Here is a 112,356-nt window from a genome sequence, read left to right on the forward strand (position 1 = left end):
TCCGTTATTACAACTATGATCGAATCAAGATGAAGCTGGGCGGGCTAAGCCCTGTAGCGTACAGGGCCCAGTCCGCGATAGCCTAATCAACAGCTGTCCAACTTTTGGGGCGCACTTCACTACGCAGAATTTGTGGGAGCGAATTCATTCGCGAAAGGACAATACAGCCGATGCATTTGCGTCTAATGAATGCCGTCTTCCCGGATAAATCCGGTCCCACAAGTCATCACTGGCAGGCCTCAATCAACTGCAATGCTTCCTGCACCGACAACGGCTGTTTCATTCGCTCGGCCAACAACGCTACAGCGCGTTCGTATTTACAGGCGACGATTGCCTGGACGATTTCGCCTTGGCAAAGCAGTGCGACGAACTCGAATTTTTCCGGTTCGCCGACATAAACAATGTCATCCCACTGCTCGGCGTGACCGAGGTAGTCGATGCGTTTGCCGAAGTGGTAGGTCCAGAAGAACGGCACGTCGGCGTAGCGTTCAGCGCCGCCCAGCATGTTGAGTGCGGCGATGCGGCCTTGTTGTTGTGCCAGCCGCCAGTGCTCGATACGCAGGGGTTTGTCGGCCAGCGGGAAGGTGGCGATATCGCCGGCCGCCCACAGACCGTCCCTGAGTTGCATGCCGCCATCGACACGCAGCGAGCCATCCTCTTCCCGCTCGATATCCTCGACAAAGTCGGTCACCGGGCTGACGCCAACTCCCACCAGAACGAGGTCCGCAGCCAGTTGCTCACCGTTGTTGAGTCGCACACTTTCCAGGTTTTGATCGCCCTCGAAATGAGTGGCCTCGACATGGGTGCGGAACAGCACGCCACGCTGCTCATGCAAGTCGCGTAGCGCTTTGCCGATACGTTCGCCGAACTGTTTCTGAAACGGGATTTCATGGCGGGCCAGTACCGTGACTTCCAGCCCGCGTTTGCGCAGGGCCGAGGCTGCTTCCAGTCCGATAAAACTGTCGCCGATGATCACCGCCTTCGAACCCGGTTGCGCTGCGTACAGCACAGTACGCGCATCGTCGCGGGAGCGCAGCGGCAGCACTTGAGGCAAATCGGCGCCGGGTAAATCAATGGCTTTGGGCTTGCCTCCGGTGGCGATCAGGGCGGCGTCGTAGTTCAGCGTTTGCCCGTCGTCCAGAATCACCTGCCGGGTGCTGCTTTTGAGAGAAACGACCCTGGCATGGACGCGTTGTACGTGCTGTTCGCGATAGAAGCTTTCGTCCCGCAGCGGCGGTGTTTCGTCCGGGGGCATATCCCCGGAAATCACGAATTTGCTCAATGCGGTGCGGTCGTATCCGGGCTGGGCTTCTGCATCGATCAGGATCAAGGCCCCGCCAAACCCCTTTTCCCGCAGGGCACTGGCGGCGGCAATGCCCGCAGCGCCTGCGCCGATGATCACAAACCGGCGCTTATCGGCGCTGCCGTCCAGAGCCGGTGCAGGTATCGGTTGATCATCGACCACGACCATGCCGTCCACAATTTGCGCCGGATAACGCCGCAAACCTTCCAGCGCCGGAGGTTCGTTCAGGCTGCCGTCCTCAAGCTCGAACATCGCCTTGTGCCAGGGGCAAATCAGCCTGCCGTGGCAAATCGCGCCTTTGGCCAGTGGTGCCCCGGCGTGCGGGCATTTGCCTTGATAGGCGCGCACTTGCTCACCCATGCGCGCCAGGACGATGGTCTGTTCGCCGATCTTGATTTCGCTGCCGCGATCTTTGGCAAGATCAGCAAAACGGGCGACGGTATGCAGGGCCATGGCGTTCTCCTCAGCGGACCAGACCCAGGCGCTCGTGCCAGTCGGCAATGGATTCTTCGGGAAAGCCATCGAACAGCTTATCGCCTTCGTGGGCTTGCACTTCCACCCACGACGCCTTGGAATCAATCAGCAGATGGGTATGTTCCGGCGGCGTCGGCAGCGGTGTATCGATAGCCGACGCAAATGGATGGATCAGCTCGGGCCATTCGGGGCTGAACAGCCACAATCCGCTGCCGCACAGTTTGCAGAAATGCCGCTCGGCACCACTGGTATGCACATGATGGTTCTCCCGCATCCTGGCGTGATAAATCGCAATGTGTTCGCGGCCTTTGACCTTGAGGCTTTTGGCGTCGCCGCTGAGGTTGATCGAATAGCCGCCACCGCCTTGTGTCTTGCGACAGATCGAGCAGTAACAACGTTGATAAGGGTACGGATGGGCGCTGTTCAGACTGAACTCGACCTCACCGCAATGGCACGAACCTTCCAGATGCATGACAAAACCTCCTCAAGACGCGCCTGAATGCTGATGAAAACTCCAGGCACTTAGGTTCTAGACAAGCGGATAGCGGATTGGGTGTCTGCGTTCGTCGGACAAATCTTGCTTAGATGAAAGAATTGTTACTCAGGAGCACTCAAGAAGCGCATCGCCAAGTCGATAGCGTCTGAAGTTGTCGGACAATTTAAGCCTGCCAAGTCCTGTTTTGCTGATAACCCTTCTTAATAACAAGAGCTCCCGGCCATGAACCTACGCAATTTGACCATCGCCCGCCGCGCTGGCCTTGGCTTCACCCTGATTTCCCTGTTGGTTGCATTGCTGGGCTGGTTTGCGTTGGCGCAGATGTCGGCGATTCGCCAGAGCGAACTGGCCGTCGAAAGCAACTGGATGCCGAGCATGCGGGTAGTCAACGATATTCGGGAGAACATGCTGCGTATCCGCACTATCTCGCTGCGCATGGCGCTGGACCCTGATCCAAAGAATATCCCGACCTATCGCGGTCAGCTGGATGTGCGCAACCAGGACCTGAATAAAAAACTGGACACGTTGAGCGCGTTTGTCGACACCCCGGAAGAAAAGGTCCTCAACGATCAGTTCCGCATCACGTTGGGTGATTATCAGAAAGGTCTGGAGCGTTCATTCGTTCTGGCGGCTCAAAACGACCGTGACGCGCTGAACAAGCTGCTGCTGGTGGACATGAAACCGATCGTCGACGGTTCCGGCAAACAACTCAGTGACTTTGGCGAATTCTATGTCAAGCAGGTCGATGCCGAAGGCCAGGCTGCCGAGGCGCAATACAGCAAATCGAAAACCATCGTCCTGATCTTTGTGATCATTGCTGGCCTGGGCACCATCGGCCTGGCCTTGTGGCTGACGCGCAGTATCGTGCGTCCGCTGCAAACCGCCGTGATCGCCGCCGAAAGTGTCGCCGCTGGCGACCTCACGCAAACCATTCACGTGGTTGGCAATGACGAGGTCACGCGTCTGCTGGCCGCGCTGGAAAAAATGCAGGGCAATCTGCGTTCGGCGATGCGTCATATCGGCAGCTCGGCGACCCAACTGGCGTCGGCGGCGACTGAGCTCAATTCGGTGACCGAAGACAGCTACCGTGGCCTGCACCAGCAGAACGCCGAAATCGATCAGGCAGCCACCGCCATCAATGAGATGACCTCGGCGGTGGAAGAGGTGGCGCGCAACGCGGTGTCGACTTCCGATGCGTCCAACCAGTCCAACGTTTCGGCCCAGGCCGGGCAGGCTCGGGTAGTGGACACGGTGCAGTCGATCCAGACCCTCACCGATAACGTCCAGGCAACCTCGAAACTGGTGCAGAACCTCGCGGATCAGTCCCAGGATATTGGCAAGGTGCTGGACGTGATTCGCTCGATTGCCGAGCAGACCAACCTTCTGGCGCTCAATGCCGCCATTGAAGCAGCGCGCGCGGGTGAATCGGGACGCGGTTTCGCCGTAGTAGCTGATGAAGTCCGGGCCCTGGCGCACCGCACCCAGCAGTCGACACTGGAAATCGACAAGATGGTCACGGCGATGCGTAGTGGTTCCGCTCAGGCACTCGAATCGATGCAGACCAGCAGTCAGCGGGCGGGCGAAACCCTGTCGCTGGCGCAAGGCGCGGGCGAATCGTTGACCGATATCACCGCGTCGATCAATCAGATCTCCGAGCGCAATCTGGTCATCGCCAGCGCTGCCGAAGAGCAGGCGCAGGTGGCGCGCGAAGTTGATCGCAATATCGTCAATATCCGTGATCTGTCCATGCAGTCGACTAACGGCGCCAATCAGATCAGTGCGTCGAGCCATGAGCTGTCGCGTCTGGCCGTGGAGTTGAACGCGGTAGTGGCGCGCTTCAAGGTCTGACGCACTATTCATCTGTCGAGGTGTGACGGCGGGCTGTCCATTGCTGGACAGCTTGCCGCTGGCCGTCCGGGCCGGGCATGATTCGCCACGGCCGATCATCCCGGCCCCCGGACTATCGACAGAGGCGAAACAGCTTCCATGGACAATAAAAATCACACCTTCAGCAGCTGGCTGCGCGCGCCGGCCCACCATGAATGGCTGGCTCGCGAAGGCAACCGCCTGCTGAGTTTCGCCAAGGCTTCGCGCCTGCCTCAAGGGTTCGGCAATCTGGACGCACGCGGCGCACTGCCAGCCGACGCCCGCGCTGAAACCATGAATACCGCCCGCATGACTCACAGTTTCGCCATGGCCCATGTGCGCGGCATACCCGGTTGCGCGGCATTGGTCGATCACGGCATTGCGGCACTCGCCGGGCCACTGCGCGACGCCGAGCACGGTGGCTGGTTCAGCGGGCCGCTTGATGAGGGTTCCAACACTGACAAACAAGCCTACTTGCATGCCTTTGTCGCCTTGGCGGCAAGCTCCGCTGTGGTGGCGGGGCGGGCGGGCGCGCAAGAGCTGTTGTCGGACGCGATCCAGATTATCCAGAACCGCTTCTGGAGCGAAGAAGAAGGCAGCATGCGCGAATCTTTCGCGCAGGACTGGAGCGCCGAAGAGCAGTATCGCGGCGCCAACAGCAATATGCACAGCACCGAAGCGTTTCTGGCCCTGGCCGATGTGACCGGCGACGCGCAATGGCTGGATCGTGCGCTGCGCATCGTCGAACGGGTGATTCACGGCCACGCCGCCGCCAATGATTTTGGGGTGGTCGAGCACTTCAGCCAGCGCTGGGAACCGCTGCCCGACTATAACCAGGACAATCCCGCCGACGGCTTTCGCCCGTTCGGCACCACGCCGGGCCATGCGTTTGAATGGGCGCGCCTGTTGTTGCATCTGGAAGCGGCACGGCAACGGGCGCATTTGCCCACCCCGGCCTGGCTGCTGAAAGATGCGCAGCAATTGTTCGCCAACGCCTGCCGCAATGCCTGGGAAGTCGATGGCTTGCCGGGCATCGTCTACACCCTGGACTGGCAGAATCGCCCGGTGGTGCGTCATCGTCTGCATTGGGTGCATTGCGAGGCGGCCGCCGCTGCCGCAGCCTTGTTGCAGCGCACCGATGACAAACAGTATGAAGACTGGTATCGCCGTTTCTGGGAGTTCAACGAAACCCTGTTCATCGATTACGAGCAGGGCAGCTGGCACCACGAACTCAACCCGCAAAACCAGCCCAGCGCTGAAATCTGGAGCGGCAAACCGGATCTGTATCATGCCTATCAGGCGACGGTCCTGCCGCTGCTGCCATTGGCGCCGAGTTTGACGACGGGATTGGCGGCGATGGGGTAGGCGGCAGGGTGCAAACCGTAGCTGCCCTTTTCGAGGACCAGTCCTCTCTTACAGGTTCAGCGCCGTCCATGTGGGAGCGGACTTGTCCGCGAATGCGTCAGTTCAGCCGATGAATATGTCGATCGGAACTCCGATTCGCGGGGAAGCTTCGCTCCAACGGATCTCAATCCCCCATATCCAGCTCAACCCACGTCGGCGCATGGTCGCTGGCGTGGGGCAGGTCGCGGGGCCAGCGGTCGACGCCCGCGTTGGTCAGGCGTGCGCTGGTTTCGGCGTTGAGCAGCAGATGATCGATTCGCAGCCCCGAGTTAGTCTTCCAGTGATTGCGGAAATAGTCCCAGAACGTATAAATCCGCTCATCCGGAAACTGCGCGCGCAGGGCATCGGTCCAGCCCTGATCGAGCAGGCGTTGAAAGCACTCACGGCTTTCCGGCTGCAACAGCGCGTCCTTGAGCCATGAGCGGGTGTTGTAGATGTCGTCATCGGTCGGCACTACGTTGTAATCACCGGCCAGCACCACCGGATGGCCGCTGGTGTACAGCGACGCGGCATGGGCAATGAGCTTTTCGAACCACGCCAGTTTGTAGTCGAACTTCGGCCCCGGTTGCGGGTTGCCGTTGGGCAGGTACAGACAACCCACGATCACCCCATGGGCGGCGGCTTCCAGATAGCGACTGTGACTGTCTTTTTCATTGCCCGGCAGACCACGGCGGATCTCCAGCGGTTCCATACCCTTGGCGAGGATCGCTACGCCGTTCCAGGAAGTTTGCCCGTGCCAGATTGCGCCGTACCCGGCGTCGCGGATATCGCCGATGGGGAAGGCCAGGTCGGTCGCCTTGAGTTCTTGCAGGCAGACGATGTCGGGAGCCTCACGGTCCAGCCATTCCAGCAGGATCGGCAGGCGGGCACGGATTCCATTGATGTTGAAGGTAGCGATTTTAAGCGGATCCACAGGGGCGTTCCTCTCAGGTGCAGCAGCCGATAGCTATTTGAGAGGTCCGTGGACAAGAGATTCAATGCGTTTTCAATGGGCTTGCGCAGTTTTTGGTGTGGTCAGGCGAATGATCTGCCGAGCGAAGAAAGCGCCAGTGAGGATGACTCCGATCAAGCGCAGGGTTTGCATGGCCAGGACGAAGCCAACATCGGAGTGGGTATCGATGGCAATGATCGCCATGGCATCCAGTCCGCCCGGACTGGTCGCCAGGTAAACCGAGAGGAAATCCTTGTCGAGCATCACGGCGATCAACCAGGCGGAGAGAGCACACAGCACGATCAGCAGCAACGAGCCCGCAATCATTGCCGGCAAGCGGCGCCAGACATAGCTGATCGTTGGCCGATCGAAACGCAAGCCAACATAACTGCCGATAGCGCCATAAGCCAAAGCGAGCATCCACGACGGCAAGGTGATTTGCAGCACCCCGCTCAATTGCAGCGCACCTCCGATCAACAGCGGCCCCATCAACGCCCCGGCGGGCATGCGTTTGGCGACAAAGATACCGAAAACGATCACGCCCAGACTCAGGGCGAAATTCAGCAGGTTCAGGCCTTCCACTGCGATATCTCGTGCATGGGCCTGGGTACCGCCGCCTTCCACGCCAATCAGACGACTGACCAGCGCGCCAACCGTGACCACGCAGACCACGCGCACATATTGCATGGTCGCAACCACGCGGGAGTCGGCGCCGTAATCCTCGGACATGGCGACCATTGCCGATGCCGCACCCGGCGAAGTGCCCCAGGCGGCCGTGCTGCCGGAGATGCCCGCATAGCGTACCAACGCCAAGCCAACCACAGCGCTGAGCAGCACGATGAGCACGGTGGCGAACAGCATCACATACCAGGACTGCACGACAGTCACCACCACGGCCATGCTCATCGAGTGCGCAACCAATGCACCTACCGTGCCCTGACCCAGCTGAAACGCAATCTTGGGCATGCGAATGCTGGCCCCGGAAACGCCGAAACCAATAGCGACCAGCATCGGGCCGAGAAACAGCGCAGCGGGGATTTGCCAATACATCAGCAGTTGCCCGACTGCTCCGGCGATCAGGATCAAGCCGAACCATTGCAGCGTGGGCGGGAGGGTGTGCAGGGAAAAGCGTGGTGCGCGCAGCAAGGGAGAACTCCCGTAACGGTAGACGCTCATCGAGGCATCCAGTGCCAGCAAGTATCGACACTGCAACCGATCAAGTCTATTTTCTAATAATCATGAATTGATAACTTTGGTTGATGAATTATGGATCTCCGTGATCTCACCTATTTTGAAACGATCGCCGAGCTGGGCCACCTGGGCCGAGCTGCGCAAAAGCTCAACCGCAGCCAGCCGGCGCTGACCAAAAGCATCCAGCGCCTGGAGGAATCATTCGGTACCAAGCTGTTCCAGCGCGACGGCCGACGCATCAAGCTGACGCCGGTAGGTGAGTTGCTACAGGCGCGGGGCAAGGTCCTGCAACAAAGCATCGCCCAGACCCAGCGCGAGGTGCGGGATTTTGCCAGCGGCGCCGTGGGTAACATTCGTCTGGGCTGCGCAGCGACCATGGCCGAATACCTGCTGCCGAAGCTGACCTCGGCATTGCTGCAACGGGCGCCGGATATCACCCTGAAAATGGTCATTGGCCAGGATGACCTGTTGCGCGAGTCGCTGCGTTCCGGGCAGCTGGACATGATCATCTGCTCGCTGATCACCGATGACGATCAGTGCGAGAGTCATGCAATCCTCAAGGACGAGGCGGTGGTCATCGCCAGCAAGGATCATCCGATTTTCAAGACCCGCTATACCATGGAGGACCTGGCGAGGTATCGCTGGGTACTGCCGCCGGTGGGGGTTTCTTCGCGCAAATGGCTGGACGAAGCTTTTCTAAGCCAGCGTCTGCCATTGCCGGTGGTACAGATCGAGGCCAACTCCATTCCGCTGTTGCCGGGCTTGATCGAGCGCACCAGCCTGTTGAGCTTCACCGCCCGGGAGACTCTGGAGTTTGGTAACAATATGCAACGCTTGCGCGAAGTGGCGCTGGAACACACAACGATGAAGCGCACCATCGGCTGCACGGTGCGCAAGGGTGGCTATCTGTCGCCTGCGGCCCAGGCCATGGTGCAGATGTTGCGCGACAGCAGCGGGGAATTTTTGAGCTGGACGTGATGCGGGTGGCTCCATTTCTGCGCGCCTTGGGTTAGCCTGTGGCTCATACGGGGGTGAACGGCACCTTCGATCGAGGAAAATGATCAGGAGCGAGACACGATGCAGAGCCACCAACCTTCGCTGAGCCATCAGGCATTGATGCCGCTTTTCGCCAGCGGCGATCACCATTTTGGCGGTGATCAGTCGCCTCTCAATGACGCCGATGCCGACGAAGATACCGACCCGGAAGGTTATCTGGATCTGGATGTACTGGGGCTGGATGAATTCAGCGACTCGGACAAGCTGGACCCGATCTTCGGCAGCGATGTTGGGTCTTCATCGCTGAATTGACGCCAGATACAGCGACAACGCCTCAACGCCCAGCTCCACGGTCGAGCTGGCTCCGGCCCAGGTGCACGCCATCATCAGGTTGCGCGGCAGACCGAAATCCTCCACCACATAGCCGTCGGCATCGCAGCCGTTGTGATCATGGGGCACCAGTTCGCGCAACGATGCCACCGGCTCGAAATACGCCCACACCGGCTTGTTCAGCGCGACCGCCATGCCCACTTCGAATGCCGTGCCTGAGTCGGGCTCCAATCCGCGAAATACATTGAGATTGGCCAGCACCGCCGAGCAGCGCTGGATCATGGCGATGTTCATCGAGCAGATCATGCTGGCGGTTGCCTCAGGCGATAGCTGCGGGACGACTTCGTTGTCGAATGGGTACAAGCCTTCCAGGCCGTGGGCGCTACAGAGGGCCTTGAGGTAGTTGCCGTGTTCGATGGCGTCCTGACGGAACACGTCAAAACCGGCCAGATAAATCTGCGGGGCAGTACGGATGTGCATGGCGTTCTCCAATGAGCCAGTCGCATCGGGGGATTCTATACCCTGCGCGGGGGCTGACTCACCGTGATCCGGGCGTTGTATCGCCACCATTTATCCGGCCGCAGTCTACCAGGCTGGAATCTGTACGGATAACCAGTATCCTTGGGCGATACTTCCCACGCGTGAACCTGGCCGTGCCTACGTTAGAACTGGAAAACCCTTTTTACTACCTCGATAACTTTCGGCAGGTCCTGGCCTGGATCGCCGTGCGCTATGACGATTTGCTCGATGCACAGGAACGGCATTTCATCAGCACCTTCGAGGCGTTGCCGCAACCTGCACAAGGCCTGCTGGTGCGTATGGTCATGCGCAAGGGCCTGTTGTTCCGGGCGAGCAAGCTTAGTTACGAAGAAATCGGCGATACCCATCTGGCGGTTGCGCCTTTGTTGCAGGCTGGTTGGGTCGATCCCCGGCCGGCGTTGAGCCTCGAACAACTCTTCGCATTGTTGCGCAAGGCGGAGCTGAGCCAGTGTTTCAAGGATCACGGGATTAAAGGCGCCGAACGCAAAACCGAGCTGCTGGCCCGATTGCAGCCCTTGCATGAGTCGGTGCAGGCGCTGGACGAATGGTTCGCAGCGATCGACGACAAGGTTTTCCAGCTGACCGTCATGCCGATCTGCGACCGGCTGCGGCTGTTGTACTTCGGCAATCTGTACCAGGAATGGTCCGAGTTCGTGCTGGCCGACCTGGGCATCTACCGCTATGAGAAAGTCGAATTCTCCACAGAGTCCCGAGGCATCGCCGAGCGTGCGGATATCGACACCTGCCTGGCCCTGCACTTGTGTCGTCAGGGTCTGGAAGAAGCTGTCGATCTGGCGGAACTGGCGCTCGCGGCCATCGCGATCAATACGGCCAACCCCTGGTTGAGCATGCGTCGTGGCAAGTTGCTGTTTCAGATCGGGCAGCAGGCCGAGCGGGCACAGGATTGGCCGCTGGCGTTGCGCGTCTATGAACAAAGCCAATATCCCGGAGCGCGCTCCCGGCGCATTCGCGTACTGGAACGCAGCGCCGAGTATGCACAGGCCATGACCCTGCTGGAGCAGGCGCAGGCGGCCCCGGAAAGCGACGCGGAAAAACAGCATGTGCTGCGCATCTTTCCGCGTCTGCAACGCAAGCTGGGTGTGGCCAGCAAGCAGCGGCGCGTGGTACGCGATGTGCAACGGCTCGATCTATGCGTTGCGCCACGCCCGGATTTGCGCGTCGAGCAACTGATTCAGCTGCATCTGGCCGAGGAGGGCAGCCAGGTGCATTACGTGGAAAATACCCTGATCAATTCGCTGTTCGGCCTGCTGTGCTGGCCGGCGATTTTTGCGCCATTGCCGGGGGCGTTCTTCCATCCGTTCCACAGCGGGCCTGCGGATTTGCACAGCCCGGATTTTTATCAGCGCCGCGCTGCATTGTTCGAGGCGTGTCTGGCGCAGCTGAACTGCGATGCTTGGCAGGTCACCATTCGTGAGCACTACCTCAGCAAGTTCGGCCTGCAATCGCCGTTCGTGTTCTGGGGCGCGCTGACGCCGGAACTGCTGGAGCAGGCCTTGCTGTGCTTGCCGGTCGAGCATCTGCGCCATTGGTTTCGCCGCCTGCTGCTGGACATCAAGGCCAATCGTACCGGCATGCCCGACCTGATCCAGTTTTTCCCGGAGCAGCGTCGCTACCGCATGATCGAAGTCAAAGGCCCCGGCGACCGCTTGCAGGACAACCAACTGCGCTGGCTGGATTTCTGCGCGGAACATGATATGCCGTTGGTGGTGTGTTATGTGCAGTGGGAGGTTGTGCAGGAGTGTGAGGCTCGGTTACCGGTGTGAAATGCAGTTTCATATTTGCCCCAAATCTCTGCCCGTTGGAGCGAGGCTTGCCCGCGAATCGGTCGTGCAGTCGACATTTCTATCGCCTGAAATGACGTCTTCGCGGGCAAGCCTCGCTCCAACGAGTTCCGTAAGAGTGACGGCCAGCTAAAGAATCGAAATCGGATAATCGACAATCACCCGGAATTCATTCTGGTCACCCTCGGCCTGATCGGCATTGCCACGATGCCAGGCCTGACGCAGGCGTACGGAAAGATCCTTGGCCGGACCTTGCTGGACGACGTACTTGGCTTCCAGGTTGGTTTCGTGATGTTTGCCGTCTTCACCGTAACCATAAGCGCGATACGGGCTGTCCAGTGCCATCTTGGTGCCGTCGATGTCCTTGCCGTCGGCGTAACGCGCCATGAAACTCAAACCGGGAACACCGTAGGCGCTCATCGCCAGGTCATAACGCGCCTGCCAGGATTTCTCACCGGGACCGTTGAAGTCCGAATATTGAATCGAATTGGCCAGGAAGATGGAATCCGCGCTCGAACCAGGCCCGTTATCACCAAAGCCTGCATAGTCGAACGGTTCGTCACCGTGGACTTGTTGATAACCGAGTGTAAAGGTGTGGCCCGCCAGGAATGCATACGCGCCCGACAGTGACCAGGTGGTGTTATTGATATCGCCAGCCTTGGCCTGGCCTTCATCGTTAGTGCGATAGATATTGAAGTCGAAGACCATCGATTGATCGTTGGCCAGCGCCAGGGTGTAGTTGGCGTTGGCATAGTATTGCCGCCAGATGTCTTCGAACTCCGATCCATACAGCGAAACGGAGAGGGTATCGGTAAGTGCGTACTTGCCACCCACATAATCAACACTGTTGGCGGTTACCCCGGCGTAGGTCGCAAAAATTTCGCCATCAGAGTCAGTATGTTGCGGTCCGTTGGCGGCTGTGAAGTGGCCAGCCTCAAGATCCAGTCCGCTTATTTCGCTGCTTTGCAGAGCCAGCCCGGTCGCCGTCTGGGGGAATAACCGGGTGCCGCCTGCTGCGAACACCGGCGCGGTTGGCTGCATCTGGCCCCACTTGAGCAGGGTCTTGGAGAAACGCACTTTGAGTGCACCACCGGCACTGCTGAAGCTGCTTTCCGGGCTGCCATCGCTGTCTACCGGAATGTTGCCGGTGCCTGACGTTCCAGCGCCGCCATCCAGTTTTAAACCGAACCAGCCGTAGGCATCTACACCAAAACCGACTGTCCCTTGGGTAAACCCCGAGGAGAAATCACCCAATACGCCTTGCGACCAGTCTCTTCGATCGCCGATGCCATTTTTACCGTCGCGATTGAAGTAGTAGTTGCGCAGTAGAACATTGGCCTTGGCGTCTTCCATGAAGCCTTTTGCTTCGCCTTGATCGCTGACAAACGCTTCCGCCGCGGCTGTTTGAGTAGCCGCCACCGTAATTGCCATTGCAATCAAACTGATAGTAATCACTTTCATGATGGCTTTACCTTTGGGGATTTGAATTGCTATGCCCGTATCAATAAACGTGGCTTCCAGAGTTTGCCCGCAAGAAGCCAAGCATAATAGCAACCTATCAAATCGCCACTTGAGCGGCTAAATCAAGTGCTTATAGGCGGTTGTTTCTGACGATTGGTAAGTTGTTTTGTTAGTTGATGTCTTGTTTTGAAAGTTGGTTGTTTCAGGTTTGAAACGGCGCATTCCATCTTTATGGACACTCAATGATCGAGGTTCCCGCCGTTGATTGCAGCGATGTCGAAACCGGGCATCGTGGATCGATTAATCAAGTACGTGGCGTTGGGCGTCACGCTTTTCCGGAGAATATTCATGGCTATAAAACAACTGATCAGTCCCTGCCTGTGGTTCGATGATCAGGCGCAGCAGGCTGCCGAGTTCTATACCGGTATTTTCGAAGACTCGCGGATTCTCGGCATCACCCACTATGGCGAAGCCGGCTTCGAGGTGCATGGTCGACCGGCCGGGTCGGTAATGTCAGTGTTATTCGAGTTGCGCGGGGAGCAGTTCACTGCTCTTAACGGCGGGCCGCTCTTTACCTTCAACGAAGCGATATCGTTGCAGGTGTACTGTGAAAACCAGGAGCAACTGGATGACTACTGGGATCGGCTCTCGGCAGATGGCGACCCGAATGCCCAGCAATGTGGCTGGCTCAAGGATAAGTACGGCGTGTCCTGGCAGATTTTGCCGAGCCTGTTGCTGGAAAAGATCGGCAGCGGCAATGCCAGTCAGAATGACCGCGTCATGACGGCGATCCTGCAGATGAAGAAGCTCGATATCGCAACGCTTGAACGCGCGTTCAGCGGGGCTGAACACTAGCTGTCATGTCGGGCATGACAAGCCGATGCAACGCTTTGCAAAGGCTTGTTCGTCATGTGCTGCATGCAAGGCAGCGGTCGTTCAACGCTTAACTGCCGCCGCCACTTCCGCCACTTCCGCCGCTGCCACCTGCGCCGCCGCTACTGCCTTCGCCGCCGCCACCACCGCCGCCCATGCCTTGTTTGTTGCTCATACCGCCGCCGGTTCCGGTGCCGCTGTCCATGCCTTTGTTGGCGGGTTCCGGGTCCATGCCTTTCACGCCGGGACTGGTGCCTTTGGCGCCGGGATTAGTGCCGTCGGTGTTTTTTTCCAGAGGCACTTTCGGCGCGTTGTCCACGGGGTCGGTCGGTCCGGTCGAACCGGCAAATGCCGTACCCGCAGCCGTGGCCAGCAACCCGCACAGGGCGAGGGCGCTCAGTCTTTTGTTGAACATGATGTGAGTCTCCATTGTTATTGGGGCCATACATCTGTTTGGTTGCCTGACTCACGATGTAGGTGCCGCTGCGCCCGACCAACGGCAGCGCATCAGAAACGATAGATCTCGGGAATCTCCCTTTTGATGAAGGCATGCATGTGCGCAAGGAAGCTGTCTTGCAGGCGCGAAGCTTCGCCGTGTGCCGGCAACAGCATGCAGAAATCCATCTCGATTGCCGGCTCGAAGGCTTTGAATACAATGCCTTTTCCCCGATATTCCACAGCGCTGATCGCATCGACCAGCGCGACGCCCAGACCCTGCTCGACAAACCCGCACATGGGCAGCGACAGCTGGGTTTCCAGGCGCAGTTGGCGCTCGACGTTATGCGTCGCGAAAATCGTATCAATCTGTTGCCGCGAGCCAATGGCGTGCGGGTATGAGATGAAGGCCTCACCTTCAAGGTCCTGCGGCACGATGAGCGGTTTGTCTTGCAGACGATGCCCTGCGGGAACCGCGCACAGCATTCGAGTTGCCAGCAGCTTCTCGCCTCGGGGGCTTGGATAGGTATTGGGCAGGACAATGATGCCCAGATCGCAGCGTTGGCTGGCTACGAGATCGATCACCTCCCGCGACGAATTCACCACCAGGGAAATCTGCACCTGATCATGCTCGGCGATAAACCCGGCAATGGCTCGCGGCAAGAAAGACAAGCCCATGGCTGGCGCGCAGGCGATCTGCAGCGCGCCGCGCTTGAGGTTATGGATGTCCCGGGCGGTGCGCGCGATGCGCTCGACCCCGATCAGTGACCTTTGCACTTCCTGATACAGCGTCATGGCTTCGGCAGTGGGCTGCAAGCGACCCTTGATGCGGTCGAACAGCGCAAAGCCGATGTCATCTTCAAGGGTGGCGATCAGGCGAGTCGCCGCAGGTTGCGAGATATGCAGCATCTCTGCGGCGCGCGTCACGGTCTGGCCGAGAATCACCGCGCGGAATGCTTCGAGTTGCCGCAGATTCATATTGATCAACCCATAACAAAAAAACATGGTCGAACGAAAATAAAGCATTTTTAAAGCACGCGTCAGCCTTCTAGGATCATTTTCATCGAATAAAGACGGCCTGATCATTGACGGATCGAGCCGCAACAGATGAAAGCGGGTCTTATGCATAAAGCTGATGTAATTGTCGTGGGAGGCGGGCTGGTAGGCATGTCCATTGCGTATGGACTGGCTCTGCTGGGCCGTCAGGTCTGCGTGCTGGACGAAGGCGACGACGCGTTTCGCGCCGCGCGCGGCAACTTCGGGCTGCTCTGGGTCCAGAGCAAGGGCTACCACATGAGTCCCTATGCGCGGTGGACTCGCGAGTCAGTGGCGCTATGGCCGCAATTGGATGCAGCGCTGCGTGCCGATACCGGAATCGAGATTCACCTGCGCCAGCCCGGCGGTTTCCAGCTGTGTTTGAGCGATGAGGAAATGGCCGAGGAAACCCGCCGTCTGCTATGGCTGCGCGAGGCCTTCAACGGCGATTATCCCTTCGAGCTGCTGGACCCGGCACAATTGCGCCGGCGTTTGCCGGGCATTGGTCCTGAGGTCGTCGGCGCGTGTTTTTCGCCAATGGACGGCCACGTCAATCCACTCAAGCTGCTGCGCGCCTTGTATGCCGCGTGTCAATTGCGCGGAGTAAGGGTCATCAGCGGCCAGCATGTCGATGCCATCGGTCAGTATTCCGAAGGTTTCGAAGTTGCGGCAGGCGCGCAACGTTTTCACAGCAGGCAACTGGTGCTGGCTGCGGGACTGGGCAATCGGCCATTGGGCGCCGAGCTGGGTCTGGACGTACCGGTGCGGCCCAATCGCGGGCAGATTCTGGTGACTGAACGCCTCAAGCCGTTTTTGCATTACCCCACCACTTACGTCCGGCAAACCGACGAAGGCACCGTGCAGCTGGGCGATTCCCTGGAATCGGTGGGCTTTGATGACAGCACCAGCAGCGATGTCATGGGCGATATCGCCCGACGCGGTGTGCAGTGTTTTCCGCGCCTGGGTCAGGTGCGGCTGGTCCGGGCCTGGGGCGCGCTGCGGGTATTGAGCGCCGACGGTTTTCCGATCTATGACTCACCGACGACTTGCCCGGGCGCCTTTGTGGTCAGTTGTCACAGCGGCGTCACGCTGGCCGCCGCGCATGTGCTGCGGCTCGCCCCATGGATAGCAGGGCAGGGCGATGAACAGCCGATTCAGCCATTCGGCCTTGCCCGATTCAGCGGCACCCGCGAGGTAAGTCATGCTCACTGAAGCGTTGTTTCGTAGTCTCGACAGCGAGGCCGGCCGTGTCGATATCCAGTTCGACGGGCAACCGTTGTCAGTGCCCGGCGACATGTCCCTGGCGGCCGCGTTACTGGCAAGCGGCGTCCACCAGACCCGGGAAAGTGCCATCAACGGCAGGCCCGGCGCGCCTTATTGCATGATGGGTGTCTGTTTCGAATGTGTGGTGGAGATTGATGGGCTGGCCAATTGTCAGGCCTGTCTGACTGCCGTGCGGCCCGGCATGAGCGTGCGGGTTCAGGCCGGCGCTCGGGACTTGCTGCCCTGGAGCGACGAAGATGAATGATCAGGTCGTGGATTTACTGATCATCGGCGCCGGCCCCGCCGGGATGAGTGCAGCCATCGAAGCGTCACGGCTGGGCCTGAGGGTCGTTGTGCTGGATGAACAGGCCAGCCCTGGTGGACAGATTTACCGCAATATTCGCAGCGCAGACGCGCGCAGTTGTGCCGTACTCGGTGCCGACTACATAGCCGGTAGGGAACTTGCCGAAGCATTCATGGCCAGCGCCGTGGATTACCGCCCTGACGCGTCGGTATGGCAAATCACGCCGGAACGGCACGTGCATTACTTGATCAATGGCCGTGCCGAAGTCGTGCAGGCGCGCCATCTGTTGATTGCCACAGGGGCGTACGAGCGGCCGATGCCGATTCCAGGCTGGACCTTGCCCGGGGTCATGACCGCTGGAGCGGGACAGATCCTGCTCAAGAGTGGCGCGTTGATTCCGGCCGGGCCTGTGGTGCTCGCCGGTTGCGGCCCGTTGTTGTATTTGCTGGCGGTGCAATATGTACGCGCCGGAATCACCATCCAGGCGCTGGTCGATACCAGTGGTCACGGCGATGCAGTGCGCAGCTGGCGGCAACTACCCGGCGCATTGCGCGGTTGGCGGGATTTGCTCAAAGGGCTGCGCCTGCTGGCGCAAGTGAAACGCATGGGCATCCGACATTACCGCAGCGCGCGCCAGCTGCGTGTCGAGGGCGAAGGCCGCGCGACAGGCTTGAGCTTCGACTGCGCCGGCCGTTCTTGGACGCTACCGGCTTCGTTGATCCTGCTGCATCAGGGCGTGGTGCCCAATACCCAGATCAGTTGGTCCTTGCGGGTCGAGCATGACTGGAACGAGCAACAGGCCTGCTGGATTGCACGCCGTGGTGCCGAGGGGCAGACCAGCCTGCCGGGCGTCTTCATCGCCGGTGATGGCGGAGCGATTGGCGGCGCCAGCGTTGCGCGATCGCAAGGTCGTCTTGCAGCCCTGGAGATTGCCTATCAACAGCAGCGCATTGATCAGGCGCAATGGAAGCGTCTGGCCAAACCCTGGCGACAGGCCCTGAATCGTGAGAGCGCGGCCCGTCCTTTGATCGACGCACTGTATCGCCCGCAAGCGGAAAACCGCATTCCTGGCGATGACGTCACGGTCTGCCGCTGCGAAGAAGTCAGCGCCGGTGCGATTCGCCAGTACGTCGATCTGGGCTGTCTGGGCCCGAATCAGACCAAGGCATTCGGGCGCTGCGGCATGGGGCCTTGTCAGGGGCGGATGTGCGGGCTGACGGTTACCGAAATCATTGCCGAGCGGCGCCGCGTCAGTCCTGCGCAAGTGGGTTACTACCGAATTCGCTCGCCGCTCAAACCCATCACCCTCATGCAATTGGCCGGTGAAAAGCCTTCCACTGAGAGCCAGTCACCAATTAATACCACCCCTTAATAAGGAGTTTCCCATGAGTACCCCCATACACCGCATTGAAAGCAACCCGCGATTAAGCAGAAGCGTCGTGCACAACGGCGTGGCCTGGCTGAGCGGCATCGTTGCAGCTGATTGCACCCAGGACATTCGCGGTCAGACCCGCCAGGTGCTGGCGCGCGTCGACGAGTTGCTGGCGGCGTCCGGCAGCGACAAGGGCCGTTTGCTCAGCGTGCAGATCTGGATGAAGGACATGACGGCTGATTTCGCCGGCATGAACGAAACCTGGAGCGCCTGGGTGGACGCCACGCAGACCCCGGCGCGCGCTACTGCACAGGTGATGTTCGACGACCCGGAGATCCTGCTGGAGCTGATCGTCACCGCCGCCGTCTGACGTTTGCTTTTCATGGAGTAGGGCGCCAACAGAGCGCTCACTCCCGCTGTTCACATTGCTGCTGCCAATAACGGACACGATCCTTTCCCGGGCGTGACCGATTTGAACAACATCGTCTGGAGCCATGCATGAACCTGAAAAACACCGCAATCAAACTCGGCCTCGTCTCACTCCTGGCGCTGGCCGTCAACGTCCAGGCCGCCGAGCCGCAGCTGCGTATCGGTATCGAAGCCGCTTACCCGCCGTTCGCGTCCAAGACACCGGATAACCAGATCGTCGGTTTCGACTACGACATCGGCCAGGCGCTCTGCGCAGAGATGAAAGTTGAATGCGTCTGGAAGGAAAACGAATTCGACGGTTTGATTCCCGCCCTCAAGGTCAAGAAGGTCGATGCGATCATTTCTTCAATGTCGATGACGCCGGAGCGCATGAAGTCCGTGGACTTCAGCGACCGCTATTATCGAATTCCGGCGCGCCTGGTGGTGCGTAAGGACAGCGGCATCACTGATGTGCCGGCGCAGCTCAAAGGCAAGCGGATCGGCGTGCAGCGAGCGACCAACTTCGAGCGCTACGCCACTGAAAAATTCGTCCCGCAGGGCGCGATACTGGTGCCGTACAGCTCGCAGAATGAAGTGTTCCTCGACCTGCTGGGCGGCCGACTGGATGGGACCATGGCCAGTTCCGTGGCCATCGATGAAGGTTTGCTGAAGAAACCCGAAGGCAAGGATTACCAGTTCGTTGGTCCGACGTTCACCGAAGAACAGTTCTTCGGAACCGGCATTGGCGTCGCCGTGCGCAAGAACGACCCGTTGGCTGGCCGCTTCAATCAAGCGATTGCCGCAATCCGCGCCAATGGCACCTACGAGAAAATTCGCCTGAAGTACTTTGATTTTGATATTTACGGGGAGTAAGGCTTGTCCATTGTGGGACGCGTAATAACCGTGGGACCGGATTTATCCGGGACGGCATTCGCGGGGTGGCAGTGATATCGTTATGCCGTCTTTGGCCTCTTCGCGAATAAATTCGCTCCCACGGTGTGTGTCGGCGGTAGTGGCATTGAGCCTTTATTTTTTTCCTTGTCTTAAAAACCCGGAAACCCCCGTATTCATTGACTGAATCCGGGGGTTTCCGGTTTTTGGCGCGTAAGACATCGCCTACAAAAAATCGCGAAAATGACACAACTCGACTGATTGTCATTAAACCGCAACATTCCAAGGATTAAATCCGCATCGGGCCTTCCCATGGATGGGCCACCAAAATTCTCTTGTTGAGGTATTGCCGTGATACTGCTGACTAAAAAACGCTTGTCGCTTCTGATCGCTTCGCTGTGCCTGAGCGGTATGGCCCATGCGACTGACGTAACGGGCGCTGGTTCGAGTTTCGTTTTTCCGGTTATCTCCAAGTGGTCCCAGGACTACAGCAAAACCGCGGACAACCGCATCAACTATCAGTCCATCGGTTCGGGCGGCGGTATCGCTCAGATCAAGGCAGCCACTGTTGACTTCGGCGCATCCGATGCCCCGATGTCCGCAGATGACCTGCAAGCTGGCGGCCTGGGTCAGTTCCCAAGCGTGATCGGCGGTATCGTGCCAATCGTCAACGTTGAAGGCGTGGAAAGCGGCGAGCTGAAGCTGGACGGCCCAACCATCGCCAAGATCTTCATGGGCGATATCAAGAAGTGGAACGATCCAGCCATTGCTGAATTGAATTCCGGCGTGAAACTGCCAGATACCCTGATCACCGTCGTTCACCGTTCGGACGGTTCGGGCACCACTTACAACTTCACCAACTACCTGAGCAAAGTCAGCCCGGAGTGGAACGAGAAGCTGAAGTTTGGTTCGACAGTGGTTTGGCCAGCCGGTGTGGGTGGCAAGGGTAACGAAGGTGTTTCTGCCTACGTGAAGCAGATCAAGGGTTCGATCGGCTACGTTGAGTACTCCTACGCCGTTACCAACAAACTGGCTTACACCCAGCTGAAAAACGCTGCCGGCAAGTTCATCAAGCCTGACGCCAAGGCGTTTGCTGCAGCTGCCGACACCGCCGATTGGGCAAGCGCCAAAGACTTCAACCTGATCATGACCAACGCTCCAGGTGAAGCTGCATGGCCAATCACGGCCACCACCTGGATCATCATGTACAAAAAAGCCAAGAACGAAGAGAAAAGCGCAGCTGCTTTCGACTTCTTCAAATGGTCCCTGCAGAACGGCCAGAAACAAGCCGAGTCGCTGGACTATGTTGCGCTGCCCAAGTCGTTGGTTGACCGCGTAGAAGGCTACTGGAAAGCGGAATTCACCAAGTAAGCGTTCCAGGCCCGTACACCCCTGTCATCGTGTCGCGATATCGGCCCGGTGACAGGGGCTTTTCCTTGCGAGTGGACCCAACATGACTGAAAACACCCAATACCTGTCCGCTAACGTCACCGAAGTTGAATCCGAGGGCGAGAAGCGCGCCAAGCGGGATCACCGCCATGACTTGTGGTTCAAGCGGTCGTTACAAGCAGCTGCCATGCTGGTGCTTGCAATGCTGGGTTGTATTGCCCTGTCGACCCTTTGGGGGGGCAGTCTGGCATTTCAAACTTTCGGGTTTGAGTTTCTGACCAGTACCGAATGGGACGTGAACGCCGGTAAATTCGGCGCACTGGTTCCGATCTACGGCACACTGGTGACATCATTTCTGGCTTTGCTGATCGCCGTACCGGTGAGCTTCGGCATTGCCATCTTCCTGACCGAAGTTGCGCCGCCCTGGTTGCGGATGCCCATTGCCTCGGCCATCGAACTGTTGGCGGGGATTCCTTCGATCATTTACGGCATGTGGGGCCTGTTCGTATTCGGCCCGTTCATGGCTGAACACCTGTCGCCCTGGATCACCGAGAACCTCGGTGCATTGCCGCTGATCGGCCCGATGTTTCAGGGCCCGCCCTTGGGTATCGGCATGCTCACGGCAGGTATCGTACTGGCGATCATGATTACGCCATTCATTACCTCCGTCATGCAGGAAGTCTTCCGCACCGTACCGACCGCCCTGAAAGAGTCCGCTTATGCATTGGGCGGCACGACCTGGGAAGTGGTCTGGGACATCGTTCTGCCGTACACGCGTTCAGCAGTAGTTGGCGGTGTGTTCCTCGGTCTGGGTCGCGCGTTGGGTGAAACCATGGCGGTGACCTTCGTACTGGGCAACGCCCATCAGTTCTCTGCTTCGCTGATGATGCCGAGCAGCTCTATCGCTTCGGTGATCGCCAACGAGTTCAACGAGGCTTACACCGACTTGCACCGTTCGGCCCTGATCGCCCTTGGCTTCCTGTTGTTTGTCGTCACCTTCATCGTGCTGGCTCTGGCACGTCTGATGTTGTCTCGTCTGTCACGCAAGGAGGGGTTATGAGTAAGGACATGGCAGGCAGCGAGCGCATTTACCGTGCCCGCAACTTCAAGAACAAAATTGCGATGGTGCTCAGCTGCGGCGCCACGGCATTTGGTCTGTTGTGGCTGGTCTGGATTCTGTTGACCACCATCATCAAGGGCATTGATGCCCTGAACCTGCAGCTGTTCACCGGCATGACACCACCGCCTGGCACCGAAGGCGGCCTGGCGAACGCGTTCTACGGCAGTGTCTTGATGTCTGGCATCGGTCTGCTGATCGGTACGCCGATTGGTTTGATGGCTGGCATCTGGCTGGCCGAATTCGCCCGATATACCAAGCTGGGCAATACCGTGCGTTTCATCAACGACATCTTGCTGTCGGCACCGTCAATTGTGCTCGGTCTGTTCGTCTACACCGTGGTCGTACTGCCGCTTAACGCTATTACCAATCATCAGGTTGGCTTCTCGGCACTTGCCGGTGCCCTGGCTCTGGCGTTGCTGGTGATTCCGGTGGTGGTGCGAACGACCGATGAAATGATGCAACTGCAACCTTCGACCATGCGTGAAGCCGCGCTGGCATTGGGTGTTCCGCAATGGAAGCTGACCTTGCAGATCGTCCTGCGCGCCGCCAAGGCGGGCGTTGTTACCGGGGTTCTTCTGGCATTGGCACGTATCACCGGCGAAACCGCGCCGTTGTTATTCACCGCCTTCGGCAACCAGTTCTGGAGCAGCGATCTGCTCAAGCCGATCGCCAGCGTTCCGGTGGTGGTCTTCCAGTACGCCATGAGCCCGTTCGATGACTGGCACTCTCTGGCCTGGGCAGGTGCTCTGGTCATGACCTTGTTCGTGCTGTTCCTCAGTCTTGCTTCCCGCTTAATTCTTTTGCGCAATAGGGCGTCATGATGAATAACCTTTCCCTTGCCAATGAAAAAACCAAGATTCAAGTCCGTGGCCTGGAGTTTTTCTACGGCGGCCAGAAATCCCTGAAATCCATCGACATGGTGATCCCGGAAAAACGCATCACGGCGATCATCGGTCCTTCGGGTTGCGGTAAATCGACCTTGCTGCGGGTTTTCAACCGTATTTACGCGATGTACCCCAAGCAGGAAGCCAAGGGTGAAGTGCTGCTCAATGGCGAGAATATTCTGGACCCGAGCTACTCTATGAACCGCCTGCGCAGTCATGTCGGCATGGTGTTCCAGAAGCCCGTGCCGTTTCCAATGTCGATCTACGACAACATTTCCTACGCCATCAAGCACCACGAAAAGCTTTCGCGTCGTGAGATGGAAGATCGCGTTGAACAGGCCCTGCGCGGCGCGGCGCTGTGGGACGAAGTCAAAGACAAGCTCAAGCAAAGCGCTACCGGCCTGTCCGGTGGTCAACAGCAGCGCCTGTGCATCGCCCGCACCATCGCGTTGCGTCCACAGGTCCTGCTGCTGGATGAACCGACTTCGGCACTCGACCCGATTTCCACCGGGCGCATCGAGCAGCTGATTACCGAGCTGAAGGAACAGTTCACCGTCATCATCGTTACCCACAACATGCAACAAGCGGCGCGCTGTTCGGACTACACCGCGTTCATGTTCATGGGCGAGCTGATCGAGCACGGCGACACTGACACCATCTTCACCAAGCCTTCCAAGACCCAGACTGAAGACTACATCACCGGGCGTTTCGGCTGATTCAAGTCTGATTGACGGAATGGGCGGGCGCCGACGAGGCCTCGCCCATGAAGTCTTCCAGCCGCCGACGCAGCCAGCGCTCGGCCGGATCGGTGTCCATTACGCTGAGCCAGACCATCGACAGGTCCAGGGTCGGAGTAATGAACGGCAGCGGTTCATCATGCACCAATCCCAACGCACTCATCGCACTGGCGGTGTAACTCGGCATATTCGACAGCAGGTCAGTCCCGGCCATCAAGGCCGGCAACGTACTGTATTGCGGAATCGCCAACACCGCATGCCGTTTGCGGCCCAGCGCGCTCAGCCACTCATCGGCGAAGCTGCTGATGTTGGCCACATGTGACACCACTACATGCGGTCGTGAGCAGTATTCATCCAGCGTCAGTGGCGTGGACGATTTGTCAGCGCGTATTACGCGGGGATAAATGGTGCGCAGCAACTTGCGCTTGGCATTGGCCGGCAGCTCCCTGGTCAGGCAGACGCCGACAGTGATTTCCCCAGAAATCAGCAGTTCGGAAATATTCCAGTAATCCACATGCTTGACCACGATCACCACGCCCGGTGCTTCCTGACGAATGGCGCGCAGCATGGCCGGCAGAAGGCCGAATTCGACGTCGTCGGACAGGCCGATACGAAAAGTCATATTGCTGCTGGCCGGATCGAAGTCATGACTCAGGCTCAGGGCCGTGGACATGGCGTCCAGCGCCGGCGACAGATGCAGAATGATTTCCTGGGCGCGTGCAGTCGGCTCCATGCGGTGCCCGACGCGAATAAACAGCGGATCGTTGAACAAGGCGCGCAGTCGATTGAGCGCGGCGCTGATGGTCGGCTGGCCGAGAAACAGCTTTTCGGCGGCGCGGGTCACGTTGCGCTCTTGCATCAAAGTCTCGAACACCACCATCAGGTTGATGTCGGCCTTGCGCAGTTGGTTTCGATTCATTTTGGTAACAATCCGCGGGGGGGTTATGGCCCTGTGCGGGCAAGCTAACAGTACTCAGCTACAAGCCTCAAGCCTCAAGCTGCAAGTGAGTGCGATTTTTGAAGCTTGCCGCTCGAAGCTTACAGCTGCTTCCAATGAACTTCCCGTTCGGCTCGCCGGTCAGCTCTACATGCTTAACATGAGGCTTTGACTCGATGCGTATTTCATTGGACAAGCAGGTTGCGTTGGTAACCGGCGGCAGTTCCGGCCTGGGCGCCGGAGCAGCCAAGGCCCTGGCAGCGGCGGGCGCCGCCGTGGTGATCAACTACAATTCCCAGCCTGAACCGGCGGAAAAGCTCGTTGCGCAGATCATTGCCGAAGGCGGCCAGGCGGTCGCCCTCGGTGCTGACGTTTCGCAGGAAGATCAGGTCGAGCGTCTGTTCGCGCAAACCCTGGAGCACTTTGGTCGCCTGGATATTCTGGTGGCCAATTCCGGCCTGCAAAAAGATGCGTCGATCTTCGACATGAGCCTGGCCGACTGGAACAAGGTGATCGACGTCAACCTGACCGGGCAGTTTCTCTGCGCGCGCAGTGCCTTGCGCCAGTTCGTCGCTCAAGGCATGCGCCCGGAGGTTTCCAGGGCCATGGGCAAGATCATTCACATGAGCTCCGTGCATCAATTGATTCCCTGGGCCGGGCACGCCAACTACGCGGCGTCCAAAGGCGGCATCGACCTGTTGATGCGCACGATTGCCCAGGAAGTCGGCGAGAAGAAAATCCGCGTCAACAGCATTGCACCGGGCGCGATTCGCACCGCGATCAATCAGGACGCGATGAAGGGCGATGCCGAAGCCAAACTGTTGAAGCTGATTCCCTACGGGCGCGTCGGTGAAGCAGAAGACGTGGCCAATGCGGTGGTCTGGCTCGCGTCGGATTTATCCGATTACGTGCATGGCACCACCTTGTTCATTGACGGCGGCATGAGCCTCTACCCGGAGTTTCGCGACAATGGCTGAGTTTCTGGAAGAAGCGCAAAACCCGATCGAAAACCACGGCATCATTGGCGATATGCGCAGCGCGGCGTTGGTCGCCGACACCGGCAGCATCGACTTCCTCTGCTGGCCGGATTTTGATAGCCCGTCGGTGTTCACCGCACTGCTGGACAGCAATGATGCGGGCATTTTTCAGTTGGCCCCGGATCTGCCCGACGCACGTCGCCAGCAGATTTACCTGCCGGACACCAATGTGTTGCAAACCCGCTGGATCGCCAAGGATGCGGTGGTCGAGGTGACCGACTTGATGCCCATCGGGCAACACGAGGACGACTTGCCCCGCGTGGTGCGGCGCATCGAGGTGCGTTATGGCGCAGCGACCATGCGCATGCGCTGCCGGGTGCGCCTGGATTACAGTCGCGCCGAGATGAGCGTGCGCATGGCTGGCGAAGACGTGTGCTTTGAGGCCGAAGGGCAGCCAGGCATGCGACTTTCATCGACGGCGTCGTTGCACGTCGATGAGCAGACCGCCGTCGCTGAGTTCGCCATGCAGCAAGGCGAGATTTTCGAATTCGTGCTCGGCGGTATCGACGACGAGCAAGTCAGCGCCGGGCAATGCCCGCGTTATCTCGACGACACCCTGGCGTTCTGGCGGCGCTGGAGCAAACAGTCCGAGTACCGTGGCCGCTGGCAGGAAATGGTCAACCGTTCAGCGCTGACCCTCAAATTGCTCACTTCCCGCAAGCATGGCGGGATTGTGGCTGCCGCGACCTTCGGCCTGCCGGAAACCCTCGGCGGCGAGCGCAATTGGGACTATCGCTACACCTGGATTCGCGACGCCTCGTTCACGGTCTATGCGTTCATGCGCCTGGGCTATTCCGATGAAGCCAACGCGTTCATGGGCTGGGTGCGCGGCAGAATGGGCGATTGCTGCGATGACTCCAGCACTCTCGGCATCCTTTATGGCCTTGATGGCCGCGAAGAGTTGCCCGAGGAAACCCTGACGCATCTTTCCGGTTATGGCGGCGCGACCCCGGTGCGTATTGGCAACGAGGCTTACCGGCAGACTCAGCTGGATATTTATGGCGAGCTGATGGACGCGGTGTATCTGGCCAACAAATATGGTGAGGCGATTTCCTACGAAGGCTGGCAGCACGCGACGCGTCTGGTGGATTACGTTTGCGAAAACTGGCGCAGCAAAGACGTCGGCATCTGGGAAATGCGCGGCCAGGATCAGCACTTCCTGCATTCGCGCCTGATGTGTTGGGTTGCGCTGGACCGCGCGCTGCGCTTGGCCTTCAAACGTTCGCTGCCTGCGCCTTTTGATCGCTGGGACAAGGAACGGCAGGCAATTCACGACGACATCTGGAAAAACTTCTGGAACGCCGATCTGGGCCATTTTGTGCAATACCAAGGCAGTCGCAACCTGGACGCTTCAATGCTGCTGATGCCGCTGGTGCGTTTCGTCGGAGCCAGCGATCCGCGCTGGCTGGCGACGCTGGACGCCATCGAAGGCACCCTGGTGCGCGATGGCATGGTTTATCGCTACCGCAACGACGATGACCATGACGACGGCCTCGCCGGAGAGGAGGGCGCCTTCACCGCCTGTTCATTCTGGTACGTCGAATGCCTGGCCCGGGCTGGCCGGGTTGAACAGGCGCATCTGGAGTTCGAACAATTGCTGCGTTATTCCAATCCTCTGGGGCTTTACGCCGAAGAGTTCGACGTTCATGGCCATCACCTGGGCAATACGCCCCAGGCGCTGAGCCATCTGGCATTGATCAGCGCGGCGAGCTTCCTGGATCGTAAACTGAATGGCGAGAAGACCATGTGGCAGCCGTAGAGTGGGTTTGACTGGAGCGGTTCAACCGGGATTGTGTTCACTGAATTCCCAGCTGTCGCACCTCAGTAGGAGATCCCCCGTCGTCCAGACGCCGCGCTGTCGCGCAGCAAACAGTCCAGTGGGACCGGATTCATCCGGGAAGAGGTCGGTACATCCACTGCATTTTCCTCGTCAGGAATGCCGCTTTCCCGGATAAATCCGGTCCCACGGATCCTCGTCAGGCCAGATGGATATGTGTTGTTTGATGAGAGCGAACTTGTTCGCGAAGCAATGTTTCAGGTGCCGAACCAATCCGGACTTACCGGCGCTGAAATGCTCATTTGCTATGCAACGCAAACCCGACCACTGAGTTTTCCAGCGCGTAGTTATCGCCGATCATGCCGCAGTAGCTGGTCCGCGCCAGATACGCGCCGTGGCCTTCGAGGAAGACTTTGATGTCCCTGACCTCATCGCACATTTCCAGCGTGCGACCCTGTAATTCGCCGATCGCCTGGGCGGAGCGCAGGGCGCCCATGGGTGTCCAGTCCGCGATGATCAGCGCGCCTTCGGGCACCGATTGCGCATAGCTGTGGGCGAACTGCTCGGCAGAGTGATCGGGCAGGTAAGGCACCATGAAGTAGTGAATATCGTTGCGAAACGGCAATGCTTCTTTATGGGTCGGCAAGTTCAGCAAACCTGAGGCATACAGCGAATACACCAGCAGAATCGACAGCGGCGACGCCGCCACCGATAGGTTGGCCAGGGTCTTGCCGGTCAGATTGCCGGGCAGCAATGCCAGCATTTTCAAGACACCAATAATGCTTAGCATCGCGACGCCGGGCAGGAAGAACGTGAAGCGATCAGGGACGTTGTAGGACGCCGCGAACACGAAATTCAACGCTGCGGCGCACCATAGCAGGCGTAACCGGTTGTCCCTGGGAAACAGCACAAGCCCCAGCAACTGTGGGCCAATCAGCGACAGTAACAGGATGCACACCGAGTTTTTCTCATGCCACATGTCGTCGAAGCGCAACAGGCTGCTTTCGTAACTCGGTTGGTCACTTTTGATGGCGCTGCCGGTAAGGTAACGATGGAACACCTCGACGATATTCATTCCGCTATACAGGTCATGGGCAACCGCTGGCCACGCCACTGCAAAACCGGCGATGAAACCGGGAACGGTGATCAGGATCCGGGTCTTGTGCTGATACAGAAGTTGAATGTACAGCGGCAGCAGAACCACGAAGGTCAATTGGTGAATGGCCGCGCCGAGTCCGGTCAGGGCGCCAATGATGAATAACTTGCCGACATCGCTCAGGGAAGACTTGCGCTCGAAATGCACCCAATAAGCCAGCAACACCAACAGCGAGTGCAGGATATACACCTCGATCTTGGTCGAGACCCAGAACACCGAATGCGACAGGACCGTTGCGGCCGCCGCCAGCAATGCCTGGCGCGTACTGGCCCCGACGCTCACGGCCAGTTGGTAGATGATCCATGCCAGCGGAATCAGCAGTATCGAGTTGAGCAGGCTCAAGACCAGTGGGCCGAGCAATTCAAAGGTCACAGTGCTGACAAAGTGATACAGCGGGTGATCCAGCGGGCCAAGGGATTCGCTGAAGTAGTGGCCCTGCGCGGCGTCGGCCATGAATATGCCGTTGTCCATCCATTGGATCGGTCCGCTGGAGGCGACGAAACTGGCAAAAATGGCTGCGCAAAGCAGCAACAGCGCAGGGCTGATTGACGAACGACCGGCGTTTCCTGAGGCCATGGAGCAACTCCTGTGAGCGATTATCAAGTGCGGGTTACTTGGCGGCTTGCCCGGTTATTTGCGGATCCAGGGCGTGCGCCGACTTGAGCTTGAGCAGCATCACCGCGCCAATACCGACGGCGAACCACAAGGTCGCGAGGCGAATCAGCACGGTCGCGGCGATTGCATCGGCGCTGGACATGCCTTTCCAGACCAACAAGCCGACCATCACCGCTTCCGCGCCGCCGAGCCCGCCGGGCATGAAGCTGATGGCCCCGGCCAGCATCGCCAGGGCGTAGACAAATACGGCGAACGTCAGCTCGATGTCGGCGCCCATCCAGTTCAGGATCCAGTGGAAAGCCAGCGCCTCGGCGCTCCAGGCCACCACGCTCAGGGCCGTCACGCCGATCAGCAGGCTCAGGCGATGACAGCGCTGAGCAGCGATCAGCACTTGAATCAGCTGCCGAGCCAGGCCGATCAACTTGCCACCCTGTGGCGCAATTGCCGAGGCCAGGCGTTCCAGCAGACGTCTCTGGGAAAGGATCAGCAGGCCGATCAGTACCAGACTGATGCCCACCACGATCATCGGCCGTGCGTCTGGATACAGCGACAGGCCGAACAAGGTCAGCAGCACCACTGCCAACAGGTCCGACAGCCGCTCACTGAAGAACGCCGCGAAACTTTGCGGATAAGGCACGCCCCAGCGCTTGAGCAGCACTCCGCGTAACGCTTCGCCAGCCTTGCCGGGCGTGGTGGTCAGGGCAAAACCGGCCAGGTAAATATTCAGGCTCGGTTGCCATGCCACTGGATGGCCCAGCACGCGCAGATAAGTCTGCCAGCGCAGAAACCGCAGGCCGTAGTTGAACGACGACAGCAGCAGCGCCACGAGAATGCCGACTACGCCGACTTTGCCCACCGCCTGGCTTACCGCAAACCAGCCGCCCCACAGGGAAAAGCCCAGGTAGGCGATGGCCGAACCCACCACCGACAGCACCACCGCGCGGTAGCGCCAGCCGGACAGGTAAGGTGATTCGGTCATAGATTCAGCCTCTTGAAGACCGGCTGCGGAATAGAGCGAATGACCAGCATGATCAGCGCCCAGAATCCCGGCGTGTAGAGCGTCGGCGATTTGTGGGCGATCCCGGCGACAATACGTTGGGCAACCTGCTCGGGTTGCGCGAGCAAGGCCGCAGGCAGCGACAAGCCTTGCGTCATCGGCGTGTCGACGAAGCCCGGCTTGATCGTCAGCACGTGCACGCCGACCTTGAACAGCCGCGCCTGCAAGCCTTCGCAGAAGGTCGAAACGGCAGCCTTGGCCGCGCCATAGACATAGTTGGAAGGGCGGCCACGATCACCGGCCACTGAAGAAATAACTGCCAGGCTGCCACAGCGCTGGGTTTCAAACTGATTGGCCAGCAAACTCAGTAGGGCGATTACCGAGGTACCGTTGGTGGCGAATTCCTGCAAGGCGACGCCGACGTCGCGCTCGCAAGCTTTCTGATCGGGCAGGGTGCCGTGCGCGATCAGCGCCACATCGATCTGCCCCAGCGCCATCAGGCATTGCTCCAGCATGGCCGGGTGCGCGGTTAAATCAGTGGCGTCCATTTCATGCAGCGTAACGACCTTGGCGCCACGGCTTTTCAGGTCGGCAGCGGTCTGTTCCAGCTTGGCGGCGTTGCGAGCAACGAGGAAGAAATCATTGCCTTCGCTGGCCCACAGACGAGCGCAGGCAGTGGCGATGGCTGAAGTAGCGCCGATTATCAGGACTCGTTTCATAGGCTCACTCGTTTCCAGAAGCGGGACATCAAAGAGGGATCGCGCAACGCTTCCAGCCGCTCCCAGGCCGGATACGCCTGGCGAAAGTCACTGCCGCTCATGTGCGCGTCCTTGGCCGGGTAGAGTCGGCCGCCCGCCGCCCGGACAATGGCGTCCAAACGCGGGAACAGCCCGTTGATCAGTTCGTCGCTGTGAGGAAAGTCCAGCGCCAGCGACGTGCCCGGCATGGGGAATGAAAGCAGGCCCGGCGAAGCAATGTCACCGCAGCGCTTGAGCACCGCCAGAAAAGAGCCCTGGCCGGAATCGACAATGGCGTCCAACAGCTCGCGCATGGCGACTTCAGCGTTGCCTTCGGGGACCACGCATTGATACTGCTGAAAGCCGCTGCGACCGTAGATTCGGTTCCAGTGCCGGACGCGATCCAGTGGGTAGAAAAACGGCTCGTACGCGGTGCGCTTCGGCGTGCGCTGGCCGGGATGGGCGCGCCAGTAAACGGAGTTGAAGGCGCGTAACGACAGGTTGTTGATGAGCGAAACGGGCGGCGTGAGCGGGACTTTCAGATTCAATCTATCGCCCACTTCAAGCGAACCATAGCGCGCATGATCGCCAACGATGAATACGCCGCGCCCGGTGTTGGTACCTTTGGCCAGGCAGTCGATCCACGCCACGCTGTATTCGTGAAGATGATCCAGTTCCGTGGAGAGGCTGAAGAATTCCGCCAGATTGGCAAACCGCACCACCGTACTGTCGATCTGACTGGCGCGAATCGGCATCAGCTGCAGATCCGCCCAGCTGATGATGCCGGTCAGGCCCAGGCCGCCAATGGTCGCGGCGTAGTAGCGCGTGTTTTCGCCCGGCGAGCACATTAACGCGCCGTCGCGATGCCGCAACAGGCCGAAGCGCACGACGTGATTGCCAAAGGTGCCGCGCAAATGGTGATTTTTGCCATGCACATCATTGGCGATGGCACCGCCCACGGTGGCGAATTGTGTGCCCGGTGTCACCGGCAGAAACCAGCCGCGGGGAATCGCTGCGGCGAGGATCTCCGCCAGCGTCACGCCGGATTCGACGCGCACAATGCCTTTGTCCCAGTCGGCGCGGATGAAGCGATTCAAGGCGCGCATGTCCAGCACCTGATCGCTGGCCGCCAGGCAGCTGTCACCGTAACTGCGCCCGTTGCCGTAGGGCAGGCTGGTCTGATGTTCGGCAATGACGCCCTTGGCGTGCGCGGTCAGGTCGTCGATCCAATTGCAGGCATGGCCGGTTTGCGGCGTCAGGGGATATCGGCCCCACGAATACAGAGGTGCAGTCATGTGGCAACCCAGAACACTACCGCCAACAAGGCACCAATGCCTTGGCTGATGCGGTCCCGAATGGCGAACACCACGGGGTCATCGTTCATCAGACCGCGATGGGTCAGCATCCAGACCCGGGTAATCCAGAACAGCAGCAGCGGGCAAGCCAGCCAGATCACATGCGGGCGGGCGTATTGAATGATGGTCGTGCCTTCGTGGATGTACAGCGCCAGGACCATGACCGCCAAGTGCCCGGATGAAGCGCCAAGCGCAGCAATCATGTCCAGGTCGCCGGGGTAATAACCTCGACCTCGGGTCATTTCCTTCAAGTCCCTGGCCCGGGCATCGCGCAGTTCGGCATAGCGCTTGACCAGCGCCAGGCTGAGGAAGATGAACATTGAAAACGCCAGAATCCAGAACGTCAGCGGCAAGCCGAGCGCGGCGGCCCCGGCCAGAATTCTCGCGGTGTAGAGCATGGCCAGGACGATGACATCCACCGCCATTTGCCGTTTCAGGTACAGCGAATAGGCAAGTGTCAGCAGGTAATAAGCGCCCAGCACAGCGCTGAATTGCCAGGGCAAAAGCAAGGCGGCACCGCCAAATGCGGCTATCAACAGCAGCGGGACGACGACCAGCCCGGCCTTGATCGACAACTTGCCGCAGGCGAAGGGACGTTTGCGCTTGCTTTGGTGATGGCGATCATCGGCCAGGTCCAGCAGGTCATTGAGCACGTACACGCTGGAAGCGCAAAGGCCGAAAAACAGGAAAGCCAGTACGCCGTTGAATAACTGCAAAGGCTGGTTTATTTGATGTGCCGCGAGCAACGGGATAAAGATCAGCGCGTTTTTCAGCCACTGGTGCATGCGCAGCGCTTTGCGCCAGTCTCGCAGGCTGGAGACATTGGAATGAATGACTTTCTCGACATTACCCTGCGCCTTGGCGCGGCTCTCGACACCGGACTCGGGATTGACCACAAACGCTCGCCTCGCGGCGCGCCAGATCGGCAAATCGTCCAGAGAGTTGCCCAGGTAATCGAAACCACCTTCGCCGTAGTGGCCGACCAGCAGATCGCGTTTTGTGTGTGCGGACAGGTTGCGGTCAGCATTGGACGCGACCACCCGATCAAACAATTGCAAGTGTTCGGCGATGCGCACTGCAAGGCTGTCGTGGCTGGCGGTGGCGAGGACAATCATGCGTCCATTGGCGCGTTCGGCCTGGATAAGTGCAATGACTTCCGGGTCGTAAGGCAACCGGCTGACGTCGATCTGCGTGGCCAGAGCCAGTCCTTCCTTGAGCGCCGCTTTGCCTTTGATCAACCAGCCAAACATCTTGAAAATATTGAAGGGTTGGCTGCGCACCAGGGCCATTGCTGTTTCCATAAGCAAGTCCGAGCGCAGTAACGTGCCATCGAGATCAACAACTAAGGGCGGGTAAGTTTCGAGAGCTCTTCCCTGAATTCTGGCCATGTCCATTTGCTCTTCGCCGGTTTGAAGCACTATGAAACGGAATTTCTTATTCGCCACTTCAATAAAACTAAATGGCAATGCTTATATCGTCAGTGTGCTGGCGTCAGAAATTATCAGGGCACTTAAACTATTGTTTGGCAAAGAAGTGTTTCAAATTGCTAACGGACTGATTGGGTGGTTAAAAAGTTGAATGAGCGGGTGGCAGGTCTGCTATTTATTAATAGTTGAGCGAGAATCTGGCGACCTATCGGCTGTCGCCGAGTGTTTGTGCCGCTGTCTTTTTCAATTTTAATGGAGTCATAATGACCGCATCGTCGGTCATTAATCAGTCAACGGAATCGCAATGACAAACCCTCTGTTAGCGGCATTGGTTCCTCTGGTCGCTGACCTGAGTCGGGAATTACCTGACGATGAGCGCTATCGGCGCTTGCTCCAGGCGCTGCGGCAGATGCTGCCGTGCGACGCCGTGGCGTTGCTCAAGCTTGAAGACGACGTGCTGATCCCCTTGGCGGTGCAGGGGCTGAGTGCTGATGCGCTGGGTCGGCGCTTCAGGGTGGAGGAACACCCGCGTCTCAAGGTGTTGCTGGAAAACCCCGGCCCTACGCGCTTTTCCACCGACTGTGAATTGCCGGACCCTTACGACGGTCTGGTGGAAGGGCATCCAGGTCATCTGGAAGTGCATGATTGCCTGGGTTGCCCGCTGTATTTTCAAGACAAACCCTGGGGCCTGATTACCCTGGACTCGCTGGATCCCTCGCGCTTTGGCAGCGTCGACCTGGATAATCTGCAAGCGTTTGCCAGCCTGGCTGCCGCGACGGTCATGGCCAGCGAGCGAATCAAGCAACTGGCGCGCGGCTTTGAAGATCAACGTCAACTGGCTGAAGTCTATAAACGTGCTGCGGGCGGCCGAGGTCCTCGGGAGTTGATCGGGCAGAGCGCCGTTCATAAGCGGATGCAGCAGGAAATTCAGCTGGTCGGCAACAGCGCCTTGTCGGTGTTGATCACCGGGGAAACCGGGGTTGGCAAGGAACTGGTGGCCGAGGCCATTCATTTGAGTTCACCCCGTGCGCAGAAGCCGCTGATCAGCCTCAACTGCGCCGCGCTGCCGGAAATGCTGGTGGAGAGCGAGTTGTTTGGCCACGTCAAAGGCGCTTTTTCCGGTGCTGTGAACGGCCGCAGCGGCAAATTCGAACTGGCCGATGGCGGCACCATTTTTCTCGATGAAGTGGGCGAGTTGCCGCTTCCCGTTCAATCCAAGCTGTTGCGGGTTTTGCAAAGCGGCCAGTTGCAACGGGTCGGCTCAGATCAGGAACACCATGTGGATGTGCGAATCATCGCCGCCACCAACCGGGATCTGGCTGAGGAAGTGCGCAGCGGTCGCTTCCGGGCCGATCTGTATCATCGCCTGAGTGTTTACCCGCTGCTGGTGCCGCCATTGCGCGAGCGCGGTCGCGACGTCCTGCTGCTCGCGGGCTTCTTCCTCGAAGAAAATCGCGCACGCATGGGGCTGCGCAGCCTGCGCCTGAACGTCGACGCGCAGAAACTGCTGGTCGGTTACACCTGGCCGGGCAACGTGCGCGAACTCGAACACCTGATCAGCCGCGCGGTGCTCAAATCCTTATCGGCACACAAGGAGCGTCCGCGCATTCTGACCATTGAGGCTGCCGCACTGGGCCTGATCGATGAAGTCGCCGTCAGCCATTCTCCCGCGACGGCAATGCCCGCAGCGGTCGTGCCCGGCGGCACGCTCAAGGATGCAGTGGATGCGTTCCAGAGCAGGCTGATCGAGGATTCTCTGGCCCGGCATCAGGGTAAATGGGTGGAAGTCGCCCGGGAGATGGGGCTGGACCGCGCCAACCTCAGTCGACTCGCCAGACGCCTGGGTATTCGCTAGGACCGCAGCGCCATTGACAGGTAGCGTGGCGAACCGCGCGGTGTACTGATTGATCATTTGGTCAAAAAAGACTGAATTTTTCGCGCAGGCCAAAGGTCATCTACTGCTCTAAACAAACAGTATGAGGCACTGCCTGGATGTCCCAGTACAAACATTACCGAATTGATTACCTGTTCAATGGCGCCTTCAAATCTTTCTATATCAGTGCTGAACGCATGGACAATGCCGAAGCCTGGCATCACGCGAGCGTCGATGCAGGGATTGCCCGCATCCCGAAATATCGCCTGGAAAAAGTCGCCCGCGTGTCCAAGCCTTACGCCGAGCATTTCGGGATTAGCGATGTCGAGTGGGCGCAGAGTTGATGCCTGGTGCCGGCCACCCTTCGATGGCGTGGGTCGGCAACCAATAGTCTTTCAGGATTGGGTTCTGCGCGTTCTAATGCTTGTTGGGCACGCCATGAAAATCGCCTTTTTCCGGCACCAGTTCCGTCCCCGGCTCAAACCCGGCTTCCGGGTCTTGCTCTTCGATGATCGGGTCTGGAACGGTTTCGGGAAACGCTACTTCAGTGGCATCGACATCTGGATTTTCCGGGCGGGAACCGGCCATGGTGCACCTCATCTGTGGATTGGTCTGGAGTTGATACGAGTTTGGATAGCCCGGTATTCAAGCGGTTCACTCCAGTTGACTACCGGCAGCTTGCGCCACCGCCGGTAATCACGATGGGACATCAGCGGTGAGCGATGTTTTCCAGTGCCAGGTTGCGTGTACGAGGGCCGAACGTGCTGATGGTGATGATCACGATCAACATGCTGCTGACGATAAAGGCCAGCACGCCCGGTGTGCCGAAATGCTCCAGAAAGAAGCCGATCAGCAAACTGCTGAACACGGTCGACAGTCGGCTGAAGGAGTAACAGAATCCGACGGCACGGGCGCGAATGTTGGTCGGGAACAGTTCACCCTGATAAGAGTGATAACTGAAGCTCAGCCAGGCATTGCAGAAGGTGATCATCACCCCGCAAAACACCAGGCCTACGGCCGAGGTCTGAAACGCAAACAGCGTGCCGAAGATCATCGATCCCAACGCCGAGCCGACGATCTGCCATTTGTTCTCATAGCGATTGGCAAACTTCACGAACAACAGCGGACCCAGCGGATAGGCGAGGGTAATCACGAAGGCATAACCCAGACTGTGGGTGAGACTGACGCCCTGACCGGTGAGCAGTGCTGGCAGCCAGTTGCCAAAGCCGAAGAAACCGATGGCCTGGAAGATATGGAACACAATCAACATCAGTGCCCGACGACGATAGGGCGGCTGCCAGATGTCAGCGAAACGGCCGCGACCTTCGACAGCGACCACTTCCGGCTCGGGTGTATCCAGCGGTTTGCCGTGCTCACGCAGGCACTTGGCTTCTATGTCATCCATGATGCGTTCGGCCTCGTCGAAGCGCCCGTGCTGCGCAAGCCAGCGCGGTGATTCGGGCAGGCGCGAGCGCAGCCACCAGATGAACAGCGCGAATACCGCGCTGGCCAGCACCACCCAGCGCCAGCCGGAAATCCCGAACGGCGCTTGTGGCACCAGCCACCAGGACATCAGGGCAACGGCCGGAACCGAAAGGAATTGAATGAAGAAGGCAAAGGCAAACGCCGAACTGCGGATGCGTTTGGGCACCAGCTCCGACAGGTAAGCGTCAATGGTCACCAACTCGATGCCCAGTCCGATTCCCACCAGAAAGCGCATGCATATGATGCCCAGCGCGGAACTCTGTACGCCCATCAGCACGGTGGCGACGGTGTACCAGATCAAGGCGGAGGTGAAGATCGCCCGGCGTCCGAAACGGTCGGCAATCGGGCTGAGCAGGCTGGCGCCGAGAAAAAGCCCGAGAAAGGTTGCCGAGGCGAAGGCAGCCTGATCGGAAAAACCGAACACGCCTTGTGCGCCCGTGGCGAAGATACCGTCACGCAGCAGGCCCGGACTGATGTAAGCGGTCTGGAATAAATCGTAAAGCTCGAAAAAGCCGCCGATGGACAACAGCGCGATCAGGCGCCAGATCGTCGCCACTGCCGGTAAGCGATCGATGCGCGCGCTGATGGACGCTGCACGAACAGGATCAACCCCATCGGAGGGGAATTGCGGCGTCACGCTGTCCGCCGGTGATAAAGAAGTCATGGGTCAGATTCCGGAAATACTGGATCACCCATGATAGTTCTTTTACATTTTGAAATGATTGTTTAGATCGGTTGGTTATAGCGGATCTTGGATGTTAATTGCCGAATAGTCGGGAATTTCACGTTTTTATGCCGAACGGTCGCTCGTGGTTGATCAGCGCTGCTATACCGACTTTTGGGCTCCGTTGGCTGGATGCGTGGGCAACTAAGCTGAACCTCTGCGTTGAACCAGTAGTCAGCCCATTACCTATCAACCTGTCAGGAAGCAGCCCCATGGCGACCATGAAAGCGATAAGGATTCACCAGTTTGGTGATTCGAGTGTGCTGCGACTCGAATTTATTGAAATCCCTCATCCGCAAGTGGGCGAAGTATTGGTACGAATTGCCGCTGCGAGTGTCAATCCGGTGGACTACAAGATTCGCCAAGGCGAATTTCCGCCGGTCAGTGAAGAGAAGTTGCCGATCACGATGGGCCGGGACTTTTCCGGCGTTGTCGAACAAGTGGGCAGTGGTGTGGGAAGTTTTACCAAAGGAGATCGGGTTTTCGGGATGGTTGGCGGTGATGCCAGTTATGCGGAGTACGCCGTGATCAAGGTCGAGCATTTGGCGAAGATCCCGGAAAACCTGGATTTCATTCATGCTGCGGCCGTGCCTTTGGCGGCGCAGACGGCGTGGCAGGCGTTATTCGATCATGGCCATCTGGAGGCCGGGCAGCGCGTGCTGATCCAGGGCGCCAGCGGCGGCGTCGGGCACTTTGCCGTGCAGCTCGCCGCCGCCAAAGGTGCGATGGTCTACGCCACCGGTTCGGACAAAAGCACGCGATTCATCAGCGCACTGGGCGCGGACCGCGTCATCGATTACACCAGGGAGCGTTTCGAGGATGTCTGTTCGGATATCGATCTGGTAATCAATCTGGTGTCCGGCGAAATGCAGCAGCGTTCATGGGCCGTATTGCGACCTGGCGGCATCCTGGTTTCCACCTTGAACGAGCCTGTCCGCAATCGACCGGATGCGTATGGCAAGAACAGTCGCTTTTTCCTGGTTGAGCCCAGCGGTACGCAGCTTGAGGAAATTGCGCAGTTGATCAAGGGCGAGCTGGTCAACGTGAAGGTCAATGTCACTTTCCCGTTGAAGAGCGCAGCTGCGGCTCAGGATTACCTGGAGAAATCCCATATTGAAGGGAAGGTGGTTTTGACTGTCGATGGGTGAGGGTTGTCTACGTTTTGGTAAACCTGCTCGGTCGCCCAGCAATCATCGAACATGTGGGACCGGATTTATCCGGGAAGGCGGCATTTCTGACGAAGAGAGGCTATGAATCAACCGGCCTCTTCCCGGATAAATCCGGTCCCACAGGATTGCGCCGACTTCGAATTCGCTCCCACACGATGAAGGCGGCAACATTTTGCGTATCAAGATGTGTCGCAAAACTTTAACATCCACACCTCGTCCCGCTGCCCGTTTGGTCCCCGTGAAGTTCAAACTGCCCACCACCGCCACTGCTCCGTTTTGCCCGTCCGCTGTAACCGACAGCGTCGCCATCCCCGCCAATGCCTCTTTGGCGCGCAAGATGATGCTGTTTGTCGGCCCCGGCCTGCTGGTTTCCATCGGCTATATGGACCCCGGCAACTGGGCAACCGCCATTGAGGCTGGCTCGCGTTTCGGTTATTCGCTGTTGTTCGTGGTGGTGTTGGCGAGCCTGTCCGGCATGGTGTTGCAGAACCTGTGCTCGCGCCTGGGCATCGCCACCGGGCGCGACCTTGCGCAGTTGTCCGCTGCGCGTTACAGCCCGCGCGTCGCCAAAGGTCAGTGGTTATTGGCGGAGCTGTCGATTGTCGCCACGGACCTTGCCGAAGTCTTGGGTGCTGCCTTGGCCTTTCATTTGTTACTCGGCGTGTCCATTACCGTCGGCGTGGCGTTGACTGCCTTCGATACGCTGATTGTGCTGGCTTTGCAGGGCGCCAACTTCCGGCGTCTGGAGGCCATCGTCCTGGGCCTGATCGCGACCATTGGCGCCTGTTTTACAGTCGAGCTCATCCTCATCAAGCCATTCTGGCCGGACGTCTTTGCCGGGCTCAAGCCAAGTTGGGATGTGCTTAGCGGCCAGGAGCCGCTGTACATCGCCATCGGTATTCTCGGCGCGACCGTCATGCCGCATAACCTCTATCTGCATTCTTCCGTGGTGCAGACCCGGGTCAACGGCAGCGATAACGCCAGCAAGGCCAGCGCGATCAAGTTCGCCCGCATCGACACGATTGCTTCCCTGAGCCTGGCACTGCTGATCAACGCGGCGATCCTGATTCTGGCGGCGGCTGCATTCCATCAGAGCGGGCATACCGAGGTGGTGGAAATCCAGGATGCTTATCACTTGCTTGACCCACTGGTTGGCGGTGCCGTGGCCAGCGTGTTGTTTGGCATAGCCTTGCTGGCGGCGGGGCAAAGCTCGACGTTTACCGGCACCATCGCCGGCCAGGTGGTCCTCGAAGGTTTCTTGCAGGCGAAGATTCCCTGCTGGCAGCGGCGCTTGATCACCCGCGCCCTGGCGTTGATTCCGGCGCTGATCGGCGTGCTGTGGCTCGGTGATAGTTCGGTGGGCAAGATGCTGGTGCTCAGCCAGGTGGTGCTCAGCCTGCAACTGCCATTCGCCCTCTGGCCGTTGATTCGCTTTACCAGCGACCGGCATTTGATGGGGCCTTTCGTCAACAGCCGGTGGGTGCAGGCCGCCGCCTGGGGCTTGTTCGGACTGATCTCGGCGGCGAATCTGACGCTGCTGTGGTTCTGGATCAGCTGATTTCGACCTGAACTCCCCCGGCGCCTTTGACTCACAACCCTGTCAGCCCATCAGGCGTCTGCGAGCAGGAGCGAGTCCTTTGAAAATCGAGAGTGCAAGTATTCCCGGCGCTGAACTGCAAAAGGGCAAGGTTTTCGAGACCGATTTGCCCGCGCGCCTTGATCGCCTGCCCTGGGGGCGTTTCCACACGTTACTAGTGTTCGCGCTGGGTATCACCTGGCTGCTCGATGGTCTGGAAGTGACGCTGGCCGGTTCGGTGTCGGGCGCGCTCAAGTCCAGCGAACTGTTGCAGATGTCCAACAGTGATATCGGCCTGGCGGGCGGGATTTACATTGCCGGGGCAGTGCTGGGTGCGTTGTTCTTTGGCTGGCTGACCGATCGCCTCGGTCGTCGCAAGTTGTTTTTCATCACCTTGCTGCTTTACGTCGGTGCCACTGCGGCTACCGCATTTTCCTGGAACGTCGCGAGTTTTCTGCTGTTTCGCTTTCTCACCGGGATGGGCATCGGCGGTGAGTACACGGCGATCAACTCGACCATCCAGGAGTTCACCCCGGCGCGCTACCGTGGCTGGGTGGACCTGACCATCAATGGCACATTCTGGTTGGGCGCGGCATTGGGTGCGGCAGGCTCGATTGTCCTGCTTGATCCGCAATGGGTTGGCGGCGATCTGGGCTGGCGGCTGTGCTTCGGCATCGGCGCGGCACTCGGGCTGATCATCCTGTTCATGCGCTTGTGGCTACCGGAAAGTCCGCGCTGGTTGTTGATCCACAATCAGGCGGATGAAGCGCGACGTATTGTCGAGCAGATCGAAGCCGGCATGATCGAGCAGGGCCACCGATTGCCCGCCGTTACCAGCAAACCGCTGCGTTTGCATGCCAGGGATCACACGCCGCTGGGGGAGATTTTCCAGACCTTGTTCATCAGGTTTCGCCAGCGGGCTCTGGTCGGGATGACGCTATTGACCGCCCAGGCTTTTTTCTACAACGCGATTTTCTTCACGTACGCGCTGGTGCTGACGGATTTCTATCAGGTTCCGGCTGAGCAGGTCGGCTGGTACGTGTTGCCGCTGGCGTTGGGCAATTTTTGCGGCCCGCTATTGCTGGGGCGCTTGTTCGATGTCATCGGCCGGCGGGTGATGATCAGTCTGACCTACGCAATTTCCGGCGTGCTGCTGGTCATCAGTGGTTACTTGTTTGCGCAAGGGGTTCTGGATGTGACGCAGCAGGCGTTGGCCTGGATGGTTATTTTCTTCTTTGCTTCAGCCGCCGCAAGTTCGGCGTACCTGACCGTGGCCGAGACCTTTCCCCTGGAAATCCGCGCATTGGCGATTGCCGTGTTCTATGCCTTTGGCACCGGGCTGGGCGGAATCATCGGGCCGAGCCTGTTCGGCTACCTGATCCAGACCCACGATCGCAGCAATGTCCTGATCGGCTATTTGATCGGCGCAGCGCTGATGATCATGGCTGCAGTTGTCCAGGGGATCTGGGGCGCAGCCGCCGAGCGCAAGTCGTTGGAACAGGTGGCAAGGCCACTGTCGCAGGCTCAGGATTGAGCGCATTGCGCTTGACTGATGCTACTTAACGGAGGGCGAACAGCGCGCCGCGTTTGGTCAGCAGAATCTGATCAGCGGAGAGGAACAGCAGACCCAGTGGGTCGCTGAGTGCACCATAGATGAAGTTGCCGGTAATCATCTCCAGCTCGAAGAGGTCTCTCAGACCCAGAAGATTGTCTTCAGCATTTCCGAGCAGGGCCAGTGACGAGCTGAAATCAACAATTGAAAGCTGAGCGATCAGTGACTGAAGTAAGACTGAATTGCTCTCGATAGACATGACGTAACCCTGAATGCACAGCGTACAGATTGGAACGCTATGCAGGTGGGAAGCCTGTTATCGCAGTTGGTTCAGTTGCTGGTCACTCGACTCGACCAAAGGTCGTGAGCAATGTCCGATCAAGGGTTGATCCGCTCGGCAATGGTTCGTAGATCATCGACGCTATCTTGCAGCTTCCCGACCTGACGATTCACATCGGCGGCATCTTTGGCGTGGATGGAATGCTGTAGAAAAACGGCATGACCGGCTAGGCTCAGGGAAATACGTTCCAGGTCATTTGCGGTTTTTTGCAGGTCTTGCAGAATGTCTTTCACGGCTCAATGCTCGGGGTTACGCCTCAAAAAGCCGAATCGCTGGCATTTGAGGTCCGCAGGATTTCAGACTTTATTTGTTGCGCGCCTTGGCTTCTGCTGCCAGACATTCCAGAGCGAACTGCTCGGTGTAGGTCATCTGGATCGGGGTTGTCTCGCCTTTGACGGTACGTTCGCCTTCCAGGATGTAACGCATGCGCTTGTCGGTGACACCAATGCGCTTGGCAATCCAGGAGGGTGTCTGACCGATGCGGCTGATCAGCTTGTCAGCGTATTCGGTGGCGGGGTTGTAATGTTCAGCGTTGGGGGTCATGTCGCGTCCAGATAAAGTGTTGCGGCGATGGCATCGCATTCGGGCGACATAGTGCTTGAATCGGCATCTCGTGTCTCCTGCTGGCGGTCAACAAGTCCGCCGATTACTCGTCTTCCTCTTCGGAGTACGAGTCCAGCAGCGCTGCCAGGGCGAGGGTGCGTTGCAGCCCGGAAGTCGTCGCCATGATTTCAGCGACTGCGGCAATGGCCGCAGCCTTGGCTTGCGCGCGTTCGGCCTCGGTGTTGTTGGGCGTGGCGTCCTGCGCGGCCTCGATGATCGACTGCTCAAAGCTGTTCATAAGTGTGCTCGGCAAGGAAAGGTTTTCCGGATAAGGCCTTTAAACGGCTACAGCTGCACATCATTCACAGGCTCCAGGCGTGGCGGGGCGGGTTCGTCGAGCATGTCCAGCACCGAGATTTCAATGTCCCGGCACAGCGCGTTCAACGGCAGATCATTGGGTTGGGTGTCGAAAGGGTCGGCGATCTGGTCGCCCAGCGCGTCCAGTCCGAAAAAAGTATAAGCCAATACCAGCACCGCAAACGGCGTAAACCAGCCGATGCTGTCCACCAGGCAAAATGGCAGCAGGAAGCAATAGACATGCACGATGCGGTGCAGCATCAGAATGTAAGGGTAGGGGATCGGCGTATTGCTGATGCGTTCGCAGCCTCCCAGCACGTAAGACAACCGGTTCAACTGCTGATCCATGTCGGCTTTCAACGGATCACCGATGCTGCATTGCCGCGCCTGGTCCATCAGCCGTTGGCCGATCAGGCCCAGCAGCACGCTCGGCGGGTTTTCCTTGTCGAAGGTGGCGCGTTGCAGCGCGGGTTCCAGCAGCCGGCAGCTGTCTTCACCGGGTTTTTCGCCGCGCAGCCAGTCCTTGAGCAGGTAGCTGAAAGCAATCAGCGAATCGAGCAGTGCGCGTCGTTCGGTCGACGGCAGGTTGGGCATCATGCTCAGGCTTTGCCGGGTCAGGTTGCGGGTCACGATGGACAGCTCGGACCACAACGTGCGCGCCTCCCAGAACCTTTGGTAAGCCACGGTGTTGCGAAAACCGAGGAAGATCGCCAGCGTCAGGCCCCACAGGGTGAATGGCGTTGCAGTCAGCACCACTTTGTAATCGAACAGCTTGCCGTGGGTAGCAACCACTACCGAACTGATCAGCATTGTGAACAGCACTTTGGGCCAGATCGCCGGCACGATAGTGCCCCGGATGGCGAATAACAGCGCCCAAAGGGACGGCTTCTGTGGGCGGGTAATCATTTAACAACTCGGTTGAAAGAGAACATTGCCGGCAATTCTGCCCTATCGGTGCCAGATGATCAGCATTTGCGTTCTGTCTCGGCGGGTTTTTTGCACTTCGCTGGGTAATTTTCTTCAATACGCACCTGTTGCGCGTCTTTACCGTGATCGACTCATTTACGGGTTCAGTCAGGGTATTCAGATGAGTGTGTTTCTTTCCATGGCCGCCTTCGCGCTGGCGTCGTCGATCACGCCGGGGCCGGTCAACATTGTGGCCTTGAGTTCGGGGGCCCGGTTTGGGCTGGGGCCGGCGTTGCAGCATGTGACCGGCGCAACCCTGGGCTTCACGCTATTGCTGGTGTTGACCGGTTTTGGATTGCATGAGGTGCTGATCCAATGGCCGTTCCTGACCCAGGGAATCAGGTGGGCAGGGGTGGCCTTTCTGTTGTACATGGCGTGGAAGCTGGCGCGTGACGACGGTCGGCTTAACGTCGATCAGGCAAGTGACCGGCCATCGATGCTTTGCGGCGCGGTCATGCAATGGCTCAACCCCAAGGCCTGGCTGGCGTGTATTGCCGGCATGGGCGCCTTTGTCGCCAGTGGCGAGGCGCAGCTGATCTGGCAGTTTGCCGCAATCTATCTGGTGATTTGTTACGTGTCCCTGGCGTGCTGGGCGTTCGCCGGGACTTTCCTGCGCCATTATTTAAGCAGTGCGCTGGGGATTCGCGTGTTCAACCGCTGCATGGCCTTACTGTTGGTGGGCTGCGCTTTGTATCTGCTGGCGTCTTAGAGCTTGTATTGGCCTGGGGTCGCGGCGAGATGTTTCTTGAACGCCCGTTGAAAATGCGCCTGATCGGCAAAGCCGTTTTCCTGAGCCACGTCCGCGATCAGGCGACCGCTCTTGAGCTGGGTGCGAGCATGTTGAATCCGGCGATTGATCAGATAGGCATGGGGCGTCATGTGGTAACGCTGCTCGAAGGCGCGAATCAGATACGACGGTGAGATATTCGCAGCGCTGCAGATATCTTCGAGGCTGATCGCGGCTTTGAAGTTATCGTTGATGTAGTGCTCAGCCCGTTCCACGCGATCCACGGGTTGGTCGCCATGCAGGACGGCACTGCCCAGTGTCTGTTGCACCTGGGTGAAGAAGGCAACCGCAGCGCATTGTTTACCGAGCACATCCGTTTCGCTGTCGACCAATGTGGCGTACAGCTGATTGATCCCCCGAAACAGCTCAACGGAGCGGCTGTGAGTCTGGGCGATGGGCTGGAAATCAAGGTTGGCGTCCATACCCAACTCGTGTTGAAGGTTGCGCAGCCACAGGCTGTCGACGTACAGCATCAGGTACGACCAATGCTGGTCGGCAATCGGGTTGCAGGCATGCACATCGCCGGGATTCATCAGCACCACTGTGCCGCTCTGGACGCGCTGGCTGGTTTTTTCATGCCAATACGTGCTTTGCCCGGCAGTGATTGCGCCGATGGAAAACACCTCGTGAGAATGCTTGGCGTAACAGAATTTGCGCCCGTCGCCCACCGAACGCGCCTCGATGAAAGGCAAGCGAGAGTCGCGCCAGAAAAACGGTGCGGCCAAGCGTTTGGCGCTGTACTGGTCCATGCCGAATCAGTCCCGAGGTGGAGTAGTAGAAACCGAGATTAGCCTATCCCGGGTTCGGGCCGCCAATCCGGGATAGGCATTCAAGCGGCGTTGTGTATCTCGATCAAGCCTTGAAACCAGTCCATGAACACCCGACAGCGTTCCGGCAGATGGCGTCGATGGGCGTACACCAGAGAAACTTTCATCGGCGCGGGACGAAACCCGGGCAGGATTTCAATCAGGTCGCCGCGAAGCAGATGCTTGCGCATGCCCATGCGCGGCGACTGGACGATGCCCAGATTGCCCAGACAAGCGGCTTCATAAGCCTGAACATTATTGACGGTCACGCTGTGTGGCATGGCCAGCGTGCGGGTTTTGTCCTGATCCTGGTATTCGAAGTGCGCAGTGCTCGCGCCGAACGCCATTACATAATTGATCAAACGGTGCTGCTGCAACTCCGCGAGGCTGGTCGGGACGCCATGCTGCCGGGCATAACCGGCACCGACGCAATTGACCATCGGCAAGTCGCCCAGGTTGCGCGCCACCAGATGCGAGTCCGGCAGCTCGCCGACGCGCAATACGCAATCAAAGCCTTCGCGTACCAGATCGACCCGCCGATCGGTGCTGCTGATTTCCAGATCAATCCCTGGATGCAGGCTCAGGAATTCACTCAGGCGCGGCAGCAGAATGTTGTGCGCCAAGGCAGTGGGCATATCGACCCGCAACCGACCGCTGAGCATCGCATCGCTGCGGAACAACCCTTCAAGCTCATCCATCTGCGCCAGCATGTCTTTGCTGCGTTCGTACAACAGCTGCCCATCAGGCGTGACTTGAACCCGGCGCGTGGTCCGCAATAACAGGCGCGTGCCGAGCAGTTCTTCGAGGGCCTGGACTTGTTCGGACACCGTCGAGCGCGGCAGGCCCAAGGCTTCGCTGGCTTGCGTGAAACTCGACAGTTCGGCGACGCGCACGAAAGTGCGCAACAGCTCCAGTTTGTTCATAGCCGAATGAATCTCCGTAGACGCGGACTTGTGTGGGAGCGAGCTTGCTCGCGAAGCTTCCTGACACACACCTCGCCAACAGGTTGGCCCCTACACTGGAACGGTTACAAGATGGATTGATTGTTCTGTTTAAGCGACTAGTCATTTCGATTTTTCAGGGTTTATCGCTAATTAGTCGAACAATAGACTCGTTTCCACTCCCTGACCACTCTCTTCAAGGAAATACCCATGAACAAGAAAATCGCTCTGATTACCGGCGCCAGTCGCGGCCTTGGCAAAAGCACGGCGTTGCACCTGGCGGCGCAAGGTGTTGATGTGATCGGCACTTATCACAGCAGGCAGGCCGAAGCCCAGGCCGTAGTCGCCGAAATCGAGGCGCTTGGCGGTCGCGCGCACATGTTGCAACTGGATGTCAGCGACAGCAGCAGTTTCGATGCTTTCAGCGCGCAGGTTGCCCAGACGCTTGGGGACGTTTTCCAGGCCAGTCAGTTCGATTTCCTGGTCAACAATGCGGGCGTTGGCATTTACAACAGCTTTGCCGAAACCAGCGAGGCGCAGTTCGATCAGTTGGTAGATATTCACTTCAAAGGGCCGTTTTTCCTGACCCAGAAACTGCTGCCGTTGCTGGCTGACGGCGGACGCATCGTCAACGTTTCCAGCGGTCTCGCGCGTTTCAGTCTGGTTGGCTACGCGGCGTATGCCTCGATGAAAGGTGCCATCGAGGTCTGGACCCGTTACCTGGCCAAGGAACTCGGACCACGCGGCATCAACGTCAACGTGCTTGCCCCCGGCGCGATTGCGACGGATTTTGGCGGCGGGACAGTGCGTGACAATGCTGAAGTCAACCAACAAGTGGCTTCCATCACTGCACTGGGACGTGTCGGCGAAGCCGATGACATCGGCGCGGCGATCAGCATGTTGCTGGGTGACGGCGGGAAATGGATCAACGGGCAGCGGATCGAGGCGTCAGGCGGGATTTTCCTCTAAAGCTCCGTAGGAGATCTCTCGTCGTCCAGACGCCGCGCTGTCGCGCAGCAAACAGTCCAGTGGGACCGGATTCATCCGGGAAGAGGTCGGTACATCCACTGCATTTTCCTCGTCAGCAATGCCGCTTTCCCGGATAAATCCGGTCCCACGGATCCTCGTCAGGCCAGATGGATATGTGTTGTTTGATGAGAGCGAGGCTTGCCCGCGAAGGCGTTAGTTCTGGCGAAGAAAAATACGACCAGACTACGGTTCGCGGGCAAGCCTCCGACAACGTTATTTTCTGACCGGCACGATCTCGGTGATCTGGCCGTTGGTGATCTGCACCATCACGTATTTGTCGTTGATCTTGACCCACTGGGCTTCTTTGGATGGCGCTTTGAGGCCGTGCTTGCTCCAGTCCTTCATGCCGGCTTCAGGGCGCTGGAATTTGGCAGGGGCGCGGTCGCCCAGTTCCAGATCGCGGATATTCTCTTTGGATTGTTCAACTTTCGGTTCAGGTTTTTCCTGAGCCTGGACGGCGACGCTGGTGACAGAAACGCAGCCAAGAATAGCCAGACAAGCGATGAGCGATTTACTGTTCATAAGGAGTTCCTGATTTGCTAACGGCTCAGTGCGTAATGCTCTGTTCGTGTAGCTAGGACCACCGTTGCGAAAAATCATTCGGTTTGAGAATGCCGTTCACCTCAACTCATGAACGTGAACGGCACGGCGATCAGTTTTGCAGTTCAGCTGCGACGGTGTTCGCCAGCGGCACCGTTGAGCGACCTAGCAATGCGCTGAGCTGATGCCCTTCATCGAACAGCGCGCCCCTGGACGCGCCGACATCCGAGTCGGCCAGCAATGCCGCGACAAAATTCGGCAGGCCGGCCTGAAGCAGTGCCGCTTCGAAATCGGCTTGCGGCAAGTCTGTGTAGGTAATGGGTTGACCGGTCTGCTTCGACAGTTCGGCAGCAAACCCGGCCAATGTGTAGGCGTCGTCTCCGGCCAGTTCGTAGGTACGACCCGTCTGATTGTCCTCGGCCGTCAGCACCGCCACCGCAGCAGCAGCATAATCCGCTCGCGGCGCGGAGCTGATCCGACCATCGCCGGCGCTGCCGAACACGGCGCCATGGGCCAGCGCGGCCGGGATGCCAGCCGTGTAGTTTTCCGTGTACCAGCCGTTGCGCAGCAGGACGAAGGGTACACCTGATTTTTGCAGCGCCGCTTCGGTCTGACGATGTTCCTCAGCCAGGCCCAAGGGGGAAGTATCGGCATGCAGCACGCTGGTATAGGCAAGCAATTGAACGCCAGCGCGCTTGGCGGCATCGATGACGGCCAAATGCTGCGCCGCGCGTTGGCCCAGTTCACTGGAGGAGATCAGCAGCAGCTTTTCAGCACCTTTGAACGCGCTGTCCAGGGTTTCTGGCCTGGCGTAGTCGGCATGCCGCACCTTGACGCCCAAGGCAATCAGGTCGGCGGCTTTTTCCGGGGTGCGCACGGCAGCGACGATCTGTGAAGCTGGGACAACCTTGAGCAATTGTTCGATTACGAGGCGGCCGAGTTGGCCGGTGGCACCGGTAACAATGTACATGGCAGATTTCCTTGCGAGGCATTTAAAGAAGCCCAAGCATAAGCATCATGCTAACCTTTCGTAAGTACGTACAAAAAGGTAAGTGTCATGTCGCAAAGCACCGAGGTTTCCACGCAATTCTGTTCGACCATCATGCAAGCCCGCTCCGGGGAACTGATGGCCGCCGATTGCCCGTCAAGAGTCATCCTCAGTCATGTCTGTAGCCGCTGGGGCGTATTGGTGCTGGTGGTGCTGCGCGGCGGCATGCATCGCTTCAGTGAGCTGCGTCGCAAGATCGGCGGTGTCAGCGAGAAGATGCTCTCGCAAACCCTGCAGAATCTTGAGCACGATGGGTTTGTCGAGCGTAAGGCACTGCCCGTGGTGCCGCCCCACGTGGAATATCGGCTGACGCCTTTGGGGGAAGAAGTGGCGTTGCAGGTCGATACCTTGGCGAGCTGGATCGAAGGTAATCTGCCCAGGATCATGGAAGCGCGGGGCCTGTAGGATTTCATTCCGGGCAAAAAAATGCCCGACCTCATCACAAGGTCGGGCATTTTTCATTGCGGCGCTTTTACTTCGGCTGCAATTGCTCGCGCACAGTTTTTACGTCTGCGCTGGACACGGCAGGTGCCGCGTTGCCCCAGCTGTTGCGCACGTAAGTCAGGACGTTGGCGACGTTGTCGTCAGACAGCGCCCAGCCCAGTGACGGCATCGCCGGTGCGGTTGGCGCCGCATCGGTGGCGCCAGCGCGGCTGCCGGCCAGCACGACACGAATCATCGACGATGCATCGGCACCGTTGACCAATGGCGCCATGGCCAGTTTCGGGAACAGGTTTTCTGCGCCTTCGCCGTTGCCGACGTGGCACGCCGAGCAGCGATCAGCGTAGATCGCCTTGCCCGCAACCATCGCGCTATCCGTAGCCGCCAGGGCTTTGGGCGGATCGGCCGGTTTGCTGCCGTCTTTGAGGAACACCGCGACCGCCATCAAGTCTTCGTCTTTCCAGTGCTGGGAAGAGTGCTCGACTTCTTCGGCCATGGGGCCTGAAGCGATGTCGAAGCGGTTGGCACCGGTTTTCAGGTACTTGACGATGTCGTCCTCGGACCAGCTGCCAATACCAGTGTGAGCGTCGGCGGTGATGTTGGGCGCGACCCAGTTCTGCAGGTTGGCGCCGCCGAGGAACTGGTCGTTCTTGTCTCCGCCGGTCAAGCTTTTCGGCGTGTGGCAGGTGCCGCAGTGACCCAGGCCTTGCACCAGATACGCGCCACGGTTCCATTGTTCGGTCTTCTTCGGATCAGCCTTGAACTCGCCTTCCTGGAAATTCAACAGGTTCCAGCCCAGCAAGCTGGTACGGACGTTGAACGGGAAGGGCAGCTGGTTGGTTTCGACCTTGTTGTTCGCTGGCTCGATGGTTTGCAGATAGGCCCAGATCGCCTGATTGTCCTGACGCAGCACCTTGGTGTAGGCCGTGTAAGGCATGGCGCCGTACAGGCGTTTACCGTCCAGGCCGTGACCTTTGGACATGGCGTTCTGGAAGTCTTCGAAGCTCCAGCGACCAATACCGTTGACCGGATCAGGCGTGATGTTGGCACCCAGCAGTTTGCCGAACGGCGTATCCAGTACGACGCCACCGGAAAACGCCGGTTTGCCGGGCAAGGTGTGGCAGGCCGTACAGTCGCCCAAGGTCGTCAGGTAACGACCTTTTTCCACCAGATTGTAGGAGTCGGCACCGGTGGCGCCGTGTGCAACGTTCAAGGCCAGGCCCAGCACGCCTGCGCAAACCGAAAGAAGCGTCTTCATACGGTGATCATCTCCCCAGGGCGTTTCAGGTAGCGGGTGCGAATCGCATCGGCGGCCTTGAAGGCCAGCGCCGCAACGGTGCCGGTGGGGTTGTAGCCGGGGTTCTGCGGGAAGGCGGAAGAGCCGACCACAAACAGATTCGGCACGTCCCAGACTTGCAGGTATTTGTTCACCGAACTGGTCTTCGGATCGGCGCCCATGATGAAACCGCCGACGATGTGCGAAGACTGATACGGCGCGCTGTTCCAGTGGCCGGTCTGCGCGCTCGGGACCATTTGCAGCGGGTTCATGCTCTTGGCGATTTCCTGGACTTTGCCGGTTACGTACGCGGCCATCTTGCGGTCGTTTTCCGGGAAGTCGAAAGTGATGCGCAACAGCGGCCGACCCAGCGGATCTTTATAGGTCGGATCCAGCGACAAGTAGTTGGTGCGGGTCGAATAGCTGCTGGCTTCGCAACCGATGGACATGGTGTTGGCGTAGTTTTTCACCGTCGCCTGCTTCCATGCCGAGCCCCAGGCCGGAGTGCCGGGTGGCAAAGGCCGCGAGTCGATGGGCGCAGCGCCAATCGGTGTGACCCGCGTGCTGCCACCGCCTACGAAGCCCAGACCCGAGTGGTCGAAATTGTCGTTGTTGAACTCGTCGATGCCCATGCCGATGGCGCCGCCACCGATGAAGGGGTTGAAGTTCTTGTCGTCGAAGAACATCCGCACGCTGTTGGCGGTCTGGTACGCGTAGTTGCGGCCCGTGGTGCCGGTGTTGGTGATCGGGTCGTAAGGCTTGCCCACGCCAGACAGCAGCATCAGGCGCACGTTTTCGAAGATGAACGCGCTGATCACCACCAGGTCGGCCGGTTGCTCGAATTCGTCACCGTTGGCGTCGACGAAAATGATCCCGGTCGCACGTTTGCCCGTGCTGTCCATGGTCACGCGCAACACTTCGCAGTTGGTCTTGGCCGTGAAGTTCGGCTTGCGAATCAGTACCGGCAACACTGTGGTAATTGCGCTGGCCTTGGAGTAGTTGGCGCAACCGTAGTTGGTGCAGAAACCACAGAAGGTGCAGGCGCCCATGGTGACGCCAAGGGAGTTGGTGTAGGCCCGGGAAACCAGCGCCGAAGGCACCGGGAACGGTTTGTAGCCCAGGTTGCGCGCGGCTTCGGCGAACAGCGTCGGCGCGTAGGTCTGCTCGGTGGGCGGGTTCGGGTATTCCTCGGAACGTGCGCCTTCGAAGGTGTTGCCGCCTTCCTGGATCACGCCCTTGATGTTACCGGCCTTGCCGGAAACGCCGGCCAGACGGTCGAACTTGGTGTAGAACGGCTCCATCTCTTCCCAGTCGGTGCCCCAGTCCTGCAGGGTCAGTTCAGGGGACAGCTCTTTGCCGTAACGCTCGGTCAGATAGCTGTGCAGACGAAACTCGTGGGGCTGGAAGCGAAACGTGATGCCCGCCCAGTGATTGCCCGCGCCGCCGGTGCCGTTACCGGGATGGAAAGAACCCCAGGTGCGCATCGGCAACGCCGTTTCGGTAACGCTGTTGCGCATAGTGGTGGTGTTTTGTCTGGTGCGCAGCATCAGTTCCTGACGGCGCGAATAGCGCAGCTCGTCAGTGGCCGAAGCGATATTGAAATCGCTTGCCGTGTCGCGCCATGGGCCACGTTCGAAGCCGATAACGCTCAGGCCTTCATCGGCCAGTTCATTGGCGATGATGGAACCGGCCCAGCCGAGTCCGACAACCACGACGTCGGTGGAAGGTAGTTTCTTAGCCATGTCCAATTAACCCTTTTTGTTCCAGGCGGAGCTGCCGATGATGGAAATCGGTACGAGGTCGAGCTTCTGGTTATGCCGACCGATGTAGTCGCGGTAGTCATAACGCGCGCCGGGGAAACCGATCATTTTCCACGACACCATGTCGCGGTTGCCGCCATAGATCGGGTCGGCGAAGAAGCCTTCCATCGTGTTGCCCAGCACCTGCTGGAAGAACAGCTTGGCGTCGATGCCATCGAGGCTGATCGCACCTTTCTCCAGATCCGTCAGGACCTTGTCCTTGTCTTCGGCACTCAGGGCGCTGAAGGCTTTCTGAAACTGCTTCTGGCAGTAAGCCGCCAGGCCGGCCAGCCCCAGGCGATAACGCTGTTGCGGGACCAGAGGTGATTGATCACCCTGCATCGGCGTGCCTTTTTCGAACGGACCTTGCATATACAGGCGGTCGAACGTGCCGTATTCGCCAGCCAGCTGGCGGTCGATGAACACCGCGCAACCGGCGTCCTTGCCGCTGACGCTGAGGTCGTCGGCAGGGATGAGGCGTTCGACGATGGCTTCCACTTCACGCGCTTCGTCGGCAGTGAAAAACTGCAGACCCGGCGTGTCGTAGTGCATCGGACCATTTCGATCGAAGGGCACCCATTGTGGAAGGCCGGCCAGGGTTGCGGCCTTGGCGCTGGCGGCGGCACCGACGGCGATGGACGTGGCGGAGGAGACCAGGAGTTGGCGCCGGGTCAGGCCTTTGGAGGGTTTTTCAGACATTCAGGACTCCTGCGAAGACCGCTGACGGGCGAACAAAAGCAAGCTCCGCCAAGGGCTGGTTCTTCGAGATCAGTACACGGTTTTACGTCCGCGCCGGGCAACCGACGGGACGAATGAGAGCTGACGCGAGGGTGTGGCATTTAGTCTCTGGTCATGCTGCATGCAGAAGGCGCACGCTAAGCGGGAGAAACCCAGAGTTCGTAGCCATCTTTTCCACGGGTTTAGCCATCATAGATGTGTTGCTAAAAGTTGCATTGCCTTCATTTCGCAATTAACTATTACGTTATTTGCAACAATTACTCTGCATGACCGCCTCTGATACCGTTTTCAGAAGACAAATCTCTCTATATTCATGCTTCTTGGTATCGTGCGCAGGCATAATCCAGGAAATATTTATTCATACATTTTTTCGCGTAACCTTCCAAACGTTCGTCATTCCACCGAGAAGCTGTAGAAATGCCCGATCCGATACCTTTGAAGGATCACGAAAAAGAGACGCGCCTGGTCAACAAACGGTTGATCGCCTGCGCCCTGTTCGTGGCCATATTGAGTTGCTGTCTGGTGGCCAGGATGTACTTCCTGCAAGTCACCGAATTCGCCTATCACTCGACGATCTCCGAAAACAATCGCGTGCACGTGTTGCCGATTACGCCGGAACGCGGGCTGATCTTCGACCGCAACGGCGTGGTGCTGGCCGACAACCGTCCGAGTTTCAACCTGACCCTGACTCGCGAGCGCGCAGGGGATTGGCGTCGGGTCATCGACGAGCTGATGGAGCTGCTCAAGCTCCCCGATGAAGACCGGATTCTGTTCGACAAGGACCTCAAGCAGGCGCGCCATCCCTTCGAGCCGGTGACGCTTTTATATGAGCTGACCGAAGAGCAGATCGCCGTGCTGGCGGTGAATCAGTTCCTGTTGCCGGGCATCGAAGTCGAGCCGCAGTTCGTGCGTCATTACCCGCTGGGTGCGCATTTCGCTCACTCCATTGGCTATGTCGGGCGTATCAACGAGAAGGAATCCAAGCAACTGGATTCCGTGGATTACCGAGGCACGCAATCCATCGGCAAGACCGGTATCGAGCGTTTCTACGAATCGGAACTGCATGGCCATGTCGGCTATGAAGAAGTCGAGACCAACGCCCAGGGCCGGGTGTTGCGGGTCCTCAAACACACCGATCCGACTGCCGGCAAGAACATCACCCTGAGCCTGGATATCCACCTGCAGGAAGCGGCCGAAGAAGCCTTGGGCGACCGTCGTGGTTCAGTGGTGGCGCTGGATCCGGAAACCGGCGAAGTGTTGGCCATGGTCAGCAAACCGAGCTTTGACCCCAATCTGTTCGTGACTGGCATCAGCTTCAAGGAATACGCCGCGCTGCGTGATTCCATCGACCGGCCCTTGTTCAACCGCGTGCTGCGCGGGCTTTATGCGCCGGGCTCGACCATCAAGCCGGAAGTCGCGATTGCCGGCCTGGACAGCGGGGTGGTCAACGCTTCGACGCGAGTCTTCGATCCTGGCTATTTCCAGCTGCCGGACTTCGACCACAAATACCGCAACTGGAACCACAGCGGCGATGGCTGGGTAGATCTGGACGCGGCGATCATGCGCTCCAACGACACCTACTTTTATACTCTGGCGCACAAGCTGGGCATCGACCGCATGCACGACTACATGACCATGTTCGGCCTTGGCCAGAAAGTCTCGCTGGACATGTTCGAGGAGGCCGCAGGACTGATGCCGTCCCGTGAGTGGAAACGCGCTACGCGGCGTCAGGCGTGGTTCCCCGGTGAAACGGTGATCCTCGGCATCGGCCAGGGCTACATGCAGGTCACCCCGTTGCAACTGGCTCAGGCGACCTCGTTGATCGCCAACAAAGGCGTGTGGGTTCGGCCGCATCTGGCGATGACCGTCGGCAATGTCGCGCCGGTGGATGAGCATCCGATGCCCAATATCGTGTTGCATGACCCCAGTGAATGGAATCAGGTCAACGAAGGCATGCAGATGGTGATGCATGACCCGCGTGGTATCGCTCGCGCCGCCGCTCAAGGTGCGCAATACCGCATCGCGGGCAAGAGCGGCACGGCGCAAGTGGTCGCGATCAAGCAGGGTGAGCGCTACAACCGCTTGAAGACCCTCGAACGCAACCGCGATAACGCCTTGTTCGTCGGCTTCGCCCCGGCAGCACATCCGAAGATCGTGGTGTCGGTGATGATCGAAAACGGCGAAGCGGGCGGCCGGGTTGCCGGTCCGGTGGTGCGGCAGATCCTCGACGCCTGGCTGCTGGACAAGGACGGCAAGCTCAAGGCGCAATACGCCGCGCCGACCAAGCCGGAAGTGCCGCATGTGTAGCTTCAGATACTCTTCGCTGGAAATGCCGCTGAACTTGTGGGAGCGAGCTTGCTCGCGAAACGGTCTACCTGGCACTACATCGGCACTGGCCTCTTCGCGAGCAAGCTCGCTCCCACGATGATTATGCGGTGCCGGTGAGAGCCAGGTTCTGCGGCATCCATCTGAACTTGTCCTGACCCGAGCGGGTCGATGACTGATGCGTGCCGCGACACTGGGCGCGCTTTCCATTTGTCTCGACAAGGAATCCCGCATGTCCAAGACCATCGCCGATCACCTCGCACAGACCCTCGCCGCAGCCGACGTTACCCGTATCTGGGGCGTCACCGGTGACAGCCTCAATGGCCTGACCGACAGCTTGGAAAAACTCGGCGCCATTCGCTGGATGCACACTCGCCATGAAGAGGTGGCTGCCTTCGCCGCCGGAGCCGAAGCGGCCGCCACAGGCAAGCTGGCGGTGTGTGCGGGCAGTTGCGGGCCGGGGAATCTGCATTTGATCAACGGGCTGTACGACTGCCATCGCAGTCGGGTGCCGGTCCTGGCGATTGCCGCACATATTCCTTCATCGGAAATCGGCCTCGGTTACTTCCAGGAAACCCACCCGCAGGAACTGTTCAAGGAGTGCAGCCACTTCGTTGAACTGGTCACCAACCCCGAGCAGTTCCCCCGCGTACTGGAGCGCGCCATGCGCGCCGCCATCAGCCAGCAAGGCGTCGCAGTCATCGTGTTGCCCGGCGATGTCGCCTTGAGCGATGCGCCGGATGTCCCGGCAAAGTGGGTCAATGTCGCGGCGCCCAGCGTGACGCCGGACGATAAGAATATTCAGCAACTGGCCGACGTGCTCAATGATTCCAAGGCAATCACTTTACTGTGCGGCGCAGGCTGTGCCGATGCTCATGAGCAGGTCGTGGCGTTGGCCGACCGCCTCGGCGCCCCCGTGGTGCATGCCTTGCGCGGCAAGCAATTCGTGGAATACGACAACCCCTTCGACGTGGGCATGACCGGCCTGATCGGTTTCAGCTCTGGCTATCACGCGATGATGTCCTGCGACACGCTGGTGATCCTCGGCAGCAGTTTTCCTTATCGCAATTTCTATCCGGCTGACGCGAAGATCGTGCAGATCGACCTTGATCCCAGCGCGCTCGGGCGGCGTACACCGATAGCTCTGGGCCTGGTGGGCGGCGTCAAGGAAACGGTTTCGGCGTTACTGCCCAAACTGGATCGCCACGAGGACCGGCGCTTTCTGGACAAGGCCCTCAAGCATTACGCGAAGGCTCGGGAAGGACTGGATGAATTGGCCACGCCGTCAGCGCCCGGCGATCCAATCCACCCGCAGTACCTGACCAAGCTGATCGATGAGCAAGCCGACGTCGACGCGATCTTCACCGTCGATGTCGGCACACCAACCCTGTGGGCGGCGCGTTACCTGCACATGAACGGCAAGCGCACGCTGATCGGCTCGTTCAACCACGGTTCGATGGCCAATGCGATGCCACAAGCGCTGGGCGCCAAGGCGGCATTTCCGGAGCGCCAGGTGATCTCCCTGTGCGGCGATGGTGGGTTGTCGATGCTGATGGGCGACTTGCTCAGCGTGCGCCAGTTGAACCTGCCGATCAAAATGGTGGTGTTCAACAACGGTTCGCTGGGCTTCGTCGACATGGAAATGAAAGCCAGCGGCTATGTTCCCCACGGCACCGATCTGTACGAAACCAACTTTGCCGGCATCGCACTTGGCGCGGGGATTCTGGGGATTCGTGTGGAAAACGCCGAGGAACTGCCAGCGGCGTTGCGCAAGGCCTTCGATCACCCGGGGCCGGTCTTGCTCGACGTGGTCACCGCCAAGCAGGAACTGGGCATCCCGCCAAAAATCAAACTGGCCCAGGCCAAGGGCTTCAGCCTGTACATGATGCGCGCTGTGCTGAGCGGGCGCGGGGATGAAGTGTTTGAATTGGCGAAGACCAATTTGCGCTAGCCAGTACAGACTGTGTGAAAACGTCACGAGCGAAGACAAGACAAGGCAAAAACAGGCGAAAAAGCGGAGTCCAGGTGTTCTAAATGAGCATTTTCCGCCTGTGTTTAACGCAGTATTGTCGAGCGCAGTAGTTTTCACACAGTCTGAGTAGGAGCGAACTTGGTGGGAGATCCCCCGTCGTCCAGACGCCGCGTTGTCGCGCAGCAAACACCTGCACCCAACAGAATCAGGATAAATCCGGCTCACTGGTCTCCGCAGAATTCCTGTCCAAGCGGTCATTTTCTGCCCTCTTGCAGCGCATTTTGAGCGTCCGCCGCACCGACTTGAATCACCACGATCAATCTCCGAAAAATCAGCAAAAAAGGCGTTGTATTTCCTCGAAATCGAATGTTATGTTGATAACACTTCGAGATGGCATGAGTCATTTCTAACATTTCTCGCGCCACGCAGGATGCTGAATTCAGCATGAATTCCACGCCAACTCCCAGCTTCCTCGACACCCTCGAACAGCGCTTCACTGAGCTGACGCCTACAGGTAAACGTATTGCCGGTTATTTGTTGGCCAATCCGCAGCAACTGCCGTTCGAGACTGCCGACAGCATCGCCCAGCAAACTGGCACCACCGGAATCTCCGTGGGGCGGTTTTTTCGCTCGCTGGGCTATCGCAATATCGATGATGTGAAGCAAAGCCTGCGCGGCGCGTCCCCGCACAGTTGGGTGCTGACCGATCGGTTGGGTGCCTTCCGTGAGGAGGCTACCCAAGGCGACGCGCTGGAGCGTTCGTTGAATCGCGAACTGGAGGCGATCCAGCATGTATACGCCCTGGCTCGCAGCGAAGCGTTTGCCAGCATCGTCGAGCACATTCATGCCGCCGACGCGGTATTTATCGTCGGCGTACAGACCACTCGCGGCATCCTGAATACGTTCTTCAGTCACCTGGAATACATCCGGCCAAAGGTCTACTACGTTGACGGTTTGTCCGGGACGTATGCGGAGTCGTTGAACTCCGATTTCGAAAACCCCTACGCAATCATTGCCGACTTCCGAACTTACTCCAGCATGACCCGAAAGTTCTGTGAGGCGGCCAGCAATCAGCGGCTGCCGCTGGCCTTGATCACCGACTTCCATTGTCCCTGGGCACGGGATTTTCCCGTTGATTTGCTGCAACTGAAGTCCGACGTCGGGCAGTTCTGGGATTCACCGGCACCGCTGGCATGCCTGTTCAATCTGATGGTTTCCGCTGTGGCCGAACGGTATGGCGACAGCCTTGACGAGCGCCTGGCGAAGAACCGTCAGTTGCAGGAAGTGTTCGGCCAGTTTGAATAACGGGTCATGCCGTCGAATTGCCATTTAATGATCCACGTATCTGTCACTGGAGTAATCGCGTGAACAACAGCCCACTTGTCGAAGTCGACGCCAATGCCTTGCAGGTCGAAATCGATCTGATTTATGCCGGTGCCGACAATCTGGCTGGCAAAGTGATTTATCAGGATCCGCGCTGCCTGCTGCATGTGGACGCCGAGCGTTGTCTGCGTCTGGCCAGCCGCCTGGCACGCCAGGCAGGTTACCGGCTACGGATTTTCGATGCCTATCGCCCGCCGTATGCCCAGCATCTGCTTTGGCAGGCGTTGCCGAACCCGGAGTACGTGCGTGACCCAAGCCTGGGTTCGCATCACAGCCGTGGTGTGGCAGTGGATCTGACGCTGCTTGATCCAGAGGGTCAACCGCTGGACATGGGCACCGGTTTCGATGACATGCGCGAACCTTCTCATCAGTTTTATGCCGACCTGCCGCCTGCGGTGCAGCGCAATCGCCTGATGTTGCTGGGCATCATGCTGGCTTCAGGTTTTCGGCACATCGACAGCGAATGGTGGCACTACGAGTTACCGGAGGCTGACGGCTATCCATTGATCGACGACAAGACGATTCGCTCCGCCAGCCACTGACCGCACTGATGTTTTATAGGACCGGGACGACCATGAATCCCGGCTTGAATCCGGCGTGATCTTCCTGAAGATCAATGCCGTTATCGGACGCAAGTCCGAGTTTGAACTGCCCGGTATAGCTTCAATAAAAAACCTGACGAACTTCCACACATCGAATGATCAAGGAACCGGCATGAACTCTCTTTCCAATCCGCGTTTGAACCCGCGCACGCTCGCCATGGCACTGCTTTGCACGGCCATGGGGCTTGGTGCCTGGCAGTCCGCCAGTGCTGCGGTGCCCAGGGACGTTTTGATGATCGGCAAACCTGCCGATCCACAGACCCTCGACCCGGCCGTGACCATCGATAACAACGACTGGACGGTGACCTATCCAGCCTATCAGCGACTGGTTTCCTACAAGGTAGAGAACGGCAAAGGCAGCACCGAAGTGCAAGGCGAACTGGCGTCCGGCTGGAGCACCTCGGCTGACAGTCTGGTTTGGGAGTTCAAGCTCAAGCCGGGCAACAAGTTCGATGACGGTACCGACGTCAATGCCGACGCGGTCAAGTTCTCCTTCGATCGGGTGATGAAGCTCAAGCAGGGCCCGTCAGGGGCGTTCCCGGATGACATGGCGATTTCCGTGGTCGACCCGCTGACCGTGCGCTTCACGCTGAAGACGCCTTATGCGCCATTCCTTTCGACCCTGGCCCACAACGGCGCGGCCATCGTCAACCCGCAAGTGGCGAAAAAAGCCGAAGGTGCCGATGCGTATCTGTCGACCCACACGGCGGGTTCCGGGGCGTTCAAGCTGACCGGCTGGCAGAAGGGACAATCGCTGACCATGGAGCACAACAGCTATTACGCGGGTCCCAAGCCGACGCTGAACAAGGTCGTTGTGAAGATCATCAGCGAAGCTTCGGTACGCCGTCTGCAACTGGAGCACGGCGACCTGGATATCATTGAGGACATGCCAGAAGACCAGCTTGAAGCCTTGAGCAAGAAGTCTGGCGTTGTCATCGGTGACTTTCCTTCGTTGCGGGTCACGCTGCTGTATCTGAACAACAAAAAGGCCCCGATGAATAACCCGGATGCACGTCGGGCTATCGTCGACGCCCTGGATTACAACGGCATCATCAACGGCATTCTCAAAGGCAAGGCCAAGCCTATGAATGGTCCGATTCCACAAGGCATGTGGGCGTACGACGAGAAGTTGCCGCTCCCGAAACAGGATCTTGCCAAGGCCAAGGCCGATCTTGCCAAGGTGCCCACCAAGATCAGCGCACTGCAGTTCATCTACTCTGACAAGGATCCGAACTGGGAGCCTATCGGCCTGACCCTGCAAGCGGGCCTGCAGCCATTGGGCATCAACCTGAAAATGGAAAAAATGGCCAACGCCACAATGCGTGAACGGCTGGGCAGCGGTGATTTCGACATTGCCATTGGCTCCTGGAGCCCGGACTTCGCCGACCCCTACATGTTCATGAACTTCTGGTTCGACTCCAAGCTGCAAGGCCTGGCTGGCAATCGCTCCTTTTACGAAAACCCTGCGGTGGACAAGCTGATTCGTGAGTCAGCGGCCACCAATGACGCGGGCAAGCGTACCGAGCTGTACCAGCAGGCGCAGAAGATCGTCCTCAATGACAGCGTCTATGCCTATCTGTACCAGAAGGCCTACACCTTGCCGATGCGCGATAACGTCAAAGGGTACGTGTTCAATCCGATGCTGGAGCAAGTGTTCAACGTGGCGACGATCACCAAGTAACCACCGGCTTAACCGTTCCACCGTAAACGTTCAGCGCTTCCCTGCATGAAAAAGAGGGGAGCGCTGCAACGCCGTGCCCAAGGCAGTCGTTTTGAATTGCCATTTATAGCGTGACCGAGGTGCCTGATGGCCTTCCTGAATATTCTGCGCAAACGTCTGTTCGGCCTGCTGCTGGTCGTGATTGGCGTTTCCGTGATCACTTTTGCGATATCTCACCTGATCCCCGGCGACCCGGCCCGGCTGATCGCCGGCGACCGCGCCAGCGATGCCATTGTTGCCAACATCCGTCATCAGTTGGGGCTGGATTTGCCGCTCTATCAACAATATGGCCGCTACATGCTCGATCTGCTGCAAGGCGATCTGGGTACGTCGATCCGCACCAGCCGCCCGGTTCTTGAGGACTTGCAGGCGTATTTTCCGGCGACTCTGGAGCTGGCGCTTGCCGCCTTGCTGCTGTCGATCCTGATTGGCGTGCCGCTGGGCGTGCTGTCGGCGGTGTACCACAATCGCGCCATTGACCAGATTGCCCGCACACTCGCGGTCACCGGCATTTCAACCCCGGCGTTCTGGCTGGGACTGGGCCTGATCGTGCTGTTTTACGGCCACCTGAACTGGCTGCCAGGCAGTGGCCGCCTGGATGAAGGTCTGACGCCGCCGCGAACCATCACCGGTTTCTATCTGATTGACTCCTTGCTGATGGGCGACTGGGAGTTGTTCAAGAATGCCGCGCAGCACTTGCTTCTGCCCGCTGTGACGCTGGGCTTCGTCAACCTTGGCGTGATCGCGCGGCAGATACGCTCGGCGATGCTCGATCAATTGGGCGAGGACTACATCCGTACCGCGCGGGCTTACGGTTTGTCGAAATGGGCAGTGATTCTACGCCACGCGCTGCCCAACGCATTGATTCCATCCGTGACGGTGCTGGGCCTGACATTGGGCGATCTGCTGTATGGCGCAGTGCTGACCGAAACGGTTTTCGCCTGGCCCGGCATGGGCGCCTACGTGGTCAAGTCGATCCAGTCTCTGGATTTTCCGGCGGTCATGGGCTTCGCGATCGTGGTTTCCTTCATCTATGTGCTGCTCAACATGGCAATCGATCTGGTTTATCGCCTGATCGACCCACGTATCGGCGAGGTCAACTGACATGACGACTCCACTCACGCCCCTAAGCATTCCGTCTGTGGCACAAACGCCTGCGTGGCGGGAACGGTTCGCCTATCTGCGCTATCAGGTCGGTCGCAGCCCGCTGACCATCGCCGGTCTGGTCATCAGCGCGCTGGTCCTGCTCTGCATGATTTTCGCGCCCTGGCTGGCGCCTTACGATCCCAATGCCCTGGACCTGATTCATCGCCTCGCGCCGCCGTCGGCGGAGCATTGGTTCGGCACCGACGAAGTCGGCCGCGATCTGTTGAGCCGGGTGTTGTACGGCAGCCAGCAATCCGTGGGAGTCGGCTTGTTCGTCGCATTTTCTTCCTGCCTGATTGGCGGTTTGCTGGGCTGCATGTCCGGCGTCATCGGCGGTCGTTTCGACAGTCTGATCATGCGCCTGATGGACATCATGCTCTCGGTGCCATCGCTGGTGCTGATCATGGCCCTGACGGCGGCGCTGGGTCCAAGTCTGTTCAACGCCATGTTGGCCATTACCCTGGTGCGAATTCCGTTCTACGTGCGGCTGGCTCGTGGCCAGGCGCTGAGCATCCGGCAGATGGGTTATGTCAAGGCGGCACAGACCTTTGGCGCGGGACGCTGGCACATCGTGCTCTGGCACGTGGCGCGCAATGCCACACCGCCGTTGCTGGTGCAGTTGAGCCTGGATATCGGTGCGGCAATCCTCATGGCCTCGGCGCTGGGCTTCATCGGTCTGGGCGCGCAACAACCGACGGCGGAGTGGGGCGCGATGGTCGCAACCGGGCGCAACTACATTCTTGATCAATGGTGGTATTCGACGTTTCCCGGCCTGGCGATTCTGGTCACGGCCACCGGTTTCAATCTGCTCGGCGACGGCGTGCGCGACTTGCTCGATCCGCGGCAACAGGGGAAATGACCATGCCTATTCATAGCGCTTCCACTTCTGCGACGAACCTTGCGCCGGTATTGACCATTGATAACCTGAGCATTGAATTCCCGGCCTACCGCAGCACGGTCAAGGCACTCAATGGCGTCTCCCTGCATGTCAATCCCGGCGAAATTGTCGGCGTGATTGGCGAGTCCGGCTCCGGCAAATCGGTGACGGCCATGTTGAGCCTGCGCTTGCTGCCCGAGCGCAGCTATCGGGTTACCGCAGGCAGTCTGAACATCCTTGGCCGGGACATGTTGGCGGCCAGGGAGAAAGAACTGTTGAAGGTGCGCGGCCGCGATGTTGCGATGATCTTCCAGGAGCCGATGACCGCCCTGAATCCTACCCGGCGCATCGGCAGGCAAATGACCGATGTCATCATTCATCATCAGCATTTGAGCAAGGATCAGGCGCGAAGCAAGGCGATTGCATTGCTGCGCGACATGCACATTGCCGACCCCGAGCAGGTGCTGGAAAGCTATCCGTTCGAATTGTCCGGCGGCATGCGCCAGCGGGTGATGATCGCTTTGGCGTTTTCCTGTGACCCGCAACTGTTGATCGCCGACGAGCCGACCACGGCGCTGGATGTCACCGTGCAACGTCAGGTGCTGTTGTTGCTGCGCGAAAAAGCCCGGGAGCGGGGCACGGCGATTCTGCTGATTACCCACGACATGGCGCTGGTTTCGCAGTTCTGCGACCGGGTGTATGTGATGTACACCGGCGCGGTGGTGGAGCAGGGGGATACTGCTCAGGTCATGGCCGATCCGCGTCATCCTTACACCAAGGGCTTGTTGAGTGGACTGCCCGAGCAAGTCCGGCCCGGTGAAGCCCTGATGACTATTCCCGGTCAGGTGCCGAATCTCTCCGCTTTACCCAACGGCTGCACGTTTCGCGAGCGTTGCGCGTTTGCCATGCCCAAGTGCCTGGAGCGTCCACCGCTGCTGGCCATTGATGTCGCGGGCTTGCGCAAGAGCGCCTGCTGGCTGAACGTTCAGGAGCAAGCCTCATGATCAATAACGCACGTAAACGCCTGCCGGAAGACAACTCGGCGATCCTTGCCCTCAACGATGTCCGGGTGCATTTCCCGGTCGGCAGCGACTGGCTTGGGCGGCCTAAAGGCGTCGCTCACGCCTTGAACGGTCTCGACCTGCAAGTCCGCGCCGGGGAAACATTGGGGGTGGTGGGTGAATCAGGCTGCGGCAAGAGCACTCTGGCGCAATTGCTCATGGGTTTGATCAAGCCAACCCTGGGCAGCGTCGACTGGATCTACAACGATGCCCGCGAGCGCAGCAGCAATGTGCAGATCGTTTTCCAGGATCCGCAGTCCTCGCTGGATCCGCGCTTGCCAATCTGGAAGATCATCACCGAACCGTTATATGTGCAACGCACGGTACCGCGTCGCGAAATGCGTGAAATTGCGGCAAGGGTTGCCTCGCAGGTGGGCATCCGTCCCGAGTACCTGGATCGTTTTGCGCATCAGTTTTCCGGAGGTCAGCGGCAGCGGATTGCCATTGCCAGAGCCTTGTCGTCTGACCCGGACATTATCGTCCTCGACGAACCGACCTCGGCACTGGATATCTCGGTGCAGGCGCAGATTCTGAATTTGCTGGGCGAACTGCAACGCAGCCGCGACCTGACTTATATCCTGATCTCGCACAACGTGTCGGTGGTGCGGCACATGGCGGACCGTGTTGCAGTCATGTATCTGGGGCAAATCGTCGAACTGGGCAGCGCTGCGGAAGTGCTGGAACAGCCGCGCCATCCGTATACGCAGCTGCTGCTCGATGCCGTGCCGCGCCTCGGTGCACCGCTGGACAATACTCAAGTCGCCGCACCGACCGAGTTACCCGGCAACCGCAGGCTTCCGACCGGCTGTTTCTTCCGTGACCGTTGCCCGAAAGCCACAGTGGGCTGTGACAAACCGCAAGTATTGGCAGCAGCCAGGGGTGGCGAAGCGCAGGTGCGCTGTCATTTGCAGTCTGTTGCGCAGCTAGCTTGATCTGCCGATCAGAAGAGGGGTGTTGAGAAGGCTGAATCTGGTCCGGATTCAGCGCTTTCAATGTCACCCGTCTGATAGTGGCAATCTGGAAGATATATTCAAAAGAAGCGACTTTCCTTTTATTACGAAGCCCAGTACAACGCCGCACGGCATTCTCTGTTATCTACAGAATACGCCGCTCCCGTCGTTGTTTTTTTGTAGTGGAAGTGTCCGTGATGATGAAAAGTTTGGGTTTCAGCAGGAAGATCCTGCTCGCCGCCGCATTGGTTGTGGTTGTCGCGTTTACTTGTTTTATTGTCGTGAACGATTATCGACAACGCGAAACATTAAAAACCAATGTATTTGCCGAGTTGCAACAGCTTGGCAGTTTGACGACGCAGAATATCCAGACCTGGCTCGACAGTCGCACGCAGTTGCTGCAATCCATGTCCCAGCGTATCGCCGCCGACGGCAAGGCGCTGCCTGACTTGCAGCGCGCTATCGGCGTGCCGGCCTACAGCGACAACTTCCAGCTCAGTTATTTCGGCAGCATCGACGGCGTGATGTTTTCCGTGCCTGCCGGTAATCGCGCGGCCGATTACGATCCGCGTGCGCGTGGTTGGTACAAAGCGGCGCAAAACGCTTCCGGCACTATCGTGACCGAACCGTATATCGCCGCCTCCTCGGGCAAGCTGGTAGTGACACTGGCGACACCGGTTAAATACCAGAATCAATTCATCGGCGTCGCGGGCGCGGATATATCCCTGGACAGCATCAGCAAAACCATCAACTCGCTGAATTTCGGCGGTCACGGTTATGCGTTCATTGTCAGCGGCGAAGGCAAGATCCTGATTCACCCGGACAGCAAACTGATCCTGAAAAACATCAGCGAGGCTTACCCGAACGACACTCCGGCAATCACTGCTGGCGTGCGCGAGATTGAATCTTCGGGTAAAGCCGAAATCATGTCGCTCACCAAAGTTGAGGGCGTTTCCTCAGCCAACTGGTATGTGGCGCTGGTTCTGGATCAGGACGCTGCCTATTCGATGCTCGGTGAGTTCCGCACCTCGGCCATCACCGCGATGGTTATTTCCGTGGTGATCATCATCCTGCTGCTCGGTTTGCTGATCCGCGTCCTGATGCAACCGCTGCACCAGATGGGTCGCGCCATGCGCGATATCGCTGATGGGGACGGCGATCTGACCAAGCGTCTGGCCATTATTTCCCAGGACGAATTCGGCGCGTTGGCGCAGTCGTTCAACCACTTCGTCGAGCGTATCCACGGCTCGATCCGTGAAGTGGCGTCCACCGCCGGTCAATTGGGTGAAGTGGCCTTGCGCGTGGTCCGGGCTTCGAACTCGTCCATGACCAACTCCGATCAGCAGGCCAACCGCACCGAAAGTGTCGCGGCGGCAATCAACCAGCTGGGCGCAGCGGCCCAGGAAATTGCCCAGAACGCCGCGCGTACTTCCCAGCACTCGGCGGATGCCAGCGAATTGGCAGGCGATGGCCAGAAAGTGGTGCAGCAGACCATCACGGCGATGAATGAGCTGTCGTCGAAGATCAGCGAGTCCTGCGCCAATATCGAAAGTCTGAACGGCAAGACGGTGAATATCGGGCAGATTCTTGAAGTGATCACCAGCATTTCCCAGCAGACCAATTTGCTGGCGCTCAACGCTGCCATTGAAGCTGCGCGGGCCGGGGAAGCGGGGCGCGGTTTTGCGGTGGTCGCCGATGAAGTCCGTAATCTGGCGCACCGGACGCAGGATTCAGCGCAGCAAGTGCGGACCATGATCGAAGAGCTGCAAGTTGGCGCGCGCGAGGCGGTTGTTACCATGACCGAAAGCCAGCGGCAGAGCGAAAGCAGCGTCACCGTTGCCAATCAGGCGGGCGAGCGCTTGAGCAGCGTCACCCGCCGCATCGACGAAATCAACGGCATGAACCAGTCCGTTGCGGCGGCCACCGAAGAGCAGACCGCTGTGGTGGAGTCGATCAACGTCGACATTACCCAGATCAACACCCTCAATCAGGAAGGCGTCGACAACCTCAAGCTCACCCTCGATGCCTGCGGCCACCTGGAAGAACAGGCCGCGCGTCTGCAGCATTTGGTGGGGACGTTCAGGATTTAATCTTCGCTCCAACGGGCCATATCCATCTGGCCCGACGAGGATCAGCTATGTCATCGCGGCACTCGGTTTTTTGTGACCTGGCTTACCAGTGAAAAATGCGGCACCGCCAGATTGGGTTCTCGCCCTTTGAATGTTCGCGGTTTGGCATCTTTTTTATCCTGCCAGCACCTGACGGCGTCGATGGCGACCGAGTTGCGGATATAACGATGCCAGATGAACGCGAGGTCAAAGGTCAGGATCGCGAGCCACCACAGATAGATAAACGCCAGTGCGGCAAGCACGAGGGGCCAGAGCAGGCGTTTTACTTCCTTGCCTGGGATCCCGCCTGCACCAGATGCCTCGAATACAGCCGGAGCATTGATATAACCCACGGCTATTGCGATCCCCACCACCAACATACCTGAACTGACCATAAACCTCCGGCCCCAGCGAGGATTGCGCGGAACCAACCAGCATGACGCCGCGACAAGGGCACCCAAGCCGATAAGCCATGCTTTCTCCAGCGATACCCCATAAAGGCTTTCAATTGTTGTCGCGCCCGCGACTCCAGAAGTCAGGAAGTCCGCAGTTCTGTCATCCAGCATATAGATGACAGCAAGAGCCCCCACCGCAAAAGCACCTATCGCAAGTATCCACCAGCGCTTTTGCGTGCGTTTTACCAGGCGCGGAATTCGGCCGGCCACGGTGATACTGGCGAGCAGGATAGACAGTGTGATCACACCGGTTGCTATTTCGAGCGCACTCCAGGAGTCCAGATACAGGAAGGTCATGACGGCTTTGAGCATGAAGTACACAGCGGCGACATGCAGCAGGAAAGACAGTGCATAAGGAATAGCGACGCTCACCAGACTGACTATCTGCCTGGTCTTCGGCGGCGGGCTTTTCGCGGGCGGAGCGCTGCTGGTGCCGGGCGTGTCGCTGGCGGCTGCTGACGTATCTGCCACTTGGGGCGAGGGATCTGCAAACACCACGTCATCAATGAAATGACGAAACACATCCGGATCTTGCCAATAATCGACGTGTGCTTTGCCCGGTAGCCAGTACCTGGCAAACCCGTAGTCATGCTGTGCATCGAATTCAAATGCAGCGCATTGCTGATCCCGCAGGTAGGCCCGAGCACTGTCCAGCTGGAAGCCGACCGGGTCGCCAAAGTCGTAGTAGTTACGCCATTTGATCGGCGCGGGCAGGGTGATGCCATTCTCCGGGGGTTGCGCGATGACTGTGACGTGCCCCAGCGGCGTTGCGCCGGTGAAGTTCTCCGTTGCGATGGTGTCAACCGGCCAGAGCCTGGGCCACAGCAGTATATGTTTGTCGATAGGGGAGCCCAGGGTCATGAAGCCGGAGACGTGTTGTATCCACTGATACGTCGCGGTTCGGCCGGACTTGGCCTGCAAAGAGCTGTTTACCGGAGAGGACAGGGCTTCCAGCATCGCAAGAAAACTGATCACGGTCCCTTCGCTGTGGGCCACGATGTAAATCCTCGGAGTCTCGGGATGTCGGGTTTCAAAACTGTCGACAATTTGTGTCATCGCGTCGTGGAAGTTGCCAATGATTTGTTTTCGATAGGTTTTGAAGTCGGCAACCAGTTGCACGTCGCCAATGTAATCAGTGAGCAGGGACGAAATCTGAAACTCGAAAACTCCGGACTTCTTGAATACCCAACTCAGGTTTTCAATCACAGTAACGGCCTCTAATATTTCATCCACCGCACCCGCCGCCAGGGCGAAATCCTTGTCGTCCAGGCGTGGGTCCTTATCCTTGAGTTTCTCTTCGTACAAGGCGTGGGCTCGGGCAACAATTGTTTTGCCCCAGGCTTTGCTCTCTTCCAGCGTATCGCCTCGCGTGACCACGTCTTTGGCAACATCGGCCCAATAGATCTCGGCAAAACCCACCGTTTCCATTGTGTGGCCTTCTCCGACTTCCAGCTTGCTGACATGGACTTCGCCGTTGTCACCCAGCTGGAAGAAGCCCAGCGGCATGATAGGTGGGGGGTCCTTGTACAGGCTTGCGATGCGGTGTGCGACAGTGCGAATCGTGTTACTGCGGCTCTGACTGCCTATGCCGTGAATGGCAACGATGATTTTAGTGATGGAACGCGGGGCTTGTGTTTGGGTTGTCATGGCTGTAATGCCCTGGAGTAGCGGTGCATTGCAAACTAATCGAGTTGTAACAGGCCATATTCATGGCGGGCCTGTTTAGGGTTTAGTTCTGTTTATTTAATTGGTCAATGTGCGTTGGTTAGTGTCTGGGTTTCTGTAAGGGGAGTGAAACAACAGTCTGTCGATGTAGGTAGATGCTGTGACCAATAGACGTCTGGCTTTTAGCTCTGGGTGTGCGGCTTTATAGAGCGAATGAATGTGGCTGCCGCAAGTGCGCTTGTCCTCGACACTCAACCTTTCACCAAACGGTTACCCAACCGTCATGTTCAGTTCATCCCGCTGAAATACCCCGGCTCTACTGTTTGTTGCACCCAAGCGGCCATTCCGGCTGCGCAACCAGACAGAGAAGCCTATGTCCGCAGCCATCCATGTCGAACGTCTGAACAAGACTTTTGCGCGCAAACCCGCTTTGGTTGACCTTGCGTTGTCTATACAACCCGGCGAGATGGTTGCCTTGATCGGCGCTTCCGGCTCGGGTAAATCCACGCTGTTGCGTCATCTGGCGGGCCTGGCCTGTTGCGACCGCAGCAATGGCGGGCGGGTCGAAGTGCTGGGCCGTGAAGTGCAGTCCAGCGGGCGCCTCAATGGCAAAGTGCGCCATCTGCGCTCGGACATCGGCTACATCTTCCAGCAGTTCAATCTGGTCAATCGCCTCAGCGTGCTGGACAACGTGCTCATTGGTTGCCTGGGGCGCATGCCCGGCTGGCGTGGCAACTTTGGCTTGTTCAATGCCGCAGAAAAGCAGCGCGCCATGGAGTCCCTGGACCGCGTTGGCCTCGCCGACCTCGCAGCACAGCGCGCCTCGACCCTCTCGGGCGGCCAGCAGCAGCGGGTGGCGATTGCCCGGGCGTTGACCCAGCGCGCCGAAGTGATTCTCGCCGACGAACCCATTGCTTCGCTCGATCCCGAGTCGGCGCGCAAGGTCATGGAAATCCTCGCCGACATCAATCGCACTGATCGCAAGACCGTGGTGGTCACCCTGCATCAGGTGGATTACGCCGTGCGTTATTGCCCGCGGGCCGTGGCGCTCAAGGGCGGTCGCATTCATTACGACGGCAATGCCCATGGCCTCAGCAGCCAGTTCCTCAATGACCTTTACGGCGCGGATGTGGACACCAGCCTGATGATCTCCGACGAAGGCCGCCGCACCGCGCAGCCACCCAAACTGGCGCTCGCCCGTGTTTGAGCGGCGACACCGAACTGACGAATCCCGAAATAAAACCAACAGCCAATCCATGAACATCACTTCAGGAGTGCTTCCATGTTGAACCGTATTGGTCGCGTCGTTGCGTCTGCTGCCTTGCTTGGCAGTTGCTTGCTGGGCACTGCCCATGCCGACGAGAAAGTCATCAACTTCGGCATCATGTCTACCGAATCGTCGCAGAACCTCAAGAGCATCTGGCAGCCGTTTCTGGATGACATGGGCAAGAAAACCGGTCTGAAGGTCAACGCGACCTTTGCTTCGGACTACGCCGGCCTGATCCAGGGCATGCGCTTTAACAAGGTGGATGTGGCCTGGCTGGGCAACAAGGCGGCGATGGAAGCCGTGGACCGATCCAATGGCGAAATCTTCGCCCAGACCGCTGCTGCCAATGGCGCAGCCGGTTACTGGAGCGTGATCATTGCCCGCAAGGACAGCCCGATCAATTCGGTCGAGGACATGCTCAAGAACGCCAAGACCCTGACCTTCGGCAACGGTGATCCAAACTCCACCTCCGGCTATCTGGTGCCGGGCTACTACGTGTTCGCCAAGAACCACGTCGATGCCGCGACGGCGTTCAAACGCACCCTCAATTCCAGCCATGAAGTGAACGCCCTCAGCGTCGCCAAGGGCCAGCTGGATGTCGCCACCTTCAATACCGAAAGCTGGGATCGTCTGGAAGTTACCCAGCCGGACATGGCCGCCAAGCTCAAGGTGATCTGGAAATCGCCGCTGATCCCGGCCGACCCGATGGTCTGGAGCAAGGCGCTGTCGGACGAGAACAAAGCCAAAATCCGCGAGTTCTTCGCTGACTATGGCAATACCGACGAAGAGAAAGCCGTGCTCAAAGGCATGCAGCTGGGCAAGTTCCTCAAGTCCAGCGATGACCAATTGCTGCCGATCCGCCAGTTGGACTTGTTCAAACAGCGCACCGAAGTGGTCGCCAGCACCACGCTTGATGCTGAGGAAAAGGCCAAGCGCCTGAAAGACATTGACGCCGGCCTGACCAGGCTACAAGACCGCATCTCCGAGCTTGAAAAGAAAAACACTGCCACTGCCGGTTGATTGACCGGGCGCGGTGTTGGGCCGCGCCCGTTTCTGGCCACCGAGAGCTATTTATGACGAGCACTACGCACGCTGCATACGTCCAGGCCGTGGGCAAGCGCACCTGGCCGCAATACCTGGGCTGGGGTTTGTTCCTGGCGATGTTGGCCTGGGCCTGGCATGGCGCCGAAATGAACCCGTTGGCGCTGTACCGCGACTCGGGCAACATGGCGACTTTCGCTGCCGATTTCTTCCCGCCGGACTTCCATGAATGGCGTTCATACCTCAAGGAAATGATCGTCACCGTGCAAATCGCGCTTTGGGGAACGGTGCTGGCGATTGTCTGCTCGGTGCCGCTGGGTATCTTGTGCGCCGACAACATCACCCCGTGGTGGATTCACCAGCCATTGCGCCGGGTCATGGATTCCTTCCGCTCCATCAATGAAATGGTCTTCGCCATGTTGTTCGTGGTGGCTGTGGGCCTCGGGCCTTTCGCTGGCGTTCTGGCGTTGTGGATCAGCACCACCGGGGTACTTGCCAAGCTGTTTGCCGAAGCGGTGGAAGCCATCGATCCGGGACCGGTTGAAGGGGTGCGCGCCACCGGCGCCAGCGCCTTGCAGGAAGTGATCTACGGCGTGATCCCGCAAGTCATGCCGCTGTGGATTTCCTATGCGCTGTACCGCTTCGAATCCAACGTGCGCTCGGCGACGGTGGTCGGCATGGTCGGCGCGGGCGGCATCGGCGTGATCCTCTGGGAAAACATCCGCGCCTTCCAGTTCACCCAGACCTGCGCGGTATTGCTGGTGATCATCGTCGTGGTCAGCGCCATCGACATCGTGTCCCAGCGCTTGCGCAAGCAGTTCATCTAGAAGGAGAGGGCGCGCTTTGTTGCGCTTTTTTTAATCATGGAAATGTCTAGACAAGCAGAGCCGGTGTACCGCGAACTGGCGGACACCTTGCGCAACGAACTGGACGGTTATCGCGCCGGGGATTACTTACCCGCCGAAATCCAGCTGGCCGCGCGCTTCGCCGTCAACCGCCACACCATCCGCCGTGCCATCGACGAACTGGTGCGCGAGGGCTGTGTGCTGCGTCGCCAGGGCAAGGGCACACAAGTGCTGGAACGCCGATTGATTTACCCGGTGCAGGCCGACAGTGCCTATAGCCAGTCCTTGTCAGCGCTGGGCCTGGGCGTTGAAGCAACACTTTTGCATCGCAATGAATGCCTGGCGACTGCCGAAGATGCGCTACACCTGGGCGTTGCCGAACACGCGCCGCTGATCGAGCTGAACACCTTGCGCCGTCTCGACGGTCAGCCGGTCAGCCTGATTCGGCATCGCTTCTGTGCCAGCCGCAGTGAAATGCTCGCGGCCTATCGAAGTGGCTCATTGCGGCAGTTCTTCGCTGCGCGCCAGTTGCCTTTGACACGCATCCTGAGCCTGATCGGCTCACGGTTGCCCAGCCGCGAAGAAGCCGGGCTATTGATGATGCCCCGGCATCTACCGGTCCTCACGGTACTCACCGTTTCTCGGGACGACGCCGGCAATCCGGTGGAACTGTCCCGTTCTACCAGCCGCTCCGACCGCTTCCAGTATCAGGTCATTACATGATGGAGACGCCAGACATGAACCCTGAAAAAGCCCCCGCCATCGTCGCTCGCCAGCGCTGGATCGGGCTGCTTGCCCGCGCCAGTGGCGACGATTTGAACCGTCACGAATCGGCCTTGCGCGACGCCGAATACCAATTGATTCGCGCCCCGGAAATCGGCATGACCCTGGTGCGCGGACGCATGGGCGGCACCGGCGCGCCGTTCAACGTCGGGGAAATGAGCGTGACCCGTTGCGTGGTACGCCTGGCGGACGGCCGCACCGGCTTCAGTTATCTGGCCGGGCGTGACAAGGCCCGGGCCGAACTGGCCGCCCTGGCCGACGCCCATCTGCAAGGCACGCAACAGCAGCACTGGCTCAATGAACTGATCGAGCCGCTGGCCCGCACTCAGGCCGCACGCCGCGCCGAGCAAGACGCACAGACCGCCGCCAGCAAGGTGGAATTCTTTACCCTGGTCAGAGGAGAAGACTGATGAGCGCAACCCTTCTGCAACCGGCATTCGCCGATCCCGTGCTCGATGCGCAACGCAGTTTTCGTGCGGCGCTCAAGGCGCTGGCCGGTCCCGGTGTGATTCATCCTTTGCAGGCGGCGCAACAGCCGCCGGCCTTGCAAGGTCTGGCAGCGGCCAGTCATGCGTTGTGTCTGGCACTGCTGGATATCGACACGCCTTTGTGGCTGGCGCCAGCCTTCGATACGCCGGTCATTCGCGCCAACCTGACGTTTCATTGTGGCTGCCCGATTGTCAGCGAGCGCCAGCACGCGCGCTTCGCCTTGCTCGACCACAGCCAGCTGCATGATTTGCAAGGCTTCGATCTGGGCAACGACCGTTATCCCGATCAGTCCTGCACCTTGCTGATCCAGCTGCCGAGCCTGTCCGGCGGACCGCTGCTGAGCTGGCGCGGGCCGGGGATCCAGACGGAAAACCGCGTTGCGCTACCGGTCAGCGACTCATTCTGGCAGCAGCGGGAAACCCATAACGATTTCCCCCGTGGCCTGGACGTGTTTTTCCTCGCGGGCAGTGACTTGCTCGGTTTGCCACGCAGCACTCGTGTGCAGGAGCGTGCCTGATGTACGTCGCGGTCAAGGGTGGCGAGCAGGCCATCGACAACGCTCACAAGCTGCTGGCGAAAAAGCGCAGGGGCGATACGTCCATCACTGAACTCAGCGTCGAACAGATCCGTCAGCAATTGCCGCTGGCCGTGGCTCGGGTGATGACCGAAGGCTCCCTGTACGACGAGCAACTGGCGGCGCTGGCAATCAAGCAGGCGGCGGGGGACATGATCGAAGCGATCTTCCTGCTGCGCGCCTATCGCACCACGCTGCCGCGCTTCTGCGCCAGCTTGCCCATCGACACCTCGAACATGCAGCTCAACCGTCGTCTATCAGCCACGTTCAAAGACTTGCCGGGCGGGCAGCTGCTCGGGCCGACTTTTGATTACACCCACCGCCTGCTGGATTTCAGCCTGCTGGCCGAAGGTGAATTTCCGGGCCAGCAGGTGCAGGCAGACGCGGCGCTGGACCCATGCCCACGTGTACTGGGTTTGCTCGCCAGGGAAGGATTGATCAAGAACGAAACGGATAACGCCGAAGCGGTCGCTGATATCACTCGCGAGCCGCTGGAATACCCGGCCACTCGCGCCCAGCGTCTGCAGGCGCTGGCCCGTGGCGATGAGGGCTTTCTGCTGGCGCTGAGCTATTCGACCCAGCGCGGTTACGGGCGCAATCACCCGTTCGCCGGGGAGATTCGTATCGGTGAAGTCGAGGTGTGGATCGAGCCCGAAGAACTGGGTTTCCCTATTTCGATTGGCACCCTGGAAGTCACCGAATGCGAAATGATCAATCAGTTCGTCGGCTCCGGCACTGAACAGCCGCAGTTCACTCGCGGCTACGGCCTGGCGTTCGGTCATGCAGAGCGCAAGGCCATGGCCATGGCGCTGGTGGACCGCTCGCTGCGGGCCGAGGAGTTCAACGAGGAAATCCAGTCGCCGGCGCAGCAGGAAGAGTTTGTCCTGGCCCACTGCGACAACGTCGAGGCAGCCGGGTTTGTCTCGCACCTGAAATTGCCGCATTACGTGGACTTTCAGTCCGAACTGGAGCTGATTCGCAAGTTGCGCGCGCCTGCGCACAAGGAGCCGCAAGCATGAATGCCTACCAGACATCCCGCCCGGCCCGACCGGAACGCGACGAAGCGTATAACTTCGCCTATCTCGACGAACAGACCAAGCGCATGATCCGTCGCGCCTTGCTCAAAGCCGTGGCGATTCCCGGTTATCAGGTGCCGTTCGGTGGCCGCGAAATGCCATTGCCTTACGGTTGGGGCACCGGCGGCATGCAGTTGACGGCAGCGATTCTCGGCGCTGAAGACGTGCTCAAGGTCATCGATCAGGGCGCGGACGACACCACCAATGCGGTGTCGATCCGGCGCTTTTTCGGCCGCACGGCAGGCATCGCCACCACCGAGCGTACCCCGGAAGCGACCGTGATCCAGACCCGCCACCGCATTCCGGAAACCCCGTTGCACGCCGATCAGATTCTGGTCTATCAAGTGCCGATCCCCGAGCCGCTGCGTTTTATCGAGCCTTCGGAAACCGAAACCCGGACCATGCACGCGCTCAACGATTACGGCGTGATGCACGTGAAACTCTACGAAGACATCGCCACTTTCGGTCATATCGCCACCAGTTACGCGTACCCGGTGATGGTCGATGAGCGTTACGTGATGGACCCGTCGCCGATCCCTAAATTCGACAACCCCAAGCTCGACATGAGCCCGGCCTTGATGTTGTTCGGTGCCGGGCGCGAGAAGCGCCTGTACGCGGTGCCGCCGTTCACTCGCGTGCAAAGCCTGGATTTCGAGGATCACCCGTTCCAGATCCAGAGCTGGGAGCACAACTGCGCGATTTGCGGCAGCCATGATTCCTACCTTGACGAGCTGATTCTCGACGATGCTGGCACGCAAAGTTTTGTCTGTTCCGATACCGATTACTGCGCCCAGCGCGTTTTGCAGCAGGAGACCGGCCAATGAACAGCGCACAGGCAGCACCCATCTTTCAGGCAAACCCTGACGCTGTGTCGCCGCTGCTCAAGGTTCGCGGCCTGACGCGGCTGTATGGCCCGGAGAAGGGCTGTCAGGACGTCAATTTCGAGTTATATCCAGGGGAAGTGCTGGGCATCGTTGGCGAGTCCGGTTCCGGCAAGTCCACGTTGTTGTCGCTGCTCAGCGGCCGTTGCCCACCGGATCGTGGCGGCATCGACTATCGGCGCAAGGACGGCCAGGTGCTGGATCTGTACAGCGCCAGCGAAGCCGAGCGTCGCACCTTGCTACGCACTGAATGGGGCTTCGTCGAGCAGAATCCGCGTGACGGTTTGCGCATGGGCGTTTCGGCCGGGGCCAATATCGGCGAGCGCCTGATGGCTCAGGGCATGCGCAATTATCAGCAGCTGCGTGGCGCTGGCATCGATTGGTTGACGCAAGTAGAAATCGACCCGCTGCGCATTGACGACTTGCCTCGCACGTTTTCCGGCGGCATGCAGCAGCGCCTGCAGATCGCGCGCAATCTGGTGTCCAGTCCGCGTCTGATTTTCATGGATGAACCCACCGGCGGGCTCGATGTGTCGGTGCAGGCGCGGCTGCTCGATCTGCTGCGCGGCCTGGTGCGGGAACTGGATCTGGCGGTGGTGATTGTCACCCACGACCTGGCGGTGGCGCGGCTGCTGGCGGACCGGCTGATCGTGATGCGCGCCTCGCGAATCGTCGAAACCGGCCTGACCGACCAGATTCTCGACGACCCGCAGCATCCATACTCGCAGCTGCTGGTGTCTTCGGTGCTGCAACCGTGAAGCGACTTTTGGGATGAGCCTGATGAATACCCTGATCGAGGTCCGCGACCTCTCGAAGACTTTCACCCTGCATCAACAGAACGGCGTGGTGCTCAACGTGCTGCGCGGCTTGAATTTCTCGGTGCGTGGTGGCGAATGCCTGGTCCTGAACGGACACTCCGGCGCGGGCAAGAGCACCTTGTTGCGTACGCTGTACGGCAATTACCTTCCGGCGGGCGGCAGCATTCGCGTGCAGCATGAAGGGCAGCCGCTGGAGCTGGTGGGCGCCGAACCCCGGCAAGTGCTGGCTGTACGGCGGCAAACCCTGGGTTACGTCAGCCAGTTTCTGCGCGTGATTCCAAGGGTCAGCGCCCTCGATGTGGTGATGGAACCGGCGCTGGCCCGAGGCTGGAGTAAAGTCGAGGCCAAGGCCCGTGCCGAACTGCTGCTGACTCGCTTGAACATTGCGCAGCGCTTGTGGCAACTCGCTCCGGGGACGTTCTCCGGCGGCGAACAGCAACGGATCAATATCGCCCGGGGCTTCATGGTGTCCTGGCCGGTGATGCTGCTGGACGAGCCGACTGCTTCGCTGGATGACACCAATGGCCAGGTGGTGCTGGAACTGATCAACGAAGCCAAGCAGGCCGGGGCCGCGCTGATCGGTATCTTCCACGACCGTACCGCTCGCGAAGCCGTCGCTGACCGCCATTTGAACATGACCCCACTGGACCTCACCGCCAAGGAGTTGCTGCAATGCTGACCGAACAGATTCTGACCAATGCCCAGGTAGTCGGCGCCGAACAGGTATTCCACGGCACCGTGGTGTTGCGCAACGGCCTGATTGCCGAGGTCAGTGAAGGACGCAGCAGGCTGCCCCAGGCGCAAGACCTGCACGGCGACTATTTGCTGCCGGGCCTGGTGGAGCTGCATACCGATAACCTCGAAAAACATCTGTCGCCGCGTCCCGGCGTCGACTGGCCGTCGGCATCGGCGGTGCTCAGTCATGACGCGCAGATCATCTCGTCTGGCATCACCACGGTGTTCGATGCGCTGTCCATTGGCGACGTGAACCCCAAGGGCAAGCGCATGCAGCAACTGCCGGCCATGCTCGAAGCCATTGCGGCGGCCAACGCTGCCGGGTTGACCCGCGCCGAGCACCGTTTGCACTTGCGCTGTGAAGTGTGCCATCCGGATACCTTGAGCGTGTTCCGCGATCTGGTGGAGCAGCCGCTGGTCCAGCTGGTGTCGGTGATGGACCATTCGCCGGGCCAGCGCCAGTTTGCCCTGGAGTCCAAGTACCGCGAGTACTACATGGGCAAATACCACCTGAGCACGGCGCAGATGGACGAATTCATCGTCGAACAGGTCGCCAATTCCCGGAAATACAGCGACAGCTATCGGCGTGCCATCGTCGAAGATTGCCTGGCGCGGGGCTTGTCGGTGGCCAGTCACGACGACGCCACGCTGGCCCACGTCGAGGAGTCGGCCAGTTACGGGATGACCATCGCCGAGTTTCCCACTACGCTGGAAGCGGCCGAGGGCTGTCGACGGCTGGGCATGAGTGTGTTGATGGGCGCGCCGAACGTGGTGCGCGGCGGTTCACACTCGGGCAACGTCGCGGCGGCGGCTCTGGCCAAAACAGGGCTACTGGATATTCTCTCCAGCGACTACTATCCGGCCAGCCTGTTGCAGGCCGCGTTCGCGCTGGCCGACCAGGCGCAGAATTGCTCGCTGCCCCAGGCGGTGAGCATGGTCAGCAAAGCACCGGCGATTGCGGCGGGTCTGGCTGATCGTGGCGAAATTCGTATCGGTCTGCGCGCCGACCTGGTTCATGTCCGGACTCAGGGCGCGCTGCCGGTGATTCAACACGTATGGCGACAAGGCAAGAGGGTGTATTGATGGCAGGCAGGTTGATCTATCTCATCGGACCGTCCGGTTCGGGCAAGGACAGCCTGCTGGACGCGGCACGCGAGGAGCTGGCACGGCGCGGCTGTCGAATCGTACGCCGCGTCATCACCCGTTCGGCGGAAGCCGTCGGCGAAGCGGCGCAAGCGGTGAGTGTCGAGCAATTCACGGCGATGCAGGCTCAGGGCGAGTTCGCCTTGAGCTGGCAAGCCAATGGCTTGCATTACGGCATTCCCAAAGAGATCGACGAATGGCTCGGCCAGGGCTCCGACGTGCTGATCAACGGTTCTCGGGGCTATCTGCCCCAGGCGCGACAACGTTATCCCGATTTGCTGGCGGTGCTGCTGACCGTCAGCGAGCAGGCTTTGCGCCAGCGTTTGCTGGCGCGGGGCAGGGAATCGGTAGCTGAAATCGAAGCACGGTTGCAGCGCAATGCTGAATTTGCGGGCGACGTGCAAGCCTCGGCCCCCGGGGTTTTCGTCCTGGATAACTCCGGCGCGCTGGCACACAGCGTCGAACAGCTGATCCAGCGCATCGCCCGCGAGCACGCATGCGCCTGACCTTGCTAGGCACCGGTGATGCCCGGCAAGTGCCGGTTTACGGCTGCCAATGCGCGGCCTGTGAACGGGCGCAAGCCGACACCTGTTATCGGCGGCTGCCGTGCAGCGCGTTGATCGAATGTGGCGATCAGCGCTGGCTGATCGACAGCGGCCTGACCGACCTCACCGAGCGTTTCCCGCCGCATAGCCTGGACGGCATTCTGCAAACCCACTACCACGCCGATCATGCGCAGGGTTTGCTGCATCTGCGCTGGGGCCATGGATTGGTGATTCCGGTGCACGGCCCGGTGGACCCGGAAGGTTTGTCCGACCTGTACAAGCATCCGGGCATTCTGGATTTCAGCCAGCCGTTTATCGAGTTTGAAACCCGTCAGCTCGGCGTCTTGAGCGTGACGGCGTTACCTTTGTTGCATTCAAAACCGACGCTCGGTTACCTGCTGCAAGGGGAAGGGCGCCGTGTTGCGTACCTCACCGACACCGTCGGCCTGCCCGAAGCGACTTTCGCTTGCCTGCAACGTGAACCGCTGGACGCCCTGGTTCTCGATTGCTCCATGCCGCCGCAACCGCAAACCCCGCGCAACCATAACGACCTGAACCTGGCCCTGGACATCATCCAACGCCTGCAACCGGTCAAGGCCGTGCTGACCCATGTCGGGCACACCCTGGATGCGTGGTTGATGGAGCATGAAAGTGAGTTGCCGGAGCGGGTGGTTGTGGGGCGGGACGGGATGCTGGTCTGAATGCCTAGGGTCCGGCGCATCATCTGGGCGTGAATATTGCGTTCGCGAGCAAGCTCGCTCTCCCACACGGGGGATGCGTACATATCCGTTGCCGCGGTGACGGCGGCTTTTGGTTGCGCCCTTACGGCGCCTCACTTTTGAACAGCCCAAAAGTAAGCAAAAGGCTCTTGCCCCACCACTCGGTCCCTCGCTTTGGCTCGGCATGCCCGTAATCCGACATTGATTGGGAGGGTCGCCGCAAAGGGCCATCCCTGGCCCAGTGCGGCTAAACCGGCGTCCTGCAGGTTTCCCTCTCCCAATCAACATCGAATTACGGCCAGCGTGGTTTGACGGGGCGCTGAAGATCAAGATCAAAAGCCATAGCCATAGCCAGAGCGGCGTTGAATCTGTGTGGACCGTATTTCACCTGTAGGAGCGAATTTATTCGCGAGGCGTAAGTGGCAGCAACCACCCATCAAATACCGCACATATGTTCAATGTATGCGCCTCATTCGCGTCTAGTCTCTTTCCTCACGTCTTCCCGTCTCCCATCGCGTCATCACCCGAGGAATATCCAATGAGCCTGTTGAAAGTCAAAGATGGCACCGAGATTTTTTACAAGGATTGGGGCACCGGCCAGCCCATCGTGTTTTCCCACGGCTGGCCGCTGGATGCCGATGCGTGGGATGCGCAGATGGTGTTCCTTGGCGCGCAGGGTTATCGCGTGATTGCTCACGACCGTCGCGGTCATGGTCGTTCGGGTCAGTCGTGGGAAGGCAACGAGATGAACACCTACGCCGACGACCTGGCCGAGCTGTTCGAAGCGCTGGATCTGAAAGACGTGATCATGATCGGGCACTCCACCGGTGGTGGTGAAGTGGCGCGTTACCTTGGGCGCCACGGCACTTCACGGGTTGCCAAGGCCGTGCTGATTGGCGCTGTGCCGCCGCTGATGCTCAAGACCGAGGCGAATCCGGAAGGCTTGCCGATTGAGGTGTTTGATGGCATTCGTACCGGCACGCTCAATAACCGTTCGCAGTTCTTCAAGGACCTGGCCGTGCCGTTCTACGGCTTCAACCGCGACGGCGCGAAAGTCGAACAGGGCACCATCGACGCATTCTGGTTCATGGGCATGCTCGGTTCGATCAAAGGCGAGCTGGACTGCATCAAGGCCTTCTCGGAAACCGACTTCACCGAAGACTTGCAGAAAATCGACGTGCCCACCTTGATCCTGCACGGTGACGACGACCAGATCGTACCGATCAAGGCCTCGGCCCTGCGCAGCGCGGAATTGGTCAAGGGATCGACCCTGAAAGTCATCCCCGGCGCCCCGCACGGCATGTGTACGACGTTGGCCGACGAGGTCAACCAGGCGCTGTTGGCGTTTATCAAAGGCTAGGAGCCAATAAGCGCACGACCCGTGGGAGCAAGCTTGCTTGCGAAGGCGATATTTCTGGCGAGATACATGTGCTGGATGTAATGGCCTATTCGCGAGCAAGCTCGCTCCCACAAAATCAGGTGATCTACTTCCCGGCAGTCTGCACCGCCTGCGGCCAGCCACCGCCCAATGCGCGGAATGTGGACACCGCCGCCCGGGCGTCGTTGGCGTGCAGTTGCGCCAACTGATCCCGCGAGGTCAGCAGCAGCCGATCTTCATCCAGCACTTCCACGAGGCTGATCGCCCCGCCTTTGTAGGCATCCTGCGCGGCGTCGCGGGCGACTGTGTGGGCGGCGACTTCCTGTTCCACTTCCCGATGTTGGGACTCCAGTTCGGTCAGGGTCACGATGGCGTTTTCCACATCCTCGGTGGCGCGCAGCATCGACTGGCGGTACTGCGCCAGAGCCTCGGCGTTGGCGCCTTTGGCTTGCGCGACTTCGGCGTCTACCCGACCGAAATCGAACAGCCGCCAGTGCAGACCGACGATGGCCTGGGGTTGAAACGCTGAAGCGCCGATCAACGAACCACTGTGCAGACTTTCAAAACCCAGTAAACCCGCCAGCGAGACCTTCGGGTAGTACTCGGCAATGGCCGCGCCGATGCGCGCGCTGGACGCAGCCAGACGACGTTCGGCCGCCATCACGTCGGGACGGCGGCGCAGCAGGCTGGCCGGGCCGTCGGTGTCGCTGATCGTTGGCACCTTGTAGCTTTGCGAGCTGGTCAGCAATTCTTTGGCGTAGGATCCGGGTTGCGCGCCCATCAGCACATCGAGCCGATTGAGCTGCAGCGCCAGTTCCGTGCGCAACGGCGGCAAGGTGGCGCGGGCCTGCAAGACCAGCGCCTGAGCCTGGGCTTGTTCGCGATGGGTCGACAGGCCGCTGCCAAATCGATCGTTGACCAGCGCCAGCAGGGCCGCTTCGGTCTGCACCTGATCTTCGGCCAAGGCGATGCGTTGCTGCGCGCCGCGCACCCGAAAGTAGGCGTCGGCAGCTTCGGCCGCCACGGAAATCCGCACGCCGGTGTGATTGGCTTCGGCGGCCTGGGCTTCGGCGCTGGCGGCTTGTTCGCTCCGTTTCAGGCCGCCGGCCAGATCGACCTCCCAGCTGGCGCCAGCACCGATGGTTTCAATCGTCTGATTGCGTTCGTAGCCGGGAAAGGTGCTGCCGATCTTGCCCAGCGCGCTTTCCTGGGATTGCCGCTGCCGCACCGCGCGGGCGTCGAGATTGCCCTCGGGCAAGCGCTCGGCTCCGGCTTCACGGGCGGCGGCCCGTGCCTGTGCGACCCGGGCCATGGACGCCTGCAGGTCGAGATTCTGCTTCAGCACCCGCTCGATGATCCGGTTCAGTTGCGGGTCGGCGAAACCGTTCCACCAGGTGTCCAGCGACGGCGCGGGCGTTTCGCCAAGCCGCTGATCGAGCAGTGGCTGCTGGCTGAATTGACCACCGATGACGGGCGCGGGCGTCTGATAATCCGGCCCGACTGCGCAGCCGGCCAACGCCACCATCAGCAGGCTCAAGGTAAATGTGCGGGTGCTATGCAGGGTTTTCATGGCGTGGTTTCTCAGTGAGCGTCGGCGGAAGGCGCAGCGGGCGGGACGACTTTGCGCATCAACGGGACCATGGCGGTGGCGATGATGAAACAGACCATGATCGCCAGGAACGCATCGGCGTAGGTTTGGGTCTGGGCTTCACGAAAGGTCAGCAGCCACAGTTGGTGCAGCGCCGCGGTCATGCCGTCGTTGCCGGCTTGACCAAGGCTTGCAAGGTTGCCGCCTACCTGGCTCAGCCATTGGTTCATGGCTTCATTGCTGCTGTTCAGGTGTTCGGTCATGCGCGTGAAATGCAGATTGGTGCGGTCGTTGAGAATCGTCGCGCAAGCGGCAATGCCAATGGCGCCGCCAAGGTTGCGCATCAGATTGAACAGACCCGAAGCCTGCTTTAACCGCGCCATGGCCAATCCGCCCAAGGTCAGGGTCACCGCTGGCGGCACGGCCAATTGTTGGGCGATGCCGCGCAAGGCTTGCGGCAGCATCAGTTCCTTGCCGCCCCAGTCGTGGGTAATCGGCGAGAAGTCCCACATGGACACGGCGAACAGCGCGAGCCCGGCCATGAGAATCCAGCGCAGGTCGACCCGATTGGCGAGAAACGCATACAGCGGGATCGACAGCACCTGAAACACACCGGTGGAAAACACCGCCAGGCCGATATCCAGCGCGCTGTAGCCACGCACCCGACCGAGGAACAGCGGCGTCAGGTAAATCGTCGCGAACAGGCCGATGCCGGTCACGAACGAGAAGAAGCAACCCAAGGCGAAGTTGCGATCCTTCAACGCGCGCAGATCGACGATGGGGTTGGCCACGATCAAGGTGCGGCTGACGAACGCCAGCCCCGCGATCCCGGAAATCCACGCCGTCGCGACAATCGTGCTGTCGCTGAACCAGTTCCAGCGCGGACCTTCTTCCAGGGTGTATTCCAGGCAGCCAAGGAACACCGCCATGAACACCATGCTCGCGTAGTCGGCGCCTTTGAGTAGCGACAGGTCCGGCTTGTCGATACGGACCAGCATCGGCACGGCCACCGCGACAAAAATGCCCGGCAGCAGGTTGATGTAAAACAGCCAGTGCCAGGAGGAAACGTCAGTGATCCAGCCGCCAATCACCGGGCCCAACGTCGGCGCCAGGGATGCGATGGCGCCGATGGTCGAAGCGGCGATGACTTTCTGTTTGCCGGTGAAGAACATGAACGCCGAGGTGAAGACCATCGGGATCATCGCGCCGCCAAGAAAACCTTGCAGGGCGCGAAAGGCGATCATGCTCTGGATATTCCAGGCCAGGCCGCACAGCAGGCTGGCGAGGGTGAAACCCACCGCCGACGCGCAGAACAGCCAGCGGGTCGACATCACTCGGGACAGCCAGCCGGACAGCGGAATGACGACGATTTCCGCAATCAGGTAACTGGTCTGCACCCAGGCGGTTTCATCTGCGCCGGCCGACAGCCCGCCGCCGATATCGCGTAGCGAAGCCGAGACAATCTGGATGTCCAGCAGGGCAATGAACATGCCCACGCACATGGTGGCGAAGGCGAAGACTTTTTGCGCGGTGGGCATCGATGCTGCATCGAACGGCTGGGCAATGGCGGCGCCTGGCGTACTCATGGCGCACGGCTCACATTGGCCGTAGCCACCGGGGCTGACGGAGTCTGGACGCTGATCTCGGCGTTGGTGTCGACTTGCGCCGTCACCGAAAGACCCGGCCGCAGGCTGCCCAAGGTGCTGTCGTTCTGGTCAAGCAACACCCGAACCGGCACCCGTTGCACGATCTTGGTGAAGTTTCCGGTGGCATTTTCCGGCGGCAATACGCTGAATTGTGCGCCGGTCGCCGGGGCCAGGCTGTCCAGATGCCCGTGAAATTCCCGACCCGGCAGCACGTCGGCGTGAATGGTCACCGGTTGGCCGGGGAGCATGTGTGCCAGTTGGTCTTCCTTGAAGTTGGCATCTACCCACAAACCGCTGGAGGGCACCACGGCAAGCAGCTGGGTTCCGGCCGCTGCGTAGGCGCCAACCCGCGCCCGACGGTTGCCGACAACACCGTCCACCGGCGCACGCAGTTCGGTGTAGCCGACGTTGAGCTGCGCCATCTCCCGTTCGGCCACGGCTTGCGCCGCGCGAGCTTGCTGTTTCTGGCTGGCAATCACATTGAGTTGGCGTTGTGTGGCGAGCAACGAAGCCTGGGCCTTGGCGCCGTTGGCTTGCGCGGTCTTGAACGTCGCATCGGCACGCTGGGCGCTTTCCACCGATACGGCGGAGCGGCTGACCAGCTCTTTGTAGCGCGCATGATCGTCCCGTGAGCGCACGGTTTCGGCGTTGGCGGCATCGATACCGGCCTTGGCCTGACCGATCACTGCGTGTTGCAGTTCTTCGGTGGCATCGAGATTGGCCAGCAACGCCAGCTGGGCCGCGACTGCACCTTCGGCTTTGTGCAGCGCGGCCTGGTAATCGCGATCATCGATTTTTATCAGCAAGTCACCGGCGTGGACGAACTGGTTATCGACGACTTTCAGCTCGGTGATATAGCCCGGCACCTTGGGGCCGATCACGGTGACATCGCCACCGATATAAGCATCGTCGGTGGATTTAATGAAACGGCCGACCGTCCACCAATGCAGGCCGAACAGCACTGCGGCCACCAGCGCGGCAACGATCACCAGCAGCAACAACAGGCGTTTGAGCAAGGGCGATCGCTTGGGCATTGGTGTGACTGCGCTGGCCGTTACATCGGCCTGAAGTGAACTGTTCATCAACGTTACCTGTGCAAGTGCGATGTGCGTCGCAGTCTTGGCTGGCGACGGGAGTTTATGGATTACGGTCGTAATATTATGATTGTAATGTAAGTCCATATTTCCGATCACGCAAGGACGAAAATGTGTAGATGAGTCTGAGCACCGCGAAGGAACCCACTGCCCATGGCGTCGTTCACATGTCACATTGACCACCGACTGCCGCGCATTCCCACCTACGGAGACCTTTCATGAGCAGCCAGCCATACGCCACAAGCGCACCGACACGCACCGAGATAGACGCCTTGCAGGGCCCGGCGTTGATCGAGTTCGGCACCGACTGGTGCGGTTACTGCAAAGCTGCACAGCCGCTGATCAGCACGGTCATGCGCGATTACCCCAACGTGCGGCATCTGAAAATCGAGGACGGCAGCGGGCGACCGCTCGGCCGTTCGTTTCGCGTCAAGTTATGGCCGACACTGATATTCATGCGCGACGGTGAGGAATTGAGCCGTCTGGTGCGGCCCACCCAAACCAGTGATATCGAAGAGGCGTGCGAAGGGATGGTGCGGCAGGGGTGAGGAGCAAGCTGCCCAGGGCTTCATCCCAAGGAAGCCATGGAACGCTACTCAAGGAGCATACGAAGTCGGGCCCCGCCTTTGTAAGATCAGCGCCGCAGGTACGCCGCGAAATCGATGTCTCCGGCACTGAGAATGGCTTGTACCCGGTTGTGCACATTGAGCTTGCGCAGGATCGCTGAAACGTGGGCTTTGACCGTGGTTTCGGCGATTTCCAGGGTGTAGGCGATCTGTTTGTTCGATTCGCCCTTGGTCATGCGCTCCAGCACTAACAGTTGCTTGCGGGTCAGGGCTTGCAGCAGTTCGGGCGGAAAGCTTCGGGTTTCGCTGTTATGCCGGCGGGTGGCGGGTTTCTGGCTGCGGATGATGTCTGAAGGCAGATAAACGTTGCCGTTGAGGATCTGCTCGATGGCTTGGGTCATCTGCAAGCGTGGCGACGATTTGGTGATGAAACCCACTGCGCCGTAGGTGATGGCCTGCAGCACGATCTGTTTGTCCTGCTCGGCAGAAACGATCACTACCGGGATGGTCGGCGCCTCGTTGCGCAGGTTTATCAGGCCGTTGAGGCCGTGCATGCCGGGCATGTTCAGGTCCAGCAGGATGAGGTCCAGATCATCATGCAGCTGGGTCAAGGCCAGGGCGCTTTCCAGGTCCTCGGTTTCCATCACTTCGCTGCCGGGAAAGCCGTCAGTGATGACGTTGTGGATGGCCTCGCGAAACAGCGGGTGATCGTCGGCTATTAGAATTTTGTACATGCCATTCACCTTGTTTTTATGGAATATCGTGTTGTTCTGATGATTGCTTCGGTTCCATTGCGCTGGCGTCAGGGCAGCGGTAGCGGTTGCGCGGCTGTGACCGGCAAACCGGCTGCCTGCCAGGCGTCAAGACCGTCGCGATACCAATACAGGTCACTGTAGCCCAGTGCCGCCGCGCGCTTCACGGCGTTCCAGCTCAGCCAGCAATCGGCGCGGCAGTAAAACACCATCGGCCTATCGTGGCGACCGGCGCTGGCTTGTTGCAGATGGCCGACAAAATAAGCCTGCCATTGATCGGTCAGTTCGCCGTCGCCGGTATTGGCTAGCCACAGGCTGCCTGGCAGATTGGCGTGAGGTTCGTCTTCGATGAAGCGACCTTGCAGCCATTGTCGGCGATACACATCGATCAGCAGCGGTTTCGCGGGTTGTTGCAGAAGCGCCTGAAGTTGCACCGTATCAATAATCCTGGCGCCATCGACCTGAACGGGCGTCGGGCTGCGATACAACGCAATGCGATAGCCATCGGCGGAAAACAACGGGGTTTCAGCCACGGCGAGGCAGGGTAGCGTCGTAGCAAGCACCATCGATAGCAGGGTTGAGCGCGAAGCACGCAGCATGGCGGCTATTCCTTTCTTGTTATGACCTGCATTACAAGGCACAACCGCCGCTTTGGGAATGCGACGATAGAAAGCAAAACCGGTACTAAAGGAGTAGAAAGGCAGCCTGGAGCGGCAAGCTTCAAGCTGCAAGCGAGTATTAGCCAGCTTTGCGAACAGCGGCGTGCTGGGGGTTGAAGGTGACGACGGCGAGCACGGTGAAAATGACCGTCAAGCCCAGGCAAACCGCGGCTGCCAGCGGGTTGAAGCGTTCATACAGGGCAAAGCGCACCAGTTCCACGGCATGACTGAACGGGTTGATTGCGCACAGCCAATACAGCCATTGGCTGGCCTCCTGCATCTTCCACAGTGGATAAAGCGCCGACGACAGGAAAAACATCGGGAAGATTACGAAATTCATCACCCCAGCGAAGTTTTCCAGCTGGCGGATCGCATTCGACAGCAGCAGGCCCAACGCGCTGAGCATCAACGCCACCAACAACAACGCTGGCAGCGCCGCCAGCAAACCCCATGCGGGTGGTTGCACGCCGTAAACCCAGGCGATCGCCAGAAAGGCATACACCTGCAGCAGCGAGATCAACGAAGTGGCCAGCAATTTGCTGACCAGCAGGAACGTGCGCGGCAGCGGGCTGGTGAGTAACACGCGCATGCTGCCCATCTCCCGGTCGTAGACCATGGCCAACGAGCCTTGCATGCCGTTGAACAGCAGAATCATGCTGGCCAGCCCCGGAATGATGTACACCTCATAAGGGATGTACGTGTCGTAGGGCTCGATGATAGCGATGCCCAGCGCCGCGCGAAAACCTGCCGCGAACACCAGCAGCCACAGCAACGGCCGCACCAGCGCGCTGAGAAACCTTGTGCGTTGCAGAATGAAACGCAGCCATTCGCGCAGGACGATTCCGCTGAAGCATTGCCAGTAGGCGTTCATCGGCTGGTTACTCCAGAAGCAGAAGTGACGGTGAGTTGAGCAAACGCGGTGCCCAGTTCACCGCCATGTTCGGCGCTGACGGCTGCGGCGTTGCCCGAGGCCACCAGGCGTCCTTGATGCAGGATCAGCAAGTCGTCACCGGGCTGCACTTCGTCCAGCAAGTGCGTGGTCCAGAGCACGCTGATGCCTTGTTCGCGACACAGGCTGCGCACGTGCTGGTTGAGCGCCAGGCGACTGGCCGGATCAAGGCCGACGCTGGCTTCGTCGAGCAGTAACAGGCGCGGCTCATGCAGCAGGGCCCGAGCGATCTCCACCCGGCGCCGATGCCCGCCATTGAGCTCGCGAACCCGTTCGGCCTTGCGCTCGCTCAATCCCTGGCGGGCCAGTTCCTCAGCGACGCGGACAATTGCCGAACCACGCGACATACCGTGCAGCGCGGCGTGATAACGCAGGTTTTGTTCGACACTCAGATCCAGGTCCAGCGTGCTTTGTTGAAACACCACGCCCAATTGCCGCAACGCCGGGCGTGGTGTCTGGCGCAGAGAACAGCCGCCCACACGAATCTCGCCGCGTTGCAGGTCATACAGCCGGGTCAGCAAGGCGATCAAGGTTGACTTGCCTGCGCCATTGGGCCCGAGCAACGCGCCGAAACAGCCCGGCGCGAGACTGAAACTGATCTGGCGCAAGGCTTCCCGAGGTCCGTAGGCGAAGCTGAGCTTGTCGACTTCCAGGGCATTCATGGGGTCACGACCACGCCCCAGGGATAACGGCCGACCTTGATCGACTTGGTCACCTTGAGGCTGGCGACGTCGATCACCGACACATCGCCACTGACGCCATTGGTGGTCAGCAACTGGCTTTGATCCGGGGTAAACGCCATCTGCCAGACCCGACGGCCTACGAGCAGGTAATCAACGATTTCCAGGGTTTTGGCGTCGATCACCGCCACGTGATTGGCCGGGCCGAGGGCCACAAATGCATATTTGCCGTTGGCGGCGATCTTGATGCCCACCGGCTGCACCTTGTCAGGATGCACGCCCTTGATCTGGAATTTAAGGGTCTTGATGATCTTGCGTGTCGCGACATCGATCACGCTGACCGTCCCGCCGATTTCCGCCGAAGCCCAGAGTTGCGAGCCGTCCTGATTGAACTCGACGAAGCGTGGTCGTTGATCCACCAGCGTGTTGTCGGCCAGGGTCTGGGTGCTGGTGTCGATCCAGTGCAGCATGTTGGTGGTTTCGCTGGTGTTGACCGCCCACTTGCCGTCGGGACTGACCGCCATGCCTTCAGGTTCGACGCCGACATCGATCTGCGCCAGAACCTTGGAGTTCTCCGTATCGATCACCGTCACCAGCGAGTCGTCTTCGTTGGAAACATACAGCCAGCGGTTGTTGGGGTGCAGGGCGAACTGTTCCGGGTCTTTGCCGGAAGGCAGTTCTTTGATGATTTTGTGAGTGGCGACGTCCATCACTTGTACGCGGTCCGAGTCGCTGGCGCAGATGTACAGCAGCTTGTTGTCGTGGGACAGCAACAAGCCCCGTGGACGCATACCCACGGCGATGGTTTGCGTGACTTTCAGGCTGTCCATGTCGATCAGGCTCAGGCTGTTGTCCTTCTCGTTGGACACCCAGGCAGTGGCCGCCAGGCTTTGCCCCGCGATGGTTGAAAGGGCGGCAGCCATCAAGGCGGTGGCGATCAGAGTGCGGCGCATGGCGTGTTCCTTATTGTTGGAATGGTCGGCAAAACGTCAGTTGAAGGTGCAGCTCACTTCGGGCTTGTCATAGCCCAGGCTGTCGAGTTCGGTGACCGGGTGCAGGAAGCCGTCCTGTGGCGAAGTGCTGACCAGGGCGCGTGGCTGGACAATGGGAATCGGTTGGCGCAATTGGCCATTCCACGCCCGATAGCTAAGCTTGCGGCCCTTGAAACCGTCCAGCGGCAACTGATCGCTCAATTCCAGACGGCGGATTTCAAGCGGATCGGTGTTACGCAATTTGGCTACTGCGGTGGCGATGCTGCGCACGGCCATCCAGGCGGCGAAATCCCGGTCGTTCATCCAGCGTCCGGCCAGGGCTTCGAAGCGTTTCTGCAATTGAGCCGCGCCATAGGTTTCCACGGTCTTGTGCCAACCGGTCGGCGTCAGGCCCTGGGTACCGGCGACCGGGCGCGGATACCAGGTCTGGTAGGGCACGTATTCGCCAAAGTCGCCTCGTTCGTCCGCCACCAGCACCACGTCGTATTCGGCGGTCTGGGTGAACAACGGCATGTCGGCTTGTGCGCTGCGGCGCTGATCGTTGTCAAAACTCCAGTTTTTTTCGGCGACGATGGTGTGCCCGAAGCGCTTGGCGGCGCGCCGCACGGCAGCCGCATATGCTTGGTCGTCGGGTGTCTGACCGACGATCAGCAGCCAGCGATTCCAGCGCCGTACGGCGAGAAATTGCGCCAGCGCATCGGTCAACATCGCGCGGCTGGGCAAGGTGTGCAGCACGTTGCTCAGGCATGCATTGCTGCGCAGGCTGTCGTCGGCACTGCCGGCGTTGAACAGCAGACTGTCCGGCAACGCAGCGCTGAGCTGGCGCAGGGTGTCCGCTGGCGCGTTGACCACAAACAGCCGCAAACCTTGCTCGTGCAGCGCGCGGGCTTTATCGAGCAAGGCCTGCGAATTGTCGGCGCTGGCGTTTTCCAGGCTGTAGCTGTGCTTGAGGAAACGCCCGGTGCTATTGCTGTCGATGATCGCCAGTTCGGCGCCGCGCAGTCCGGCATCCACCGGTTCAGGAATCACATTGGATAACAGCGGGCCGGGATCGGGTACGAAGGCCAGATAACCGATGCGCACTTGCAGGGTTTCATTGGCGGCCGGGCTTGGGCTTGTCCACAAAACCGCCGCCGCAAGGGCAAGCAGGCAGTGCAGGGCGGGTCTGGAAAGCTGGCGCATGAGGCACTCCGGTACGGGTTGCGCCAGCATAGGAATGCAATGGAAGCGGGGAAATATGCAGAAAGTACCAGTCTGCCAGTACCAAGGTAGTAGCCGGGCCGCTGTTGCCGGGATTTAGCATGCGGATATCAATAATAAGAAGGCAAGCTCATGTCCGCACTCTGGCGCATCAACCTCTGGGTGATCGGTTTCTTCTCGTTGGTTACGGCGGCCTGTTTGTGGCTGCTGCTGCATCAGGCAGTGGCCGATGTCGATCGCGAGCTGGTCGCCGCCCAGGCCGTGGTGCAATACCTGAGTGACACCGCCGAACAGCAGCCCGCCGCGCTCCAGCCGCGCCTGAGCGAACACCTGCGCCATGTGCGCGTCATCTGGCTGACTGCCGACGAGCAGCCACACGTGACAACCCAAAGCGGCGCGGATGCCTTGATCAGTCGCTGGCTGTTCCCCGCAGAGACTCACCCAGTGCGTATTATCAACCTCAGTGATGGCCGGCGGGTGCAGCTGGGCGTCGATCCTAGCGATGAAATCGATGAAGTCTGGGACTCATTGCAGCAATTGCTGTTGCTGTGTGGCCTGGCGCTGGTTGTGAGTCTGTCGACGATTCGCTGGGCCGTGCGTCGCGGCATGCATGTGCTCGATAACTTGCTCAAAGCCTTGCAGCAGGTTTCCCGGGGCGAACTGCACGTGCGCCTGCCGCTGCAAGGTAATGCCGAGGCGCAACAATTGGCCGGGCATTTCAACCGCATGACCGCCACCCTGGAGCATGCCGAAGCCGATAACAGACGCCTGACCCAGGCGCTGCTCGCGGTGCAGGATCGGGAGCGCACGCGCCTCGCGCAGACCCTGCATGATGACCTTGGCCAATACCTTGCCGGGATTCGCGCCCAGGCCTGTCTGCTGCGCATGGTGTCCGATCAATCGGATCTGGTGCGCAGTACCGCTCTGGGCCTGGAGGCCAATTGCGAACAATTGCAGCTTGGCTTTCGCGCGTTGATTCGCGATTTGTACCCGGTGGTCTTGCAGCACCTGCCCTTGTCCGAGGCCATGACCTTGCTGGCGGAACACTGGCGCAGCGCTCACGGCATCGAGTGCGAGCTGCTGGTCGATCCGCAGCTTCCCGAGTTGCCGCCCGTTGCCAAGGCGCATCTGTACCGGCTGCTGCAAGAAGCGCTGACCAATGTGGTGCGGCATGCCAACGCCAGTCAGGTGCGGGTCAGCCTGCGCAGGCTCAGCGCTCGACTGGTCATGGAAGTTCGCGACAACGGCTGCGGCGCGCAGGCACCGCAGCGGCCCGGCGTTGGCCTGTATTCCATGCGCGAGCGCGCCCGCTGTCTGCGCGGTGAGCTGCATATCGAGACACAACCCGGCGCCGGCTGGACGCTGGCACTGAACATTCCCCTGGAGGCTTGAATGCATATTCTGATTGTCGACGACCATGCCGTGGTGCGGCAGGGCTACGCCAGTCTGCTGCGCGCGATGTTGCCGCTGGTGCAGGTGCGCGAAGCGGCGACCGGTGAAGAGGCCCTGGTGTGTGTTCAGGAAGAAATTCCGCAACTGGTGATCATGGATTTTAGCTTGCCAGGCATCAGCGGCCTGGAAACCACCCGGCGCTTGCGACAACGACTGCCGCAGCTGCGGGTGTTGTTTTTCAGCATGCATGACGAACTGCCGCTGGTGCGCCAGGCACTGGACGCCGGGGCTTCGGGTTATCTGACCAAAAGCTCGGCCCCCGACGTGCTGATCGAAGCGGTACGCCGGATACTCGCCGGCCACGCCTACATCGAGCAGCCGCTGGCCACGCAACTGGCCTGCAACCCTCAGCAGCAGAACTGCACCGATCAGCGCCTGCAAAGCATGACCCAGCGTGAGCTGGAGATCTTCCTGATGCTCGCCAAAGGCACGCCCTCGCGGGTGATTGCCGAACGCCTGTGCATCAGCGCCAAGACGGTTTCCAATTACCTGACCTTGCTCAAGAACAAGTTGCAGGTCAGTTCCCATGCGGAACTGGTGCATCTGGCGATTGATACGGGGGTGATGCGGGTGGTTATGTGAGGGAACGGTTCATCTGCAATCTCCTCAATCATCCCAACCCCCGGGACAGGCCACGCACCCTTGCATATTGCTGTCCTGGAAATTGGCATACGGATGTCGCGCGCCAGTGAGGTTGGCGTTGGCCAGGTTGCTTGCGCCGAACTTGGTCTCCTGAAGATTCGCGTCGCGCAGGTCCGCGCCCTGCAGGTCGGCTTTGTTGAGAAAGGTCATTTCCAGATCCGCAGCCTGCAAGTTGACGTTGTGCAGCTTCGCCCCGGACAAACGGGCGAATTGCAGATAGGCAGCGCTGAGGTTGGCGCCTTCGAATTGCGCGCCCTGAGCGAACAGGCCCCAGCCTTGCACCGCTTGCAGTTGTGCGCCGCGAAGGTCAGCCATTCGCAGGTTGGTCTGTTGCAGGCTGGCGCGGGTCAGCGTGGCATTCTGCAGCTGCGCTTTTTCCAGGTTGGCCAGATCCAGCCTGGCGTGGCGTAGGTTGGCCTCGCGCAGATCGGCGCCGGCCAGGCTCATCTTGCGCAAATCCTGATTGCTCAGGTCCGCGCCGCGCAGGTCGGCGTTCGGGCATTGGCTGGCTTCGGCGATGGTGCAACCGTTGATCACCAACGGCTCACCGTCATCGGCAGCCAGGGCGCAGGGCAGGGCGAAAAACAGAATGAGGGGCAGGTAATTCATGATGGTTTTCCAGAGCAGGGTTAATGCGATTCGTTGGAGCGAGGCTTGCCCGCGAAGCCGCGTAGCTGACACGCCGCCTCGCCAACAAGCTGGCTCCTACAGCGATCGGTTTATCTGGCCGCTGTCTTGTCCCAGCTCGGAATCTTGAACACCCAGAACGATCCGCCTTGCGCCACCGGTTTGGTCAGCTCGGCCATGTCGCCGCCCCACAACGGCACCGCGCCGCCGTAACCCACCGTCACGCCAATGAACTGCTCACCGTCCTGATCCCAGGTGATGGGCGGGGAAACAATGCCACTGCCAGTCTGGAAGTTCCACAGCTCTTCGCCGTTTTTAGCGTTAAAGGCCTTGAAGAAACCATCGCCGGTGCCGGTGAACACCAGATTGCCCTTGGTCGCCAGTACACCGGCCCAGAGCGGCAAGCGCTCCTTGTGCTCCCAGACCACCTTGCCGCTGGTGGGGTCCATGGCGCGCAGGGTGCCGACGTGGTCCTCATACATCCGCTTGATGCGGAAGCCCATGCCCAGATAGGCCGAACCCTTTTTATAGTTCACTTCCTCGGTCCAGTAGTCTTCTTTCCACTGGTTGGCGGGGATGTAGAACAGGCCGGTGTCCTGACTGTAGGCCATGGGGTTCCAGTTCTTGCCGCCCAGGAAAGGCGGCGAAACTTCCACCGGTTTGCCCCTGGTTTCGCCTGGCAATGGCTTGGCGGGACGCTTGCCTTCGTTTTCCACCGGGCGGCCGGTTTTCAGGTCGATATGGCTGGCCCAGCTGATGTTGTCGACGAACGGGAAGGCGTTCTGCAATTTGCCATTGTTGCGGTCCACCACATAGAAGAAACCGTTGCGGTCGGCGTGACCGGTGGCTTTGACGGTCTTGCCGTCCTGGCCCTTGTAGTCGAACAACACCAGCTCGTTGTTGCCGGAAAAATCCCAGGCATCGTTCGGCGTATGTTGATAGAACCACTTCACCTCACCGGTGCTCGGATCGACGCCGACCTGGCCGGAGGTGTAGAGGCTGTCGTAATCGTGAGGATTGCCGTCCTTGGCGGTGCGCGCCCAGGTGTTCCATGGGCCGGGGTTGCCGGCGCCAACGATGAGGGTGTTGCTCTCGGCATCGAAGCTTGCACTCTGCCATGGCGCGCCGCCGCCGTGACTCCAGGCTTCGACCTTGCCGGTTTCGGTGGTTTTGTCATCCGGCCATGACGGCGCCTTGATGTCGCCGGTCGGCGTGCTGTCCTTGCCATTCAGGCGGCCCATGTGACCTTCGACAAAAGGCCGCATCCAGACTTCTTCGCCGGTGTCAGGATCCCGGGCGAACAGACGACCCACCACGCCGAATTCGTCACCCGAACTGCCGTGAATCAACAGCACCCTGCCGCTGACCTTGTCTTTGATCAACGTTGGCGCGCCGGTCATGGTGTAGCCGCTGCTGTGGTCGCCAAATTTCTTGTTCCAGACCACTTTGCCGGTGTTCTTGTCCAGCGCGATGACCCGCGCATCCAGGGTGCCGAAGAAGATCTTGTCGCCGTAAATCGCCGCGCCACGGTTGACCACGTCGCAGCAGGGGCGGATGTCGTCCGGCAAACGGTGGTTGTACGTCCACAGGCGTTTGCCGGTCTTGGCCTCCAGGGCGAATACCCGGGAATAGGAACCGGTGACGTAGATCACGCCGTCGCTGACGATGGCCTGGGATTCCTGACCGCGCTGCTTCTCATCACCAAAGGAGTACGACCAGGCCGGGGTGAGCTTGAAGACATTCTTGTCATTGACCTGCGCCAGAGGGCTCCAGCGTTGGGCGTTGGTGCCCATGCCGTATTGCAGCACGTTTTGCGTGCTGAGGTGGTCGTTGGCGATGTCTTCCCAGCTGACCTTGCCCGCATCGGCGGCGTTGGCAAGGCCCGAAAGCGACAGGCCGCCTAGCAACAGGGCCAGGGCCAGTGGTGACAGAGCGGCAGGGGACGATCTTGTTATTGTCATGGGGCAGGTTCCATTGGAGGATTGGACCTGTACAGGTTGGCCGCGGGAAGCGGGGCGCGATACGGAAAAACTCCCGCTGTTGCCGGGAAGAGTTCCCGAACCGTCTCTGATTTGGGACTGGTTCCCAAGCTCTACTACCAAGGGAGGAGGGCGCGGCCACCAAAGCAGCATTCGATGCGGGTGACCGGGTTCTTAAGATGGTTGCGTGGCTTTTTGCGTGCAATCTTGAGGACATAACAATGATAAGAATCTCAACTACCGTGCTCACTGCAACCCTGATCAGCCTGTTGGCTGGGAGTGGTCTGGCGCTGGCGCACGGCAACGTGGTGCCGCAAGCGGTGGCCACTGAAGGGCTGGAGCCATTGGGCGCTGAATGGCGTACCGAGAATCCCTATCGTGATTCCAAGAGTCACGACCGAGCGCTGGAAATCGGTTCGTCGGCCTATAACCAGAACTGTGCAGCCTGCCATGGCCTGGAAGCCAAATCCGGCGGCATCGCGCCCGACCTGCGTTTGCTGGACGTCGGCGTCGCGGGTGACGAGTGGTTTGTCGAGCGGGTGCGCAACGGCGCGGTGCGCGACGGCCGTGTCTACATGCCGAAAATGGCCGATTACTTGAGCCAGGAAGCGCTCTGGGCGGTACGTACCTATCTGGACAGCGTTCACGTCGAGGAGTGACCGCATGCGTCTGCTCGCGGTGCTATCAAGCGCAACGCTGTGGTGTTGTCTGATCCTGCTGGGTCCGGTCGCCAACGCGCAAGTGCGCAATTACGACACGATCATTGCTTCAGGGGTATTGAAAGTCGCGGTCTACCAGGACTTCGCGCCCTACAGCTTCAAGGTCGATGGTCAGCCACGCGGTGTGGATATCGAGCTGGCCACGGCATTGGCCAAAGCGCTGGGCGTCAGCCTGGAATTGATGTGGGCGCCGCCCGGCGAAAAACTCGACGATGACTTGCGGGACTTGATCTGGCGCGGCAGCCAGTTGCGCGACCAGCAGCTGGCCGACGTCATGATGCGGGTTCCTTATGACCGGGATTATGCCCAGCGGCGCAACGAGTTCGGTGAGCTGGACAACGATCATGTGGTGATGTTCGGGCCCTACCAGACCGAGCGCTGGCAAGTCGCCTACGACCACCGCCGCCTGGACGCAGTGCCCAGCGTCGCGGTGTTTGAAGAGCATCCCATCGGCGTGGAAATCGACAGCGTGCCGTCGTTCTACCTGACGTCGATCTTCAATGGCCAGTTCGGCGCCAGGACCCATCACTATCCGAGTGTGCAGCAGGCGTTTGTCGCCATGAAGGTCGGTGAAGTGGACGCGGTCATGGCCATGCGCGGCGAAATCGACTGGCAACTGCACCAGGCGCATGACCCGCAACTGCTCCTTGCGGAAAACGCCTACCCGAACATGGGCCGCCAGGTCTGGGAGATCGGCATGGCGGTCCACGAGAGCAATCGCCAATTGTCCTACGCCCTGGAAGAACAGCTGGAAACCATGATCCGCGACGGCGAGGTACAAAAGATCTATGCCGCCTACGGCATGCGATATGACGTGCCGGAGATGTATCAGTAGGTTGCAGCGGGTGCCGGTGTTTGCTGCGCGACGGGGGATCTCCCACAGAGAAATGCGAAGGCCTCATCGTTGCCGGAAAGGAATATGAAATGTTCACCCGCATCGCTGCACTGTTGCTGTTGCTTGCGCCGACCTTGGCCCCTGCCGTCCCCCCCGATCCCGGCAAAGACCCGGTGGTTTCGGTTATGTGGGCGTTCTTCCAGCAAAAACTGCTCAAGGACGCGCCTTATGTCTTCGACGACAAGATCATTTTGCGCGCGCCGCCTTTCGCGGAGGATGCGCGACAGGTGCCCATCGAAATTGATGCTCGGGCCTACCAGGGCCAGGTGCTGCGAATCCTGGCCTGGGCCGAACTCAATCCATTGCCGCAGATCGTCGACTTTCAGCCGGGAGCACAGGTCTTGCCGTGGCTGGCGATCCGCATCCGCATCGAACAGGCCACGCCGTTGCGCGCCGCCGTGTTGACCCGCGACGGTGTCTGGCATATCGGCTCGACGACGATTCAAGCGGCGGGCGGCGGTTGCACGGCGCCCAGCGTGGTACGTACCCAGGCGGGCTGGGAAGAACACATCGGCGAAGTGCTCGGCGGACGCTATCCGCGCCAGGACTTCAGCCGCCTGCGCCTGCAGATTTCCCATCCCATGGATAACGGCATGGTCAGCGGCATCCCCGAGTTCTACCTCAATCACGCCGAACTGCGCGATGCCAGCGACCAGCTCATGGCGAGCCTGGAACTGTTTCCGGCGGTCAGCGAAAACCCGATGCTGGGTTTTGATGTGCAAGGTTCCGGCACCACCCGTTTGGTGCTGCGCGACACCAGTGGCAATGAATTCAATGCGGCGGTGCCTTGATATGAACAACGCCCGGAGAGGGTCGAAGTGCGTGGCACTGCTGATCTGGGTATTGATCAGCCCATTCGCTCAGGCCGATCTGGAATACGACCTCAAGCCTCGCCAGATTGCCGAAAATACCTATGTGCTCGAAGGCAGCACCGATAACTTCGCCAAGGCCAACGGCGGCAATATCGTCAATACCGCGTTCATCGTCAGCAACAGCGGTGTAATTGTGATCGATACCGGCCCGTCCAGGCGCTACGGCGAGGCGATGCGCAGGGCAATCGCCGCCACCACCGACAAACCGGTGATCCAGGTGCTACTGACTCACCATCATCCCGACCATGTACTGGGCAACCAGGCTTTCGCGGATGTGCCCATCGGCGCGCTTGCCGAAACCAGCGCGCTGATGCAGCAGCATGGCGATGCGCTCGCGGAAAACATGTACCGCCTGGTCGGCGACTGGATGCGAGGCACTGAAGTGCTGTTGCCCAATCAAGCGTTGAACACCGGCACCTTGAATCGGAGCGGGCATCCGCTGCGGTTGATCGCCCTCAAAGGTCACACGGGGGCCGATCTGGCGATCTTCGACGAGCTGACCGGCGTGCTGTTCGCAGGCGACATCGTCTTCTATCAACGGGCCTTGACCACACCGAACACGCCCGGGCTGGACGTCTGGCTGGCGGACCTTGAGCAACTGCAGACGCTGCCCTGGAAACAGCTGGTGCCGGGGCACGGTCCGGTGGCCAGCGACGATGGGCCGTTCATGCAGATGCGCGATTACCTTGGCTGGCTCGACAACCTGCTGCGCACCGCTGCCGCCAATGGCAGCGACATGGCGGAGGTGATTCGCAGCCCGATCCCGGAGCGTTTTGCGGCCATCAGCCTGACCCGCTACGAGCTGATTCGCAGCGTCAGTCATCTGTATCCGCGTTACGAGCAAGCGCAGATGACGCGCGTGGATGCCCGCTGAAGCCAAGAGAGCACTACCAATGGACTAGAGATTTCGATACTGCGGCCAATTGTCCCGAGGTGCCGGGCCGAGAAGAATCTGTGACAGGTCGGGAAAATTTCCCGAAGCCCCCGGAACAAACATCCAGAACAACAAGAACGCAGAGGCAGCCGTCATGACCCAACCCGCACGTCGCCCATCTTTCGCCCTGAGCCTGCTCATGAGCGCCATGTTGCTGTCAGGCGCAGCCCTGGCGGCGGTGACCGACGAAGAGATTCTTCAGGATCCGAAAAATCCCGAGCAGATCGTCACCAATGGCCTGGGCGTACTGGGCCAGCGTTATAGCCCGCTGGATATTCTCAACACCGAAAACGTCAAGGACCTGCGGCCAGTGTGGGCGTTTTCCTTCGGCGGTGAAAAACAGCGCGGCCAGCAGGCGCAACCGTTGATCAAAGACGGCGTGATGTACCTGACCGGCTCGTATTCCCGGGTTTTCGCCGTGGATGCGCGCACCGGCAAGAAGCTCTGGCAGTACGACGCACGTTTGCCCGATGACATTCGTCCTTGCTGCGACGTGATCAATCGCGGTGTGGCGCTGTATGGCGATCTGGTCTATTTCGGCACGCTCGATGCCAAGCTGGTCGCCCTCAACAAAGACACCGGCAAGGTGGTGTGGAGCAAACAGGTCGCCGATCACAAGGCCGGCTACTCCATCAGCGCCGCGCCCATGATCGTCAACGGCAAGCTGATTACCGGCGTAGCGGGGGGCGAGTTTGGGGTGGTGGGCAAGGTCGAGGCCTATGACCCGAAAAACGGCACGCTGCTGTGGTCGCGGCCCACGGTCGAAGGCAACATGGGTTACACCTACAAGGACGGCAAGGCCATCGAAAACGGCATTTCCGGCGGTGAGGCCAACAAGACCTGGCCGGGCGATCTCTGGAAAACCGGCGGCGCGGCGCCTTGGCTGGGCGGTTATTTCGACCCCAGCAACAATCAGATCCTGATCGGCACCGGCAATCCGTCGCCGTGGAACTCGCACATGCGGCCCGGCGACAACCTGTATTCGTCTTCGCGTCTGTCGCTGAATCCCGATGACGGCACCATCAAATGGCACTTCCAGAGCACGCCTCACGACGGCTGGGATTATGACGGCGTCAACGAGCTGATTTCCTTTGATTACGAGCAGGACGGCAAGACCGTACAGGCCGCCGCCACCGCCGACCGCAACGGCTTCTTTTATGTACTGAACCGCAAGGACGGCAAGTTCATACGCGGCTTCCCGTTTGCCGACAAGATCACCTGGGCCAGCGGCCTGGACAAGGACGGTCGGCCGATCTACATCGACGCCAGTCGTCCCGGCGCGCCGGACGGCGAGGCCAAAGGCACCTCGTCATTCGTCGCTCCGGCGTTCCTCGGCGCCAAGAACTGGATGCCGATGGCGTACAGCCCGGACACCGGTCTGTTCTACGTGCCCGGCAATGAATGGGGCATGGATATCTGGAACGAAGGCATCGCCTACAAGAAAGGCGCGGCGTTTCTGGGCGCGGGCTTCACCATCAAACCGCTCAACGAAGATTACATCGGCGTGCTGCGCGCCATCGATCCGAAAACCGGCAAGGAAGTCTGGCGGCACAAAAACTATGCGCCGCTCTGGGGCGGGGTGATGACCACCAAGGGCAATCTGGTTTTCACCGGGACGCCTGAAGGTTTCCTGCAAGCATTCAATGCCAAGACGGGCGAGAAAGTCTGGGAATTCCAGACCGGCTCCGGCGTACTCGGCTCGCCTGTGACCTGGGAAATGGATGGCGAACAATACGTCTCGGTGCTGTCCGGCTGGGGTGGCGCGGTTCCGCTGTGGGGCGGCGAAGTGGCCAAGCGGGTCAAGGACTTCAACCAGGGCGGCATGCTCTGGACCTTCAAGCTGCCCAAGGAGTTGGTCGCCAAGCGCTGATGGCTAAAGCTGCGGGGGTGGGAGGTTCTCTGTTTGAGGGCAACCCACAGACGCCGCCGATGTGGTGTCTGCACCGACGCCTTCCCGGATAAATCCGGTCCCACGGAATGACCGCATTTCAGCTGTGGGAGCGAGCTTGCTCGCGAAGAGGTCTTCAGCTTCACGATGTCGTTTTCTCATAGACATTGCCTTCGCGGGCAAGCCTCCAGCTATATCGGGCATTTTCAGGCCCAAAGTACTATTTCAACCACGCATCCCCCATGCACTAATTGAACAACCGGACTTTCCCGGCACAACAAGAGGATTGACCCATGTGGAAAAAACCCGCGTTTACCGATCTGCGTATCGGTTTTGAAGTCACCATGTATTTCGCCAGTCGCTGATCAGGCTGTTCCGGCCTCGGTCCATCCTTCGCGATGGCCGGGGCCTTTTGCTGTCTGGCCAGTCATTAAAAGGTCGTATTGCATTCAGTAACAAATACACTAGGCTGGCGTGCATCTTCTAATAACAACAAAAAAAGGCTTTATATATGAGCCAGAACCTCAGCCAGCTGCGCAAGTTCGTTTCTCCTGAAATCATCTTTGGTGCGGGCAGTCGTCACAGTGTTGGCAACTATGCGAAAACCTTTGGTGCGCGCAAGGTCCTGCTGGTCAGCGACCCCGGCGTAATTGCCGCCGGTTGGGTGGCCGATGTCCAGGCCAGCCTGCAAGCCCTGAATATCGACCACTTCCTGTACAGCGACGTGTCGCCCAATCCTCGGGTCGAAGAGGTTATGCGCGGCGCCGAGTTGTACCGCGAGCATCACTGCGATGTGATCGTCGCAGTGGGCGGTGGCAGCCCGATGGATTGCGGCAAGGGCATCGGCATTGTTGTGGCCCATGGCCGCAACATCCTCGAATTCGAAGGCGTGGACACCATTCGGGTGCCAAGCCCGCCGTTGATCCTGATTCCGACCACGGCCGGGACCTCCGCCGATGTCTCGCAATTCGTGATCATTTCCAATCAGCAGGAGCGCATGAAATTTTCCATCGTCAGCAAGGCGGTGGTCCCGGACGTATCGTTGATCGATCCGGAAACCACCCTGAGCATGGATCCGTTCCTGGCTGCCTGTACCGGCATCGACGCGCTGGTGCATGCCATTGAAGCCTTCGTTTCCACAGGTCACGGCCCGCTGACCGATCCTCATGCGCTGGAGGCCATGCGCCTGATCGATGGCAATCTAGTGCAGATGATCGCCAACCCCAACGACATCGCCCTGCGCGAGAAAATCATGCTCGGCAGCATGCAGGCCGGGCTGGCGTTTTCCAATGCGATCCTCGGCGCGGTGCATGCCATGTCCCACAGCCTTGGCGGTTTCCTCGATTTGCCTCACGGCTTGTGCAACGCAGTGCTGGTGGAGCACGTGGTGGCCTTCAACTACAGCTCAGCGCCGGACCGCTTCAAGCTGATCGCCGAGACGCTGGGCATCGATTGCCGTGGGCTGACCCACAAAATGATTTCCCAGCGCCTGGTCGAACACTTGATCGCGCTCAAACATGCGGTCGGCTTCCACGAAACGTTGGGACGGCACGGCGTCAGGATGTCGGATATTCCGTTCCTGTCGCAGCACGCCATGGATGACCCGTGCATTCTCACCAACCCGCGCGCGTCCAGTCAGCGCGACGTTGAGGTGGTGTATGGCGAAGCCCTCTGACGAGCGGCAAAGTGCGCTGACCGCGCTGCTCGGACTGGGTAACCATTCGACGCGCAAGAGCCATTATCCCGAGTTGACGGTGCGGCTTGAGGAGCTGGAAAAAGAGCGTAACCGCTACAAATGGCTGTTCGAACATGCCGTCCACGGGATTTTTCAGGCCAGTCTGCAACAAGGTTTGCTGGCCGCCAACCCGGCGCTGGCACGCATGCTCGGCTACGACGATCCGCAACAAGTGCTGTTTTCCCTGGCTGATCTGGCCGGCAGCCTGTTTATCGGCGGGCAGGCTGAAACCGACGCCATCGGCCACGTCCTGCAACGCGAAGGCAGCTTGCTGGGCTACGAGACTCGGTTGCGTCGCAAGGATGGCAGCTGGCTCGATGTGCTGATGAACCTGCTGCTCAAGCCTGATGAAGACGGCATTTTCGAAGGCTTCGTCGCCGACATCACCGAGCGCAAGCTGGCGCAGCAACGCCTGCAACAACTCAACGACGAACTGGAGCAGCGGGTCGCCGCGCGCACCGACGAACTGTTAGTGGCGCGGGACGCAGCGCAGGCCGCCAATCGCAGCAAGGACAAATACCTTGCGGCCGCCAGTCATGACTTGCTGCAACCCCTGAACGCTGCGCGGTTGTTGATTTCCACCTTGCGCGAGCGTGCCTTGCCGGATGCGGAGCACATTCTGGTGGAGCGTACGCATCAGGCACTGGAAGGCGCCGAAGACCTGCTCACCGATCTGCTGGACATTTCCAAGCTCGATCAGGCCGCCGTCAAACCAGACGTGGAGTTGTATCGGCTGGATGAACTGCTGGCGCCTCTGGCTTCGGAATTTCAGTCGGTGGCACAAGCCTCAGGTTTGAGCTTTCGCGCGCACATCGGCGATTTCGCGGTATACACCGATCTGCGCCTGCTGACCCGAATCCTGCGAAATTTCCTCAGCAACGCCTGCCGTTACACAGCTTCGGGCGGCATCCTGCTCGGCGCCAGGCGGCGCGGGGATTATCTGCGGCTAGAAGTCTGGGATACCGGGCGCGGCATTGCCGACGATCGGCTGGAGTCGATCTTCCTCGAATTCAATCAGCTGGATGTAGGCCGCGCTGCCGACCGCAAAGGCGTGGGCCTCGGGTTGGCGATTGTCGAGCGGATCGCGAAGATTCTCGGCTATCGGGTGCAGGTCAAATCCCGGCCGGGGGTGGGCTCGCGTTTCAGCATCGATGTGCCGCTGTCCGACGAAATACCGGTGCCGGTGAGTGTCGTGGTGCAGCAACAATCGGGGGCTGGCAACCCGTTGCCGGGGCGGCGTCTGCTGGTGCTGGACAACGAATTGAGCATTCTGGAAAGCATGGCAGCCTTGCTTGGCCAATGGGGTTGCGAAGTGCTGACCGCGAGCGATGAGGCCAGCGCTTACCGCGTGCTCGAAGGTCGGCCGCCGGAGCTGATTCTTGCGGATTTCAACCTTGATCACGGGGTGACCGGCTGCGAGGTAGTCAGAGACCTGCGGGAATACTTTGGGCAGGAAATACCCGCTGTCATGATTACCGCCGACCGGAGCGACCAATGTCGGCGTTCGTTGCAGAAACTGGGCGCGCCCTTGCTCAATAAACCGGTAAAGCCCGGCAAGTTGCGGGCGGTATTGAGTCAATTGCTGGGGTGAGTGAGCGGGCCGTCAGCCGCCGGTCATGTTCATGAAGCGCACGACCTGTACATCGTCATCAAGCGTGAAGGTGTGGCTCCAGGGCTTGAGTTGCATGGCATCGATGATGGCTTTTTCGAGTTTTTCCGGCTTGCCTGGATGCGCGCGCAACACTGACTTGAGATCCGCCGAATGCTCGTTACCAAGGCACAGCAATAGCCGACCCTCGACAGTCAGGCGCACCCGGTTGCAGGTGGCGCAGAAGTTGTGGCTGTGCGGAGAGATGAAACCGACGCGAATATCCGGGGCCTCCGCCAGGCGCCAGTAACGGGACGGGCCTTGGGTGGATTCGGTGGAATGAATCAAAGTGTAGCGTTCAGCGATTTTTTCCCGGACCTGGTCGCTGGAGAAAAATGACTCGGCGCGACTGTGTTCGCTGATCACGCCCAGCGGCATTTCTTCAATGAAGGTGATGTCCAGATTGCGTTCGATGGCGAACGCCACCAGATCGTTGATTTCGTGATCGTTCCGGCCCTGCATGACCACGCAGTTGAGCTTGGTGTGAACGAAGCCGGCTGCGTTGGCGGCGTCGATGCCGGCAATCACCTTGCTCAAGTCGCCGGTCCGGGTCAGCTCGCGAAAACGCGCCGGGTCCAGGCTGTCGAGACTGATATTCAGGCGTGACAAGCCGGCATCGAACAGCGGCTGGGCGAGTTTTTCCAGCTGTGAGCCGTTAGTGGTCATGCACAGTTCGCGCAAGCCGGGCAGGGCGGCGATGTTCTTGCACAGGCCGACGATGCCCGAGCGGACCAGCGGCTCGCCACCGGTCAGGCGAATTTTTTTTGTGCCCAAGGCCACAAAACGTTCGGCGACCTGAAATATTTCTTCCAGGGACAGAATCTGCTGCCGGGGCAAAAACGTCATCTCTTCGGCCATGCAATACACGCAACGGAAGTCGCAACGGTCGGTCACGGACATCCGCAGGTAATCCACCTTGCGTGCAAAGCTGTCTACGAGGATTCGGTCTGACATTTCACCTTCTCAATACGCGGTCTCGACACATAGTAATCCAGACCGACGAAGACCGCGCGCCCTGTTGTCTTACCCGGAACTCAGTGTCGTATTGACACGCACGCTAACTGAGTCCAATTGCCGCAGTCCAATCGCTTGTTCCGATGGAGTCATTGATTGAGTCGATGAGGCAGGGTTTGCAGGCATTCCAGACGGCACTCACGGCAGAGCTTTTGCGAATGGATAAAGTGCAGGGTCCCTGAATACAGGGGGCGCCGCTTCTCGAAGCAGGCTTACCAATAACTTGGTCTGTGATCCATCTCAATGGTTCATAGTGCTTCGAGAAAACATCCGATTGGATAGATTAAATAATAGTCGTTTCAAAGTTAGTCATGGCTGTTGACCGCTGAGCTGCGTTCATAGCGTTCGAGTAACGGCTGGATGCTGATGCCATGCAAAAGAATGCTCAGCGCCACGACGGATAAGGTCAGGCTGACGCTCAATTGGGCAATATTTTCAGGCAAACCGTGGGTCAGTGCGAAACACAGGTAGTACAGGCTGCCGATTCCCCGGATACCGAACCAGCCGACCAAAGCCTTCTGCCGACGGTTGAGCAAACGGCGACTGACCAGCAGCCAGACGGCGGCGGGACGGATAATACAAAAGAGTGCCAATCCGAGGCCGACCGCGCGCCAATCCCAATACAGCGCCAGGGAAGCCCCCAGCAGAGTGATCAGCAGCACTTCCATGGAGCGCTCGACAAGGCTGCCAAATGCCAGCATGTCGCCCATCATCACGCCAGCGGCCAACTGGGTTTCGCTGATGTCTTCTGCTTCGGCGACGGTAGATTTTTCCATGGCCCCGGTCATGTGGCCGATCACCGGTTGCGCCAGATGCTCGGATGGCACCTCGGACTGGGTGGTGCGAGCTTCCGCCTGACGCAATCCCAGGCCCGCGGCGAACACCGCGAGGAAGCCGAACGCACCCACCGTGTCAGCCACTACATAAGAGATGGCGATCAATGCCAGCGCCAGGAAGTCATTGGGCGAGGTCGTGCTGTCGGCATTCTTGATACGCAGGTAAATCATCAAATGGCCAACGCTACGGCCCAACCCATAACCGATCAGCAGGCCTGCCGGCACTGCCCAGACAAGGTCTTTCACAGCCCAGTGCTGTAGCCAGTCGACATCGACCCCGCCATGGCTGATAAACAGCAGGGCAAAGATTACGAAGGGAAAGGCCGTGCCGTCGTTGAGGCCAGCTTCCCCGGAAAGGCCGAAGCGCACCCGATCCTGATCCTGCGCATTGTTGACCTGTACCAGTCCGGCCAGCACCGGGTCGGTAGGCGACAGCATCGCTCCCAGCAACAATGACACGCCCCAGGAAAGGTCGAACAGGTAGTGGGCCACCAGACTGGTGCCGGCTATGGTCGCCAGCATCACCGGCCCGGCCAGCCAATAAGCCGAATGCCAGGCCTTGCCGCTCAATGGCAGCCGCAATTTGATTCCGGTACTGAACAGCGAAAACAGCACGGCAGCTTCCGTCAGGCGTTCCATCCAGCCGGATGCCTGGCGAAAGTCCAGATCGAGCATGTCCAGGCCGACCGGGCCGATGGCGAAACCGAAGGCCAGGCAGACCGCCGAGGTCGTGACCGGTAACCAGCGCAGATAGGAGGAGGTGAGCGCCAGCAGCATCAGCAGCGTGCCCAGCACGGCCATACAAACAATAAAACTCATCCGTCTCCAACTCTCGCAACATGGCCCCCCGACCGGGGAGCGTTATCGTTGTGACTGTCGTATGAACGGATAGTTGAAACAATTCCGTAGGACTGGCTTTAGCCGGGAGGGCGTTCTCCCGGCTAAAGCCAGTCCTACGGATCCCCTATACAGGAATGGGTTAGCTACTACCGCTCCACGCTGCGATTCCAACGGGCGTTCCACTCGGGGCGCAACTGGTTCACCTGATCCCAGTCGATGGTCACGGCGGTTTCCAGATACTTGTTCATTGCCGCGACCTGGCCGTGGGTCTTGTCGCTGGTTGGGGTTTTCGGGTTGGACGGGATCTGGTCGCCGAATTCCAGCGCCGGGGCCTGGGCTTCCGGCGTCAGCAGGTAAGCCGCGAGTTTCTGCGCAAGCTCCGGCTGGTCATTTTTGGCGATGGCGCATTCAGCCACGTTCAGGACCACGCCGCCTTCCTTGGGCGGTGCGTATTCCACTGGCACGCCCTTGATCTTGAGGGCCGTGACCTGAGTGGGGGTCAGCGGGAACAACGCCGCTTCGCCGGTTTGCACCATCTCGGAGATCTTCGCTGAACTGGCGATGTATTCCAGCACGTTGGGGCCAACGGTTTTCGGCCAGGCCTTGAAGCCGGGTTCGACGTCGGTTTCGCTGCCGCCCTGGATCCGGTTGAACATCAAAAAGCCATGCAGGCCGAAGGTGGACGACGCCAGCGACTGGAACACGACCTTTTCCTTGAAGCGTTTGTCCGCCAGGTCCATCCAGGAAGTGGGCGCGCTCCAGCCATTTTCAGCGAACATTTTGGTGTTGTAGGCCAGGCCGGTAACCCCGAGGCTGACCGCCGCCGCTTCTTCCTTGATCTTCGCTTTGGCAGGCAAGTCGGCCAGCCCCGGGCTCGGCTGCAGCTTGTCGCACAAACCCATGGAGATGGCGCGATACATGATGCCGTCGTCGAGGAAAATTACGTGCATCTGCGGGTTGTCTTTGCTGGCCTGGACCTTGGCGAGGATGTCCGACGAGGTGCCGGGTACGATGACCACTTTGACCTTGTTGGCTTTCTCGAAAGCAGGCAGCACCTGATCCGCGTAAAGGCGCTCCATGGTGCCGCCGTTCATGCCCAGATACAGCGTCGGCTCGGCGTGGGCCGGAGCCGAGGCGAGCACAGCCGCGAGCGGCAGGCACGACAAGCCGGAGATTGCGAAACGTTTGACGTTCTTCATAGAAGCGACCTTCCTCTGTGCAATGGGATGACGTTAGTCGGGATGGGCTGTTTAGCAACTGAAACAGCTGGTTGAAATCGTTCAATGGAAAACGCGTCCAGGGCAATCGTCGACTGGCCGGTGCAGACCCACTCGGCCAATGCCTCGCCTGCCGCCGGACCGATTTGAAAGCCGGCACCGGCAAAGCCGAAACCGTGCAGCAGACCCGGTTGGGCAATGCTCGGGCCAAGTACCGGTTCGCGGTCCGGCAAGTAACCTTCGGTGCCACTCCAGGTGCGGATCGCCTGGGCACCGGCCAGCGGTGGATAAAGCTCCACGGCGTTACGCAGGATTTCCAGCAGCGCGGCCTGGCCCGGTCTGGCACGGGCCGGGTCCAGAGGAAAACCCTGGCCGCCGCCCAGCACGCAATTGCCACGGGCCACCTGGCGCGCATAAATGCCGCCGCCTTCGACGCCGGTACTGACATCCATGAACATCGGCAGCGGCTCGGTGACCAGCATCGCCGGATGCCCGGAAACCATGGGCACCGGCTCACCAAATTGCGCCGCCAGCGAACCGGCCCAGGCACCCGCGCAATTGAGCAACCACGGCGCGCGCAAGGTCAGGCCATTCACGGTAAGCACGGTGAACGCCCGGCCGTCATGGCTGACGTCGACAACCTTGGCCTGTTCGTAAATCTGCGCCCCGGCGCGCTTGGCCGCCTGGGCGAATGCAGGAGAAACCAGGCGCGGATTGGCGTGACCGTCGTCAGCGCACAACGACGCGCCGACTGCCACATCGCCAGCCCACGGGAAGCGGGCGCGCAACTGTTGGCGATCAAGCAATTGCAGTTCCAGGCCAAAACTCCGACTCGCTTCGGCATAAGCGCGCAAGGCGTCCATGTCCTTGTCGCTGCGGGCCAGCTTTAGGTGGCCGGAGCGTTGATACTCGCCGTCGACACCGATCAACTCACGCAGCCCGCTCCAGATGGCGTGGGCACGTTGCGACAAAGGCAGTTGCGACAAGGGCCGACCCTGACGTCGTACGCCGCCGTAATTCACACCGCTGGAATGCGAGCCGCAAAAGTCCCGCTCCAGCAAGGCGACGCTTTTGCCTTTCAGCGCCAGGGCCAGCGCCGCCGAAGCGCCGACAATACCGCCGCCGATAATCAGCGCGTCGGTTTCGATAACGTTGCTCATCACGAAGTCTCCACACCAAACGGCAGGGGTTTGATCGGTGCCTGCCCGCGCAGACGCCCGATACTGGCCAATTCCCGGCCACTGCTGTGCGCAACGATTTCCGCCGCTGCCAGTCCGCACATGCGGCCTTGGCAGCGACCCATGCCGACCCGGCACATGGCCTTGACCCGATTCATCTCCCAGTGGCCATCGGCAACCACCGTACGAATGTCGCCCGCGCTGACTTCTTCGCAACGGCAGATAACGGTTTCGTCGGGCGTTTTGGCGGCCCAGTCGGCGGGGAAGGGGAAAGCAGTTTCCAGGCCATGCCGGAAGCGTTCGATGCCTGCCAGTTTGTCTTGCAGTTCGGCGCTTCGCGCGCCGTCAACGCTGTGACCGGTGTCGGCCAGCAATGTCAGGGCGGCCAGTTCTCCGGCCATTTGCGCAGCATCTGCGCCCATGATGCCGGCGCCATCGCCCGCCAGATACACGCCTTTGACGCTGCTGCGCCCGGCGCTGTCTCGGCTTGGCAGCCAGGCGCGATTCAGTGGACTCCAGTGGAATTCGCAGCCCAGCAAATCGGCCAGTTGCGTCTCGCTGCGCAAGGCATGGGCAAAGGCTACGGCGTCGCATTCGAGTTGTTCGACCGCTGCGTTGCCTTGCCACTGCACTGCACTGACGCGTTTTTCGCCGTCGATGCGTTGCAGCGTCGCGCCTTGATGCACCGGGATGCCGTGCGCGGTCAGCCATGCCCGGTAATACAGGCCTTTGGCGAGGGTCAGCGGTTGGCCAAACAGCGCCGGAAGGGCCCGGCATTGCGCGGCAAAAGGCGCGCTGTCGAGCACCGCAACCACCTTGGCCCCGGCTATGGCGTATTGGTAGGCGACCAGATACAACAGCGGCCCGCTGCCGGCGAACACCACGCGCTCGCCAATGGCGCAGCCTTGGTATTTCAAGGCAATTTGCGCCGCGCCCAGGCTGTACACGCCCGGCAATGTCCAGCCCGGCACCGGCAGAATTCGGTCCGTGGCGCCAGTTGCGACGATCAGGTTTTGATAGTCGATCTGCCCGGCGCGCCGGTCTTGCAGGGTGTCGAGGCGGTTGTCTTCGGCGTTCCAGACCAACGTTTGCGGGCGATAGTCAATAACTGCGGCCAGCGCGTCCATGGCCTGATGCACTGCGACAGCCTTGCCCGCTTCAAAGCCATATAGCGCTTTTGGCTCGCGCTTGAAATTATCCGGCTGACGCCGATAAATCTGCCCGCCGCCGCGCAACCCTTCGTCCACCAGACAAGGCGGTACGCCATGGGCGAGCAGGGTTTGCGCGGCGCGAATTCCGGCAGGACCGGCGCCGACGATGACTGCTGAATGGACCTGGCTCATAGCTGCCGCCCCGGTTCCCGGCTCACGATCAGCCCGGCTTCCAGCAACGTCGAGCAGGCGCGGACGCGGCGACCATCGCCCAGTTGCACCCAGCAATCCTGACAAGCCCCCATCAGGCAAAACCCGGCGCGAGGCTCGGCACTGAAATCGCTGCCGCGCAGATGCTCGGCGCTGGTCAGCAAGGCGGTGAGCAACGTGTCGCCCAGCAAACCGCTGGCCGGTTGACCATCAAGGGTGAAGGCCAGGGCCGGGCGATCCTGCTCGGCAAGTCGTTTGAACAATGCCATAAGAGTTGCGCTCCTGACCGCCAGTTAGTGTTT

At 59.6% G+C, this 112,356-nt stretch carries 109 protein-coding genes and 2 pseudogenes (1 of these 111 only partly in view); 63 read left to right on the top strand and 48 right to left on the bottom strand.

The features are described from left to right. A partial coding sequence (locus tag ACP7E4_RS13305) for an IS3 family transposase (protein ID WP_426114669.1) occupies positions 1-86 on the top strand: 86 nt, incomplete at its 5' end. A gap of 140 nt (positions 87-226) precedes the next feature. On the opposite strand, the gene ACP7E4_RS13310 is transcribed toward ACP7E4_RS13305, so the two are convergent. Both ACP7E4_RS13310 and ACP7E4_RS13315 read right to left on the bottom strand, forming a co-directional pair. Further along, complete coding sequence (locus ACP7E4_RS13310) at positions 227-1,756, bottom strand: FAD-dependent oxidoreductase (protein ID WP_426114296.1); 1,530 nt, start codon at positions 1,754-1,756, stop codon at positions 227-229. A 10-nt stretch (positions 1,757-1,766) separates the two neighbouring features. Continuing rightward, entirely contained in the window at positions 1,767-2,249 is a 483-nt protein-coding gene (locus ACP7E4_RS13315) for a GFA family protein (RefSeq protein ID WP_426114299.1), read from the bottom strand. A 246-nt stretch (positions 2,250-2,495) separates the two neighbouring features. On the opposite strand from ACP7E4_RS13315, the pseudogene ACP7E4_RS13320 reads away from it, so the two are divergent. The 3 genes and pseudogenes from ACP7E4_RS13320 to ACP7E4_RS13330 form a co-directional block, all read left to right on the top strand. Beyond that, positions 2,496-3,263, top strand: a pseudogene (locus tag ACP7E4_RS13320) (MCP four helix bundle domain-containing protein); the annotation flags it as partial. A gap of 18 nt (positions 3,264-3,281) precedes the next feature. Continuing rightward, entirely contained in the window at positions 3,282-4,121 is an 840-nt protein-coding gene (locus ACP7E4_RS13325) for a methyl-accepting chemotaxis protein (RefSeq protein WP_371106422.1), read from the top strand. Between the two features lie 138 nt (positions 4,122-4,259). Beyond that, positions 4,260-5,504: an AGE family epimerase/isomerase gene (locus ACP7E4_RS13330; RefSeq protein WP_426114301.1), complete on the top strand. Its 1,245-nt coding sequence runs from the start codon at positions 4,260-4,262 to the stop codon at positions 5,502-5,504. A gap of 163 nt (positions 5,505-5,667) precedes the next feature. Here the strand turns inward: ACP7E4_RS13330 and ACP7E4_RS13335 are convergent, their stop codons facing one another. Then, entirely contained in the window at positions 5,668-6,456 is a 789-nt protein-coding gene (locus ACP7E4_RS13335) for an exodeoxyribonuclease III (protein WP_426114303.1), read from the bottom strand. Between the two features lie 72 nt (positions 6,457-6,528). Continuing rightward, the gene (locus tag ACP7E4_RS13340) at positions 6,529-7,650 is read right to left on the bottom strand and encodes an AbrB family transcriptional regulator (protein WP_426114305.1); all 1,122 of its coding nucleotides are present in this window, start codon (positions 7,648-7,650) and stop codon (positions 6,529-6,531) included. Between the two features lie 90 nt (positions 7,651-7,740). Here ACP7E4_RS13340 and ACP7E4_RS13345 point away from each other — a divergent pair, with 90 nt between their 5' ends. Both ACP7E4_RS13345 and ACP7E4_RS13350 read left to right on the top strand, forming a co-directional pair. Beyond that, positions 7,741-8,643 carry a LysR family transcriptional regulator gene (locus ACP7E4_RS13345; protein WP_426114307.1) on the top strand — a complete coding sequence of 301 codons (903 nt, stop codon included), beginning with the start codon at positions 7,741-7,743 and terminating at the stop codon, positions 8,641-8,643. Between the two features lie 99 nt (positions 8,644-8,742). After that, positions 8,743-8,973 carry a hypothetical protein gene (locus ACP7E4_RS13350; RefSeq protein WP_426114309.1) on the top strand — a complete coding sequence of 77 codons (231 nt, stop codon included), beginning with the start codon at positions 8,743-8,745 and terminating at the stop codon, positions 8,971-8,973. Here ACP7E4_RS13350 and ACP7E4_RS13355 read toward each other — a convergent pair. After that, entirely contained in the window at positions 8,959-9,471 is a 513-nt protein-coding gene (locus ACP7E4_RS13355) for a nucleoside 2-deoxyribosyltransferase (protein ID WP_426114311.1), read from the bottom strand. The genes ACP7E4_RS13350 and ACP7E4_RS13355 overlap by 15 nt on opposite strands. A 173-nt stretch (positions 9,472-9,644) precedes the next feature. Between ACP7E4_RS13355 and ACP7E4_RS13360 the strand changes: the two genes are divergently transcribed. Then, a complete protein-coding gene (locus ACP7E4_RS13360) occupies positions 9,645-11,315 on the top strand; it encodes a VRR-NUC domain-containing protein (protein WP_426114313.1) in 1,671 nt (556 codons plus the stop codon). A gap of 147 nt (positions 11,316-11,462) precedes the next feature. On the opposite strand, the gene ACP7E4_RS13365 is transcribed toward ACP7E4_RS13360, so the two are convergent. Next, entirely contained in the window at positions 11,463-12,794 is a 1,332-nt protein-coding gene (locus ACP7E4_RS13365; RefSeq protein ID WP_426114315.1) for an OprD family porin, read from the bottom strand. A gap of 348 nt (positions 12,795-13,142) precedes the next feature. On the opposite strand from ACP7E4_RS13365, the gene ACP7E4_RS13370 reads away from it, so the two are divergent. After that, a complete protein-coding gene (locus ACP7E4_RS13370) occupies positions 13,143-13,649 on the top strand; it encodes a VOC family protein (RefSeq protein WP_426114317.1) in 507 nt (168 codons plus the stop codon). Between the two features lie 88 nt (positions 13,650-13,737). On the opposite strand, the gene ACP7E4_RS13375 is transcribed toward ACP7E4_RS13370, so the two are convergent. Beyond that, positions 13,738-14,082 carry a hypothetical protein gene (locus tag ACP7E4_RS13375; RefSeq protein ID WP_426114319.1) on the bottom strand — a complete coding sequence of 115 codons (345 nt, stop codon included), beginning with the start codon at positions 14,080-14,082 and terminating at the stop codon, positions 13,738-13,740. A 92-nt stretch (positions 14,083-14,174) separates the two neighbouring features. Next, positions 14,175-15,080, bottom strand: a complete 906-nt coding sequence (locus tag ACP7E4_RS13380; protein ID WP_426114321.1) for a LysR substrate-binding domain-containing protein — start codon at positions 15,078-15,080, stop codon at positions 14,175-14,177. A 144-nt stretch (positions 15,081-15,224) separates the two neighbouring features. Between ACP7E4_RS13380 and ACP7E4_RS13385 the strand changes: the two genes are divergently transcribed. The 9 genes from ACP7E4_RS13385 (at position 15,225) to pstB (ending at position 23,484) form a co-directional block, all read left to right on the top strand. Beyond that, the gene (locus ACP7E4_RS13385; protein ID WP_426114323.1) at positions 15,225-16,349 is read left to right on the top strand and encodes an NAD(P)/FAD-dependent oxidoreductase; all 1,125 of its coding nucleotides are present in this window, start codon (positions 15,225-15,227) and stop codon (positions 16,347-16,349) included. Next, the gene (locus tag ACP7E4_RS13390; protein WP_426114325.1) at positions 16,339-16,665 is read left to right on the top strand and encodes a (2Fe-2S)-binding protein; all 327 of its coding nucleotides are present in this window, start codon (positions 16,339-16,341) and stop codon (positions 16,663-16,665) included. Before ACP7E4_RS13385 ends, ACP7E4_RS13390 begins: the two co-directional genes overlap by 11 nt. Then, complete coding sequence (locus tag ACP7E4_RS13395) at positions 16,658-18,076, top strand: FAD-dependent oxidoreductase (RefSeq protein ID WP_426114327.1); 1,419 nt, start codon at positions 16,658-16,660, stop codon at positions 18,074-18,076. Before ACP7E4_RS13390 ends, ACP7E4_RS13395 begins: the two co-directional genes overlap by 8 nt. Positions 18,077-18,089: 13 nt before the next feature. Further along, positions 18,090-18,446, top strand: coding sequence for a RidA family protein (locus tag ACP7E4_RS13400; protein WP_426114329.1), 357 nt, complete (start codon positions 18,090-18,092; stop codon positions 18,444-18,446). 128 nt (positions 18,447-18,574) lie between these two features. Continuing rightward, positions 18,575-19,357: an ABC transporter substrate-binding protein gene (locus ACP7E4_RS13405; RefSeq protein WP_426114331.1), complete on the top strand. Its 783-nt coding sequence runs from the start codon at positions 18,575-18,577 to the stop codon at positions 19,355-19,357. 369 nt (positions 19,358-19,726) lie between these two features. Next, on the top strand, positions 19,727-20,746 hold the full coding sequence (gene pstS / locus ACP7E4_RS13410; protein WP_426114333.1) for a phosphate ABC transporter substrate-binding protein PstS: 1,020 nt from the start codon (positions 19,727-19,729) through the stop codon (positions 20,744-20,746). A gap of 82 nt (positions 20,747-20,828) precedes the next feature. After that, complete coding sequence (gene pstC, locus ACP7E4_RS13415) at positions 20,829-21,824, top strand: phosphate ABC transporter permease subunit PstC (protein ID WP_426114335.1); 996 nt, start codon at positions 20,829-20,831, stop codon at positions 21,822-21,824. Then, positions 21,821-22,705: a phosphate ABC transporter permease PstA gene (gene pstA / locus ACP7E4_RS13420; RefSeq protein ID WP_426114337.1), complete on the top strand. Its 885-nt coding sequence runs from the start codon at positions 21,821-21,823 to the stop codon at positions 22,703-22,705. Before pstC ends, pstA begins: the two co-directional genes overlap by 4 nt. Beyond that, positions 22,705-23,484 carry a phosphate ABC transporter ATP-binding protein PstB gene (gene pstB / locus ACP7E4_RS13425; RefSeq protein ID WP_426114339.1) on the top strand — a complete coding sequence of 260 codons (780 nt, stop codon included), beginning with the start codon at positions 22,705-22,707 and terminating at the stop codon, positions 23,482-23,484. Before pstA ends, pstB begins: the two co-directional genes overlap by 1 nt. A gap of 1 nt (position 23,485) precedes the next feature. Here pstB and ACP7E4_RS13430 read toward each other — a convergent pair whose 3' ends face one another. Then, entirely contained in the window at positions 23,486-24,424 is a 939-nt protein-coding gene (locus ACP7E4_RS13430) for a LysR family transcriptional regulator (protein ID WP_426114341.1), read from the bottom strand. A 194-nt stretch (positions 24,425-24,618) separates the two neighbouring features. Here ACP7E4_RS13430 and ACP7E4_RS13435 point away from each other — a divergent pair, with 194 nt between their 5' ends. Both ACP7E4_RS13435 and ACP7E4_RS13440 read left to right on the top strand, forming a co-directional pair. Next, positions 24,619-25,419 carry a glucose 1-dehydrogenase gene (locus ACP7E4_RS13435; protein WP_426114343.1) on the top strand — a complete coding sequence of 267 codons (801 nt, stop codon included), beginning with the start codon at positions 24,619-24,621 and terminating at the stop codon, positions 25,417-25,419. Continuing rightward, the gene (locus ACP7E4_RS13440; RefSeq protein ID WP_426114345.1) at positions 25,412-27,238 is read left to right on the top strand and encodes a glycoside hydrolase family 15 protein; all 1,827 of its coding nucleotides are present in this window, start codon (positions 25,412-25,414) and stop codon (positions 27,236-27,238) included. Before ACP7E4_RS13435 ends, ACP7E4_RS13440 begins: the two co-directional genes overlap by 8 nt. A 316-nt stretch (positions 27,239-27,554) precedes the next feature. On the opposite strand, the gene ACP7E4_RS13445 is transcribed toward ACP7E4_RS13440, so the two are convergent. Genes ACP7E4_RS13445 through ACP7E4_RS13465 form a run of 5 tightly spaced genes read right to left on the bottom strand, consistent with a single transcriptional unit; the run spans position 27,555 to position 33,504 of the window. Continuing rightward, positions 27,555-28,988, bottom strand: a complete 1,434-nt coding sequence (locus ACP7E4_RS13445; RefSeq protein WP_426114347.1) for a DUF2723 domain-containing protein — start codon at positions 28,986-28,988, stop codon at positions 27,555-27,557. A gap of 34 nt (positions 28,989-29,022) precedes the next feature. Then, a complete protein-coding gene (locus ACP7E4_RS13450; RefSeq protein WP_426114349.1) occupies positions 29,023-30,006 on the bottom strand; it encodes a lysylphosphatidylglycerol synthase transmembrane domain-containing protein in 984 nt (327 codons plus the stop codon). Beyond that, positions 30,003-30,743 carry an SDR family oxidoreductase gene (locus ACP7E4_RS13455; protein ID WP_426114351.1) on the bottom strand — a complete coding sequence of 247 codons (741 nt, stop codon included), beginning with the start codon at positions 30,741-30,743 and terminating at the stop codon, positions 30,003-30,005. Before ACP7E4_RS13455 ends, ACP7E4_RS13450 begins: the two co-directional genes overlap by 4 nt. Continuing rightward, the gene (locus ACP7E4_RS13460; RefSeq protein WP_426114353.1) at positions 30,740-32,056 is read right to left on the bottom strand and encodes an FAD-binding oxidoreductase; all 1,317 of its coding nucleotides are present in this window, start codon (positions 32,054-32,056) and stop codon (positions 30,740-30,742) included. Before ACP7E4_RS13460 ends, ACP7E4_RS13455 begins: the two co-directional genes overlap by 4 nt. After that, on the bottom strand, positions 32,053-33,504 hold the full coding sequence (locus tag ACP7E4_RS13465; RefSeq protein WP_426114355.1) for a UbiA family prenyltransferase: 1,452 nt from the start codon (positions 33,502-33,504) through the stop codon (positions 32,053-32,055). The genes ACP7E4_RS13460 and ACP7E4_RS13465 overlap by 4 nt, the downstream gene beginning before the upstream one ends. 343 nt (positions 33,505-33,847) lie before the next feature. On the opposite strand from ACP7E4_RS13465, the gene norR reads away from it, so the two are divergent. Both norR and ACP7E4_RS13475 read left to right on the top strand, forming a co-directional pair. Then, a complete protein-coding gene (gene norR / locus ACP7E4_RS13470) occupies positions 33,848-35,398 on the top strand; it encodes a nitric oxide reductase transcriptional regulator NorR (protein ID WP_426114357.1) in 1,551 nt (516 codons plus the stop codon). 137 nt (positions 35,399-35,535) lie between these two features. After that, positions 35,536-35,760 carry a DUF6555 family protein gene (locus ACP7E4_RS13475; protein ID WP_426114359.1) on the top strand — a complete coding sequence of 75 codons (225 nt, stop codon included), beginning with the start codon at positions 35,536-35,538 and terminating at the stop codon, positions 35,758-35,760. Positions 35,761-35,833: 73 nt separating this feature from the next. On the opposite strand, the gene ACP7E4_RS13480 is transcribed toward ACP7E4_RS13475, so the two are convergent. Both ACP7E4_RS13480 and ACP7E4_RS13485 read right to left on the bottom strand, forming a co-directional pair. Beyond that, on the bottom strand, positions 35,834-36,004 hold the full coding sequence (locus ACP7E4_RS13480; protein ID WP_426114361.1) for a hypothetical protein: 171 nt from the start codon (positions 36,002-36,004) through the stop codon (positions 35,834-35,836). Positions 36,005-36,125: 121 nt separating this feature from the next. After that, complete coding sequence (locus ACP7E4_RS13485) at positions 36,126-37,565, bottom strand: MFS transporter (RefSeq protein WP_426114363.1); 1,440 nt, start codon at positions 37,563-37,565, stop codon at positions 36,126-36,128. 272 nt (positions 37,566-37,837) lie between these two features. On the opposite strand from ACP7E4_RS13485, the gene ACP7E4_RS13490 reads away from it, so the two are divergent. The 3 genes from ACP7E4_RS13490 (at position 37,838) to ACP7E4_RS13500 (ending at position 41,904) form a co-directional block, all read left to right on the top strand. Then, complete coding sequence (locus ACP7E4_RS13490; protein WP_426114365.1) at positions 37,838-38,773, top strand: NADP-dependent oxidoreductase; 936 nt, start codon at positions 37,838-37,840, stop codon at positions 38,771-38,773. Between the two features lie 259 nt (positions 38,774-39,032). Then, positions 39,033-40,352, top strand: a complete 1,320-nt coding sequence (locus ACP7E4_RS13495) for an Nramp family divalent metal transporter (protein ID WP_426114367.1) — start codon at positions 39,033-39,035, stop codon at positions 40,350-40,352. A gap of 79 nt (positions 40,353-40,431) precedes the next feature. Then, a complete protein-coding gene (locus tag ACP7E4_RS13500; protein WP_426114369.1) occupies positions 40,432-41,904 on the top strand; it encodes an MFS transporter in 1,473 nt (490 codons plus the stop codon). 25 nt (positions 41,905-41,929) lie between these two features. Here the strand turns inward: ACP7E4_RS13500 and ACP7E4_RS13505 are convergent, their stop codons facing one another. The 5 genes from ACP7E4_RS13505 to ACP7E4_RS13525 all read right to left on the bottom strand — a co-directional run bounded on the left by ACP7E4_RS13505 (position 41,930) and on the right by ACP7E4_RS13525 (position 44,068). Next, positions 41,930-42,181, bottom strand: coding sequence for a hypothetical protein (locus ACP7E4_RS13505; RefSeq protein WP_426114371.1), 252 nt, complete (start codon positions 42,179-42,181; stop codon positions 41,930-41,932). A 119-nt stretch (positions 42,182-42,300) separates the two neighbouring features. Beyond that, positions 42,301-42,495, bottom strand: a complete 195-nt coding sequence (locus ACP7E4_RS13510; protein WP_426114373.1) for a hypothetical protein — start codon at positions 42,493-42,495, stop codon at positions 42,301-42,303. Between the two features lie 70 nt (positions 42,496-42,565). Next, positions 42,566-42,805 carry a hypothetical protein gene (locus ACP7E4_RS13515; protein WP_426114375.1) on the bottom strand — a complete coding sequence of 80 codons (240 nt, stop codon included), beginning with the start codon at positions 42,803-42,805 and terminating at the stop codon, positions 42,566-42,568. Between the two features lie 103 nt (positions 42,806-42,908). Further along, positions 42,909-43,103 carry a hypothetical protein gene (locus tag ACP7E4_RS13520; protein ID WP_426114377.1) on the bottom strand — a complete coding sequence of 65 codons (195 nt, stop codon included), beginning with the start codon at positions 43,101-43,103 and terminating at the stop codon, positions 42,909-42,911. A gap of 47 nt (positions 43,104-43,150) precedes the next feature. Next, the gene (locus ACP7E4_RS13525; RefSeq protein ID WP_426114379.1) at positions 43,151-44,068 is read right to left on the bottom strand and encodes a bestrophin family protein; all 918 of its coding nucleotides are present in this window, start codon (positions 44,066-44,068) and stop codon (positions 43,151-43,153) included. A gap of 181 nt (positions 44,069-44,249) precedes the next feature. On the opposite strand from ACP7E4_RS13525, the gene ACP7E4_RS13530 reads away from it, so the two are divergent. Beyond that, positions 44,250-44,837, top strand: a complete 588-nt coding sequence (locus ACP7E4_RS13530; protein WP_426114381.1) for a LysE family translocator — start codon at positions 44,250-44,252, stop codon at positions 44,835-44,837. Here the strand turns inward: ACP7E4_RS13530 and ACP7E4_RS13535 are convergent. Further along, entirely contained in the window at positions 44,834-45,664 is an 831-nt protein-coding gene (locus ACP7E4_RS13535) for an AraC family transcriptional regulator (protein ID WP_426114383.1), read from the bottom strand. The genes ACP7E4_RS13530 and ACP7E4_RS13535 overlap by 4 nt on opposite strands. A gap of 80 nt (positions 45,665-45,744) precedes the next feature. Further along, on the bottom strand, positions 45,745-46,644 hold the full coding sequence (locus ACP7E4_RS13540; RefSeq protein WP_426114385.1) for a LysR substrate-binding domain-containing protein: 900 nt from the start codon (positions 46,642-46,644) through the stop codon (positions 45,745-45,747). 228 nt (positions 46,645-46,872) lie between these two features. Here ACP7E4_RS13540 and ACP7E4_RS13545 point away from each other — a divergent pair, with 228 nt between their 5' ends. Further along, positions 46,873-47,631, top strand: coding sequence for an SDR family NAD(P)-dependent oxidoreductase (locus tag ACP7E4_RS13545; RefSeq protein WP_426114387.1), 759 nt, complete (start codon positions 46,873-46,875; stop codon positions 47,629-47,631). Positions 47,632-47,904: 273 nt separating this feature from the next. On the opposite strand, the gene ACP7E4_RS13550 is transcribed toward ACP7E4_RS13545, so the two are convergent. Next, entirely contained in the window at positions 47,905-48,213 is a 309-nt protein-coding gene (locus ACP7E4_RS13550; RefSeq protein ID WP_426114389.1) for an RcnB family protein, read from the bottom strand. Between the two features lie 130 nt (positions 48,214-48,343). Then, entirely contained in the window at positions 48,344-49,201 is an 858-nt protein-coding gene (locus tag ACP7E4_RS13555; RefSeq protein ID WP_426114391.1) for an SDR family oxidoreductase, read from the bottom strand. A gap of 132 nt (positions 49,202-49,333) precedes the next feature. Here ACP7E4_RS13555 and ACP7E4_RS13560 point away from each other — a divergent pair, with 132 nt between their 5' ends. Continuing rightward, on the top strand, positions 49,334-49,684 hold the full coding sequence (locus tag ACP7E4_RS13560; protein ID WP_426114672.1) for a winged helix-turn-helix transcriptional regulator: 351 nt from the start codon (positions 49,334-49,336) through the stop codon (positions 49,682-49,684). Positions 49,685-49,751: 67 nt separating this feature from the next. Here ACP7E4_RS13560 and ACP7E4_RS13565 read toward each other — a convergent pair whose 3' ends face one another. Genes ACP7E4_RS13565 through ACP7E4_RS13575 form a run of 3 tightly spaced genes read right to left on the bottom strand, consistent with a single transcriptional unit; the run spans position 49,752 to position 53,494 of the window. Further along, positions 49,752-50,978: a c-type cytochrome gene (locus ACP7E4_RS13565; RefSeq protein ID WP_426114393.1), complete on the bottom strand. Its 1,227-nt coding sequence runs from the start codon at positions 50,976-50,978 to the stop codon at positions 49,752-49,754. After that, positions 50,975-52,738 (bottom strand): GMC family oxidoreductase, encoded by a 1,764-nt coding sequence (locus ACP7E4_RS13570; protein ID WP_426114395.1) that lies wholly within the window; start codon positions 52,736-52,738, stop codon positions 50,975-50,977. Before ACP7E4_RS13570 ends, ACP7E4_RS13565 begins: the two co-directional genes overlap by 4 nt. A gap of 6 nt (positions 52,739-52,744) precedes the next feature. Then, positions 52,745-53,494, bottom strand: coding sequence for a gluconate 2-dehydrogenase subunit 3 family protein (locus ACP7E4_RS13575; protein ID WP_426114397.1), 750 nt, complete (start codon positions 53,492-53,494; stop codon positions 52,745-52,747). A gap of 456 nt (positions 53,495-53,950) precedes the next feature. On the opposite strand from ACP7E4_RS13575, the gene mrdA reads away from it, so the two are divergent. After that, entirely contained in the window at positions 53,951-55,840 is a 1,890-nt protein-coding gene (mrdA, locus tag ACP7E4_RS13580; protein WP_426114399.1) for a penicillin-binding protein 2, read from the top strand. 250 nt (positions 55,841-56,090) lie between these two features. Beyond that, positions 56,091-57,809, top strand: a complete 1,719-nt coding sequence (poxB, locus tag ACP7E4_RS13585; protein WP_426114401.1) for a ubiquinone-dependent pyruvate dehydrogenase — start codon at positions 56,091-56,093, stop codon at positions 57,807-57,809. Between the two features lie 275 nt (positions 57,810-58,084). Here the strand turns inward: poxB and ACP7E4_RS13590 are convergent, their stop codons facing one another. Continuing rightward, entirely contained in the window at positions 58,085-58,285 is a 201-nt protein-coding gene (locus tag ACP7E4_RS13590; RefSeq protein WP_426114403.1) for a hypothetical protein, read from the bottom strand. On the opposite strand from ACP7E4_RS13590, the gene ACP7E4_RS13595 reads away from it, so the two are divergent. From ACP7E4_RS13595 to ACP7E4_RS13635, 9 genes and pseudogenes are all read left to right on the top strand, one after another. Further along, on the top strand, positions 58,275-59,135 hold the full coding sequence (locus ACP7E4_RS13595) for a MurR/RpiR family transcriptional regulator (protein ID WP_426114405.1): 861 nt from the start codon (positions 58,275-58,277) through the stop codon (positions 59,133-59,135). The two genes, ACP7E4_RS13590 and ACP7E4_RS13595, sit on opposite strands and share 11 nt — an antisense overlap. A 59-nt stretch (positions 59,136-59,194) precedes the next feature. Continuing rightward, positions 59,195-59,755, top strand: coding sequence for a D-alanyl-D-alanine dipeptidase (gene ddpX / locus ACP7E4_RS13600; protein ID WP_426114407.1), 561 nt, complete (start codon positions 59,195-59,197; stop codon positions 59,753-59,755). Between the two features lie 172 nt (positions 59,756-59,927). After that, a complete protein-coding gene (locus ACP7E4_RS13605; RefSeq protein WP_426114409.1) occupies positions 59,928-61,496 on the top strand; it encodes an ABC transporter substrate-binding protein in 1,569 nt (522 codons plus the stop codon). Between the two features lie 126 nt (positions 61,497-61,622). Beyond that, positions 61,623-62,639, top strand: coding sequence for an ABC transporter permease (locus ACP7E4_RS13610; RefSeq protein ID WP_426114411.1), 1,017 nt, complete (start codon positions 61,623-61,625; stop codon positions 62,637-62,639). A gap of 1 nt (position 62,640) precedes the next feature. Next, complete coding sequence (gene ddpC / locus ACP7E4_RS13615) at positions 62,641-63,540, top strand: D,D-dipeptide ABC transporter permease (RefSeq protein ID WP_426114413.1); 900 nt, start codon at positions 62,641-62,643, stop codon at positions 63,538-63,540. A gap of 2 nt (positions 63,541-63,542) precedes the next feature. After that, complete coding sequence (locus tag ACP7E4_RS13620; protein WP_426114415.1) at positions 63,543-64,562, top strand: ABC transporter ATP-binding protein; 1,020 nt, start codon at positions 63,543-63,545, stop codon at positions 64,560-64,562. After that, positions 64,559-65,551: an oligopeptide/dipeptide ABC transporter ATP-binding protein gene (locus ACP7E4_RS13625; protein ID WP_426114416.1), complete on the top strand. Its 993-nt coding sequence runs from the start codon at positions 64,559-64,561 to the stop codon at positions 65,549-65,551. The genes ACP7E4_RS13620 and ACP7E4_RS13625 overlap by 4 nt, the downstream gene beginning before the upstream one ends. Positions 65,552-65,769: 218 nt before the next feature. Continuing rightward, positions 65,770-66,801: pseudogene (locus ACP7E4_RS13630) on the top strand (HAMP domain-containing protein); the annotation flags it as partial. A 93-nt stretch (positions 66,802-66,894) separates the two neighbouring features. Then, entirely contained in the window at positions 66,895-67,659 is a 765-nt protein-coding gene (locus ACP7E4_RS13635; RefSeq protein ID WP_371106423.1) for a methyl-accepting chemotaxis protein, read from the top strand. Positions 67,660-67,709: 50 nt separating this feature from the next. Here ACP7E4_RS13635 and ACP7E4_RS13640 read toward each other — a convergent pair whose 3' ends face one another. Further along, entirely contained in the window at positions 67,710-69,779 is a 2,070-nt protein-coding gene (locus ACP7E4_RS13640; protein WP_426114418.1) for a hypothetical protein, read from the bottom strand. Between the two features lie 391 nt (positions 69,780-70,170). Between ACP7E4_RS13640 and phnC the strand changes: the two genes are divergently transcribed. The 14 genes from phnC to ACP7E4_RS13710 all read left to right on the top strand — a co-directional run bounded on the left by phnC (position 70,171) and on the right by ACP7E4_RS13710 (position 82,073). Next, positions 70,171-71,004: a phosphonate ABC transporter ATP-binding protein gene (phnC, locus tag ACP7E4_RS13645; RefSeq protein ID WP_426114420.1), complete on the top strand. Its 834-nt coding sequence runs from the start codon at positions 70,171-70,173 to the stop codon at positions 71,002-71,004. 75 nt (positions 71,005-71,079) lie between these two features. Further along, positions 71,080-72,084 (top strand): phosphonate ABC transporter substrate-binding protein, encoded by a 1,005-nt coding sequence (gene phnD, locus ACP7E4_RS13650; RefSeq protein ID WP_426114422.1) that lies wholly within the window; start codon positions 71,080-71,082, stop codon positions 72,082-72,084. Between the two features lie 53 nt (positions 72,085-72,137). Continuing rightward, positions 72,138-72,932, top strand: coding sequence for a phosphonate ABC transporter, permease protein PhnE (gene phnE / locus ACP7E4_RS13655; RefSeq protein WP_020289826.1), 795 nt, complete (start codon positions 72,138-72,140; stop codon positions 72,930-72,932). A 36-nt stretch (positions 72,933-72,968) separates the two neighbouring features. Then, complete coding sequence (phnF, locus tag ACP7E4_RS13660) at positions 72,969-73,673, top strand: phosphonate metabolism transcriptional regulator PhnF (protein ID WP_426114424.1); 705 nt, start codon at positions 72,969-72,971, stop codon at positions 73,671-73,673. A gap of 14 nt (positions 73,674-73,687) precedes the next feature. Continuing rightward, entirely contained in the window at positions 73,688-74,143 is a 456-nt protein-coding gene (gene phnG / locus ACP7E4_RS13665; protein WP_426114426.1) for a phosphonate C-P lyase system protein PhnG, read from the top strand. Further along, a complete protein-coding gene (phnH, locus tag ACP7E4_RS13670; protein ID WP_426114428.1) occupies positions 74,143-74,739 on the top strand; it encodes a phosphonate C-P lyase system protein PhnH in 597 nt (198 codons plus the stop codon). The genes phnG and phnH overlap by 1 nt, the downstream gene beginning before the upstream one ends. Continuing rightward, entirely contained in the window at positions 74,739-75,815 is a 1,077-nt protein-coding gene (locus tag ACP7E4_RS13675) for a carbon-phosphorus lyase complex subunit PhnI (protein ID WP_426114430.1), read from the top strand. The genes phnH and ACP7E4_RS13675 overlap by 1 nt, the downstream gene beginning before the upstream one ends. Further along, positions 75,812-76,696: an alpha-D-ribose 1-methylphosphonate 5-phosphate C-P-lyase PhnJ gene (locus ACP7E4_RS13680; protein WP_426114432.1), complete on the top strand. Its 885-nt coding sequence runs from the start codon at positions 75,812-75,814 to the stop codon at positions 76,694-76,696. The genes ACP7E4_RS13675 and ACP7E4_RS13680 overlap by 4 nt, the downstream gene beginning before the upstream one ends. Beyond that, positions 76,693-77,511 carry a phosphonate C-P lyase system protein PhnK gene (gene phnK, locus ACP7E4_RS13685; protein ID WP_426114434.1) on the top strand — a complete coding sequence of 273 codons (819 nt, stop codon included), beginning with the start codon at positions 76,693-76,695 and terminating at the stop codon, positions 77,509-77,511. The genes ACP7E4_RS13680 and phnK overlap by 4 nt, the downstream gene beginning before the upstream one ends. Positions 77,512-77,533: 22 nt before the next feature. Further along, a complete protein-coding gene (phnL, locus tag ACP7E4_RS13690; protein ID WP_426114436.1) occupies positions 77,534-78,250 on the top strand; it encodes a phosphonate C-P lyase system protein PhnL in 717 nt (238 codons plus the stop codon). Continuing rightward, complete coding sequence (locus tag ACP7E4_RS13695; RefSeq protein ID WP_426114438.1) at positions 78,244-79,389, top strand: alpha-D-ribose 1-methylphosphonate 5-triphosphate diphosphatase; 1,146 nt, start codon at positions 78,244-78,246, stop codon at positions 79,387-79,389. Before phnL ends, ACP7E4_RS13695 begins: the two co-directional genes overlap by 7 nt. After that, positions 79,389-79,955 carry a phosphonate metabolism protein/1,5-bisphosphokinase (PRPP-forming) PhnN gene (gene phnN, locus ACP7E4_RS13700; RefSeq protein WP_426114440.1) on the top strand — a complete coding sequence of 189 codons (567 nt, stop codon included), beginning with the start codon at positions 79,389-79,391 and terminating at the stop codon, positions 79,953-79,955. The genes ACP7E4_RS13695 and phnN overlap by 1 nt, the downstream gene beginning before the upstream one ends. Beyond that, complete coding sequence (phnP, locus tag ACP7E4_RS13705) at positions 79,946-80,695, top strand: phosphonate metabolism protein PhnP (RefSeq protein ID WP_426114442.1); 750 nt, start codon at positions 79,946-79,948, stop codon at positions 80,693-80,695. The genes phnN and phnP overlap by 10 nt, the downstream gene beginning before the upstream one ends. Positions 80,696-81,251: 556 nt before the next feature. Further along, on the top strand, positions 81,252-82,073 hold the full coding sequence (locus ACP7E4_RS13710) for an alpha/beta fold hydrolase (RefSeq protein ID WP_426114444.1): 822 nt from the start codon (positions 81,252-81,254) through the stop codon (positions 82,071-82,073). A gap of 124 nt (positions 82,074-82,197) precedes the next feature. On the opposite strand, the gene ACP7E4_RS13715 is transcribed toward ACP7E4_RS13710, so the two are convergent. Genes ACP7E4_RS13715 through ACP7E4_RS13725 form a run of 3 tightly spaced genes read right to left on the bottom strand, consistent with a single transcriptional unit; the run spans position 82,198 to position 86,407 of the window. Then, entirely contained in the window at positions 82,198-83,661 is a 1,464-nt protein-coding gene (locus ACP7E4_RS13715; RefSeq protein WP_426114446.1) for an efflux transporter outer membrane subunit, read from the bottom strand. A gap of 11 nt (positions 83,662-83,672) precedes the next feature. Continuing rightward, positions 83,673-85,265 carry a DHA2 family efflux MFS transporter permease subunit gene (locus ACP7E4_RS13720; RefSeq protein WP_426114448.1) on the bottom strand — a complete coding sequence of 531 codons (1,593 nt, stop codon included), beginning with the start codon at positions 85,263-85,265 and terminating at the stop codon, positions 83,673-83,675. Continuing rightward, positions 85,262-86,407: an HlyD family secretion protein gene (locus tag ACP7E4_RS13725; protein ID WP_426114450.1), complete on the bottom strand. Its 1,146-nt coding sequence runs from the start codon at positions 86,405-86,407 to the stop codon at positions 85,262-85,264. The genes ACP7E4_RS13720 and ACP7E4_RS13725 overlap by 4 nt, the downstream gene beginning before the upstream one ends. A gap of 230 nt (positions 86,408-86,637) precedes the next feature. On the opposite strand from ACP7E4_RS13725, the gene ACP7E4_RS13730 reads away from it, so the two are divergent. Beyond that, complete coding sequence (locus ACP7E4_RS13730) at positions 86,638-86,967, top strand: thioredoxin family protein (protein ID WP_426114452.1); 330 nt, start codon at positions 86,638-86,640, stop codon at positions 86,965-86,967. 86 nt (positions 86,968-87,053) lie between these two features. Here ACP7E4_RS13730 and ACP7E4_RS13735 read toward each other — a convergent pair whose 3' ends face one another. The 6 genes from ACP7E4_RS13735 to ACP7E4_RS13760 all read right to left on the bottom strand — a co-directional run bounded on the left by ACP7E4_RS13735 (position 87,054) and on the right by ACP7E4_RS13760 (position 92,199). After that, positions 87,054-87,719, bottom strand: a complete 666-nt coding sequence (locus ACP7E4_RS13735) for a response regulator (RefSeq protein WP_426114454.1) — start codon at positions 87,717-87,719, stop codon at positions 87,054-87,056. 68 nt (positions 87,720-87,787) lie between these two features. Continuing rightward, complete coding sequence (locus tag ACP7E4_RS13740) at positions 87,788-88,336, bottom strand: PQQ-dependent catabolism-associated CXXCW motif protein (RefSeq protein ID WP_426114456.1); 549 nt, start codon at positions 88,334-88,336, stop codon at positions 87,788-87,790. A 139-nt stretch (positions 88,337-88,475) separates the two neighbouring features. Beyond that, positions 88,476-89,267: an ABC transporter permease gene (locus ACP7E4_RS13745; protein ID WP_426114458.1), complete on the bottom strand. Its 792-nt coding sequence runs from the start codon at positions 89,265-89,267 to the stop codon at positions 88,476-88,478. Then, complete coding sequence (locus ACP7E4_RS13750) at positions 89,264-90,007, bottom strand: ABC transporter ATP-binding protein (protein WP_426114460.1); 744 nt, start codon at positions 90,005-90,007, stop codon at positions 89,264-89,266. Before ACP7E4_RS13750 ends, ACP7E4_RS13745 begins: the two co-directional genes overlap by 4 nt. After that, positions 90,004-90,978 carry a YVTN family beta-propeller repeat protein gene (locus ACP7E4_RS13755; protein ID WP_426114462.1) on the bottom strand — a complete coding sequence of 325 codons (975 nt, stop codon included), beginning with the start codon at positions 90,976-90,978 and terminating at the stop codon, positions 90,004-90,006. The genes ACP7E4_RS13750 and ACP7E4_RS13755 overlap by 4 nt, the downstream gene beginning before the upstream one ends. A gap of 36 nt (positions 90,979-91,014) precedes the next feature. Beyond that, positions 91,015-92,199 carry an ABC transporter substrate-binding protein gene (locus tag ACP7E4_RS13760; protein ID WP_426114463.1) on the bottom strand — a complete coding sequence of 395 codons (1,185 nt, stop codon included), beginning with the start codon at positions 92,197-92,199 and terminating at the stop codon, positions 91,015-91,017. Positions 92,200-92,349: 150 nt separating this feature from the next. On the opposite strand from ACP7E4_RS13760, the gene ACP7E4_RS13765 reads away from it, so the two are divergent. Next, entirely contained in the window at positions 92,350-93,609 is a 1,260-nt protein-coding gene (locus tag ACP7E4_RS13765; protein WP_426114465.1) for an ATP-binding protein, read from the top strand. Next, complete coding sequence (locus ACP7E4_RS13770; protein WP_426114467.1) at positions 93,610-94,251, top strand: response regulator transcription factor; 642 nt, start codon at positions 93,610-93,612, stop codon at positions 94,249-94,251. A 24-nt stretch (positions 94,252-94,275) separates the two neighbouring features. Here the strand turns inward: ACP7E4_RS13770 and ACP7E4_RS13775 are convergent, their stop codons facing one another. Further along, the gene (locus ACP7E4_RS13775; protein ID WP_426114469.1) at positions 94,276-94,920 is read right to left on the bottom strand and encodes a pentapeptide repeat-containing protein; all 645 of its coding nucleotides are present in this window, start codon (positions 94,918-94,920) and stop codon (positions 94,276-94,278) included. 110 nt (positions 94,921-95,030) lie between these two features. Beyond that, positions 95,031-96,899: a quinoprotein ethanol dehydrogenase gene (gene exaA, locus ACP7E4_RS13780; protein WP_426114471.1), complete on the bottom strand. Its 1,869-nt coding sequence runs from the start codon at positions 96,897-96,899 to the stop codon at positions 95,031-95,033. Between the two features lie 239 nt (positions 96,900-97,138). Between exaA and pedF the strand changes: the two genes are divergently transcribed. The 8 genes from pedF to ACP7E4_RS13820 all read left to right on the top strand — a co-directional run bounded on the left by pedF (position 97,139) and on the right by ACP7E4_RS13820 (position 105,551). Continuing rightward, entirely contained in the window at positions 97,139-97,576 is a 438-nt protein-coding gene (gene pedF, locus ACP7E4_RS13785; protein ID WP_426114473.1) for a cytochrome c-550 PedF, read from the top strand. A gap of 4 nt (positions 97,577-97,580) precedes the next feature. Continuing rightward, positions 97,581-98,471, top strand: coding sequence for a substrate-binding periplasmic protein (locus tag ACP7E4_RS13790; protein WP_426114475.1), 891 nt, complete (start codon positions 97,581-97,583; stop codon positions 98,469-98,471). Positions 98,472-98,560: 89 nt separating this feature from the next. Continuing rightward, positions 98,561-99,322: a quinoprotein dehydrogenase-associated SoxYZ-like carrier gene (locus tag ACP7E4_RS13795; RefSeq protein ID WP_426114477.1), complete on the top strand. Its 762-nt coding sequence runs from the start codon at positions 98,561-98,563 to the stop codon at positions 99,320-99,322. Between the two features lies 1 nt (position 99,323). Next, on the top strand, positions 99,324-100,277 hold the full coding sequence (locus tag ACP7E4_RS13800; RefSeq protein WP_426114479.1) for a quinoprotein relay system zinc metallohydrolase 1: 954 nt from the start codon (positions 99,324-99,326) through the stop codon (positions 100,275-100,277). Between the two features lie 154 nt (positions 100,278-100,431). Next, positions 100,432-102,207 (top strand): PQQ-dependent methanol/ethanol family dehydrogenase, encoded by a 1,776-nt coding sequence (locus ACP7E4_RS13805; protein WP_426114481.1) that lies wholly within the window; start codon positions 100,432-100,434, stop codon positions 102,205-102,207. 311 nt (positions 102,208-102,518) lie between these two features. Then, the gene (pqqA, locus tag ACP7E4_RS13810; RefSeq protein WP_020289857.1) at positions 102,519-102,590 is read left to right on the top strand and encodes a pyrroloquinoline quinone precursor peptide PqqA; all 72 of its coding nucleotides are present in this window, start codon (positions 102,519-102,521) and stop codon (positions 102,588-102,590) included. A 146-nt stretch (positions 102,591-102,736) separates the two neighbouring features. Continuing rightward, positions 102,737-103,900: an alcohol dehydrogenase-like regulatory protein ErcA gene (gene ercA / locus ACP7E4_RS13815; protein WP_426114483.1), complete on the top strand. Its 1,164-nt coding sequence runs from the start codon at positions 102,737-102,739 to the stop codon at positions 103,898-103,900. Then, positions 103,884-105,551, top strand: coding sequence for a hybrid sensor histidine kinase/response regulator (locus tag ACP7E4_RS13820; RefSeq protein WP_426114485.1), 1,668 nt, complete (start codon positions 103,884-103,886; stop codon positions 105,549-105,551). The genes ercA and ACP7E4_RS13820 overlap by 17 nt, the downstream gene beginning before the upstream one ends. Positions 105,552-105,563: 12 nt before the next feature. Here ACP7E4_RS13820 and moaA read toward each other — a convergent pair whose 3' ends face one another. The 7 genes from moaA to ACP7E4_RS13855 form a co-directional block, all read right to left on the bottom strand. Then, a complete protein-coding gene (gene moaA, locus ACP7E4_RS13825) occupies positions 105,564-106,562 on the bottom strand; it encodes a GTP 3',8-cyclase MoaA (protein WP_426114487.1) in 999 nt (332 codons plus the stop codon). Positions 106,563-106,927: 365 nt separating this feature from the next. Beyond that, a complete protein-coding gene (locus ACP7E4_RS13830) occupies positions 106,928-108,277 on the bottom strand; it encodes a cation:proton antiporter (protein WP_426114489.1) in 1,350 nt (449 codons plus the stop codon). A gap of 167 nt (positions 108,278-108,444) precedes the next feature. Further along, a complete protein-coding gene (locus tag ACP7E4_RS13835) occupies positions 108,445-109,497 on the bottom strand; it encodes an ABC transporter substrate-binding protein (protein WP_426114491.1) in 1,053 nt (350 codons plus the stop codon). Next, positions 109,494-110,675: an NAD(P)/FAD-dependent oxidoreductase gene (locus tag ACP7E4_RS13840; RefSeq protein WP_426114493.1), complete on the bottom strand. Its 1,182-nt coding sequence runs from the start codon at positions 110,673-110,675 to the stop codon at positions 109,494-109,496. The genes ACP7E4_RS13835 and ACP7E4_RS13840 overlap by 4 nt, the downstream gene beginning before the upstream one ends. Then, a complete protein-coding gene (locus tag ACP7E4_RS13845) occupies positions 110,675-112,036 on the bottom strand; it encodes an FAD-dependent oxidoreductase (RefSeq protein ID WP_426114495.1) in 1,362 nt (453 codons plus the stop codon). Before ACP7E4_RS13845 ends, ACP7E4_RS13840 begins: the two co-directional genes overlap by 1 nt. Continuing rightward, positions 112,033-112,323, bottom strand: a complete 291-nt coding sequence (locus ACP7E4_RS13850; RefSeq protein ID WP_426114497.1) for a (2Fe-2S)-binding protein — start codon at positions 112,321-112,323, stop codon at positions 112,033-112,035. The genes ACP7E4_RS13845 and ACP7E4_RS13850 overlap by 4 nt, the downstream gene beginning before the upstream one ends. Positions 112,324-112,347: 24 nt before the next feature. Continuing rightward, on the bottom strand, positions 112,348-112,356 hold the 3' end of the coding sequence (locus ACP7E4_RS13855) for an ABC transporter permease (protein ID WP_065834356.1). 786 nt of this gene lie beyond the right edge of the window; only the last 9 of its 795 coding nucleotides appear in the window; its start codon lies off the right edge, out of view; the stop codon is at positions 112,348-112,350.

Origin of the sequence: Pseudomonas sp. DSP3-2-3 (assembly GCF_049898225.1) — a bacterium.
Lineage (GTDB): Bacteria > Pseudomonadota > Gammaproteobacteria > Pseudomonadales > Pseudomonadaceae > Aquipseudomonas.

Excerpts from the sequence above, each read along its gene's own strand:
- ACP7E4_RS13310 (WP_426114296.1), bottom strand. The coding sequence starts at position 1,756 with ATGGCCCTGCATACCGTCGCCCGTTTTGCTGATCTTGCCAAAGATCGC.
- ACP7E4_RS13315 (WP_426114299.1), bottom strand. The coding sequence starts at position 2,249 with ATGCATCTGGAAGGTTCGTGCCATTGCGGTGAGGTCGAGTTCAGTCTG.
- ACP7E4_RS13325 (WP_371106422.1), top strand. The coding sequence starts at position 3,282 with ATGCGTCATATCGGCAGCTCGGCGACCCAACTGGCGTCGGCGGCGACT.
- ACP7E4_RS13330 (WP_426114301.1), top strand. The coding sequence starts at position 4,260 with ATGGACAATAAAAATCACACCTTCAGCAGCTGGCTGCGCGCGCCGGCC.
- ACP7E4_RS13340 (WP_426114305.1), bottom strand. The coding sequence starts at position 7,650 with ATGAGCGTCTACCGTTACGGGAGTTCTCCCTTGCTGCGCGCACCACGC.
- ACP7E4_RS13345 (WP_426114307.1), top strand. The coding sequence starts at position 7,741 with ATGGATCTCCGTGATCTCACCTATTTTGAAACGATCGCCGAGCTGGGC.
- ACP7E4_RS13350 (WP_426114309.1), top strand. The coding sequence starts at position 8,743 with ATGCAGAGCCACCAACCTTCGCTGAGCCATCAGGCATTGATGCCGCTT.
- ACP7E4_RS13355 (WP_426114311.1), bottom strand. The coding sequence starts at position 9,471 with ATGCACATCCGTACTGCCCCGCAGATTTATCTGGCCGGTTTTGACGTG.
- ACP7E4_RS13365 (WP_426114315.1), bottom strand. The coding sequence starts at position 12,794 with ATGAAAGTGATTACTATCAGTTTGATTGCAATGGCAATTACGGTGGCG.
- ACP7E4_RS13370 (WP_426114317.1), top strand. The coding sequence starts at position 13,143 with ATGGCTATAAAACAACTGATCAGTCCCTGCCTGTGGTTCGATGATCAG.
- ACP7E4_RS13375 (WP_426114319.1), bottom strand. The coding sequence starts at position 14,082 with ATGTTCAACAAAAGACTGAGCGCCCTCGCCCTGTGCGGGTTGCTGGCC.
- ACP7E4_RS13380 (WP_426114321.1), bottom strand. The coding sequence starts at position 15,080 with ATGAATCTGCGGCAACTCGAAGCATTCCGCGCGGTGATTCTCGGCCAG.
- ACP7E4_RS13385 (WP_426114323.1), top strand. The coding sequence starts at position 15,225 with ATGCATAAAGCTGATGTAATTGTCGTGGGAGGCGGGCTGGTAGGCATG.
- ACP7E4_RS13390 (WP_426114325.1), top strand. The coding sequence starts at position 16,339 with ATGCTCACTGAAGCGTTGTTTCGTAGTCTCGACAGCGAGGCCGGCCGT.
- ACP7E4_RS13395 (WP_426114327.1), top strand. The coding sequence starts at position 16,658 with ATGAATGATCAGGTCGTGGATTTACTGATCATCGGCGCCGGCCCCGCC.
- ACP7E4_RS13400 (WP_426114329.1), top strand. The coding sequence starts at position 18,090 with ATGAGTACCCCCATACACCGCATTGAAAGCAACCCGCGATTAAGCAGA.
- ACP7E4_RS13405 (WP_426114331.1), top strand. The coding sequence starts at position 18,575 with ATGAACCTGAAAAACACCGCAATCAAACTCGGCCTCGTCTCACTCCTG.
- pstC (WP_426114335.1), top strand. The coding sequence starts at position 20,829 with ATGACTGAAAACACCCAATACCTGTCCGCTAACGTCACCGAAGTTGAA.
- pstA (WP_426114337.1), top strand. The coding sequence starts at position 21,821 with ATGAGTAAGGACATGGCAGGCAGCGAGCGCATTTACCGTGCCCGCAAC.
- pstB (WP_426114339.1), top strand. The coding sequence starts at position 22,705 with ATGAATAACCTTTCCCTTGCCAATGAAAAAACCAAGATTCAAGTCCGT.
- ACP7E4_RS13430 (WP_426114341.1), bottom strand. The coding sequence starts at position 24,424 with ATGAATCGAAACCAACTGCGCAAGGCCGACATCAACCTGATGGTGGTG.
- ACP7E4_RS13435 (WP_426114343.1), top strand. The coding sequence starts at position 24,619 with ATGCGTATTTCATTGGACAAGCAGGTTGCGTTGGTAACCGGCGGCAGT.
- ACP7E4_RS13440 (WP_426114345.1), top strand. The coding sequence starts at position 25,412 with ATGGCTGAGTTTCTGGAAGAAGCGCAAAACCCGATCGAAAACCACGGC.
- ACP7E4_RS13445 (WP_426114347.1), bottom strand. The coding sequence starts at position 28,988 with ATGGCCTCAGGAAACGCCGGTCGTTCGTCAATCAGCCCTGCGCTGTTG.
- ACP7E4_RS13450 (WP_426114349.1), bottom strand. The coding sequence starts at position 30,006 with ATGACCGAATCACCTTACCTGTCCGGCTGGCGCTACCGCGCGGTGGTG.
- ACP7E4_RS13455 (WP_426114351.1), bottom strand. The coding sequence starts at position 30,743 with ATGAAACGAGTCCTGATAATCGGCGCTACTTCAGCCATCGCCACTGCC.
- ACP7E4_RS13460 (WP_426114353.1), bottom strand. The coding sequence starts at position 32,056 with ATGACTGCACCTCTGTATTCGTGGGGCCGATATCCCCTGACGCCGCAA.
- ACP7E4_RS13465 (WP_426114355.1), bottom strand. The coding sequence starts at position 33,504 with ATGGCCAGAATTCAGGGAAGAGCTCTCGAAACTTACCCGCCCTTAGTT.
- norR (WP_426114357.1), top strand. The coding sequence starts at position 33,848 with ATGACAAACCCTCTGTTAGCGGCATTGGTTCCTCTGGTCGCTGACCTG.
- ACP7E4_RS13475 (WP_426114359.1), top strand. The coding sequence starts at position 35,536 with ATGTCCCAGTACAAACATTACCGAATTGATTACCTGTTCAATGGCGCC.
- ACP7E4_RS13480 (WP_426114361.1), bottom strand. The coding sequence starts at position 36,004 with ATGGCCGGTTCCCGCCCGGAAAATCCAGATGTCGATGCCACTGAAGTA.
- ACP7E4_RS13485 (WP_426114363.1), bottom strand. The coding sequence starts at position 37,565 with ATGACTTCTTTATCACCGGCGGACAGCGTGACGCCGCAATTCCCCTCC.
- ACP7E4_RS13490 (WP_426114365.1), top strand. The coding sequence starts at position 37,838 with ATGGCGACCATGAAAGCGATAAGGATTCACCAGTTTGGTGATTCGAGT.
- ACP7E4_RS13505 (WP_426114371.1), bottom strand. The coding sequence starts at position 42,181 with ATGTCTATCGAGAGCAATTCAGTCTTACTTCAGTCACTGATCGCTCAG.
- ACP7E4_RS13515 (WP_426114375.1), bottom strand. The coding sequence starts at position 42,805 with ATGACCCCCAACGCTGAACATTACAACCCCGCCACCGAATACGCTGAC.
- ACP7E4_RS13520 (WP_426114377.1), bottom strand. The coding sequence starts at position 43,103 with ATGAACAGCTTTGAGCAGTCGATCATCGAGGCCGCGCAGGACGCCACG.
- ACP7E4_RS13525 (WP_426114379.1), bottom strand. The coding sequence starts at position 44,068 with ATGATTACCCGCCCACAGAAGCCGTCCCTTTGGGCGCTGTTATTCGCC.
- ACP7E4_RS13530 (WP_426114381.1), top strand. The coding sequence starts at position 44,250 with ATGAGTGTGTTTCTTTCCATGGCCGCCTTCGCGCTGGCGTCGTCGATC.
- ACP7E4_RS13535 (WP_426114383.1), bottom strand. The coding sequence starts at position 45,664 with ATGGACCAGTACAGCGCCAAACGCTTGGCCGCACCGTTTTTCTGGCGC.
- ACP7E4_RS13540 (WP_426114385.1), bottom strand. The coding sequence starts at position 46,644 with ATGAACAAACTGGAGCTGTTGCGCACTTTCGTGCGCGTCGCCGAACTG.
- ACP7E4_RS13545 (WP_426114387.1), top strand. The coding sequence starts at position 46,873 with ATGAACAAGAAAATCGCTCTGATTACCGGCGCCAGTCGCGGCCTTGGC.
- ACP7E4_RS13550 (WP_426114389.1), bottom strand. The coding sequence starts at position 48,213 with ATGAACAGTAAATCGCTCATCGCTTGTCTGGCTATTCTTGGCTGCGTT.
- ACP7E4_RS13555 (WP_426114391.1), bottom strand. The coding sequence starts at position 49,201 with ATGTACATTGTTACCGGTGCCACCGGCCAACTCGGCCGCCTCGTAATC.
- ACP7E4_RS13560 (WP_426114672.1), top strand. The coding sequence starts at position 49,334 with ATGCAAGCCCGCTCCGGGGAACTGATGGCCGCCGATTGCCCGTCAAGA.
- ACP7E4_RS13565 (WP_426114393.1), bottom strand. The coding sequence starts at position 50,978 with ATGAAGACGCTTCTTTCGGTTTGCGCAGGCGTGCTGGGCCTGGCCTTG.
- ACP7E4_RS13570 (WP_426114395.1), bottom strand. The coding sequence starts at position 52,738 with ATGGCTAAGAAACTACCTTCCACCGACGTCGTGGTTGTCGGACTCGGC.
- ACP7E4_RS13575 (WP_426114397.1), bottom strand. The coding sequence starts at position 53,494 with ATGTCTGAAAAACCCTCCAAAGGCCTGACCCGGCGCCAACTCCTGGTC.
- mrdA (WP_426114399.1), top strand. The coding sequence starts at position 53,951 with ATGCCCGATCCGATACCTTTGAAGGATCACGAAAAAGAGACGCGCCTG.
- poxB (WP_426114401.1), top strand. The coding sequence starts at position 56,091 with ATGTCCAAGACCATCGCCGATCACCTCGCACAGACCCTCGCCGCAGCC.
- ACP7E4_RS13595 (WP_426114405.1), top strand. The coding sequence starts at position 58,275 with ATGAATTCCACGCCAACTCCCAGCTTCCTCGACACCCTCGAACAGCGC.
- ACP7E4_RS13605 (WP_426114409.1), top strand. The coding sequence starts at position 59,928 with ATGAACTCTCTTTCCAATCCGCGTTTGAACCCGCGCACGCTCGCCATG.
- ACP7E4_RS13610 (WP_426114411.1), top strand. The coding sequence starts at position 61,623 with ATGGCCTTCCTGAATATTCTGCGCAAACGTCTGTTCGGCCTGCTGCTG.
- ddpC (WP_426114413.1), top strand. The coding sequence starts at position 62,641 with ATGACGACTCCACTCACGCCCCTAAGCATTCCGTCTGTGGCACAAACG.
- ACP7E4_RS13620 (WP_426114415.1), top strand. The coding sequence starts at position 63,543 with ATGCCTATTCATAGCGCTTCCACTTCTGCGACGAACCTTGCGCCGGTA.
- ACP7E4_RS13625 (WP_426114416.1), top strand. The coding sequence starts at position 64,559 with ATGATCAATAACGCACGTAAACGCCTGCCGGAAGACAACTCGGCGATC.
- ACP7E4_RS13635 (WP_371106423.1), top strand. The coding sequence starts at position 66,895 with ATGACCAACTCCGATCAGCAGGCCAACCGCACCGAAAGTGTCGCGGCG.
- ACP7E4_RS13640 (WP_426114418.1), bottom strand. The coding sequence starts at position 69,779 with ATGACAACCCAAACACAAGCCCCGCGTTCCATCACTAAAATCATCGTT.
- phnC (WP_426114420.1), top strand. The coding sequence starts at position 70,171 with ATGTCCGCAGCCATCCATGTCGAACGTCTGAACAAGACTTTTGCGCGC.
- phnD (WP_426114422.1), top strand. The coding sequence starts at position 71,080 with ATGTTGAACCGTATTGGTCGCGTCGTTGCGTCTGCTGCCTTGCTTGGC.
- phnE (WP_020289826.1), top strand. The coding sequence starts at position 72,138 with ATGACGAGCACTACGCACGCTGCATACGTCCAGGCCGTGGGCAAGCGC.
- phnF (WP_426114424.1), top strand. The coding sequence starts at position 72,969 with ATGGAAATGTCTAGACAAGCAGAGCCGGTGTACCGCGAACTGGCGGAC.
- phnG (WP_426114426.1), top strand. The coding sequence starts at position 73,688 with ATGAACCCTGAAAAAGCCCCCGCCATCGTCGCTCGCCAGCGCTGGATC.
- phnH (WP_426114428.1), top strand. The coding sequence starts at position 74,143 with ATGAGCGCAACCCTTCTGCAACCGGCATTCGCCGATCCCGTGCTCGAT.
- ACP7E4_RS13675 (WP_426114430.1), top strand. The coding sequence starts at position 74,739 with ATGTACGTCGCGGTCAAGGGTGGCGAGCAGGCCATCGACAACGCTCAC.
- ACP7E4_RS13680 (WP_426114432.1), top strand. The coding sequence starts at position 75,812 with ATGAATGCCTACCAGACATCCCGCCCGGCCCGACCGGAACGCGACGAA.
- phnK (WP_426114434.1), top strand. The coding sequence starts at position 76,693 with ATGAACAGCGCACAGGCAGCACCCATCTTTCAGGCAAACCCTGACGCT.
- phnL (WP_426114436.1), top strand. The coding sequence starts at position 77,534 with ATGAATACCCTGATCGAGGTCCGCGACCTCTCGAAGACTTTCACCCTG.
- ACP7E4_RS13695 (WP_426114438.1), top strand. The coding sequence starts at position 78,244 with ATGCTGACCGAACAGATTCTGACCAATGCCCAGGTAGTCGGCGCCGAA.
- phnN (WP_426114440.1), top strand. The coding sequence starts at position 79,389 with ATGGCAGGCAGGTTGATCTATCTCATCGGACCGTCCGGTTCGGGCAAG.
- phnP (WP_426114442.1), top strand. The coding sequence starts at position 79,946 with ATGCGCCTGACCTTGCTAGGCACCGGTGATGCCCGGCAAGTGCCGGTT.
- ACP7E4_RS13710 (WP_426114444.1), top strand. The coding sequence starts at position 81,252 with ATGAGCCTGTTGAAAGTCAAAGATGGCACCGAGATTTTTTACAAGGAT.
- ACP7E4_RS13715 (WP_426114446.1), bottom strand. The coding sequence starts at position 83,661 with ATGAAAACCCTGCATAGCACCCGCACATTTACCTTGAGCCTGCTGATG.
- ACP7E4_RS13720 (WP_426114448.1), bottom strand. The coding sequence starts at position 85,265 with ATGAGTACGCCAGGCGCCGCCATTGCCCAGCCGTTCGATGCAGCATCG.
- ACP7E4_RS13725 (WP_426114450.1), bottom strand. The coding sequence starts at position 86,407 with ATGAACAGTTCACTTCAGGCCGATGTAACGGCCAGCGCAGTCACACCA.
- ACP7E4_RS13730 (WP_426114452.1), top strand. The coding sequence starts at position 86,638 with ATGAGCAGCCAGCCATACGCCACAAGCGCACCGACACGCACCGAGATA.
- ACP7E4_RS13735 (WP_426114454.1), bottom strand. The coding sequence starts at position 87,719 with ATGTACAAAATTCTAATAGCCGACGATCACCCGCTGTTTCGCGAGGCC.
- ACP7E4_RS13740 (WP_426114456.1), bottom strand. The coding sequence starts at position 88,336 with ATGCTGCGTGCTTCGCGCTCAACCCTGCTATCGATGGTGCTTGCTACG.
- ACP7E4_RS13745 (WP_426114458.1), bottom strand. The coding sequence starts at position 89,267 with ATGAACGCCTACTGGCAATGCTTCAGCGGAATCGTCCTGCGCGAATGG.
- ACP7E4_RS13750 (WP_426114460.1), bottom strand. The coding sequence starts at position 90,007 with ATGAATGCCCTGGAAGTCGACAAGCTCAGCTTCGCCTACGGACCTCGG.
- ACP7E4_RS13755 (WP_426114462.1), bottom strand. The coding sequence starts at position 90,978 with ATGCGCCGCACTCTGATCGCCACCGCCTTGATGGCTGCCGCCCTTTCA.
- ACP7E4_RS13760 (WP_426114463.1), bottom strand. The coding sequence starts at position 92,199 with ATGCGCCAGCTTTCCAGACCCGCCCTGCACTGCCTGCTTGCCCTTGCG.
- ACP7E4_RS13765 (WP_426114465.1), top strand. The coding sequence starts at position 92,350 with ATGTCCGCACTCTGGCGCATCAACCTCTGGGTGATCGGTTTCTTCTCG.
- ACP7E4_RS13770 (WP_426114467.1), top strand. The coding sequence starts at position 93,610 with ATGCATATTCTGATTGTCGACGACCATGCCGTGGTGCGGCAGGGCTAC.
- ACP7E4_RS13775 (WP_426114469.1), bottom strand. The coding sequence starts at position 94,920 with ATGAATTACCTGCCCCTCATTCTGTTTTTCGCCCTGCCCTGCGCCCTG.
- exaA (WP_426114471.1), bottom strand. The coding sequence starts at position 96,899 with ATGACAATAACAAGATCGTCCCCTGCCGCTCTGTCACCACTGGCCCTG.
- pedF (WP_426114473.1), top strand. The coding sequence starts at position 97,139 with ATGATAAGAATCTCAACTACCGTGCTCACTGCAACCCTGATCAGCCTG.
- ACP7E4_RS13790 (WP_426114475.1), top strand. The coding sequence starts at position 97,581 with ATGCGTCTGCTCGCGGTGCTATCAAGCGCAACGCTGTGGTGTTGTCTG.
- ACP7E4_RS13795 (WP_426114477.1), top strand. The coding sequence starts at position 98,561 with ATGTTCACCCGCATCGCTGCACTGTTGCTGTTGCTTGCGCCGACCTTG.
- ACP7E4_RS13800 (WP_426114479.1), top strand. The coding sequence starts at position 99,324 with ATGAACAACGCCCGGAGAGGGTCGAAGTGCGTGGCACTGCTGATCTGG.
- ACP7E4_RS13805 (WP_426114481.1), top strand. The coding sequence starts at position 100,432 with ATGACCCAACCCGCACGTCGCCCATCTTTCGCCCTGAGCCTGCTCATG.
- ercA (WP_426114483.1), top strand. The coding sequence starts at position 102,737 with ATGAGCCAGAACCTCAGCCAGCTGCGCAAGTTCGTTTCTCCTGAAATC.
- ACP7E4_RS13820 (WP_426114485.1), top strand. The coding sequence starts at position 103,884 with ATGGCGAAGCCCTCTGACGAGCGGCAAAGTGCGCTGACCGCGCTGCTC.
- moaA (WP_426114487.1), bottom strand. The coding sequence starts at position 106,562 with ATGTCAGACCGAATCCTCGTAGACAGCTTTGCACGCAAGGTGGATTAC.
- ACP7E4_RS13830 (WP_426114489.1), bottom strand. The coding sequence starts at position 108,277 with ATGAGTTTTATTGTTTGTATGGCCGTGCTGGGCACGCTGCTGATGCTG.
- ACP7E4_RS13835 (WP_426114491.1), bottom strand. The coding sequence starts at position 109,497 with ATGAAGAACGTCAAACGTTTCGCAATCTCCGGCTTGTCGTGCCTGCCG.
- ACP7E4_RS13840 (WP_426114493.1), bottom strand. The coding sequence starts at position 110,675 with ATGAGCAACGTTATCGAAACCGACGCGCTGATTATCGGCGGCGGTATT.
- ACP7E4_RS13845 (WP_426114495.1), bottom strand. The coding sequence starts at position 112,036 with ATGAGCCAGGTCCATTCAGCAGTCATCGTCGGCGCCGGTCCTGCCGGA.
- ACP7E4_RS13850 (WP_426114497.1), bottom strand. The coding sequence starts at position 112,323 with ATGGCATTGTTCAAACGACTTGCCGAGCAGGATCGCCCGGCCCTGGCC.